Source organism: Clostridium sp. UBA3061 (assembly GCF_002367465.1).
Taxonomy (GTDB): domain Bacteria; phylum Bacillota; class Clostridia; order Clostridiales; family Clostridiaceae; genus Clostridium_J; species Clostridium_J sulfidigenes.
Map to the genome: position 1 here is coordinate 57,672 of NZ_DFCF01000006.1, position 96,734 is coordinate 154,405.

Sequence of the window (96,734 nt, forward strand, 5' to 3'; positions counted from 1 at the left end):
CTTTTCTACAGCTAAATCCATAACTATACCACCCTTACATAATTTATATATTATTAAATTTTCTTCCTATTATTAGTTTATGATTATATTAGATAATTGTCAATGCCAATTAGATATATATCTAACATAAATTAAAAATAAAAAGGTCAAGAAGTATTTATTCAACATCACCCTTTATTAAGGTGTTTTGCTACTTCTCAACCCTTTATTTCTTAATTGTTTTTTTCTTCATTGTTATCTAAACATTTTAAAAATAGCTCTACTAGTTCTGGATCAAATTGGGTACCTGCACATCTCTTTAATTCTTTAATAGCCTCTTCTTTATTCATAGCCTTTCTATATACCCTATCATGAGTCATAACATCATAGGCATCAGCAATAGCAATAATTCTTGCCATAAGCGGTATTTCTTCTCCTGCAATGCCTAAAGGATATCCACTACCATCCCATTTTTCATGATGAGTTAAAACACATTTTGCCACATTCATTATTTCACTAGAAGCATTGATTATTCTAAATCCCTTTTCTGCATGAGTTTTCATCACTTCAAATTCATTTGTTGTAAGTGGACCTGGTTTTAAAAGTATATCTTCCTCAATGGCAATTTTTCCAATATCATGAAGTCTAGCTATTATCATTAATTCATCCATTTGTGAGCTCTTAAATCCATATCTCTTTCCTATTTCCAACGCATAGGATTCTACCCTTTCAGTATGCTCTTCTGTTTCCATATTCTTAGCTTCCAAACTCTTTTTTAATGAGTTCATCATGGAGCTTCTAACACTATTATGTTCTAAGAGTTTTTGCCTATATACCCTCTCTTCTACTTCTTTAATACACTTATCAATGTCTTCTTCTACAGAATGCTTAACCACTTCACCAAGAGCAATACTAAGTTCAATGTAATTATGTTTATACTTCCTACATTCACTTTTTATTTTTTCAACACTTCTCTCACAGCCGCTTTCATCACAGTTTGGCAGAAGTATCATAAATTCATCTCCACCCCATCTAAAAACAAAGCCTTTATCACTACAAGCTTTATTAAGAACACTAGATATACTTTTTAGTAGCCTATCGCCTTCTAGATGTCCTAATGAATCATTAACTAGCTTTAATCCATTTACATCACCCATAATTATTCCTAAAGGAAGGTGTTCCTCATTATTTAATTCACATATCTTTTCTTCAAAATAAGTTCTGTTATATATTCCTGTTAGAGCATCATTATAACTCAAATATCTAAGCCTATCCTCTAATTTTTTTTGGCTAGTAATATTTCTAGCCAGCCCAACAATTCCCAAAACCTCACCTTTTTTATTTATGACAGGAGCCTTAAAACTTTCTTCTATAATTCTATTTCCATTTTCATCTAAGGTAACCCCTTGAATATATTTTGCTTCTTTACTCTCCATTATTTCTTTATCTACTTTAATAAAATTTTCTGCAATTTCCTTATCTGGATAAACTTCTAAGTCATTTTTCCCAATTACATTATCTACTCCAAATTGCTTATAATAGTCATTAAAATTTTTATTGCAACCAATATATCTTGAATCTTTATCTTTATAAAAAATAGCCTCTGGTATTGAGTCTATTATAGTCCTAAGAATACTTTTTTGATTTTGAAGCTCTATTTCTCTTCTTTTTTCTTCTTCAATATTTACAATAATCCCACCCATAGCATTAGTATTACCGCTATCATCAGTGATTGGAAATACATAACACTCTTCTGCTATTTCTACAGTAGTTTCATCATAAGAATACAATTGTAATTTATCTAAACATTCTCTTACTCTTTTATTATATATACTTGCTACTTTCTTCGGAAAGATTTCTTCATAGGTCTTACCTTTTACTTCTTCTAGCTTTAAATTATAACTTTTTTCACAGGCTTTATTAATAAAAATAATCTTTTTATCTATATCTGCAATCCATGCAGCCCATGGCATATTCTGTAAATACAATTCAGCTAACCCCATACTTATCCCCCATATTTATTCCCAATAATTCATCATCACCTTATTCTACCACTTTTCTTCCTATAATATCTACATTTTCTTGTCATACTATGTATTTTTATTCATCCCATATTTATCTAATCTCAGATCTATACACTATTTAATATAAATCTATATAAACTTATAATATATACTCATATTAAATTATCTTATATTATTTAATATGAGTATATCAGCCAAGAGGACAAAGGAAATTATTTCCAAGTTATTTGGTCCTATTAGAAGCTTATTAATTTCTATATCGCCCTCTAATTATCTTTTTCCTTTTCTTCGTAATTCCTTTTGTAATTTAATCTGAAATCTAGGATCATTAGCAATGTAGTAACTTAAAATATCACTTATAGTTTCTCCATCTAACCCTTCAATTCCACCTCTTTTATCTACTTCATCTTCTATAATATCTAAAATATATTCTTCTAGAATTTCTCTTGTTAACTCCTCTCTCTCTCTTATTTCTTCTTCCAGTTCCTCTCTTTTCTCTTTTTCCTCATCAGCTTTTAATCTTTCTTCTATTGATATATATTTATTATTTCTTTTCTTTTGCTTTTTCCTCTTTTTCTTAATTTTACACAAAAAACACCTCATATTAATCCTCTCTCTTTAAAACTCTTTCATTATAAACTTTACCTACTAATCCTTTCTAGTTAATATCTTCCCTAAGAACTCTATTTATATAGTAAACTCCATATCTTTGTTATACTCTGTTCTAGCAATCAAATATCTTTTTAATATTTTAGAAGTGTATACTCTAAAATTTAAGGAGGGTTCTATTTTTATAGAATAACCTTCACTAGTTATAGCTAATCTAAGCTCTTCTATGGTATAACATGGATTATCTAGTTTAGTATATATCCCACCCAATTGTAATGGAGTGTGACTATCACTACCTGTAATTACATTAACTCCTATTTTACTAGATAATTCATATAACTCTCTTCTTACCTCTTTTTCACCTTTTTTGAATATATCTTTAGCATTTAAATCTATAGCATCTAATCTCTTTAGTAGTTCTTCAGGATGATTACATAACTTATGTCCTCTTCTAAAAGGATGTGCTCCTATTTTTAAACATCCATACTCATCAGCTAAATCTAATAACTCTTTAAATTCCACTAAGTTTTCTCTATTCATATAAGGTTCTAGCCTTTCATGAATCTCTAATATAGCCTCTCTCCTTCCTACTAAAACAACATGTCCCTTATCCTTTATGCTCACTTCCATAGCAGGAAAAACAGAAACTCCTTTAACTAAATACCTATGATCTTTGTATTCATAGTTTTCTTTAAGATATTTATATATTTCTTTAAAATTTATAGCATTAAAATGTTCACACATAATTATTCCATTTAATTTATTTTGCTTTGCATATTCAATTTCCTCATTAAAAAATCTCTCATTAAAATCTTTTCTTTTACTCAACAATCCATGGACATGAAAATCTATGTTCATATTAACTTCTCCTCTTAAAATTACTGATAAAATCTAGAATCTAAACTGTAAACTCTCTCTTCTTATCATTATATAGAAATAACACCAGTAAGTTCCCCATATCTGAGTTGCTTCTCATCCATTACACATAAATAAAAGACTGACCCAAAATAATTTTGAGACAGTCTTTGTGCAAAACTAAAATCCGATTTTTTCTTTTCTAAGTCTTTGTATGGCTCTTTTTTCTGTAATTACTGCTACAACTTGACTTTTTAAATTCTTATTTTCTGAGTATTTTCCATGGAAGGATAAGAAATTGAAATTTCCAATAAGAGCAAGATTTTCATCACAAATCAACACCCTTTCACAGGTATCACCCTTCTTTATTTCAAAAAGTTTACCATAGTTATTAAAATCATCTTTAATGATATCTGCTATTCTTTCTGATCCTCTTTCCATTTCTTCCATATTCAAATCCTTATTGGAACCTAAGCCATAAACTATTCTAACCTTAACCTCTCTGTTTAATGCCTCTTTCAAAAGACTATATACTTTTTCCTTATACATTACATGATTATTTATCCAAGGAGTAACTATGTCTATTTCGCTTTTAGCTGCAATTAAAGCTTCTTTGAAAATATCAATGATTTCATCATCCTTTATAGTTTTATAATCAGCTACCCCTAGTCGAGATAAGCTATTCACTATTTCTATAGTACAATCTACATTTTTCTGAACTGAAGTCATATAACTCTCTTCTAATTCTTCTATATTCTTTTTAATATTTTCACTTATTTTTTCATAATTTCCTTTTTTCTTTAGTTCTTCAAATTCATCAGTAATGTTATCCACCATTTGATTAATTTGTCTCTCACTTTGTCTTATACAAACATCCATAACATTATTAGTATGACTCTTTAAGCTTTTTTCAAAGCCATCTAGATTTATGTTACTACTATTTTTAATTTCTCCCTTCATAGACTTGAACTGCTTGTCTATATTCATTCCTATTTGCATCTTTAATGAAGTGCTCTGTCTAGTTAAAATTTGTTCTACTTCTTTAGTATAAATATTCATACTTTCATTTAAAAGCTCATTTATTTCTTTATTAATTCCCCTATAATCTTTTTCACTATTATCACTAACATAATTTTTTATTTTAGTTTCTATAATTTCTATGAGCTCCTCATTATTCTGTGAAAATTTGTTTCTTGCCTCTTTTATTACATCTTCATAAGTATTATTAACAGTTTCTCCCATTTCATTGACTATCTGTTTCTCCACAAATCTTTTTTTCCCTTTCATAGTGGTTGCTAAAACATCAGACATACTATTATTAACTCTATCATTTGCATATTCTATAACATCTCTTTTTACTTTACTTATCTGATTATTAACTTTTTCCCTTATATCATCTTTAATGTCAAAAGTTTTTTCATCAACTGTAACCACTGCTTCTACTTGTTCTTCATGACTCTTCTTTTTTTTCTTTAAATTATACCCCTCAAGCAACTTTGAAAATAGAAATACACATAATGTAGCTAAAGCTATTACTAGTAAAATAGTAATTACTAAAGTTATTGTGCTTTCTCCTAAACTTTTAAACATCATTTTTCCCCCACAATCCTATTTGCATTTAAATTTACTGTAAACACCCCTAAAACAAATAATATATACATTCATAATTAATATACTATATATTATAATATTCTACCAATATATATAAATCTTTATAGTTAAAAGAAAATATGATGAAAACTTTCAAATAAGTATGCTATAATCTATGTTATCCTATTTAAATCTTATGAAAAGGAGTAATAAAATGGCAACTATAACCTTTAATAATATTGTTAAAAAATATGATGAAACCAATATTGCTGTTGAAAACTTTAACTTAGAAATAAGAGATAAGGAATTTATTGTTTTAGTAGGACCATCAGGATGTGGAAAATCTACAACTTTAAGAATGATTGCAGGTCTTGAAAGTATTACAGAGGGTGAAATATTCATTGGTGATAAATTAGTAAACAATGTAGCTCCTAGGGATAGAGATATTGCCATGGTATTTCAAAGTTACGCTCTATATCCCCATATGACTGTATATAAAAATATGGCTTTTGGACTTGAAATGAAAAAGGTACCAAAGGATGAAATTCATAAAAAGATCACTGAAGTTGCTAAAACTCTAGACATTGAAGAACTATTATATCGTAAACCTAAGCAGCTGTCAGGGGGGCAATGTCAACGTGTTGCACTAGGACGTGCTATTGTTCGTAATCCATCAGTGTTTCTACTTGATGAACCTCTATCAAATTTAGATGCAAAGCTTAGAACTCAGATGAGAACTGAGATAATCAAGCTACATAAAACTTTAGGTACAACCTTTCTATATGTAACCCATGATCAGACAGAAGCAATGACCATGGCAGATAGGATTGTACTAATGAAAGATGGCCTTATTCAACAGGTAGATACCCCTATGAATCTATATAATAATCCTTGTAACTTATTTGTAGCAGAATTCATGGGATCTCCTAAAATGAATACCCTAGAAGTTACTCTTATAAACAACTCTAACAATTTTTATGCTAAACTTAATTGCATTACAATTAAATTACCTAATACAGATAAAATTAAGTCTTTATTTAACAACTACGCAAATAAATCTATTATCTTAGGCTTTAGACCTGAAGATATATATGTTGAGAATAACACCATTAAAGATAGTCTAAGCAATATTATTTCAACTAAAGTTGATATTACTGAACTAATGGGATCAGAATCATACTTATATCTAGATTGTAACGGTAACAAGTTAATAGCAAAAGTTCCATCTTCTACAGATATAAAATCAGAACAAATAAATATAGCAATTGATACTAGCAAACTTCATTTTTTTGATAAAGATACAGAAGAAAGAATAAATATCTAATATTATTAAATTTTAAAAGCACCTTCTTAAAGATTATTAGGAAGGTGCTTAATTATTAACCTTTACTTGTTTATCTAATTTATTATCTCTATATTATCTATGCTTTCAATACGGATAATATTAGTTTTAGTAACATTCTTTTTATCTTTATAGGTTATCTTAACCCACTCATCATCTACATCAAGAACTTCACATTCCATTTCGCTTTTGCCTGTAAATACTACAGCTCCATCACAATCAATAATACATTTCACACCAATTAGATCCTTTAACAACTTTGACAAGGCCTCTTCCCCCTTAATCTTTCTTTTTAAATTCTTTAATTCACCTTCTAATTTTTTTATTTTTGATGAATATCCCATCTGAGATAGGACTAGTACAAATGCAATTAACCCAAAATACTCCAAGGAATTAATCCCCTTTCTATAACTTAAAACTTTACTAAGTTGTCCATATCCTCTCATAGATATGAAACTATATAAATATTAACATATGAACCTAGTTATATAGTCATATATAAACCTATATAACTATATAACTATATAACTATTTAAATAGTTGTTATGTTCATGCGGGTTTCAGCGTCTTTGCTACTTAAATTAGCTCTTTATAAATGCTTCAATTACTGACTTAACTTCCTCTTTATTTTCCATATATAACATGTGCTTTCCTGAAATAATTTTAATCTTCATGTTAGGAAATATAAAATTTTTATGATGATCTGGTCCTACAGCATAATCTTCATTGCCAGCTACTACAAGGACTGGAATGTTTATTTTTTTAGTAATATCAAAATAATTTTTTAAATACTCTTTATTGCTAAGTCCTTGATTTGCCATAGATGGATTAAAACTATCTATTGTATTACTTACTTCCCTTAATTTTAAAAAATTATCATATTCCTTATATTGAAGTTTATAAAAGATATCTTTTTCAATAAGTCTAGTAACTATCTGTTGCCATTTTTCCATATATGATTTAGCCTCTATGGACTTTAATTCATTTTCAGATAATAATTTTGATCCATGATATATTTGACTCTTAAAGGAATCTTCCATGCTAAGAGTAACATTTAATAAAATAAGCTTGTCTATAGCCTCTCCATACTTATGAGCATAGTTTGTTGCAATAATTCCTCCAAAGGAATGAGCCATGACTATCCACTTTGATATGCCTAATTTTTTTCTAATTTCCTCCATATCCTCTACAAGTCTATCAATAGAGTAATCAGTTTCCTCGTCTCCTTCTGATCTTGCACTTCCTCTTTGGTCAAAATATATCATATTCATAAAATCTTCTAATGCAATTCCACCTAAAACTTCAAAATCAAGACTTCCTTCCCCTGGTCCACCATGGACAAATATACACGGAATACCTTGTCCTGATTGCTTTACATACAAGTTAACCTTATCCCTCATTTCTAGATACATTTATTTCACCTCTTTAAAATATCTTCCTGTTATTTCAATAGTGTTCCCCTCTGGATCTTCTAGTATATCATCCACTTTTTAGTTCTAGGATTATAATCAAGGCATATTCCACATCCAGGTATATTTCTCTTTCTATCAAGACTTTTGTGTATATCATCAATATAACCATCTTTTTTAATGGGATATATGTTGACACCATTACTATATGCATTCTCAAAATCAAATGCTGCCCCACCCTTAAACATATCATAAAGTTTATCTAATATCTCTGATGGTACTGGCTCAATACTTCTTTTTCTTCCCTTTAACTCACTAAGAATTTTGTGATGAATAACCTCTTTATAAACTTTTATATCATTCATATAAACCTTTACTATATAATCATCATCATGACAAAGATAAGCATATCTATTTTGTAAACTATCGAAAGTAAACTTCCTTAAAGGTTCAACTCGATGTGCTAAATACAATAACTCTGCCAGTTCCTCATTACTAACTTTCTCAAGATCATCTTCACATTGAAAATCTACCCAACAAAAATCCCCATAACTATATACATCTTCTTCTATAAAACTTTCCATGTTATTCTGCAAAATATATTCAAACCCTAACTTATGACTCCAATTGCCCTCATCTGGAAATCCCTTTAAAACTAGAATGTTATTAGGTGTTTCTTTAATTCCACTCATAAAGTCCTTAAAGGTCATTCCTGATGTAAACACAGAATTACTTTCTTCATCTATTTTTATATAACAAAACCATGTATTCTTCATTTTATTACGCCTATCCTCTCTAATATGTTCTCTCTATTCATCCATTATATATTAATATTTTATCTTTTTAAAAATATACGTAACAATAAAGCCCCTATCATCTTGACTTTCACTATATTTAATTAACTTAAATGACTTATTTAAATCTTCAAAATCAGTTTGCTGAATCAAGTCATCTTTTCTAATTTTAGTATCTACTTTATGCTTCCATCCAAAACCACATACAAATAAAATGCCATCATCAGCTATACATTCTCTCACATATTCAAGCTGGTTCTTGCTTAATCTATAATGGTTAACTAGAACATTATCAAATGTTCCAATATTTTTTAAAACATTTATTACACTTAAATCAATTTGCTTTGTATGAACCAAATAATTATTTCTTTTTGCAAATCTATTCAACCTTTCAAGTGCTTTATTGCTAAAATCAATTCCTGTTACTTGAAATCCTTCTCCAAGAAAAAATAAAGTATTTCTACCATCTCCACATGCTATATCAAGAACAGATCCTTTTTTAAAGTATGCTATATTTTCAATTATTGATTTTTCAGCACTCAACGGCTTGTCACTTCTATTTTTAAACTTATCATCCCAATATTCCTTATTTCCCATGTACTCCATACTATGCCCCCTAATTTAACCAAGGTATATTGATATATCCTCTAATTAATCTTGAATCTCCCTTATAAATGTTTTAATAATATTTTTTCTTTTATATCCACTTATATTATGATAAATATCTTCTCGCTTATAATCAGGTACTATAAAACTGCTATCAATATTCATCAATTTTGCTAAATGTATGTTAAAATCATAATGACTTACTGGTTTTTCGCATGCTATATTTATTGTTCCTTTAAAATGGCTATATATAAGTTCAATTATAGCCTCTGCTAGATCTTCTACATTAATAAAACTTGCATAGAAATTTGCGGTTCTTGAATAACTTCTACCCGTTTTTGAAACTTCCAATAAAGACTTCATTCTAGTATCCATTCTTCCATCATAGTCATAACCATATATACTCCCTGGTCTTACAATTACATGATTAGAATGCCTTTTAACTATACTTTCGCCTTCAATTTTACCGTTAATATACTTTGAAAAATATTCATTAGGCATACGTTTATGAGTAATTACATCTTCAGTTTGATTCTTTCCTTTTCCAATTGTAGTAGAAATATAAATTAAACGTACATCTTTAGAGATATTAGTAACTATCTCATTTATACCTATTTTAGATAAGGACATCTCTTTTTCCACATCAATAATACTCCAAATAATTATATCAGGTTTAAATGAAAGCAACTTCTCTATATCTAATTTATTCAATACATTGATTTGTAAAAGTTCATGATTCCCTAATCTATAACAAGTTCCATAAATATCATCATTATTACATTTCTTAAGTTTCTTATATATTGTATTTCCTAAATATCCACTTGCCCCTATAATTAATATTTTCATAGTTGTATTCCCTTCTAAAAAATATAGTAAATACTTTCTTATTCTAATATTGTAAAAAGATTTATACTATTCCATTTTTTCTTTTTTTATAATCTTTTTAAGTATAATCCAAATGGAATCTCGTAGTAGGTCGGGTTATTATTGTTATCAATATAATGATAATCGTAGTTTTGAAACTTTACCAATTCAATAAATCCCCAAGATTTATACATAGCTGTTAATCTTTCTAAATCATTGTTATCAGCTGCAATTGTTACTTCTTTAAATCCTTTTTCTTCAACTCTTTGAAGAACCCTTTCCATGAGCTTCTTCCCAAGTCCTAACCCCCTAAAGCCTTTTTCTATTCTTAAAGCACAAAGATAAGCTCTGTCTTTACCATTAGCTTCATTCTTATCTTCCGAATTCCAAAATATATAAAGCTCTCCTATTAACGAGCTATCTTTCTCATTTTCAATTGTCCAAAACTCTATATTATCTTTTTCAATTTCTTTAATGAAATATTCTTTAGTGGGAGATTCATTTTTCCATAAAGCCTTTAATTCATTCAAATTACCCGTCCTAATTATCATATTTATCTCTACCTTTCATGTAACTATTGAGTTAAATACATATTAAAAACCACATTCCTCATTAACTATAAATAATTTCATCCTATTTTTATCCGCTTGTCCCTCAATTATGGAAAGAACATTACAAACCCTTTCCTTTGATTTACAATCTACACATCTATTTATTTCTACACAGGGTGGATTATAACCTGCTCTTTTTGCATTTAAAGGACATGCTATGTTCTTAACTCTTTTCATTCCCTCTTCAACATTGTCTACAATTTTATTTTTACCTACAACTACAATTACTTTATCTGGTCCAAAAGTAATTGCTGCTACCCTATTTCCACTATGATCCACATTGATAATTCTCCCATCAGTGGTCACAGCATTAGAACCAGTAATATACCAATCAGTTATAAGAGCTTTCTTTTTCAGCATTTTAGTTTCATCCTTAGTTTTTCCAAGTTCTTTATCATAAACTATATTTCCTCTGTCCATCAGTGATTCTACTATATTCATTTTCTGAAGGGTAGCTGAATGACCAATTCCAATGATACATTCTTCATGTATAATTTTTAATATATGATTCTTAACTTCAGTTAAATCTTCAAAACATTCACCCTCTATATTTCTCATCCTAAAGTTTTCTTTTAACTTATTTATAGTATTTGTATCCATGATTATACCTCCATAATAATTTCATATAGAAAATACCGTATATACATAAATGAATAGTACGGTATTCTATAGATAAACATTTTAATTTCTTATTAAATACTCCTATGTTATAAGCTTCTATTCTTCAACAAATCTCATTAATTCTTCATTAAATTTTTCTTTCTGATCGTAAAATACTCCATGACCACTATATTTGAATGGTACAAGTTTTGAATTTCTAATACACTGATTTTGAATTTCAGCTAACTCAAATAGAACCACTTTATCATGAATGCCATGAAGAATTAATGTTGGAACTCTTATAGTCTCTAAATCAGAAAATAATTTTTCCTCACCTAGCCACGTGTTTGCAATAGCCGCTGTAGACCATCCTGCTGCTTGTAATCCAAGATTAAAAAACCACTGAGAAAATGGTTCAGATATATATTTAAAGAAAAATATATCTCCGAAATCTCTCAGCATTTTAGGCCTATCATTATATGTCCCATCAATAATTTTAACAACTTCTTCTCTATCCAATCCATATGGAAAGTTTTTACGCTTAATAAGACTAGGTGCTGCTGCAGATATAAGAACTAGCTTAGATACTCCATATCCTTTATGACGAGCCATATATCTAATAGCTATAGCTCCACCTGTTGAATGCCCTGCTAGTGTGAAATCTCTAAGACTTAGTGCATCTACTACACATCTAACATCATCAGATAAACGATCATAATCATATCCATCATAAGGTTTATCAGAATCTCCAAAACCTCTGGTGTCTATTCCGATACATCTATACCCATACTTTGGAAATTGGTCAAACTGATATTCAAACAGATTATGGTTACCAGGCCAACCATGTAAAAATAGAATTGTTTTTTTTCCTTCTGGATTAAGATCCTCTACATAAATTTTCACATTTGGTTCAACTTTAATATAATATCCCACTCATTACCTCCATCAATGAAATAACTATATTGATAGATTATTCACTCAGAAGTTTTATGTGAGTATTTTCATGATGATTGTCCAATATATTGTTTGGTGATATTATAGGAATATTAGATTTACTTAGCTTTTTACTGTATTATAGAATTCTTTTAGATCTCGCTTTACTTCCTCTGAAAGAGAATGCCATCTGATTTCTTGTATTGCTCCCTCTAATGCACATAACCTATTGATACAAGCAGAATCGTCTATGGCTTTAATATCTAACCATGCCTGTTTACTCCCGACTGTTTTTAATTGTTCAACAGTTTTTATGCCGACTTCATTAAGTTGTTCTTCTAGTTTCTTACCTATATTAGGTAATTCAGATAATTTACTCATAGTTTCCTCCTATTTAAAGTTATTTAAATTTTAAACTTATACTTTTGTCCTTATAAAATAATCATCATATAGCATCATTTTTCTATTTAATGGTACATAATATTTTTTCTTTAATGACTCAATACGCTCAGTTGCATTTGGAATTGCTTTTGTAAGAATTCCCTCAACATTAAAGAGTTCAAAAAAATTCTTATTTACAATTTCTAAAATATCATCTATATATTTTTGTTTTTCATATTTACTATGCAAATCTATTCTCAATAATCCATAATGGTTAAACTCATCTTCTGCTTCTCTTTTAAACATTTCAATAGTTCCAATTCTTTCATTTGTATCATTCAAAATTATCGTCCATCTCACAAAGTATTTATTCTCATAGGAAAAAGTCCAAAATTTAATTGCCTCCTCCATTCTTTCAACTGTTGTATAATAGAAATCATCACCATTACAGTTATCAGAATTAAACAATTTCACAGCCTCTTTATCTGAATAACACTTTAGCAATTCCTCTGCATCTTTAATTGTTGTCTGTTTTAATGCAGTCAAATGATTTTTTAATATAGGGCACTGCTCATAAACATTCCTTATCATTTTAATCTTCTCCTTAAGTTAGTGCTTTTGCCTTAACTTTATCCTCATCTATCTTGATTCTAACTCTCTGAAGATTATTTCATAGAATTTATCTTTACTATAAACTTCATTCCAAGGGTTATGTCCACATTTCTTTAATAATATGAATTTAAAATCCTTTATGGTTCTTGTCAGTGGCTTTTCAACACCTTCAAAAGAATGAGAATCATATTCACCATGTATAGCAATTACAGGACATTTTATATTCTTTCCAAAATCCAAAAGTTCTCCATTGCTTCTTAATTTATTAATTTCTTCCATACAACTTTGAAAAACTTCTGGTTGGAAATCTAGAGATTCATTTTCAATAGAAATTGGACTATAGGAATCCGCCTTTGCCATTAATTCTCCAAATTCACGCAATACTTCTTTTTTGTTTGGATTATTATGTTCATTTAATAATTGAAATAATGTACCAACTCTTAAGTTTTCTTCTTCTGTAAGTCTGTTAGCTCTTTTACTATTCATTGATGAAAGATAAATATCTTCATAGGATCCACTTCCTATAAGTATAACCTTACTTACTAACTCTGGATATTTCCATGCAAAAATATAGCTTAACCATGCTCCCCATGAATGACCAATTAGTGTTACTGGAAATTGTCCATTATTTTCAAGCAATTCTTTAAGTTCACTAACTTGTCCATCAATAGAGTCTTCTGATTGCATAGGTTCCAAAACTCCATACTTTTTTGATATTTCTTTTGCTACTTGTGCCATTCCACCTGGAGCACCTGGTCCCCCGTGAATAACTGCTATATCATATGATGGTTCACTTCCATATGTCCGTATATTAATCACATTAATTACTCCTTCTTATACTTAATAATCTAATACATTAAAAATTAGACCTTTTCGCAAGTAAATTTCAGCTATAATCTTTTAACCATTTATTTCTTTATTATACAAAACTTTTAAATCCATTACAAATATTCTCTATATACATTATTATAAAATTTAAAATTTAGTTTTTAATGAGTTTCATTGATTATAAAAATGTATTTAAAATTAAATATAGATATTATATCGTGGTAAATAATGGTATGATAAATATATAGATTATTAAATCCGATTAATGTAAATATTAAATGACAATTAATAAAATTATAAAAGCACAGTTATATGGCAAATGAATTATTCTAACAAAGAAAGGAGCTAATATAATTATGAAAAATAGGAAAGCAATTATTTTGAAACCTCCTAGATAACATGTATTCATTAATATTAAACTTCCAAGAGGTCCTCCTTATATAATTTTATAAATCTATTTAGTAACTCTATTAAATTTTAGGAGGATAATACAATGAAAAAAATAGGAAAACTCATACTAAATAAAGAAAGTGAAAATCATAAAATTTTATGTATGGCTGATGGAATTTCGATTCGTAAGATGGAGGATAATCCTTTTGATTATATCTTAATGTCAAAATGGATAAGTAATCCTGAAGTTCTTTTTTACTATGAAGGTAGAGATAATGCCTTTAGCATAGATAGAATAAAAGAAAAATACTCTCCAAGGATTTTAGGTAAAGAATCTGTTACTACATGTATCATTGAGCTTAATGAAAAACCCATTGGATATGTTCAATATTATTATGAAAGTGAAAAGAAAGACCTTGAGGTTGAAAACTATGATAATCCTTATGGAATTGATTTGTTCATAGGTGAGACAGAGTATCAAAACCAAGGAATTGGCACTAAAGCCATAAAGCTTTTAACTAAATACTTATTTGAAGTAAAAAGTGTTGATGTTATTCTCATAGATCCTCAAACCTGGAATAGCCGTGCCATTAAATGTTATGAAAAATGTGGATTCAAAGCTATTAAAATCCTTGAAAAAAGAGAACTTCATGAAGGTCAATATAGAGATAATTTGGTAATGCTTCTAGTTAGAAGTTAGTAAAATTTCCAACAACCTATAATTTATAATAACTCTAAGAATTATTTAATCTTTTAGTAAAAGAAATAAAGGGAAGTCTGAAAACAGACTTCCCTTTAAGAAAATATACCTAACTGTCTTTTAAAAATCTAGCTAGTAACAATGTGTTTTTGTATTCACCTTTGATTTTTATGTTTTTATTTTTTCTTCCCTCTTCAATAAATCCGAACTTTTTATAAAGTGCTATAGCAGGTGTATTTTCTTCAAAAACCTCTAATTCAATTTTCTCAACTTGATTTTCTTTGCACCACTTTATAACCTCTTCCATTAACAAAGTTCCTATTTTTAACCCACTGTATTCCCTTAAAATTGTTATACCAAAATCTGCAACATGACTTGTCCTTTTAGTTCTACCCCTTTGTAATGTGGTAGAACCTACTATTTTCTCATTTATCTCTGCTACTAAAAATAAAGATGTATTTTTAATATATTCTGCCTCGTCTTCAGCTGTTAAGTCAAATTCGTCTGGGTCTTTAGGAAAGAAACTTACCTCGCCCATTACTTGTTTCACTAACATTACAATTTCATTAGAATCTTCAACTGTTGCTTTTCTAATTATAAGTTCATTGTGATTTTTTATCTTCATCATAATTATAATACCTTTCTACACTTTAAATATTTTCCAATTTGCCATTTGTATTATATTTTCCAATTTCAATCAAAAATTGATAATTGAGTATGGCATTCTTGATTTAACTTTTCTTTCATTGGTTTGGAATAACTACTTGATAAATCATATTTTTCTCTCAAAGCATTTACTGTTTTATATAAATTATTTTTATATTCCTTATTTGCTCCACCAGTTTTATATAATAATACTAGGTCATCATATATCTTTGGAAATTCTTTCTTTATGAAATCTAAAAATACTTTTCTTGTACTACCTCTTAAATAAAGAGTTCCTGGTAGAACGTAATCCACATCACATTCTTTAGCATGAAAATATAGAGAATTTATATTTTCAAAAGTATCTGTTATATATGGAATAATAGGCATAAAATGAAGTCCAGTAGATGCATTGGTTTTACTAAATTCCTTTAACATTGCAAATCGTTTTAAAGATTCTACTCCATTTGGTTCAATTAATTTTCGTATATTTTCATCCATAGATGTAATTGTAGCTGCTATATTTACATAGGTAACCCTAGAAAGATCATCTATTAAATCATAATCTCTTAAAATTAAATCTGATTTAGTTGAAATAATGCATGGTGTTTTATACTTTATCATAAGTCTTAATATATCCGGCATTAGTTTATACTGTTCTTCTACTGGTTGATAGCTATCTGTTACCCCTCCAATATTAACAACTTCCCTTTTCCACGAAGGACTACTCAGTTGTTTTTCCAATTGTTCAACCACATTAGTTTTTACATATATGTCTTCAAAATATTTATCTGAATCTAAATATTGATGTGAATACATAGCATAACAATATTTACAACCATGTTCACAACCTCGATATATGTTTAAATCCCAGGCAAAAGGTATTTTTCTTTTTAATTTATTACACGCTACATCACAAGTAATTTCTCTAATCTTTGCCATTTATTCACCTCCAATATAACAATAATAAGGAATATAAAAACTAATTATTTCATTTTTTACTTATGGGTAATATTTTACCATACATATGTATATTAAACATATCTTTAAGAAAAAAAATTATTTTTATCCATGAATAAGTTTCTATATTTTCACTTATGTAATCATTTACTATAGGCTGAAATTAGGTTAATATTATTATATAAACATCTTTTATAAAAAATTTAATGTGCCTTGAACTTAACTATTATCTATTACTTAATGAAGGGGTTGTTTGAAATGAATAAAGATTTTTTCAAGAAGAATAGGCTAAAGTTATCAATGGAATTAGCTAATGGATCCATATTAATAATGTTTGCTGGAAAAGCACCGAAGAAATCAAATGACTATAATTATAAGTTCACACCAAATAGAAATTTCTATTACCTGTGTGGAGTTGATGAAGAGCATATAAATCTTGTAGTTATTAAAGATAGAAATGGGAATATAGAAGAAAGACTTTATATCAGAAAATTTGATGAAAAAAGAGCTAAGTGGGTAGGTAAGAGTATTAATGTTGAGGATGCTAAAAAAATATCTGGAATAAATGATATTAGATTTATAGATGACTTTAAAACAGATTTAAATAGTTTAATATCAACTAAAAATTTAGTCCATATATATTTAGATTTAGAAAAAGATGCCTATGAAGATGATTTAACTACTAATGGTTGCTTTGCCAAAGATTTAAAGGAAAGATACTCTCAGGTATTTATACACAACGTATATCCTAAGTTATCCATTCTAAGAATGTGCAAAGAAAAAGAGGAAATTAAAGAAATTAAATCTGCTATAGAGAAAACTAAATTAGGAATAGAAGCGATGATGAAAAATGCTAAACCTAATATTATGGAATATCAACTTGAGTCCTATTTCGATTTTTCATTAAAAAACAATGGTGTGAAAGATTTTGCCTTTCCAAGTATAATTGCCAGTGGAAAAAATGGAACAATTCTCCATTATGAAGATAATAATTGCGAAATTAATGATAACTCTTTGGTTTTATGTGATGTAGGTGCAGCATGGAATTATTATCATGGAGATATAACTAGAACCTTTCCTGTTAACGGTAAGTTTACCGAAAGACAAAAACAAATATACAATATAGTATTAAATGCTGAACTTGAAACTATAAAAGCTCTTAAACCAGGTCATACTTTTCAGTCAATAAATGAGGTTACAAAAAAAGCTTTAACAGAGGGATTAATTGACCTTGGTATAATAAAGGATGAAAATGAATTGTCTAATTATTACTATCATCAAGTAAGTCATCATTTAGGACTAGATACCCATGATGTAGAAGATTATGATGCGCCTTTTGAAGAAGGCATGGTAATTACAGTAGAACCTGGCCTATATTTATCCCAAGAAGGCATAGGAATAAGAATTGAGGATGATGTAGTTATAACTAAAAATGGATGTAAAGTCTTGTCTGATGAGATTATAAAAACTGTCGAAGAAATTGAAGAATTTATGAAAAAATGTTAAAAACAAAGAATTTTTTAATCCTTTAAAATATGAAGGAGAGTAAGTAAGTTTGTGTAAACACAAATTTACTTCTCTCCTTTTTTAATATATAAACTTTTATTTAATAAGTGCATCTCCAAAGAGAGAATTGAAGGTTTCATTTGCTATTTTTGTAAAGTTCTCAGGTGTAGAATATTTATTTTCTAGATTAAGATTTTCCCATGTAGCAGTCCAGATTAGATATTTATCTAGGGGTAACATGCCCTTTACCTTTAGATAACAGCCATCACGAACTAATAATCCATCTTTAGCTATTTTTTCAATATCAAAATATAACCTTGCACCTGTTTTATATTTCATTTTCTCATCCATAATAATTTTATTATTTTCCTTGGATAATACAACGACTTCACTTGAAACATTCCCATTAGAAAACATAATATAATCACTATAGTCCTTTGGATCACCAAGAAGCTCACCTATAGGCTTGTCCATGTAGTTGCTGCCTTCTTTTTTTAGTATATTCCACGACTTTAAACATCCATCGCTTTTAATTTTTTCCCAATTCTCCATTGTGGTACTATGAATAAGAACCCTAGGTTCATTTCCCCTTAAAAAAGCTTCATTATAATGATGATTCTCATATGCTTCCTTTGCTTTAATTAAGTCTTCCTCATCTACCGACAAAATCATATTCTTACAATAGCTATTTTCATATTCTATAAAATCCATAAGATTAAATTCCCACTGCTTACACTTTTTACTTACCTTTAAAGTATATACAGATGAATTGCCTCTTCCATTGGTTATTTCATAATTCTTAGAATTAGTTAAGCAAAATACAATCCAATCATCAGTATATCTTTCATCTGTAAATGGATTTATATGCTTCGGTTCAAATCCAGGTTCTGTAATGTATATCAAAAGCCTTCCTCCGTTCTTTAGATAATTGTTACCACTATTAAAACTAAATTATAATTATTCTGTTTTTAATATTTCTATTATAGCATATTTTCTAAATATTCATTATTATTTTTTATTTAATTTAATTATTAATATCTATGGCTTTAATATACTTAACATTATTCCTTTATTAAATTATATTCTCAACTTCAATAAATCCAAATTTTTTATATAGATCATAAGCAGGTTTATTGTCTATATGTACATCTATAATAATATCTTCTATATTCTTTTTATGCATATCATTTACACAGGTAGCTAATAGTGTAGAAGCAACTCCTTTATTTCTATGATCTGGTGCAACATGCAGTGAATAAATATGCATCTCATTCACACTTCCAGGTAAAGCTATTAAAATACCTATTACATCATCCTTACATTGTGCAGTTATAATATATCGTTTCGAAAAATCTCCCAAAATATTATTCCTAAGATTTTCAATAAACTTATCTGGTTTTTTACCAGAAAGGTCAGTGTCTAAGGTTCCCTCTATAAACATTGATAGATAAGTATTTAATTTACTTTCTAACTCTGCTCCTTCTAAAACTAGGTCACTGATTTTAAATTGAAATGGTCTTTCTATTTGGTTAATTAACCTCTTTCTAAGTTGTATGCTCATTTACTTATCCTCCTTTATAAATAATTAGTACAAGATATCAAACTCAAAAATTTTATAACCTACATACAAATATATTTCACTTAAAAATACATAAATTTTATAGTAATAATAAGCGCTGGTAGGGTTAAAACTACAATACCAACATTTATAATTAGGGCAGCGATTGTTAAAAATAAATCCACTTTAGGAACACATATATTACTAATCTCTCTTTCTCTTAGTGATTTTGAACTTAAAATGCTATATATCATTCCAATAATACTAATTACTAAAATTAATGATATGGTGATTAGTAAAAGTAACTCATTATCTTTAGGTAGATAAAATATATCCATGATCATAAATATAAAATATATAACTGCACTAATCCCAATAGATATAAAGGAATATAAATTAAGTTTCGTATGTGATTTTATTTTCATTTTAACTCCCCCAATGCTACACAATATTTAATAAGCACAACCTTGTTTTACCATATTATAACATATGTTCAAATTAAAAGCTAATTATCTCCATGAATATCATTTTTTATTAGCATAATGGAGTTATAATACCACATGAAATTATATTAAATTTTCCTCTTAAAATATACACCATTTAAGTTAATTATAGTAAAATATTCTTATACTATTGTACAACTATATATTTTTTGATTACCAGATATGTATACATTGACGTATTATGACCTCAAATCATGCTATATAAATTGGTCTAAAATTTAAACTCAGAATTATATTTATTTTAATAAGGAAGTGGAAGAATTGGATAGAGAAATTGAGAAATTATTTAATAATCAAATTTTAGGAGAAGCGGCAAGAAAGTTTAATATAGATATGTCTACACTAAATTTAATTGGAGGTTTTCAAAACTATGTTTATGAATATAAAAAGCAGGAGAAATCTTATATTTTAAGATTTACTCATAGCTCACATAGAAGCGATAACCTTATAAAAGGTGAACTTGACTGGGTTTTATATTTAATTAATAATGGAGTGTCAGCTTCAAAGCCCATCTACTCTATCTCTGGTAATTTATCAGAAAAAATCCATATAGGAGGATCGTACTTTACAGCTACTTCTTTTGAAAAAGCTACTGGAAGAAATATTGGATATCCTGAATGCATTAGTAATAAAGATTTATTTGAGAAATGTGGTAGATTAACAGGGAAAATGCATTTTTTATCTAAGAAGTACATACCTTCATCAAAAGAAATTAAGAGACCTGATTGGTCACATAATTACTATCTGCAAAACATAAAGAAATATATTTCTGCTGATCAGTTCAAGATTTTTGAAAGTTATGATGATATAGTGAATAGAATAAATAATCTCTGTAAGGATTCTGATTCCTTTGGAATTATTCACGGAGATATTAATGTTGGAAATTTTTTCCTAGATAATAAAGATATTAATATATTTGATTTTGATGAGTGTCAATATAGTTGGTTTATTGAAGATATAGCTATTCAATTGTTTTATATTACTTATGTATTCTTAGATGATAGCATGGATGAAAGACAAGCTCAAAGTTGTATTTTTATGAAAAACTTTATGGATGGTTACCTTAAAGAAAATCATATAGATGAATATTGGCTAAAACAAATACCTCTATTTCTTCAACTAAGAGAACTTATCGTCTATATAGGTATATGTCGTAGCACTGGTTTTTCTAACATGAGTCAATGGATGAAAAACTATATTTCTCAGAGCAAATCTAGAATCGAACAAGGAATTTCTATAGTAAGTGAGAACTATGTATAAACTACATAATTCTTTTATATACTTAAATATTTATTTTAGGAGGATAACATTTTGGATCTTTTGGGGGCATTTTCATATGCATGTTTAGCATTTCTTATTTTCAACTTATTATATATGATACTTATGAAATATAGAGGTAAAGCCATTAATTCCTTTATTATTATAGTAAATTCTCTATTCTTAGTACTTATATCAAATTTAAGTATATGGCAAGGAGGAATATATGTTGATGAATATAACCTAAGTGGTAGCAGTATAGATTTCTACATTAACCTTGTAAATATATCTATTTTTATTATCATAGCTTCTATAGCATCTTCCAATAAAAATGGACGTAAAAATCATTAGAAGGAGTTATAATAGTATTGAACACTTAAATGATTATATTTTTATGAAAGTATGAGGGGCCTTCGCAAAATAAGCTAATCTAAGTAAATGTTGAGCTTGTACTTATATTATTGCTGTTCAGCCGTTTCGAAGCATTGATTTACTAAAAGGATTTATTCAAGTTAAAATCTACAACACAACAACTCGTATTCACTCAAACAAGTTGCGTTGCTTTACGATTTTACCATTCATAAATCCTAAGTAATAAATGTTCTAGGAGGTTCTTCTAATAAATTAGAAGAACTGAGTTCGAATAACTAAATCAAAGATTTAGATTCTTACTTATGCAAATGGCGTTCGTTAACAATAATATTAAAGTACATGCTCAACAGTTTATATAAGATTAGTGATATATTTTGCGAAAGCATCTTCCTAACCTTCTACTCTCCTATTTCCTCCAAGTGCCCTGTATCATTAATGCATTTCACAGCTATCGTATTGCTTATCTCATCACATTTAACAATACTTATACTACAATTATCAAATTCCATGTTATATCTTTTAAAAATCATTATTACAAACTACACCATTAAAAATAATATGGATTATAAAGAAACTTTCTAGGAAACCAATGGTCTAATATTATTTTAAACTTTGAATCTGATAGTATAATCCATTCCTTAAATTCAAGCTCTTCTACGGAGTATGCACCATACAATAGTGCGGTAAGCCCTTTTATGTCCATCTTTACATCTGGTTTTTTACTCTCATATTTGCTCATTTTTAGTTTCTTATTCACAGCTTCTAACTTATAAATACCATTATTCCACTGACAATGTTCATCATATAATTCTAAAATAATATTACCTTCTAAAGCTACATTAATATCATTCATTGCTTCTACTGCATCAATAATTCTTACCATCCATGGATTATTGTTAATCTTTACTTCAAAAGGCCTCATTGGATCATTCAACCATGTCCAAAAATTAGTACCATATGGAACTCTTAATTCTATATGTGAAAATTGGTCTTTGTGCTTTGCAAAATATCTGAATAACATCACTCTGCTTTCTATGTCTTTCCAATACATTTCTGCCACAAAAATTTTTCCATTTTCTCCTGATCCTATTTTAATATACTTTGCTGCTGCCATAGTTTTATTATTTTTCTTTATAAATACTACAATTACACCACCATGATCTTCTATCCAATACTCCTTGGACATATTATTGAGAAAAACAAGTCCATGATGCTCCAACAAATCAAGTTCAAATTTAAATGCTTCAAATTCCTCTTGCACCTCAATAGCTCTTACTCTTTTCTCTTCCCATTCACCATTTATTTTTGATACATCTTTTAAATAATGAAAAAATCCATCTAAAGAAATTTTAACTAGCAAATTGTCATTTGTACCCACATACCCAAAAGAATTATAAAAACTTTCTTTAAAAGGATGTAATAAACTAATAGATTGATTTTTTTCTTTCATATCTATAAATGCTGATTTTATCAAGTCCTTTACATATCCCTGCAAACGATATTCAGGAAAAGTAGCCACATGGGAAACCCCTCCCATCTTCTTAATTACACCTCTCACTGACTGATTAAATGTATAGTTCCTTATCATAGCTACTAGTTTCTCTTCATCAAACATTCCTAATATTTCATCAGGAGTATAAAATGATAATTCATCCTTTGCTGGTTTAGTATCAGTCCACTGACGGCCTGTACAATATACGTGTAGCTCCCTTACTTGCTCAATATTCTCAGCTTTAATTTTTTTAATTTTCATAGGCATATTCTCCTATATATTTCTTTAGAGATTGCTCCATTCTGCTTTTCATTGATAATATGTCTATTAAGAATACATCCACCAAAAGTTTACCCTCCATCTGATATTCTTGTTTGGCAACTTGTCCACAAAATTTGTGATAAAACTGATTTGATGCTGCATAATGATGGTTATAGATAACAATCTTTTCCATACCCATAGACATGTAGAAACTCAATGTATAAATAATCATCATGAGAGAAATCCCCCTATTTCGCTGGTCAGGATATACCCAAATCCCATTTAACTCTATACCTTTTTCAGGTATATCAAAGGTTTCCGCAAAACTGCTAAAGGCTACTCCAAGCATCTTGTCATTTTCAAATGCTCCAATTAACAAGCGAACATCATTATTTTCTTTCCCTGTATGCATCCACTCTACCCAGAAGTCTAATTCTTGAGAAACTGAAAGGGTGTTTTCAGCCTTACCTGCCAACTCTTCCGTCCAGCACAAAATCTTTAATTCTAAGGCCTGCTGCATGTCAGATTCCTTTAATTGTCTAATTTCAATCATTGATTCATCCCCCCAATTATACAACTAATCTTATTCAATTACTTTTTCACTAGTATATATTCAAGATAAACTGATGTATTTTCTCTATCATCGATATTTCTTTTTACTGATTTCTTTTCCTTATATATAACTTCAAATTTTGTAAGGGCTTGCTCAATTTCGTTATCCTTATAATGACAATAGATCACTTCATCATTATCTTCAATTTGTAAAAACTCCCCTTCACCAATTTCTTTTCCTATGCCATAAGTATCACACTCTTCACCTAAAAAATTCACATAGCATAGTCCTCCAGGTTTTAACACTCTATAAAATTCTGATAAAGCAAGTGAGAAATCTTCTTTTTTCATATGAACAGATGTATTATAAGAATACAAAAAACTAAAAAACTCATTTTCAAAAGGTATTTTTCTCATATCACCAAATATGATATTTAAATCTTTATCTTGTTCTATACAAAATGCCCTTGCTTTTTCTAGTTGATCTTCATATATTTCAATTCCATAGGTTTCATATCCAAATTCATAAAACAAAGAAAGAGGTGGATTAGAACCACCAGCACCACAGTCTAATATAATTTTCTCAGAGGAATTGTTATTACAATATTTTAAGAAATTATATAACGGAATAGCATTTATAAGGTTATGCATATTTTATTACCACTCCTTATATTTAAAATTTATACTATTTGTTTACTAATAAAAATAATCTATTATACTGTTCATGTTGATTATAGTAAATATCCTTTTTAAGATATATATGAAAATATTTTTCCAATATACTACACCATTTTTCTGTTTCTAAATTCCACAAGTAATAAATCATTGTCTAAGTGTGTAATGCCCCACTTCCACATCCATATAATCTACAATGCTATTTGTTCCACTACTTAACCACTTTAAAGCTTCATTTAAATCTTCTTGTCCCAAATCTGCATTTTCATATTTATTTGGTATTACTGCTTAAAATATATTGTCCCAAAATATTTTTGTGCTATTATAATTCTCCATTGATATTTCTCCCTTCCTTCAATAGAGTTCTTCACTAGTGGACTTAGCTTACTACACGTTATGATTATAATCTTAGATTAGTCATTTCCTATGATGGATGATACAGTCCTGTTGGTTCATAGAAATTATCTCCTATATAATGAAAATCTAAGCATACTAAAAGTTTTTTAGATCCAACATTATGTGGGTGATGTCCTGCAAAAAGCTTGTCTGCATTTAATTTAGAAAAACAATAATTGATTACTGCTTTTGCTGCTTCATGGGCATAACCTTGACCCCAGTATCTTTTACGAAGATGAAAACCAATTTCATATGAGTGTTGTTTAGATTTAAATGGGCGTGCACCACAGCAGCCAATCAGTTCTCCTGTTGTTATTTCAAATATAGGCCAATATTGAACATGAAAACCCTTGCCATTACAAATTTCAATATTTAAACGATTGTGAATATCATTTTCTGTAAATTCCCCTGTAGCACAAATAAATTTAGTAACATCCTTTTCTCCCCAAAGCTGATGTGCTAGTGTAAAGTCGCAATCTGACCAATTTGAGAAACCTATACGCTCTGTTTTCATAAAGTAATCTCTCAAACCTTTCACCTCCTATTATGTGGATAATATTTCTATGGCAGTATGATACTTCCTATTAATAGGTTAGCTTATTTATTCTATTTTCATCTCAAATAATGCAAATGCTCCACCATTATCTAATAAGAATTTATCAACTATCTCAAATCCTAGACTCTTATAAAGATTACATAATTTCTTATTAGTCCATCCTGTATCTAATCTTAAGTATTTAATATTTCTTTTTTTACATTCTTCTATTGCAAATTTAACCATTTTGCCTGGTAGACCCAGTCCTGCATACTCTCTTCTCACGCACAGTTTATGTATATATCCAGCTTCATTTTCCTTTGAATTTGGCCAAAAGAAAGTATCACTCCATTGCAATATCATACAACATGCATTAGCTCCTGAAACTTTTCCCACACAAAAATCTTCTTCCATAACATTTACCATTAATTTTTCTTTTGTAAGGTGTTCATCCTTCCATACATTTAATCCAACAGAGCGTCCCCAAGAAGCGACTTCTTTCATAATATTAATTACATTATCAACTTCTCCGGTAGATACGATAAAATTCATATTTCTCCCCCTCAAATTTGTAATCTGACACACCATAAATTGTCATCAACTTAATTTAAAATTTTCACTATATAAATATAAAGATATTTACATTTTATTTTTTCTTCAATAATGTTGTCCACATAAAAGATTTTCCAAATATATTGTCATTTTCGATCTCTTTCATCTCTCTAAATTCAAGTATATTGAAGTGTAGTTTTAAAATTGTTTTTAGCTTATACTCAGAAAATCCAAGTCCACCATGCATTGAATAATCTCTATACACATCATAATCAGATATATTTGCACCTCCGTTTAAATTAAAACAGTTCATGGAAAAATATCCATCTGGCTTTAAAAGTTTTAAAACAGCACTTAGGTATTGATTTCTCCTATGAGGTTTTATATGATGAAAACATCCTGAATCATAGATAAAATCAAAACTCTCTGGTTCACATTTAAAGTCAAATATTGATTGGCATAAAAAATTCACTTCTATAGATTGTTCTTTCGCCAATTGTTTTCCCCATTCAATAGATGTTTTTGAAAAATCAATTCCATAAACTTCAAACCCTTTGTGTGCAAGATATAATGAATTTCTACCATTTCCACATCCTATATCAAGTGCTTTTCCTTGTTTTAATAAATCTAACTCAAAATATGAAGCAAGGTTTTCATCAGGAATATTTTTAAAGAATGGAATTGCTTTTTCCTTATCAGAATAAAAATTGCTCCACCACTCATTATCCCGTTTCTCTACTAAATTATCTAACATATCAAGTATGTCATTTTCACTTTTAATAATCTCTGAATTGATTTTTTCTATCACACATATTCCCCCCTATACATTTATAACGGATATCAATCATTAATTTTCAAAGAAAAATATATCTCCCATTATCATCTCTCAATTGTAATTTTATCCCAATGCTCCAAGTATTTAGACATAGTTAAATGTATATATCATCTATTTGGATTTTCATTAGGAAAACAACAAATTACTGTATCGAGATACTCAATACCACAAAAATATTCACATATTGAAGTATTTTTCACTGCACATTTATGTGTATTAGAACCTTCTTTTTCATTCCAAGGACAACGACTTTGCTTCCAATCAACCTTGTCATTACTTGTTAAATCTATGTCCATATTTGCACCTAAAAGTTTTTTTATTTTTTCTTTCATAATCTTTACTCCTATTTGCCTAAATCAAAACTTAGTTAATATCTTCAAAGCTTCATTGACCATTATTAAAATATTATTAGTAATGTTTTAGAAGTTCATATTAAATCATCTTTGATATACAACTTTATAGTTTAACAAATTAACTTTTCATAAAAGAACAGAAATCCATCTTCTGATTGTCCAGTTTTTTTATAACCAGCTTTTTCATATAAATATTGATTTCTTACACTATAATAAGGAGTTCCCAATATCCATCTTTTTATCTGCGGATGCATTTCTTCCATTAGACTCATAGTCTTAAATCCAAAACCTTTATTATGATATTTCGGATGAATACATAGATCTTCCAATTCATAAAACTCTTGTTCTACTCCGTGTAGCCAAAAGAATCCAATTATATCATTATCAAGGATAATCTTATAGCATAAATAGTTTTTAATAAGTCTTCGTGTTTCTTCTTCTGAATCATATCCTGGAGGACCACCATCCCTTCCTGGTCCAAATCTACTTGTTTCATCATTATATGCAAATTTCTTAATTTCAGTTATAACTTTAGAATCTGTTAATTCTGCCTTTACAATGTTAATCATATTCATATTTCCTCCCCAACTATCTACTTTAATTCATGTTATAATCTATAACTATCTTATAAATAATATAGATGTCTTAATACCGCATATTGAGAATCCACATTTTTTATACATATCCTTTGCTGTATCGAAATTGTCTGTTATTAAGTATGCTATATCAGCTCCTGCATTAAGAGATTCTTCTAGCAATTTATGCAACATAGAAGTGCCATATCCTTGTTTTTGAAATTCCTCAATAATATCAAAATCCTCAATCTTTGCAATGCCATCTTTTATGAAAAGCTCACACTTACCTATAGGTTCCTTTCCCTTGTAGCAAACATAAAGGTTCAAATCAGGATTTTCCTTATATACCTCCATCTTTCTTTTGCTTCTTTTTATAGCAAACTCTTCTCCCATAGCTGCCTTATTGGCCTGTACATCAGCTTTGTATCCAGCATCAAGTATTTCAAGAGTATCTGCTTTTAAAGCTATGCAATCATCTTTTACTTTTAATTTCTTAAAATCTTTTGGCTCTATAGCCATAAAACAGTATTCTGTAATCTCAGGCTCTTGAATCAAGTTTTTTAACTCATCCCATTTCACACTATAATCCATCATGATATGTAAATGTTCATTATTTGACTTTTGCATTTCACCAAGCTTATTTTCAATAAAGCTTCTTAGTTCCCCCATCTCCATTGACTCTTTAAGAAAAGTGAAATTATGCATGTACATATCAAGTAGTTTTTTGTCTGTGAAAATGATTGATTTCTTCAGTTCAGCATAATCTGAAAAACATTTTATATATTTCAATTCAGTTTCCAAAATTTTTTCATATAATTCTGCCTTCATAATATAAATCTCCTTAACATATCTATTTTTGAATAATTACTATATATTTAAATTAATTACAAATAATTCTTTAAGAAAATTATAACATATAATTTTAATGAAAGTCCCAAAATATATCACATTCTTCTAATTTCTACTATTCTGTTTCCAACATCAACTATTTACATTTCAATGTTTGAATTGTAATATAGCTTGGTTATTAAATGAAAAAATATCACACATTCCTTTTAGAACATGTGATATTTAAACTAATTATAATTAGTATTATTAAAAATATTTCAGGATTTACTTAATAAATTTACCTATTGCATCATTTAAATCTGTGAGAACTTTTTTATCTCCTGTTTCTACAGCATCAACAACACAATTTTCAATATGATCTTGTAAAATTATTTTACCAATATTATTAATTGCAGATTTTACTGCTGAGACCTGTACTAATACTTCACTGCAATCTCGCCCATCCTCAACCATCTTTTTCACTGCCTCTAAATGTCCTATAGCTCTTGATAATCTATTTATTACAGCTTTAGTATTTTTATGTGTATGGTTATGTCCATTTTCATCACTCATAAATTTATCTCCTTTTGTTTTATTTTAATTATATGTTAATTTTCTGCCATTTTCCATTTAAGAAACGTTTTAGCAAAATAATACCTCTAATTGTAATATCTAAAGCATACCCAAGCCATACTCCCAATAATCCCAGCCCAAATGTTACTCCTAGTAAATATCCAACTATTACTCTCCCACACCAAATTCCTATTAGTGTTGCATACATTGGAAATTTTGTATCTCCAGCACCTTGCAACGCGCTGGTAAATACTTGGGTAATTGCTGCAAATGGCTGAAATAACGCAATCAACCTTAATACTCTTATAACCATTTCTTGTATTTCTTTTGCATCTGTAAAAATCATTGCAAATTGTCGGGCAAATATAAAAAATATAATTCCAATACAAATCATAAAAATAGTTGCAATGAAATCCGATAAAAAAACAATATTTTTAGCTTTATTAGTATTATCTTCACCAAGACTTATACCAACAAGAGTAGCTGTAGCAACCCCCAAACCCATTGCAGGTATATAGGAATAGCTTTCAATATTGCCTGCTATATTATGGGCTACATATGCTGATATACCAATAGAAATAATCATGCTATTGTATACTAATTGACCTAATCTCATAACTAATTTTTCGATTCCAGCTGGTATTCCAATTCTCATTATGGATTTTATTATATCTTTTTTAATCTTTATATTTGTCAAATCAAGCTTGATAACACTACCATTTACTAGTTTTAATAAAAGAATTAAAACATTTACTATACGTGAGATAGTTGTAGCTAAACCTAACCCTAGAATTCCTAATCCTAATCTCATAAAAATATAATTTAAAATTATGTTTAATATATTAGCAACACCCGTTGCTATCATTGGTGTACTAGTATCTTTAGTTGCTCTTAAACAACTTGATAGAATAAGTGATAAGCAAAGAAATACTGATGGTACTGCAACAACCATATAATATGGTACTGTATAACTTAATATTTCATTTGAAGCACCTGAAATCATTAATATCGGTTTATAAAATATTAAATTGACTGCTCCAACCAATATTCCTATTATGATACCTAATATATTGGATTGTTTTATGGTCGCATTGGCTTCCTCAAAATCACATCTCCCAACATTTCTTGAAATAATTGCGTTAGTTCCTATACTTATAGCAGTATAAAAAGCAATGAACACATTAACAATTAAATTAGTTACACTAATTGCTGCAATTGCACTATCATTAATCTGTCCTGCAAAGTAGGTATCTACCGTTCCCAGTAGTGTTTGAAGAATATTTTCTACTATTACAGGAATTGATAATAAAAATATAGTAATAATATTATCTTTATTTTTCTTTACCCAATTCATTCTATCCCTCCTTATATCATCCCCCCATAGAGGATAATATAAGGGTATCATTTATTAAAATACACTTCAAGGATCTTTGTAAAATTATCCATTTAACTTCTATAATACCAAACTTAAAATATTTTCTTTGACTTTATTAACGCATATGATAAATTAATCGCCTATATTCAATACCATTTTGCATGGTTATTATATGTAAATTATACCATATAAATTATAGGTAGCTTATTTATAAATTAATTATTGAAAAATAAAAATACCGTAAAATTCATCACTAAATTTCACAGTATTTTAGAAACCCATTTATTCTTATATCAATTTTATCTATATGAAGAATATGTTTTTGTTTTGTAATTATTTAGCAATCTTAGATAATGATTTGCTTCTCTTAGAACATGATCTCCTAAGAGTGGTAAAATTATGGACTTAATCTTACAATTTAATAATCCTTCTGTTCCTTTCATCTTGAAATCTCTAATATCTTTAGTGGCCTCTCTACTCTCCTCAGTTACAGTGGATATATGTGCTAATGAAATTGTATTATCGTGCATAGTAAGTGCTTCTTCTGTCAATCTATCAAATTGCTTACCAAACTTGTTAGCAACATTAAATAATTCCTCTTCTGTTGGATCTAAAAAGCCTCTAATAAATTTAGAATGCTCAGCCATAATTCTGTTCCAGAAAGCTTCCTGATCAACCATTTCCTTATTAATGTCCATCTCAACTCTTTCCTGTAACCTTCCTAACATTCTAAGATAGAACATTGCTTCTCTTAAAATATGATCCACTAAAAGTGGATAAGAACCTGTAAACATCTTGCACTTTAATACATTTACTTTTATTTTATTTTTTAACTTAGCTGTTTCATTTACTACAGGAATAATCTCTTTATTTAAATAAAATACTTCTTCTGATAAACCATCTAGAGTTTTACTATTTTGATAATCTCCTAAAGATAATTCCATTTCTGTTGTATTTGTATTGATATTAATTCCAGTGTAAAATTCTGTAGCTCTTTCTGCTTCTAGTGTATAGTTTGTAATTATTTCTCCTGTATTACCAATGTTTGGATCGATAATTCCACTAGATAATTTTATAGTCTTTCTAAGCAATCCATCTAGTTGTTCCTTTAACATATCTGCATAATGAAGGTAATTTTGAGATCTAGGCATTAACGATGCACCAACAAAAACTAGATGCTCCTTCATTATTCTTAAAAAGAATAGATTTAATTCTAGCGATTGTTTAATAAACTTCTCCTTAGATAACATATTTTCTCCCTTTAAATAATACTTCATTAACAATATATGCTTATACCTATATACTGACATTGCAATTTAATTAATTTTTATTACAAAATATACTAATACACCTTGTTAATATTAAATTTACCACAAATTACGTTCTTACTGGTTGTTTTTCTTTTTTGCCATTTTATACTTTTGGTAAAGAATATCTTTTAAAACTAAAACAGTATTTACGTCATCAAACCCAAACTCAATTTTAAAAGCATCATATAACTCAGATATTTTCTCACTATAAGTATATATTCCTTTTATCCCTTGATATGAAGCCAAAATTGGATACTTTTTACTCCACGCACCTGTCCAGTCAATTTCATCAACTATCATTTCAATGCCAGTAACATCACCACTAATATGGCTTCCACTAATAAGATAATCATAACTTACATTATAAAGTTGACTTAGTAATTTTGCTTTAATAAGTTCAGGAACCGTTTGGTCGGTCTCCCATTTACTTACCGTTTGTCGAGATACACCTAATTTCTCTGCAACATCCTCCTGAGATAAACCTTTCTTTTTACGTAAATATAATAATTTTTCGCCTAATGACATAACTATCACCAGCCTTTCCTAAAATCCAAGTTAACTTGTAGCTATAGTATACTAAACACTAAACACCTTTTCTATCAAGTTAAAATGGAAATTTGTCAACTAAACTTAACATTCTAACTCTCTCGTATTTCCTTATCAACCCTAAAATATTTAATTTAATCGTAATTATTTATCATGCTCTCTTCATTAATGGCAGTATCTCCACTTACCTTTTCATCAGATTCCCCTTTAGACTTCATTAATTCATTAATGTATAAAGAATCTGCTATTGTTAAGCATTTCACTCTTGCCAATAATTCCTTTGATGCAGATTTTGCTGGAATACTCTTTATACACTTAGGTGGATTTTTACCATCACTAACATAAACTTTTATAATACCACCTTCAAGTATGTACTCTATTTTCCTTTTACCTGATGTTTTTATTTCAGTATTACTAGCTTTTGATTCTTCCAATAATTTCAAAAATTTTCCTTTTGAATTTTGCTTTTTATTTCTATCTTCATAATTTTTTATATAATAATTATTTAAAGTAACTTTCATTATGAATACTCTCCTTAAATTTATAACTTAATAACTCTTTCTAAATCCCATATTCGTTCTAAAACTATTTCTTTGATAAAAGTCGTCTGCTCCATCTGTTGAAAGTAAATCTAATCTTGTATTCGGATATAAATTATGACATATATCAATTAAAGCTTTTCCTATTCCCATTCCTCTATAGCTATTATCAACTATAATTTCAGCTATATAAGTAGTAATTTCTCCATCTGTTAATGCACGAACTAATCCAACTATTATGTCTCCATCTAATACAACAAGTGTAATATTAGAATTTTCCCATGCCTTTAATGCATTTTCTGATCTTTTTAAGAATGTCATCCATCCTTCTTTCTCATATAATACTTGAATAGAAGAAAAATCTGTTTCTTTAAATTGCCTAATATAAATACCTTTTGGTAATTTTACTTGTCTAATTAACTCTTCCGTTAAAATAAATTTATTCATAAAAGAATTCCCCTTTATATCTTTCTACTAACTTGTAAGTCAAATTCTGGCTTTGTAACATATGCTAGATATTGAACATTACCATCAAAATCTAAATATGCTTGAAAACGTTGACGAATCGATGGTGATGTAATCATATCAAGAACTTTATCCTTCTTTACCCAACGTGATTCTGAATTCTCATCTGAAATACATAAGTCACCATCTACAAATGTACAAATAAAATCCATCATCACCTTTGTAGGTACTGTCTTAACTCCATTATATCCTTCATGTGTGGCTGTATTTGAGGAAATAGCAAAAAGTTTTTTTACTGTAACATTAATCCCACTTTCCTCTTTTATTTCTCTTACAACTGCATCAATAACGTTTTCTCCGACTTCAACTTGACCACCAGGAAAAACCCAGCCCCCATGATGAGTTTTGACTAATAAAATCTCTTCTTTATCATTTTCAACGACTCCTGCTCCTGTAACAATATGTGTTGGCATAATCATAAATATCACTCCTTAGTCAATTACTAGCAATTACTTTACATAATAAACATTAACTATAATCTAGCCTTTTATTTTCCTCCATGAACTTTCTTCTAATCCATCTGCTTTTAGATACTTACAGAATCTTTCAAAGCATCCCATCATAGCAGCTATAGCCTCTTCTGTTACTTGATAGTTCTCTTCCCACCACCAATTTTTTATTATCAATGGTTCATTTCCTCGATGTATTTCAGGTTCAAATCTTGCTACAAGCTTATCTCCATATAAAACTGGTAATACATAATATCCATACTGCCTCTTTGAAACAGGTTTATATACTTCCCAACTATATTCAAAATCAAAAATATCTTTAACTAACTTTCTGTCCCAAAGAAGATTATCAAGTGGAGCCAGAAAACTTGCTTTTTTATCAATACTAGAATTAAGATTATCTAACATTGATGTATCGTCAGCCCTTATATAAAAAGTTTCATTTAGTCCTTCTACTTTTACAAGTATAAGCTCACCATCCTCTAGTAGTTCCTTTAATATTTTCTTTCTAAGATTTTTATCGGATACAAAATGACCAAGCCATCCTCCACCATTTCTATCCCAGTAGATCCCTATGCTTCCTATCCTTCTTTTAACATACCACTTATAAAAATCATTATCATTATTAAAAGGTTCCTTCACATCCAGTAGCTCTTTTGGCAATAGGTTTTCTATCAAGTCATAAACCTTTTGTGTGTTCTTCTTTTCTTTAACGCCCAAAATTCCGCTGTTCCACATATAGTCCATGGTAGCGCTGGAAAGTTTCCCATGACCCCAAACTCTACTTTTTACACGTCCAATATCCAGCTTTGAAGGCAAGGTAGCACCATTTTTCTCTATATATTCTTTTGCTGCATCCACATGATTAATTGCTTCAATTGAACTTCTATGATGCAATACTCTCTCAATTTCTTCTTTTCTTCTTAATCTCACTTTTTCAAAATAAGGCCAGTCTTTAACGGAATAGATAGCCATCATCTTATCCCAGCCATCTATGAGTTCTCTTTTATTATAAAGAAGAGTTTCTAGCATCATAGGGTTATAATTTTCAACTCTGGACTGAAGCACCAAATCAGCATTTCTCCCTACCATATTTAAAGGATCATATTGTATGCACCCCACTCTATTTATAAAATTCTTAATACCCTCTTCACCCTTAAAAGATTTTGGTGAAGATAGCCCCTGATACATCACCAGGAATTTTCTCAATTCACCCTTTGACATAGTAATTTTTTTCATATTACTTCCTCACTAAAATTTTTATTTATCATATTTTCAATTTTAAGACTAGATTTTGAAATAAATTCTCCTAACAAAACTTCTTATAATAATTATAGTTACATAGAAATACTGAGCTTATGAGGTTTTATTTCTTTTACAGGCATTACAACTTCAACAAAACCAATTTCTTCATATCTACTATTTGGAAAAACCTCATAGTTTTCGATTACGTATTTTGTAGCTTCCACTAATGCTGATTCTTTATCTTCACTTCCCAGCATAACGGCACAATGAGGTACCCATTGTCCAGTTGTGTAATATTCCCAGCCACTATGATCACAAAATGCAAAGGTTTCGTGTATATTTTTGTGTAAATCAATTAATTCGTCACATACAACTGGTGCAAGATATACAGTTCTAGTATTATTAAACACCCCAATACTAGAAAGCAAAGCGGGAAATGATTTTGTATCCTTAGCTATTTCTTTTAATAACTTGTCACACTTTTCAATATCAATATCATTAAATATAGCTATGGTAATATGAGGACGAGTCTTCCATTCTAAATATTTTTTACTAATTCCCTCTCTTGCAATTCCTTTAGCTAATTTAATAATTTTTTCCTCTGTTTCCTTATCAAAGTATAATTCTATTGCATATTTCATACTAATTCTCCTTCCATATGTAAATATAATTTATTATGAATCTACTTATAAATTTCATGTTGTTCAAATATGAAATTCGCTGAAACCCTTGGTATGACAACAACTATTTAAATAGTTAAATAGTTAAATAGTTGTATAGTTTCCTATGTAACTATTTTCATATATAAATAGTTACATATTTATTTTATTCTACTTAAAATTTAAAATAATTTCATTAACATAGTCATTCATAACTGTTCTATATTCTTCTGGTCTGTAGTCCATGGATTTTATCAAATTAATCATCTCTTGGGCTGAAATAAATTTAACATCGTCTACCTCTGACTTTTGTAAGGTTAAATCTGAAGTATCAATATCTTTACATAATACAAAAATATCAATGAAATGATTGTATTTTTCCCATAAAACTCTTCTAAGAAAAATTATATCATCTATCTTTATACCTAATTCTTCATGTATCTCTCTAATAATAGCCTCTTTACTTGTTTCTCCAGCTATAACGTGTCCCATGTGAATATCCCATCCACCAGGTAAGAACTGTTTTGATTTTGACCTTTTCTGAATTAAGAATTCTCCCTTTGAGTTATGTATATATGCATGTGCTCCTAAATCATATTGTCCTTCTAAAAGCTCTTCATCTTTTGGTGCTATTTTACCACTTCTACTACCATCTCTATTTAAAATATCAAAATACTCCACTAATACTTCCCCCTTATGCAGCTTAACATTTCTTCCACAGCTTTTAATACGATATTTAGATAAATCTCTTTTCAATTTTAATTCATATTATATGGTATATTGTAAATGCAAATTATTAACTTTAAAATTCTATTGCAAATCTTCTATTCATTGATTAACGCATAGTGTAGATGATCTTCCCACTTCCCGTTTACTTCTAAAAACTTATTTGCCATACCTTCATATATAAATCCAAGTTTCTCTAAAACCCTTATTGATGCTTTATTATTTGGCAGCGCATATGCTTCAATCCTGTGCATTCCATATTCTTCAAACATAATCTTAATCCCTGCTTTAACTGCCTCTGTCATTATACCTTTACTAGCTACATCTTTGTCTGATTTATATCCAATATGACATGATAAGAAAGCATAAGGTACAATATTATAAAAGGTTACCTGTCCAACAATCTTATCATAGTTTCCCTTATTAAATACCCAAAGTCTAAGAAAGATTCTATCTTGAATATACTTAAAATCTCCTCTTAATTCCTCTGTCTGAAAGTCAACAGTGTAAAATTCATCTTCTCTTTGTGGTTCAACCTGACTAAAAAACTCTCTATTTCGTACTACATAATCTACCACTTTATCGGAATCATTTTCATCTAATATTGTTAAAACTAACCTTTCAGTCTCGTAAGTTGATTTCATTAATCTTCTCCCTTCTTGATAAAATCTTATAGTTAAATAAATCAATTATAGTTATAAATTTTCCTATGATTTTTACAGCATAGCCTAAAATCATAGGAAAAATATAGTAATCTAAATCAACACTATGCATATTTGTCATCTAACTAGCTCATATACTATTGGCTTAGACTATAAATTAATTTTTCAGGATTTAGTATTTTTCCCTTATATTTTTCTGTTCCCTTTTCTATTTGTCTGCTATCTCCTGTTGCAAGAGCTTGTTTCCAAAATTCTTCTGGCGTAATGTCTGGTTTTACTTGACAAGCTAAAGCATAAAGTCCAGCAAGATAAGGCATACACCAGCTCCATCCCCCTTCTCTATAAAATACATAATCCTTCTCTCCTGTAGGGCTAGCCACTGTTTTAGAATCAATAGGAATTAGTAGTAATTCTTCTGGTTTGTCCATATTAAATTTCTCTTCATAATACTTATTAAGTTCATCAATATGCTCTATTTTCGATACCCACTTATTCCATTCTGTAACTTTATAATTAGAAATATCATCTTTATCTGCAAGGGAATCTATATCTAATCCATGGAAATAAAACTTATCCTCATATGTGTCAAACATATTTACTGTTATAACAAATATATTTTCTTTAATTGCTTTTTTAACCGCTTCTATAAATTCGTTATACCCCTTACTTTCAGGCTTGCATCCTGCTGATATAGATAAAACTCGTATCTTATCATCCTTTGGCAAAGATTTATTTACTTCAATAATTCTTTCAATCGCTTTTGCTGTCCAAGAAAAGTCTAGTTCCATTTCACTATTAACAAAGTTATAGTTTTCGCATGCTATAAAATACAAATCTGCTTCCGATGCAACTCCAGTATTCTTACCTGTTGCAATTGATGCCACTGCTGGAGCATGCATCTGTGCTTCTTCTGGTTCATAATGAATTTCTTCATACATCTTTACTCTATCATGATATTCCTCATGATTTACTAAAAGAGAATAATCGATAAATGCTATGTTTATGCCCTTACCAGTTATTCCTCTTTCATGAAGTTTTTTTATTTCAAGACCTGGATTTTTATGAAACTCTAAAAAACTTTCAGGCTTAAACTCCTCTGGAAGTTTCCCTGGCCACTTTGTTTTACTATCAAACACTGAATTTAAAAGCTTATCTTTCTCCCCAGATAAATCAAGTTTCTCAAGGTCATATCCTCTTAAATCACTACTATTTTTTCCCCACTCATCTTTGAGTTCTTCAATGTTATTTATACTCCCTCTTCCAAAATCAGCCATGTACGGAAATCTTTCAATTTTTACCTCTTCTTTAACATTATCATTAGTAGAAATTTTTTCTTTGCTGTTAACTTTATTATTGCAGGCAGTGATATTTATTACAAATACTGCTACCAATAACACTATTGCTAACTTTCTTTTCATTTAATATCCACCCTTTCATTTTTCTCCCCCATATTATCATCTTCTTTAGTTAGTACCGTTGCCTCTGGATTTCTTAATATATAATTTAACTTATCTTCCCATCTATCATGCATATCATAAAAATGCTCTTCTCTATTTATAAACTCAAATCCAAATTTATCAAATATACTTTTCATTCTCTTATTTGAGCCCATTGTATCAGCATATATGCATTTAAGTTTTAATGTATTAAATACATAGTCTATTGCCAATTTAACTGCTTCAGTTCCATACCCTAATCCCTTATAATCATTATTAGCAAGGGTAAGCCCAAGTTCACATCTGCCTTTTTCATAATCAATTCTTTTGAAAGATAATTCTCCAATAATCCTTCCATCCCTTAAAAAAACTCCAACTCTGGGATACCATGATTCCTTTTCTATAAGTTAACCCTTTTGACCACATAAAATATTTTATATGCTTTATCATCAATTGGAGATAATCTGAAATCTTTATACCTATTCATTATTTCAAAACCTGAAATCAAAAGAAATGCATCCATTTCTTCAACAGTATATGCCCTTTGAATATGTGTTTCACACTGATTATCACCAAAATCAAAGACAGTTTTACCTATTTTACTTGCCTTATCATATTCTAATATTTGTTTGAATTCTATATTATCAAAATTTCTATCAATTATTCCAAAATGCTTTTCTTCATATAAAACTGGAGTATTAATATCAAATATAAAAATTCCATTATCCTCTAAATGCAAAAAAATATTTTTTAAAGCTTTCTTCATGTCTGAATCTGTTACTAAATAATTTAGTGCATCAAATGCACAAGTTATAAGTTGAAATTTCTTATTTAAGTTGAATTCTATCATATCTGCAACTGCAAATTCTATTCCCGTTGTAGTCTCCTTTGCTACATTAATCATATCCTTTGAAATATCAATTCCACTAACTTCAAAGTTTTCATTATATAGTTTCGATGCTAGTATGCCTGTACCACAACCAACATCTAACACAGAATTAATATTTAGATTGTAAATATTAATTACATTGTAAATTAAATCTACGTATTTAATACTCTCTTTTCCCCAACCTTTTTTATAAAACTTTGCTAATATCTCATAAGGTTTCATTGATTATTCTCCTCCTTTTTACTTCACAATATAATCTACAGATTGTTAATAAATCTATGTATTATAATTTATAAACATATGTTCTTATAGCGTTACACAAACTTTAAAAGTTCGTGAAAGCTATTAATTACATAATCATATTCTTTAACTTCCCCAAAACCATATCGTGCATAAATAAAGGGTATATTAGCAATTCGTGATGCTTTTAAATCTTCCTCAGTATCACCAACATATACTGAACTAATTAAGTTATTTCTTTTTATTATTAGTTTTATATTCTCACCTTTACTTAAACCTGTTCTTCCTACATTCTCATAATCTATAAAATATTTATCTAACTTATGTGATTTAAAAAAGGCTTCTATATATCCACATTGACAGTTACTAACAATAAATAATTTATATTTTTTAGATAATTCCTTTAAAGTTTCCTCTACCCTATCATATAGAATTGCACCATGTTTGCCTAAATGATTACATTCATCCTTACAGCAATGCTTAACTATTTTAAGTCTATTTTCTTCTTCTAAATATGGGAAAAACTTTAATGCAACATCCTCTATTACTAACCCCATAACACCCTTCATATCATCAAGCGTAAGTTTATTTATCACCTCATCATAGTTACCTATAGTTTTATTCCATGAATCTATAACACTAGATGTTGAGTCCCATATAGTTCCATCTAAATCAAAAATAATACTATCTATGTCCATATTTTTACACCCCATTTAACAGAATAAATGTATTTAACCCTATAAATCTAAAGCCATAATTATTTCATCTTCATCTACTTCTCCTGTATGATAAAATCCTAACTTTGTATAAAGATTTTTAGCAGCAATATCACCATCACAGTAACATAAAACTATTCTGCTGTATTTTGCATTATTTCTCATCAGTTCTATTGCTTTGGATACCGCTTCTTCTCCATATCCATTTCTCTGATATCTTCTATCAATCATCATTTAATCAAATACAAAGGCTTGTAATTCATCACACTCTCTATACATTAATAATCCTACTATTTCACTATCATTATATATTGCTTTAGCTTGACTTCTTTGAGATCTAAAAACATAAGCTCTAGCCAAAATACCAACATTAGAGCATACATAATGTTGCTGTTCTTTTTCCACTTCTAGTAAGTTAACATCTCTCCAATTTTTCTCCGTAACTTCTTTTAAAAGTATCATTAAACTCCCTCCCTAGCATTCTCCAGAAACAGTAATCTTAATAAAATTATACCATATTACGCCAGATTATCATCCATATATTTGTATATGTAGTAAAATTAGAAAATAAAAAAATATCGTATACTCATTTCTGAATAATCCGATATTTTATAACCTTACTATTTAATATAATACATGTTCAACTCTAAAGTACTTCCACAATTACTTTCTGCTTTATTGAATCCACCTTCTATTCCACCTAGAGCTTTAACTAACTGAATACTATTAGGATTACGACGATCTGCCTCATAAATAAAATAATCTAAATCCATATGTTCACGAAAAAAGTTAGTTAGACCAGTAATAGCTTCATATCCATACCCCTTACGTTGCTCATTCTTTCGTATCCATAAACCCACCTCAGGAGTCTTAGTATCTATCAGATGAATCTCTATACTTCCAATGAATTTATATTCCTTATCTAAAATACAACACACCAAATTTGTTCCCATTTCTTTAAGTTCTGTAAACTCATCAATAAATTTTCTTGTACTATCTAGGCTTTTAAAAGGCTCTGGATACTGGTATTTTGTTATTTCATCATTAAATTCAGTAAAATAATCATATGCAAATTCTTCTGAAATAGGCACAAGAAGTAACCTACTTGTTTCTATATTAAATCCTTTTTCATTAATAATATCCTTTATCATTCTTACCTCCGTTATATCTGAAAAACCAAATATCTTATCTAACTCATTTATCTACACTAGAGTTTTATCAACCATTATTTTTTGTTTCTTAACTATTTAGTTGAATTATGTATTATAACTGTTTCAAATCATTAACAGTCATTCCCTTTAATCTAGTACCATGGTTTTCACTATCAAAGTGAACATTACTATGTTTAGGATACATAAATTCGATCATTGCGAAGTTTGCAACATCAACTAAAAATTCTGTATTACCAGTTTCTTTATACTTTTTTAATCTTATTTCTAGATTTTCAACTGAATTAATTAAACCCTCACCATAGTTATTTTTTATAGGACCGTATTTATGATAACTGACGAACATTCTATTTTTTCTTAGTTTATCAAATTCTTCACTATATTCTGTCTGTAATACTTGTTCTATATCATTCATAATTTTCTCCTTAACTTTGCTTCACTATCTTAGAAATGCATCATTCATAAAAATATCATGAACTATTTAATATTGTTTATTCTCTTTTTTTATATTTACTTACTAACATCCATACAAATAGTTCAGGCATTAAATTTAATAAGCTAATCATATTTATTCATATGTATGTTCTGAAAAATAAGCAATTTCAATAAAACCATTTCTTTCATATAACTTTTTAGCACCAGTATTTGACTTAGCTACTCGAAGTCTTATGTTTCTAATAGATTCATTCATACTCATATTTCTAATACAATGTGCTAATATATAACTTCCATATCCTTTATTTTGAACTGTAGGTTTAACTACAATATCAGTTATATAGTTTTGGCAGAAAATATATGCACCTACCAACTCATTATTTATCCAGAATGAACGTACTTGGCTATGCTTATCTAAATCAATAAGCTTTTTGTAAAATTGTTCTTCATTTATGGCATTAGTATTTACCTGCCAACCATTATCTTTATATAACTGATAATATGAACTATCAAATAAGTTAATAAATTCTTTTAACATATCACTTTTGAATCCTTTATCAATTAAATTACAACAATTTAAATTAGGTAACTCTTTACCAATGAATTCAAGATGATATCCTTCAACATCTACTTTAAAACCTAATTTTCTTACTTCATTAATTATTTTTAGATTATTCCCGTACACGTTAAAGCATATTTCTTTTGAGTCAAATTTTAAAATATATTCTTTAGTCTTATTTTTTATAATATCTAAAATTTGTTCTATATTGTTTCCATTAAGAAAATAAGCATAAAAAATGCAACAATCTTTATTGTCAACAGCTATAAATACTCCCATATTTTCCACTGTTGATACAGAATATATTATATCCACTTGATTGTTTTCAAATGCTTTTTCTACATACTCTTTTGCATGGGGAGATATATTATCTATGAGCATTAATATTTCTTTAGACTCCATTTATACTACTCCTTCCATAACATGCTTATTCTTCTGTATATATGGTTTCCCATGGATATTTAGAGTAAGCCGTTTTATGCCTTTTAAAACCAATTTTTTTATAGAAATCCTCATTTCCAAAAGTAGCGGTAAGATGAATAGGTATATAGTCTTCTCCTTCCAAAAGTGTGTTCATTAAATTCTTTCCTACACCCTTTTTCTGATATTCAGGCAATACCCCCACATCAAATACTGAGCCATAACATATGCCATCTGATATCATTCTACAGGCTCCTATTAATTTTTCATCATCCCATGCTATAACAACTTTATAACTATTTTTAAATGCTGATTGAATTTTGTGGTATTCATTATTTTCCATAAACCGTTTCAATAATCCAACTCTTTTATATAGGTCAAAAAGTTTATCCCACTGAATATTTTCTAATCCTACTTTATATGATATCATCTATACTTGCCCCTTCCTACTTTTCACTATTAAAATAATTATTTTATTTTAAATAAACATCACATTAAACACTAAAACTCATAATACTTTTTCCTATATGTGACCTGTAAAACAAGTAAATTTAATGAAATTATACCATATTGAACCAAATTATTTTCTATATATTTTTATAGTAATTTATATTTTAAATACCATGTTATTCAACTCTCAAATAATATTACTTTAATTATACAATTTACTATATAGTTAAATCATAAAATAAAAACACCGTGTAATCATTACTGAATACTACGGTATTTTAACCAATGAATATTTATTTTTTATAGATATTTTTAATTTTAGAATATATATATCTACTTCTTAGTAATAGGAACCCATATTTCGCAGGCATAATCATCATCATTTGTATCTCCTGGTAGATAAACTTCAAGTTCATAGTCTGCTGCTCTTTCATATCCACAGTTAGGAAGCCATTCTGCTGTTATTTTTGTCCACATGACATCAATTGGGTGCGCCTTGCCATTGAGGCTTCCTCTTGCAGTAAATACTGCCCATTTTCCTGCTGGTATAGTATAACTTTGCAAATCCGTTACAACATTTTCATCAACTTCAGCACCAATAGCCAGTATAGTTTCTCCATTTTCTAAAGTTTTGGTGAAACCCATCTGCCACATGGGGCTGCGATAAAGTTTGTATTCACATGCTATCTTCCTATCAATATCACCATCCAAAAATTCATCCCAAATATCCCATACTTCACCTAAAGCTTCTTTCCAATCATTAGCTTCAGCATTAGCAGACTGCCTCTTTATTTGTTTAACAAGTCCAACCAATTTTATTTCTTTCTTTTCCTCAATACGATACTCCATCTCAACATCTCCTTTTATTGAAATATGAAAAGTGATGGGTGGGTAGGCTTTAAGTTTTACTCCCAAAGTGCGCGCTACCTTAGGAGTTACACCATGCATTCCAACGAAAGCACGAGTAAATGCATCGGGCGAATTATATCCATACTTTATAGCAATATCAATAACTTTTTTATTGCTACTTTGTAAATCTAATCCTGCAAGGGTTAATCTTCTACGACGAATATATTCAGATAGAGATACTCCTACAACATAAGAAAAAACACGTCCAAATTGATGCATTGAGCAACAAGAAACTTTTGCTACTTCATCATACATAATATCATCAGTCAAATGATTCTCAATATAATCTATTGTTGCTGTCATTCTATCAACCCATTCCATTTTACCTTCCCCTTTCATATTTAATTGTAACAAAGGAAATATAAGACTACCCTACATTCCTAGTACAAATATGTAGGGTAGTCATCGGATAACGATTTACCCTAATGGACAACGAGTTCTAAGTATCGAAAGTACTGATACTAAGAACTCTATTTATAATTCTTTTGACATGGTTATAAATTCCATTTCTCCCTTAACTGTTTTTCCTATGAATTCATTTATAACTTTAAAATCTAAACTTTTATATAATCTTATAGCTCTTTCATTAAATTTAAGAACTGAAAGCTCTATATTTTTTAAATTGTACCTTTCCTTAGCAAATTCTAAAATAGCTTGTAAAAATTCCTTTCCCATGCCCTTGCTTGTTAAACTTGGTCTCATTTGAATTGAAAAGCTTACTTTATCATTAAGGTAAAAAGCACAATTTCCTACTAATTCATTTTTATCATCATAAATTGCGTACACATTATCATCCATAGGAAAACTTTTTACATAATTTATTTTTCCTTCTGAGAAGTCATTATCAAAAAATGAGTAAATTCCTTCATACTTCCATGTAATCATATCTTCAACATCATTATTTGTTACTTTCCTAAATTCATATTTTGTAATTTTATTCATCCCCGAATCCCCCTATTTATAATTTAACATTTTGTAAGTTTCACTGCTTATATGTAATTTAAATTTATATATTACATATTTATACATATTATAACATACTTTTCAATATATTTATATCTATTACTTTTTTAAAGAATATTATTTATCCACTTTTCTAATTTAGGAATTATCTCAGAATAGTATGTAAGAGCATTTATTGTTTCAGTTACTTCATTAATTCCCAAATTCTGTTCTTCCTTATCTACACATTCAATACCTAAAGATCTTTTTAAGTTATACTCTAACCAACTAAGTTTACCTAGAAATCCATTGAATAATACTATTCTCCAATTTCCATTTAATGGACCATGTATATTTTTATATCCTCCTATAAAAGCTAAAAATTTTTCTTTATTAATGTTTCCGGTTTCATTTTCAGCCCAATATATAGCTGTTTCAATTAATTCTTGCATAGGATTTACATAGCCAGCAGCCTCCCAATCAATAATAATTGGTTTATCATTGCTCCACATAACATTTTTAGAATCTAAATCCCTATGACTAATAACCATTTCTGTTGCAAGTAATTTTGAAGACCTTTTTGCCTGAATACTCCATTCATACAGCCTATCAACTACTTCACTCATCAAGTTTACCCAGATCATATTATTTTCTTTTCCCATTTGTAAATAATGATTCCAATTCGTTATTTTTTCATTATCTGACCAATTATTAACTATCATTAATTCTGAAAAGTCTGTCATATGTATATCAGCAAGCATAGAACCTATCTTTTCACAGTTAACTATGCTTATTCTACCAGATTTTAGACTTTTACCATCTATCCAATCAAATACAAGATAAAATTGATTATCTATCTCGTGGATAAAAGTTTCATTAAATCTTTTAGCTGGAAGAGCTGATACACTCTTTGATGCAACATTAGCAATCTCCTCTGAATTGATGAAATTTTTCATTGCCTCGTCTCTTAGCATTATTTGAGGATTTAATGCTTTAACAGCATATTTATCTTTTGTTGTTTTGATAGCATACATTCTATGCAAAAGACCTCCGGATATTCTTCTAGGTTCATCTACTATCTTACCAATTTGTAAAAATTCACATAGTCTTTCAAATTGAAGATTATAATGTATATCACCCATTCTTTAAACTCCTTCACCATCTTATTCTATTTTTTCATTAATTACCTCGAAAGATTTTAATATCATTTTTATTTACCTTCCTAATATGCATATTGCTATATTCTTATAATTTCTCCTTTATTCCTATAAGTGAAATTAATCCATGTGCCAAGGTTTCTCCCCAAGATAAGTAATCATGTCCTCCATTAAACCATCGCAAATCAACTTTATATCCTTTAGATATCAATGTATCTCTTAAATTTATATTAGAATCTATAATTTTATACTTAGTTTCTAAAACCCCCATATCTAGGTAAAATTTAAGAGGAAGCCTGTTTACTTCTTTAAACATTTTGCTCATCCAGCAATCCTCATCAGGTACATAGTCTTCTGAATTATACCAAAAATAACCTGATTGAGAAAGGACATTTCCAAAAACTTCTGAATAGTTTAACCCTAAATAAGCTGCTGTTAATCCTCCTAGACTAAGTCCACAAATTATAGCTTTTTCTGGCATGCTAGAAATATTATAATTTTTTTTAGCCCATGGGATTACCTCCCTTGCAATGCACTTACAAAATGAATCATTACACTTTAGTTCTTTTCCTCTATTTTTTGTTGAATCAATAAATATGGCAACTATAGGTGGTATTTCTTTAGTGGCAATAAGATTATTCAAAGTTTCTATTGCAGAAAGATTAGAGATATAATCATCACCATCAGTTAAAACCATAAATCCATAAGGTTTTTCTTTCTTATCATATCCATAAGGTGTATAAACTCTGATTCTACGCTTATCCTCTAAGTTTTTACTTTCAAACCTATGTTCCTCTATTTTTCCTTCTGGTACATCTTCTATTTTTGTTGACCAAATATCTTCAGGTGACTTAGGCATTAATACATAAGAACCCTTATCTTCTGGATTCTCTTTATCAAAACTCAATGCTTTTTTACAAAACTTATCATACTTAACTCTACTACCAAATCTTTCATTCCAATCATCATCCAATGGATCATTTGGTGAAAAGTAATATATAAATCTTAAATTATTTCTTACTTCATAAGTAATAAACCATAGATCCGTTTCCATTATTTTTTCCATTTGAAAATCTCTATAGTTATCTTTAAATCTATCTAATCCTATATCAGGTATAAACAAAACATTTTTACACTCTTTAATCCCTTCATATATAAAAGTAACTAAGCTATTCTTATCATCATTTTCTATATGTTCTATTATTGGAGAACCCTTATGTTGTAAATCATGTGTAAATTCTTCTACAGCCTTATGTCCATTCTGTTTAATCCTTTTTTCTAATTCAGTAATAGTTTTACTTTTTATTAAAGATTTTTTCATATAAATCTTTACTCCCTTCATTCACATAGCACTAAAAAAGTGAATCCTCATTTTATAACTCCCATAAAGTCATTAAAAGTAAGTATTAAAACCAAAAGCAGCTCCAAGGAAATTATACCATATTATACAAAATATCTATACTTGGTAATTTATATATAACACTTTAGCATTCAATTATTAAAAAATACCGTATATTCATTTTAAAGAATAATACGGTATTATAATATTCATTTTCTATTTATCTTTATATACATTTGAGTAGTCTATTTTTATTAAAAATTAATCATATTAATTTATAGGAAATTGTAGCTCTGTTACATATTCATTGGGATCATCTGTTACCCATTCACCTTCATGGTATATTTCACGCACTGGTCCACAGATTGAATACTTATTTTCTGAAATCCATTTGTACATTATTTCATAGGTTTCTCCAATTGTAGCAAATGAGCCATTATGAACTATACAAGCCATTTTTTCTATCATGGGCAGTTCAGATACTTTGACAGTATCACCTTCTGGGATTAATTTTGTTATAGGTTCTACAACCTCCATATCCTGTATTGAAGTATTATCTTTATGATAAAGTGTCATACACGGAATTGTACGTTTTCCTTTTACTTTATCTATATATTCATTAACTTGTGCCCATAGGCTTTCACAAAATTCATCATAAGTTTGATTACCATCCTTCACAAAACATTTTCGCAATGATGCAACTAAGATTTTTTCTACTTTTTTAATTGAAATTTCATTCATAGTAGGTATGCCTCCATTCTTTATTAAAAATATATTTGTACGAAGACGTTGAAGCCTACTTGTTTCTAGTTCTAGTGCCTTTTCAAGTAAATCTGCTTTCACTTCCAAAACCTCTATAAGCGACTCATTACTAGAATTATTATTAAAGAAATTGCTAATTTCAACAAGTGAAAATCCAGCATCCTTTAAAGCAATTATTTTATTTATGGTTATAAGTTGACTTGCATCATAGTATCTATAACCAGTAAATTTGTCTATATATATAGGTTTTAAAATTCCTACATTGTCATAATGATACAGTGTATTAATTGAAAGTCCACTCATACGCGAAAATTCACCAATCTTAAACATAACTTCACCTCAACAAATAAGCTCTACAAGTGTGCACCTTGCCATCTATTATTATTATAAACCCTTCGGTAACCCAAGAGTCAACTACTATAAAAAAGTTAGAGGTTAATCCAACTTCCTCTCTTTTCATAAATTTATATCGGCTTCTAATAAAGTAAGAATATAAATTATAAAACATATAAAGTAAATCGAATTGTGACGATAATAATAGAGTGATATCAAAAATATAATCCTATATTATATTTTAAATTTATTTTATTTGAAATTTTTGTAGAATAATAAACTCAGTAGAATATATTTTTTACTATATTTATAATTTTTACATATATATTGTACCATTTTGTTTATATGTAATATATATATTTAAACATCAAATTCAAATGTGAATGGGGAGGACTTTATGGGAATAAAAATTCAAGAAGTATCAATATATCATCCTAAAAAAAGAATAGAGAATCAACACTTCATTAACAAATATGGACAAGATTTAGAAAAACTTTTAAATCACTTAGGAAGAAAGTCTAGGTATTTAGTTGATAACAATACAGAAAATTCTCTTACTATGAGTGTGGAAGCTACTAAATCCTGTTTGAAAAAAGCTAATGTTAAGGCTTCTGAATTAGACATTATTGTATTTGTTAGTGATTCTGTAGAACATTTAATACCTACTAACGCTCTTTTGATACGAGATGCTATAGATGCATGTAACTGCGATTTAACTTATGACATGAACGATAATTGTATAGGAATGATAACAGCTATAGATAGCATTGCGACCTATATGAAATCTAAAAGTAAATATAAAAAATCTTTAATCGTTGGTGCTTCATATGGCTCACTCCTTGCCAAAAGTGATTGTGAGTTAGTAAATTCTACTGTTGGAGATGGTGCTGCCGCAATATTACTTACTAGTGATGAAGAAACTGATGGGGTTCTTAATTCTGCCTTCCATACTGATTCTAAAAATCATAAATATATGGTTTTCCCTGAATGTGGATTATCCCATATATATGATGAAGAACTGCCTATAGATAGTAAAAAATATGCTTGGGTAAATCATGATGTGTCTTACTTTAGTGATGAATGGGTAAAACTTATCAATAAACTCTTAAAAGAAGGAAATGAATCTATAACAGATGTAAAACACTTCTTATTTTCACAGTTTTCCCATGCTGATATAAAAGAAACATTAAATAAATTAAATTTAGAGGTTAGTAGTGACACTTATACCTTTGTTGCAGATGAATATGGTTATACTGGATGTACAAGCCCGTTTTTTGCGCTTAATAGAGCTATAGAAACTAAAAAGATAAATAAGGGAGATCTCGTTATTTTTTGTTCAGTTGGTTCTGGATACACAATGGGAGCTTTTTTATATAAATTTTAAAGGAGGAATTTTAAATGTATAAAGTAGAAGTTAATAATGCTAAGAAGGTCTTATTTATCACTGTAGGAGGATTTTTTCAAGAGGAGGATGGCAAAAATTTCTTAAATGATTATAATAATGCTGTAAAGTCTATAACTCCATCAAGCTTTACTCTTGCACTTGAAAGTTCAGAATTATCAACATCAAAAGCAGAAATGATTCCAATTCTTGAGAACTGCATTAAAATGTATAAAGCTACTGGGTTCAAAAATATAGTTTCAACACCACCAAGCTCAGCTATTGCTGCAATGCAATTAAAAAGATTATTAAGTTCATTAAATGTAGATATTGAATTTGTATCAGATTTATCTAAATTATAAAATACATATCTTAATTTTAAATAAGTGGTAAATAGCTTATCGACATGATTAGTTATTTGCCACTTATCTCTTGTATATTATAAATTTTAAGCAAAATAGTTATTAAATATATTTCACCTTATTTTTTGATATAATAAAATTAAGTTATATAATAAAGTATATTAAGGAGTGATATTATGAAATTCCCAATGGGTTTTATAGGGCATGGTTCACCAATGAATATCATAACTGACAATAGCTACACAAAAAGTATTTATAATATCTGTGAGACTCTACCTACACCAAAGGCAATAATGGTGGTTACTGCTCACTGGATGTCAGACGGTGCCACTGCAGTTACTACATCCCAAAATCCAGAACTTATATATGATTTTTATGGTTTTCCAAATGAATTATATGAAATAAAATATCCATGTCCAGGTTTTCCTGAAATCAGTAGAATGCTTGAAAATCTTGACATAAAGCCTATTAATACATATGGTCTTGACCATGGAGTTTGGTCAGTCTTAAAACATATGTATCCAAAGGCTGATGTTCCTGTAGTAGCCCTTAGTATTGATATGGCACAACCTGCTATATATCATTACGAAATGGGTAAAAAATTAAAATTTTTAAGAGAGCATGATATTTTAGTATTAGGCAGTGGAAACATTGTCCATAATTTATACTTAGCAGATATGAATTATGATACTACTCCATATCAATGGGCTATTGATTTTGAAAATGAAGTAGTAACAAATCTAAAATCAAGAAACTTTGAATCTCTAATTGAATATGGAGATAAAAAAAATAACGCCATTCCTACTAAGGATCACTATTTACCATTACTATATATACTTGGCATGGTGGATAAAAGTGATACAATAGAAATACTCTATAAAGGTATTCAAAATAAATCTATATCAATGTTAAGCTTTTTATTCAAATAATAGTTTAACATTACCGCCTCCAAAGTATACTAATATATAAGGATTTTATGGTTATATAAATTATTGAATATATTTAAATATTAAGAAATATATTACTGAATATTCCCTTTAATTATATCATTTATATTTTTACTCATATATTCCCAAGTATCCACAAAATCCTTTAGTTCTTCACGGCCTTTATCTGTTAAACTATAATATTTCCTAGCAGGGCCAAGGGGAGACTCCTTCATTTTTGACGATATAAAACCATTCTTTTGCAGGCGTGTATACAGTGGATATAAAGTTCCTTCAGAAATATCAGTAAAACCATTATCCTTTAATATTCTAGCAATGTCATATCCATAAATCTCATCTTTTAAATCTATAATTTTAAGAACACAGCCCTCTAAACTTCCCTTTAATAACTGTGATTTATTATTCATGGTTCCCTCCTTCTATTGATTTTTATTTTCAAAGAAATACTGTATCAAATAAATAGTTATAAGTATGCCCATGAATATTAAATAGTTAACTTCAAAAAGTACCTTTGTTAAAAACAGTTTAGTTAATACAAATATAGCTGTTATAATGCAAAAGCCTATCCATAATAAAAATGTTATCTTTCTATCTTTCTTTTTATCCTCTCCATTAAAAATATTATACATATATTGTATTTTAGATAATAAATAATTAGTTAATATAATTACAATTATAGTATTAACTAACATTGAAACTGTAACTGAAACTGTAAAAAGTGTTGTTTTATTTACCCAACTATCAATTAATTGTCCTACAAACATCTCAAACACGCCAGTAAAAATAATCAATATTATTGGTAGCTTAGAAACCTTCCAGTACACTTTTTCTAGCACTGAGTACCCTTCTATTGTTTCTGATATAAACTCATCACAAAAGGAATTTATATCACTATTTCCTAGTACTTCTTCTACGTCAATTCCTCTTTCCTCAGCTTGTAAAAATAAATCTAAACAATGGTGTATAAACTCCTCAGCATCATGATCATTAATATTTGAAAACCGTATTTTAAATAATATATTTTCAAACTTTTCCTCATTTTCTTTACTTAGTTTATTAATAAACTTATTAACCTCTTTTATATACTGTTTTGTTTTCATAAACTGCCCCTCCAAAACTTATTTCCAGTACTATTTATCACAAGGTATATTGTAATGCATAATAGTCCTTTTCTATATTGTATTGCATGGTAGTATTTTTGTCAATAAAAAAGCTTCAACTACATTTTAAATCTTACATTGTAGTTGAAACTTTATTATTTATCAAGTATAAAAAACTATAAATTTAGTTATAACTATTAAACTTACGCTATCTTTGTCTTATACCATCAACTTTAATAGTATAGTCAACACTGCTAGAGTTATTTAAAGAGTATAGTTTAATAAAATATTTACCAGGTACAGCCTTAAAGCTTCCACTAGTTCCATCTACTTCACTATTCTGACTCCAGCATACATAATTATTTAAGTTATCTGATTTACACACTATCCAAGTGTATCCTTGCTGAGTACTTCCAACCTTTATATTTACATTAGATGCAGTATCTACATCAAAGTAAAAAACGTCAGTGTCTCCACCTGTAGGTAGTTTTCCTTTTGCATCAATGTTGTTGTATATAGCTACATTTCCAGATTCAAAGCTATTATTTGGTTCTACTTCTGTAATATTACTTGGCACTTCTGGGTCATTATTATAGGACTTTATACCATTGATATTTATACTATAGTTTCCATTTTCTATAGCTTCATCTGTTGAGTATAGTTTAATATAATACTTTCCTGGAGTAGCACTAAAGCTTCCTTTACTTATATCTCCTTCAGTGTATTGCTTCCAACAGACGTAATTGTCTAAGTCATTCTCCTTAGAAACTATCCAAGTTATTTTAGATGAATTTCCTGTAATCTTTATATCAACTTCACCAGCATTATCTACTTCAAAAGCAAATGTATCCTCATCATTAGCATTTTGTATAGTACCAGTTACATCTTTATTATTAGCTATAAAGTAATTAGCCTGATTATAATCATTATTGGGTTCTACTTCTGAAGTTATTCCATTTTCTCCAGATGTTTTGCTAGCTTTAATATTAAATGTTGTTTCTCCAATGGCACCTTTGTTATCCGTAACTTTAAGGGTAACAACATAATTTCCTTCTTTATTATAAGAGTGAGTTGGATTTTTAGTTGAACTCGTAGATCCATCTCCAAAATCCCAATCATATGCTACTATAAATCCATCTGAATCTGCAGATTTATCTGCACTAAATAAAACCGTCTTATTTACTTCTACATTATCTGGAGCATCTATACTTGCAGTAGGAATTTTATTTTCAGGATTTACTGAGCTATCATTTAAAAGTCCTTTAAACACTAAGTTATATTCATATTTACCATTGACAACTTTATAATCAGTAAAATAGCAAGTTACTGTTTCATAGCCTGTCCAACCCTTTAATAATAGGTTTTTAAGCATTTCATTAGCTTTTTGATTCATTTCATTATTATCCTGTAATCTTCCTTTTGAAGTTCCACCTACATACTTACCAGATATCTTAAATGTGTTGAAATCTGCTGAATAAGTTTTATCTTGATTTACACCACTAATTCTACTTATACTTACTATGTCGGAAGAAATTTCTTCTATAGTTCTTTTAGGATGAACCTTTGTATAGCTATCTGATACCAATGGAGTTCCTATAGTAGTATCCCCTATTAATTGCTGCATATATTGTTGATATTCTACATTTTTGTTTGAGTCAACCTTTAATTGTGAAATAAAATTTCTGTATGCTTTTATGTCAGTATTAATCACATAATCATTTATTTTATTTAATGATTCCATATCATTATTATACATGTAGCTTACAAGGGCAAAGCCATAATTATAGAATTGCCATCCACTATTGTATCCAGAAGATATAGTTTGACTTAATGTAAATCTGTTGGCTTCTTCCTTTGCAAGTTGATTCACTATAGCTTCTCTTGGTTTTACTCCTTCTGTACGAGTAGATCCAGCAAAGAACTCTGCTGAACCTTCTTCAAACCAAGTCAAATCTTCATTTTCATAAAATGGGCCTTGTCCCCATAAACCAGGAACTAAATATCTACCCTGTAGATAGTGAGTAAATTCATGTCTAAATAGTTCTTCTAAGCTATAAATACTTTCGTGAATTGTTCTTTCGTAAGTGTAAAAAGTTCCTATAGGTTCTATATATATTCCACCATTATCTGTACTAACATTACCTAAATATTGATTCATTTTATACTCTGATGGGGAGTTGAAAATTTTTATAGTTAGAACATTATCTTTATTTCCAGCTTCTAAAACTTTATCACTTCCAATATTTCTAAAGAATTGAGCTTCTACTTCCTTTGCTGCCCAATAAAGTCTTTTTACCTTTTCTTCTGAAACATTAGATCCAACTTGCATTACTATTGAGCCATTATCAAATGTATACTTATTAGGTAGGTACTTGTTGTAACCCTCTTCTTGAAGTTGGGTATAGTTTATATTTTCTCCACGTGAGTTGATGCCTTTGTATAGATAATCAATTCTTTCTGCTGCTATAAAAAATTTCTCTGAATACTTATTTGAAGTATCCATAACATCAGTTAATAATCCAATTGCCATCTTCTGATTGCTGTGGAACACACCTAGTTCTCCTATTTGATAAATGGCATTATTAACTAACCATTGGTTACCACTACTAGTATTTTTCATCAATGCTATTTCTTTTAATTCATTTATAAAGGTATCAATTTTACCGTAGTAAGGCATTGTTGCAGGATCTTTTCCGTAGGCTGCAGAAGTTAAATCATAGGATATACCTTTAATTACTCCGTAGATAGCATTAGCCTTTGATAAATCAGTGCCATATATCTCTATATTGATTTTATAATCTCTTAATAGTGCTGCTGACTTATTAACTATTTCTACACTGGAAGATGCATTTCCAATTAAAGATCCAAAACTTTCAACTACACCATTTTGAAGTTTATTTCCAAACTTAAAGTTAGGATTGTCAATCATTGAGTTTAATGCTGGTAAGCATAAGTCTTTAAAGTTTCTATCATTTAGATAACTTAATTCAGTATTATAATATCCTAAATAGAACCCTGATCTTAAAACTTCTACTATAGTGGGAATACCATTGTTATTAGTGCCTGTAAAAGTTTTAGCTCTTGTATCTAGAGCCTCTATTATATACTTTACACGAGCTCTATCACCGTAAAATTCTTGTGAATCTGCAGAATACTTAAATAGTCCATCGATATTTCTCCACTCTAAGGATGCAATAGTATTAACCATTTCTGGATAGCTCATCGCTGAAAGTTCTTTTAATGTATAGTTGCGCTGAGCTTCAACTGCTTTTGTATCTACACTCTTCTCTTCTGAAGGTTTAAGTAAACTGACATCATCTACTTTAGCCTCTGCTAATGTTTTAGCTTGAATAATTTCTTCATTATTTAAAATCCCATCTTTTAATACTCCATATGGTTTTAGCTTTTGTTCTAAATTTTGCTTTAAACTATCCTTATTATATTCTGCTACTATATTTATTGGTATCTTGTCCATATCTTCCATAGTCATAGCCATAACTCCAGTCGATGTATTTACCACCATAAATACACTTAAACATGCTAATGAAGCATTTCGCTTAAAATTTTTCCTTCCCATAAATCGGATTAAATTTTCAATTGATGTAATTTTAATCTTTTTATTCATTTTAATACCTCCATTGTAATTTTTTATATTTTATATAATTATACTACTTTCATGAATAATTGCAATGTTTTTTAATCATTTTTTATATAATTATGAATATTTTTTATATTTTTTCAATATTTCAAAATACTACAGTAAATTTATATATAAATATTTTCTATAAACAAAAAAATCCTTACATCAAGCTATTACTTGATATAAGGATTTATTAAAGTCTATTATAGTATTGCAGACTAAAAAATTCATGTTCTATACGAACTATACATTATTTAAAATTATCAATAACCTAGTTGTTCTCCCACAATAATTACTTTTATTCTATTTTTAATAAACTGACCTCTTATAATTGTGAAATCATTACATATTCTGTTGGGACTTTTACAATCTACACAATAGCCTAATGTAGTACATGGAGTATCTTTATTTAACCTCTTGGCATCAATAGGAGCAGCATAATTTCTAACTCTTTTTTCTGCCTCCTCTATGTCCTTTACAATCTTATTTATTCCAGCTACTAGAATAACTTGCTTTGGACCATAAAGTATGGGTGCAACCCTACTTCCATTACCATCAATATTATATAGTTCACCATTCTCTGTTAATGCATTAGTACTACACATGAATGTAGTTGCAGAAAAATTTTTTAGATAAATTTCCCTCTTCTCTTCACTAGTAATACCATCTCTATACTTGTCCAAAAATACATAATCACCTTTGCGTAGAAAATCTATAACCCCTGTTTCAAAAAGTGTCATAGAGTCTCCTACTCCTACTGTGGAATTATCATCTATTAGCTTCTTTAAAAGCATTATTAGCTCATTTTTATCTTTAACAAAGAATCCACCCATGTTTCTTCTGTTCAGATTTTTTATAGTTCTATCAATTCTCTTCTCCATATACCATAAAGTATTGTTATCCATTTTAAGTGCTCCTTTCTAAAATAGAATTTTACATTTTAGTTGCTTTTGTAGATTGTATTTTTTCATAATACGCTCTTTTCTTCTTTCATAATTTATAAATAACTAACTGCTATTCTAATAATCTTTTTGAATTTACTTTTATATTTCACAATATGATTGAAAAGTTCTTCATGAGTTGGTTCTTTGTATCTATGAGCAATTCTATTTCTAATTAACTTAGATTTTTCTAAGAATTCATAAGTATCCTGATCTAAAATTCCCTCTTCTCTAAATATTTTTAAGCTATCACTTAAGCTTATACCTATCTTAAATCTCTTTATTTCCTTTAGTATAATGGAGCATAAATCCTCAAGGATGGTATGAAAACTAACAAATAACTGCCTTAAACTTGATTTTGCTAACTTTAAGAGTAATCTATCATTGCTAGTTTTAATAATTTCTATACATTCTTCTATATCACTACTACATTCCTTTAAATCCTCAATTATCCTCATAAGTCTTTCTTCATTCATACAAAACATCAACCTTTCTAAAATGAATAAAATTTTCATTTTCTCTATATATCCACTCCACGTCATCGCAAAACTCTTCAAAGACCTTATTATCAGTTGAATATATAATTTCGCAAGAGTTTAGAATACTTATCTTAACAAATATATCTAAAGTTTTACTCTTTAAATCTACAACATCAATTTCTCTTTCTAAAAACCTTTCTAAAAATAACTCTATTTCTAAAATATCATCTAATGAGAAACTACCTTTTCCTAATACTGCAATATCTACATCTGATTCTTCATTAAACTCTTCAGTTAAAACACTTCCAAATACAACTATATTTATAATGTCAAATCTCTTTATAAAACCAGTAAATTCTTCTGATTTTAACTTATTTAAGATTTCTTCTTTAATTAATTGGTTTGACAATGTGATCACCAACTTTTCTAATATTCATATCTTTATTATATACAACATTTGTAAAATAATAAACCGTATTGTAAAATAAAATACGCTATACTACTTATCATTTTATTTATTTTATATACATATTTTATTAATATTTTTAATGATTACTTAACAACTTTTGAAATTTATTGTAAATAGTTAATTTAATTAATTTATTTATAGTGTTTTATGTTAAAATAAAACTATAATATTACTTACATTAAAATTTTACGTTTTACATTTTCATTTAATTTTAAACTCTTATGAGATGAATGCTGGTTATGTTTTCGTTTCCATTTCCAGCATTTGTCTTATAACCTAAATGTATAGATAATCAACATACCCTAAAAATATATAAGAGTAGTGCTAATTTAATTATGGTACTACTTTTTTATTTAGGCTTATCTTAACTTTTTAGTCATAACTCTGCCTTTCTAAAAATATATTTTTAAAGAAAGGAGCGATGAGAAAATGGGTAAGCAAAGAAGAGGTAAGGTTATTAAGAAAATAGTAGGTTGGAGAGGTACATGCCCTCTATGCGGTAGAAAAAGAGTAAAATTGGTATGGACTAAGAAATGTGAAGACGGAAAAACTATAAACATCTGTAAAATCTGTTCATCAACAGTAGCTCAATAATTTTAGAACTTAAAAGGATGTTTTGAAATAACCTTATTTCTAAACATCCTTTATATTTATTTTAAAACTCACTCTTTTAACTTTCTTTAATGTACTTAACTATTGCCCACACTAATCCTTTATTGGATATAACATAATAAATCTTTCCATCTTTATATAACTTATTTATCATTTCAAGTTTCTCAAGATAGACTAAGTGGGACATACACTCCCCTAACGCAAAGAATCTTTGAGTTATTGGGAAGTCTTCCCAGTTTTTAATTGTTATACTCCAGTGCATTCTTCCTGCAATTTCATAAGGGGAAAGTTTTTCTCCATTAGCCAAAATATCCATGATTTCCTCTAACCTAAGATCATAATGGTCCTTGAGTTCTCTTATTCTCCTTTTAGTATTCCTTATAATAGCTCTATGAGAAGAAAGTGTTACGTCTATAGGTAGAGATGCAACTCTATCTAAGCTATCAAAGTATTCCTGTAAAGGGTTTTCCATCCATTGCTCAAGGTTATAGGCTATATTTGGAGTTATCTTTGCTAATATTAAATCTCCACCAATTAAAATCCTATGGTTTTCTTCGTATAAGCAGCAATGAGCTGGGGTGTGCCCTGGAGTCAAAATGCATTTAAACTCATACTTTCCTACCTTTAATGTTTCCCCATCCTTAATATCTGTATAAGTTGGCTCAGTGAAACTTTCCTCAAAACCTTCTTGATCTCTTAGAGCTTTTAGTGCTGATACCGCCTTGCCCTTAGGAAACCCCATGGCTTCATTAAATATATTCATTTCTTCCATATAAGTTACTTTTCTTAAATTATATATCTCTTCACTTTCTCTCGGATGAATATAAGCCTTATTATTAGAATTTAAAAGAAATGGTACAAGACCTGTATGATCATCATGAAGATGAGTTAAAAATATATCCGTATTGTCCATATTTACATTCAATTCTTTTAAACTTTGTCTTAAGCTTTCTAAAGATTTAACCTTGCGAAAGCCTGTATCCACAAGTAGATTTCTTTCATTACCCTTAATTAAATAGGCATTTAGTGCCCTTAAAGGATTATCCGGAAGTTCTACCTCTATTTGATATATATCTTCAAATAATTCTCTTATCATCAGTATCTCCTTATCTTTTGCCTCATTACTAGAAACCAAATAAAAACTTTTTATAACATTACGCTCTATAATTTTAATCATATTGACTAAAATATAGCTAATATTTTTACTTAACAGATTTAAGAACAATTCCTTCCTTAAATCCCCCACGCTGATTCAACTTGCAATTTCTTTTCTCCACTAATTCCTCTTCAGAATATCCTAAATTATGAGCTAGCCCAAACAGCACTTCCATAATATCCGCTAGCTCCTCTAAATTTTTATCCTTTAGATATTCATTTACCTCTTCTTTTAGCTTATCTTCTAATAAAGAAATCATGTCCTCTTTAGACGCAATTTCTATATCGCACTGATTTCCTTCTTCAGCTATCACCTGTGGAATCTTATCTCTTACTAATTTATTATATACTTTCATTATCTATTACCACTGCTCATAATGAACTATTTCTTCTAAATTCTTTCTTGGACGAGGACTTGGTGCTTCATCTGGATAACCTAAAGTTAATACTGCAACCACATACTTATCATCAGGAATATTTAAAACTGGTCTAAAGTCCTTCTGTTCAAACCAAGCAATCCAACAAGTTCCCAACCCTAAATCTGTTGCTTCAAGTGCCATATGTTCAATGGCAATAGATGTATCTCTAATAATTTGCTTAACTTCGAATTCCTTACTATATTCATCAATATAAAGGCCATCACACTTAGGTAACCTTGATTTTATATCTGCAACACACACAAGGTGGACAGGTGCACTAACCATCCACTTTTGATTATACGCAGCAGCTGCAATTTTTTCTCTATTTCTCTGCTCCTTAACCACAATAATTTGCCATGGTTGTGTATTACTACCTGATGGTGCTAGTCTTGCACTATGAAGAATTTGTAATAACTTCTCATCTTCCACTTGTTTATCCATATATCTTCTTATGCTTCTACGCTCTTCAATTGCTTTAATCATAACTCTACCTCCAAACTAATTTATATATTAAATTATGTAGGTATTCTATCTTTAAAATACGCATTTACATGTATCTATTATAACATGTTTGCTACAATTATATAAATCATCCATAACACTTATTGATTGCCTTGTATATCTTTGTAGTATGAAATATGATGAAGATATTATATTTCTGTGTTTGTTTTAATAAAATTCCCCATTATACCTGCCACTATAACTGGAACTATCCAGTTAAAACCTAAATTTGCAAATGGAAGTTCAGTTACTATTGGTACTCCTATTGAACTGCCTATTCCCATATGGTTTAAAACCGTTAATACACTTATAAATAAAGCTGTATATGTTGAAAAAATAAACACATAATTGTTCTTAATTTTTTCTTTAAATAATGTTAATATTACTAATGTAACTGTTGGAGGATAGATTACGCTTAATATTGGTGCTGAAAATTTTATTATAGTACTTACTCCAAAATTAGCTACTATACTACTAAACACGCATACGAATATAACTATATCTCTATATTTCCATTTTCCCTTTGATACTTTACTAAAATACTGGGCTGTTGCAGACGTAAGTCCTATTGCTGTTGTAAGACATGCAAGACCTATTATTATTGCTAATAATATCTTTCCTGGTTTTCCAAGTAATATATCTGTTATATGTACTATTAATGCAGTTTGAGATATTTCTCCTAATGGTATGTTTGTATATTGATTTGAAATGGTAGCTCCTAAATAAGTCAACCCGCCATAGACTAAAACTAGTCCTATTGAGGCAACAATAGATGCTTTTAAGGTTAATTTTATTTTTTCTTTTATTCCTTTATATCCTTTATTACTTAATGTTGTTATTACAACAGTAGATAATGCTATAGCTCCTAATGCATCCATGGTTTGATAGCCTTGAATTACTCCTTCTGCAAATATACTTTCTACTCTTGGCGCTATACTGATAGAATCAATTGGATTTATTATTCCAACTAATATGAGTAATAGTAGAGTTATGAGAAGCATTGGGGTTAAAAACTGACCTATTATATCAATTACTCTAGATGGTTTTATAGATAAAACCAATGTTATTGAAAAAAATATTATTGAAAATACTACTGGGCTAAATCCTTTGAATATTGGCACAATACCCATTTCATAGGTTGTTGCTGCTGTCCTCGGTATGGCTAGAAGTGGTCCTAAGCATACCATTATAACAGCACCCAAAATTATTGATAATTTTTTACCTACCTTTCCAAAAATTTCACTTACATCTCCATTGCATTTAGCTGCAGCTATAATTGATAGTATAGCTAAGCCTACATCAGCTAAAACAAATCCAAACAATCCACTACTCCAACTTATCCCTGATTCTAGTCCTAAAAATGTTGGAAATATAAGATTTCCTGCTCCAAAAAACATAGCAAATAAAGCAAAACCAATTACTATAGCATCTCTCGTCATATCTTTAGTTTTCATTTAATCTACTCCTTAACAAATTCCGTCTTAACATATAATTATTTATTATAATTAACCTCTTAGGTATACGTTCAACCAATTTTAAAATGGGACTTTAATTCATTCTAAAATTCAGTTGATATTTCTCATAAATAAAAAAAGATTATCTCAATATAAAAATATGAGACAATCCTTTTAGCTCTAATTTAATAGGTCTATTTTAATTTTATCTCTATCTTGTCTACACTTGGAGTTAATTGAGTTAATTTCATATTAGCCTTTTCAAACATATATTTAGAGGCTTTTATAGAATCTGTTTCAGCATACTTATCACTAAGATAATAAACTTCCTTTATGCCTGATTGAATGATATTTCTAGCACATTCATGGCAAGGGAATAAATTTACATATAGTCTACAGCCTTCTAAAGACTTACCTCTAGCATTTAAAATAGCATTTTGCTCAGCATGCACTACATAAGGATACTTAGTTTCTAAAAATTCTCCATCCCTACTCCAAGGAAAATCTTCATCACTACATCCATTAATAAATCCATTATATCCAATAGAAACTATCCTATTGTTGCAATCAACTATACAAGCTCCAACCTGTGTTGATGGATCCTTACTTCTCATTCCTGATAACAAAGAAATACTCATAAAATAATCATTCCAAGAAATATAATCTTCTCTCTTCATACTTAACCTCCTTGAAGTATTTATTACTATTTTATATTAAAAACCTTCATAATTAAAGATACTTTTCTAAATCTGTTATGGATTTCATATAAAAATATCTGTTTATTGTGCTCATTAATATCACATGGTAAAGCAAAAATCCCAAATATATTGATTAACTTTTTTCTATAATGACAATAATTATTATACGAGGTGATTCTTATGAACAAATATGAAATTTTAGTACTACTTATAGTACTCATAATACTTATAAAGAGCTTTACTCAATTTATTGAGAAAATAAGAGGCTTTAAAGATGAACAACTAAAATTTACTATGAGGATTAAAAAAGAAAATATTAATAGATTAACAGGGCTTCAATTTGAAGGCTTCTGTCAATGGCTTTTTCATAATAACCCTGAATATAAGGATATAAAGCTTACACCTCCTAGTAATGATGGTGGAGTTGATTTGATTCTTACAAATTATGACGATGAAAAAATCTATGTTGAATGTAAAAGATATGATTCTAATCCAACTCTAGCCTCTAATGATGAAGATAATGCTTCTGATGAGTTTTTTATAGGAAGAGTTATATGCCAAAAACTTGTTGGTGCTATGATGGCAAACAATATAAAAAAAGGTATTATTCTTACTACAGGCAGTGTGTCCCCTAATGCCCTAGAATACATTGGTAAACTAGAAGACAACAGTGATCTATCTCTTAAAATATATACTATGGATAATATTTTAAAGCTTATTGAAGAACGAGAAAATCAAGATGACTATGAACTCGCCGTAGAGATTTAAAAACTCAACTACTCCTGATATAAATACATAATTATATATATTTACTCTAACATCCATGTACCTATTATTAATTAATTTTCTAATTTTTGCGTATATGAAATCAATTACTGCAAACACTAATCTTGTTAATATATTAAAAACAAGGAGGAGTAAATATGGAAGCAATCGTAAATAAAGATACATGTATAAGTTGTGGAGCTTGTGTTGGTGTCTGCCCTGAGATTTATTCATTCGATGATGATGGTAAAGCTGAAGCTATAGATGGAGATGTTCCTTCTGATCTTGAAGCTGGAGCTGTTGATGGAAGAGATCAATGTCCTGTAGATGCCATAGATATTAAAGAATAATGAGCTAGGCTTACTGCCTAGCTTTTCTTATCTTAATACTTAGTTATGATTATATTATTAGTTTTGATAATAAAATTTAAAAGTATAATTTAAAATTTATAACATACAATAACTTTACTAGTTCATAGTGAATTTCTTTACCTCTTAGTAATAATAATTATCTATTGTACAGAAACTTACTATGACTAAAAATTAAATTAGGTATTAAATTTTATCTTAATATCTGAAAATAAAACTTAGGAGGAAATTGTTATGCAACAAAATCAAGGAAAAAATGCTAAACAACATGTTCAGGATGTACAAAGTAAACTTCAAGATTCAACAAACTGCTTAAATCAAGCATTAAACTCTGTTGAAAAACCACAAAATAGACAAAAAATCCAAAATACTCTTAATTCAGTAGAAAGTGCATTAAATTCAGTAAATAGTACTCTTTCTAACTATCAAGAATAACAAAACACAAGGTTAATCCCAAAACCTTGAGTTCTATATGAATACCAATTAATTTAATAGAGAGACTGAGATATTAAATAAAATAATTAATATCTCAGTCTTTTTCTATATTATATTTCATCATTTTAACAAACAAAATTTATCTTTTTATATTGGTTATATCAATAGATATATATTATATATAGGATAATTCAATTATACATATTCATTTTTGTCTTATATAATTACTTTAGAGTTATGTAACTAATATGTAAAATATATTTTTGTTAGGAGGGAACCTTTAAGTGATTAAAGAAGAAATGACTCCAAAAGAGAGAATGGATGCATTTTCTAGAGGATTAGAAATTGATAGACTAATTTGTATCCCCGACATGGGAGCAACTATGGCGCCATTCATTGGTATAACAACTAAGGATTACTATCATTCTGCACGACTAATGGCAGATTTAGAAATAGCTTTGTTTAAAAAACTTCGTCATGATAGCGTAGGCATATCTACTAGTCTTAGAGGAGTGGCTGAAGCTATGGGAGCCAAGGTATGCTATCCTGATTATGCTATCTCCTATTTACTAGAACCTGCTATTAAATCAATAGATGAAATTGAATCTCTCAAAATAGTAAACCCTCTAAAGGATGGAAAATTACCTATACTACTGGAAGCATTAAAACTTACTAAAGATGCACTTATAAATGATGTAGATGTCAGTGCCTCTATGTCTGGTCCTTTTAGTGTTGCAGCCTCTGTAGTAGGAACTGAAAATTTATTAAAATGGATGATTAAATATCCTAAAAAGGTTCATACTCTTATGGAAATAGTGTCAGAATCTAATAATAGATACATAGAAGAAGTTGCTAAACTGGGTATCTCAATTAGTTTTGCTGATCCAGTCTCATCAACAAGTCTTATAAGTCCAAAGCAATTCAGAGAATTTTCCTTACCTGCTCTTCAAAAAAACATAAATAAAATAAAAGAAAAAACTGGTAGTTACCCTGGTATACACATCTGCGGAAAAAGTAGAGACATTTGGGAAGATGTTGTGAATACTGGAATTTCTAATTTTAGTATTGATAATATAGAAGATATAGAAGAAGCTAAAAATGTGATTGGTGATAAAGTTGTAATAACCGGAAATGTTCCTCCTGTTGATGTTATATATGCTGGAACTAAAGAAGACATTTTTAAGTCAGTAAAACAATGTATTAGAAAAGGTTTCAATTCTCAAAAAGGTTATATTTTAAGCACTGGATGTCAAATTCCAATGCACACTCCAATGAAGAATATTGAAGCCTTTATGGATGCTGGTAAACTATACGGAAAGTATCCAATAGATCTAGAAGAACTAATGAATGATTAATAGAACTTTTTACTGAAACCTTAAGAAATAGATTCTTTAATAATCTATTTCTTAAGGTTTTTTCTTTCATAAGCTAAACTTTCCAAGTATGATTTTAAATTTATGACATATAATAATTTTGATATTCCATAGTGAAATTCTTCTGATAATAATGGTGTTAATAGGACTGTTGTAGATGAAGAAATTTACTATGAACAAAAATTCACTCTTGGATTGAGCTTAAGCTTATTTTCATAATATGCTAGCTCCATACCTTAAAAATAAAGTTTTAGGAGGTAATTGTTATGCACAATAATGAAGGAAAAAGCGCTAAACGCCATCTACGAGATGTACAAATTGAACTTCAAGATTCAAAAACTTGCTTGGATCAAGCATTAAAATCTGTTGAAAAATCACAAAACAGACAAATAATCGAAAATACCCTTAACTCAGTAGAAAGTGCACTACATTCATTAAATAACACACTTTCTAACTATGAAGAATAGTAAAAACTAGTGCTATTATATTCCACTATTTCCTCTTCGCCAATATCCCTTTTAGGGTATTGGCGAATTTTATTTTACTCTAACTTCACTAGTTATAACAACCTGATGCTAAAATCTTATACAATCTCTGTCATTATATGCTCATAGGTTGGTGGTAAGTCATAACTTTTTATATGTTCAAACTTTTTCACCTTAACCCTTCCGTTACCTTCTACAGTGAAATCAATATTATCAGTTCCTACAAGAATATGAGGTCCTATATAGGGATTTACTTGAAGGCTTATATCAAATACAAAGGAACGATAACCATTTGGTCTAGAAATACTATTTATATATATGGAGTAAGGATCAACTAGTGGCGTTTGAGATAAGTATGTAGAATAATATTTTTCCACCTCAATCTGGATATAAGGCATTAGTAAAGCTAAAAACACATCTTGATACAGTTCTTCTGTGGACTCCTTAGGTGGTTGATGAGGTAAGTCTACGGTTGTAGATACATTCATAAAAATCTTATCACCTTCCATCCTTCCATGTACTTCATCATTTTCTACTCCAAATATTATTTTCTCATTTATATTATACATTAATACCATAACAGCCAATAAAATTTGTCCCTTCTTAATGTACTTTTTAAAATTAATCATTACTTATGCCCTCTTTTCTTTAATTCTCATTCCCTTTATGTATATAGTATGTGTATACTTACAGCCAAGGATACACTACAATAAAAACTCATATTGTAAAAACTTCTTACAGAAACCTATTTAAAAGGTTAAATATTTTGTTATTTGTCTATATAAATAAAGCAGTAGAAAGCTAAAATTCTACTGCTTTATTACTTAATCTAACCTCACCTTTCTATTTCTAAAAGCTTTACCTATGATGTAACTTAATAGCAATATTGCTACTAAAATCATGAATGTGTATAATGAATTAATTTCTACAACAAAATTTGTAATTAAGATAAAGTTTAGAATTGCTCCTGGTATCACAAATAAAATATATAATAATAACACCTTTATTATTTTTTTTGTATTTCCTTTATTTTTTATTATTACTTTCCTTAATCCTATACTAAAAATAAACCTACAAAACAAAAAGTCAACTATAAACATAAAAATTATATTTAAGGTGAATTTCATATGAAATATATAATATAATAATGACATCATTGCTGACATAATTATAGCCCACCTAGTACTTTGATATATATTAAGTATTGTACTACTATTAATATCCTTTGATTTTATTATTTCTTTACAAAATTCTTCAATATTATTACCAATTATACTCTTCACATCAATACCATCATCCTGTGCACTTATTAGTAAGTCCTTTACATCCTCACTTACTTCATCAATAAAGCTACCTTCCATACCACTACTTGATAAGTACATTACTATACTGGTGTATGCTTCCTTATATTCATCCCTCAATATGCTATTACTCATCGTCCATCCCCCCTATAATCTTATTTACATTAACATGTAGTTTATTCCAGTATTCTATAAAACCTTCAAGTTCTATACTTCCCATTTCTGATAGTTTATAATATTTTCTATTAACTCCCGCGGATGATTTCCTTCTTTCAGCAATTATTAACTGATTTTTTTCAAGCCTAAGTAATAATGGATAAAGCGTTCCCTCAACAATATCTTCAAATCCACATCCTTTTAATTTTGTTAGTAGTTCATAACCATAGGTCTCTTCCTTTGAAATTATACTTAGTATACATCCTTCAAGAATACCTTTAAGAATTTGAGAATTATTATTCACAGCAACTCCTCCTTTACCTTGTAATACAAAGTATATTATTATTATATTAAAATGTACTTTGCATTGCAAGGTATATTTTAATAAATCCTGCTATTACTTAATACTTACTAAAAATAATCACTAAAAAAAGAAGGTGTAGCCTCTACGACTACGCCCTCTTTCCTACTTATATAATCCATAAAACTATGATTTATTTAAATCATAGTTAGCCAATTCTTTTACCTAAATTCTTTTGAGAAAGGCTTGCTTCATAAACAATCATAGTAGCTGCTACTCCTACATTTAAGGAATCTGCACCTCCAAACATGGGGATTATTATTCTTTCACATTCATATTTATTCCAAATTTCTGAAATTCCATGTATTTCATTTCCTACAATAATAGCAATTCTCCCCTTATAATTAGCATCATAGTAATTGTTACTGGCTTTTAAATCAGTAACAATAATCTTAAATCCGTTACTCTTAAGCCACCTTACAAGTAATTCTATATCACTACTTACAACTGGCAACATAAAACTAGATCCCATGCTTGACTTTATCAGCTTTTGATTTGTTTTTCTAACTTTACTATTACAAATAATTACTCCATCTCCACCAGCACCATCAACTGACCTTATGATTGTTCCAATATTTCCTGGTTTCTCTAATCCATCAAGTATTACTAGCAAATTGTTTTCCTTTAGCTTTACATCCTTAAGGTCATACTTTGGAAAACTACATAATAGAAAAAATCCTTCTCCACTATCTCTGCTACTCAATCTTTTACACAAATTACTTGATATTAAACATGAATTCTCTGCTACCATAGAAATACTCTTAACCATATCAAGGATAGATTTGTTTTTAATAAACTCTAGACAAAATACAAAGTTTATTATTCTAATATTACTTTTAATTATCTTTTCATAGGCCCATAATCCCTCTATAACAAATAAATCTTCATCTTCACCCCTTTTATTTTTTATTATTCCATTGATTAGTCTTATTGAATTGTCCTTACTACCAACAAGTTTTAAATGAGAAAACTCTTCACCTAATTCCTCTATATCTAACCCCATTTTAAATATTATTCCTTTCTGTATACCTAATTCAAAAAATTTATTATTTATATTTCACCCCACAAACATAAATATCTTTAATTAAGAATTTCACATATCAAAATTTATCATCATACTTATTTTAATATACAGAGATCATCAATTAATATATAAAGAACAATTCTATATTATTCTTTGCACATAAAAAGCTACCACTCATTATCAGAGTGATAGCTTTTCATTTCTATTTTTACTATATACAATTTTTTTAATACTATCTATAGAAAGAAAAAATTCTTCTGACAGCTCATCAATGGTATATCCACTTTCATGCTTATTACGTATAACTTCATTTCTATTTTGTATACGCTGCCTGGTTCCTGACTTTTCTCCCCACTTTTTCCGTGTTGTATGTTCAGATGGAATATATACATATTCTCCTTGAATATACTTTTGAATTTCTCTTAATAAATTATCTGGTAAAATTGTTTCAGCCTTTACATATCCCATAAAACTCAGCTCCTTAAATTTATACTTTAAATTAAGGAAACAAAGCCTGTATAAGTATGAATTTATTTAGTAATGGCGACTAGATATTTACCTCTGTGCAATTGTCGCCTTAAGCCATACTTACAGACTTTGCACAGAGTATTTTGAGTTGTTCTTTCTTAGCTAATTGAAATTTCATATTTACTACCCCCAATAAACCTTATTTTCTATATAATACCAAATACTATAGAAATCATCAATTAATCTTCTAAATTATAAATCTAGATATCTAGATTTATAGATACTCCAAGGTATCTACTAATTCAAAATCATTATACTCTGATACAAAATCCTGAAGTATTTTGCAATGTCCAGCTCCATAAATAACCAAAACTCTATCTCCAGGTTCAACTATATCTTGTAGATTTCCAAAAATATAAAGATTTCTCCTATACCATTCTGTAAGCATGTCCACTCCATAATATTTATCTCCAGCTCCTATTTGAGCCATATCTAAATATAAATCACTATGCTCCTTTGCAATACGCGTAGGATCATTAAGATGCTTTAGGATTTCAATAACTGTACTATTCTTCATAATTTCATTTTCACTTATATTACATTCCTTTATTTCATTCATAAACTTCTCATAGAACTCTGGACAATTCTTTTCAGCATATTCAAAAACCTGTTCCGGTAAATCTACCGGATAGTCTATAGGATAAATTTTATTATGTTTTAATATTTGTCCTAACCTAAACCCTAATTGAACAATTTCATTTCTATGACTTATTATTTTGTTAGATGAATTATAATTATTTATACAATACTCGGAATAAGCCTTATTTAATTCCTCTTCTTTTCCTCGATTTGCTTCAACAGCAATTTTATTTGGTTTAAATTGCATTAGCTTTTCTATTACTACCTTAATCTCTTTTTGTTTTTTCTCAGTGGTAATATCCTCATATTCAGTTTTTAATAAATGTTCTCCACCCTTTCCAAAATGATAAGTTCCTAATATAAGTATCTTCGCTTTTTTCTCCATAAATACACCCCCCATTTTCTATATAATATAAAACATTTATAAATTTACAATTAATTCTCTAAATTACATTGAAACTTAAGAATACTATGACTTATTTTTATTGGTTAAGTTCAAAATATAATGCTTATATAATTTTTAATTACCATTAATATCAAAATTAGAAGCATACCCACCATCATAAATAATTACATAATAGTAATCATCCTTTTTGCTATCTTCGTCCAATATAAAACTTTTATGCTCTAATAATTTACTATCAATTTTACCATCACTTATAACTCCAACCTCTATAGTTGGAGGATTATCTTTCTCTTCTATAGTATGAAAATCTCTTGATTTATAGTAGTTTTCTATATTTTCGGTATCCAATTCAGATTTTAATACTATAACAGTAGCAAAATCTAATCCATTACCATTACCATTTAATTTACCATATACAGAATCTTTATCAATTAACTGGGTATTATTTGGCAATTTACAATTATATAATTGCTTTGAAAACTTATATAACTTTATATTATTACTAATTGGAAATACTATCCAAGGCAATATTGTAATTGCTACTATTATAATTACTAATACTATAAATAATTTTTTAACTATCCTCATATCAGCTAATCTCCCATTATATATTTAAAGCTATAAATGTTATTAACAATTATTTCATTATCCAAAACATATACTTATTTACTCTTCTTTTGTGATATATTTACGCCCTGCATAATACAAATAACAATTCCACTAAATTATTAATTTATCTCCTAATCAAACTCAATTATAATTATAGGAACAAATGGATTAAGCTGAAGTTATTCTATTTCTTTTTTGAAATATATACACTATCATTAAAACAAGTAATGAGATTAATAATATGTGTAAAATTATATGGTATAAATCAGGTATCAATATACTATCAGATTGTGGAATAATATGGTATGTGTTAGCAAAGAATTTATTATACCCACTTAATTTCCTCTCAGTTACACCAAAAATTGTGTAATTCCAATGTGAAAAATATTGAACTATAACCCAAACCGTAAGAAATACTGATAATACATATTTACCTTGTTTTTCTTTTAAGAAAAATAGCATAGAACAAACAACAAAAATTATCCACCAAGTAGTATCAAAACTCAGTATGCCTGGGCTTTCAACTAAGCAAGAATTTCCTATAGAAAACCCTGTAATATCCAACGTAAACCAAAACAGTAAACTAACCAATAATATATTTATAATTCTCTTCATAACTCCCCCATCTACACAATCAACTTTTTTAATTTTGAAAAAAGTTAAACTATTTCCTACTAAATATTTGTGTATCTCCAAGTAATGTAATTGCATTATTATCAACAATTATCCCACCAGTATCTTTAATTGCATATACAGTATCTGTTCTTTCATTTAATACCTTATTTATATAATTTTTTTCTATTTCTGTATCTTCATAATGAACTTTAATATCAAAGTCTCTAATCAAATTTAATCCTCTATTATATGAGAATGTATCATAATCTTTATCAGGAGTAATATGGTAATCTGCTATCTGAATTATTGCTCCAGCACTAATACCTATAATTACTCCTACAAAACTTTCAATCTCATTTATTAAATCAAATTCCTTTAAGCGATACATCATTTTATCAGGTAACCCTCCGGTAAAAAATATTATGTCACTGTTTCTTACTTTCTTTTTTGCATTTTCTTCTGTATCTTTAAAATAATTTATCTAGTCTATATTTTCTTCCCTAATTCCATAACTTAAAAATAGTAGAACAATAGTGTTATAATACTTTCCTTTATATTTACTATAGGCACTCTGCCACTCCATATCATTGCTTATATTTTCACCGAAAGAAAATGGAATTACCAAAACCTTATCATTACACTTTATATATTTTTCCATCGTATCTTTTGCCCAATTTTCATGGAAATTATATAAACTAAATAATATATTAACCATTAATATTCTTCCTCTCTTCATAATTCACAAAGTAATGATATTTCCAATTATTATTTATGTGAATTACTTCATTTTGCAGTAATATACTACTGTTTCATAATCAAAAGTCAATTCCCCATTTTTATTATACTTTTTAAATAGAAGTTCAAGTTCCGTAATCATATAATTGAATCTTGGATCTTCTTCATTTGGAATATATGAATAAGATACTAAATCCCCTTTTAATCTTTCCAAATTATACACTTGAGGATTAGAAAATATTTCTTTATCGATTGTTTTTAAACCAAAGAATTTGGGTAAATCCGTATTAAGTGAATTCCCCCCCTCACGTTCTGAGTATTTTTCAATTAGTTCCATATATTCATTCATAAATTTGCTATTGCTAAATTTTCTTCTATTATTGATAATTACTACGAACGCGCCAGGTTTTAATATTCTGAGGAATTCTTTTTTTGTAGCTTCTGGTTCAAACCAATGGAATGCTTGTCCTGATGTAATTATATCTACTGATTCTGATTCCAACTTTGTATATTCAGAAGATGCATCTATTGAATGAAAATCTGTGTAATTAATTAGATACTTCTCTCCAGTGGACCTCATTTCTGCATTAGGTTCAATGCCGTATACTTTGTTTCCATTATCCAAAAATAATTTAGCAGAGATTCCTGTTCCAGAGCCAATATCAGCAATAATTGCTTCTTTAGTTAAGCCAATTGATGTATTTAGAAACCCTATTATTTCATTAGGATAGTTAGGTCTATATTTTGCATAGTTTTCTACTCAACTACTAAATCTACCTTTAGGATTAAGTTCTGTTAAATTCATAATACCCTCCAAATTAAAAAATTTAATGTTTCCTTGTAAATTTTACTTGTATTATAACTCCCTATCATCAAATGCCTTTCGGGTTGCATTTCCTTTTTTTGCATCAAAATTTATAGGAAGATGCTCTTTATCAATTATGTCTTCATAGTTAATTCCAGAAAAATAATTAATACCTTTCTCATTTATTCACTCCTAATTGAACTCTATAAGTATTCCTTATTTCATATTTCCAAATTTTTATATTAACTTCTATTCTTAATATAATCATCTATAAGCTTAATATCCTTAATATCCTTCTCTCTTCCTAATTGTGCCTTCTGCTTTTTTATACTTTCTAAACTTCCTACAGGTAATCCATCAATGATCACTATTTCATCAACGAACCAATTTTCTAGTATTTCTATTGTATCGTTTATCTGAATAATTCTTGAATTATCTTTTTCTACTGTGTACTTACAACCTTTTTTTAAAAATAGTTCAACTAAATTTGTAGTACATCCTAAATCAATATCATTTGTGGTTTCTTTAACACCATGAATTACTAAACCTGCACCAGAGGTTATCCAATATTCACTTAAAGGTAACTCCATGTTTTTAAGTATTTTAACTATATCTTCTTTTCCTAACATTTTAATAACCCCCTTAATTATATTAATTTTCATCTGATTTCTAATACTCTATAGTCCATTATAAAATTCAATTAGTAACTTTATATTATCCCTATGATATGGACTATTGCCCCTGATAATAAAGCAACAACAGTGCTAATTATTATTCCTATAACAGCACCCCTTATATGATGCCAGGGATTCTTATATTCTTTATCCATATCCTCAGTTCCAGGTATTCTTGTTCTTTTACTATGACAAAAAAGTCCAATATCTAATACTATCATATCGTAAATATTCACCACAAAAAATAGTATAAACACGTGTATATATGCAGACTTAAAGTTTTTTGCACCAGAATAATATGCCACTACAGCAAGAACAATTGCAAAAATCAATACTGAAATTAATTTAATTGATAAATGTCTTTTTTTCTCTACTTTAATAACATCTTTATACTGAGGCAGATTTTCTACCCTTTCTATAATTTCTTTAGGGTAAGACATAATATGCTTAATAGGATCTTTATAAAGAGAAGGTAATATAATTAGCGTGAAAACTGCACAGGAAATAACACATTCTATAAATAAAATCATATTTTATCCCTCCTTCAAAATGAAAATAACTATAACATAACATATTTTTAGCTTTTATTATTTTTATGTTCTTTAATCTACAAAGCCTTGATATAACTATCATTAAGCCTCCTAGATATAAATAAAATTTTATAAACATATAATTATTTTTTTCAAAAATAATTTTCAAAAATTAAACTTTTCTTATGTCAACCAGAAATATATTTTATTTTCTTGCAGGATCATCCGTATAAACTTTTTTTACAATCCCAATACCACTATTATCAGGAGTATAAAATTTTATTTTAAATCAATAGTCATTTCCCTCAACTATCTCGTCATATTGCTCTGATGTTAATATTAGTGTGCTATCAATAGGTTTTAAAGGATATATATAATTATGATATTTTAATGTGAATTGATTATTTTCTTTTTCTTTATATGCATAAGGATTTTTATATTTTTCATATTTAGCTATATCTTCCTTGTTATTGACATCAACAATTTTTATAGCAGATGTATAGGTTATTGTTTTTGGTTTTCCCCAAATCATATAGCCAAACAATGCCAATATTCCTACAAAAACCATTGCTATTAGTAATAGCTTAATTCTAATTTTTGAATCTGATTTCATTCCTTTAACCTCCCAATTATTTACTTATATATTGTGAATTCATTAACTTTTGTTTAGCAGCCTTATAATGCCTCCAGTAATTAGTATAATACTTATGGTTATTATCCCACATTATTAAATATAGTTTCAATGCTAAAATTCTTAACTAAACTAAATATTATTGGTATTGCAAATATAACTCCTATTATTAACATAATTATAGGAGACTTTAATATATTCTTCATAGGTAATGGTGCTTTGCCTGAGCCAATAAAATAACCATGATTATTAGCGTTCTTTTGCCACTCATTTATCTCCTCTACTTGGTTTTCTAATGGATTTAACTTTGATTCATTATTTTTATTATTAATAATTTTCACCCCCTATTAAATCTAGATAAAAGAATGAAATTTATGCTCCTTCGACATTAGTATTTTATTCAATAAGTCCTTTTTCCTTTATAAACAATTTAAATTTATCAATATCTCCATTTATAAAACCGTTTTTACTAAGAATTATATTTTGTTTTTCTATCATCAATGAAAATAGATTTTCTGTTTCTAATACTTTAGTAATTTGACTATACTCTAATGTTAAATTAGACCTAAATGTAATAATATCTATTTTTTCATCGTAAAAATTTAACGTTATTTCCACTGATTCACCATATACCCCTTTAAAGTTTTTATAACTCTCTTTTAATTTTAAAGTATACCCTTTAAAAAACATAAAAAGGAAAAATACTGTAGATAAAAACATGCACACAGAAACCAAGTATACTCCATTTGTTATGAAGTTTATAACAGTAAAAAATGCAGATATAAGAAACATTAATAAAACAAAACTGCGATATTTCTTATTACATTCCTTATAATTTTCTTCTGAAAGCTCATTTATTACTTCTTTTGTAATTATTGTTTTATTTTCAAATATTGGCATCAATTCAACTCCTAACATTCAATTCTTTATTTTATCCTAAGTTTCTCAATCATTTTATTTATATTTTAATTATAACATTAATTTCAATATAATATATATCCTTGTATATTAGTTAATTAATTCTTAAAACAAAATAGAAAGCATTAATTTACTTAATGCCTTCTATCTCCATCTGTAACCTATTAAAATATTTTTCCATAAACTTAATTCTTTCTCTACCAATTTCTTTTGCTTTCTTTGTATATAACTTATCTTAAATTTTTACTTAACACTTCCGTTAAAGAACCATCATCTATTTCATATACCTTACATGATACAAAACCATTCTTTAATAATATTTTTCTAGATGCTATGTTATTAGGATCTATCATTCCTATAACTTGTTGTACACTCTTCATTTCTTCAGCTTTATTTAATAATTACCTTAGAATCTCACTTCCATATCCCATTCCCCAATACTCAAGGAGCAGTAAATACTCAACCTCAGCCTCGGTAAAATCATCCTGAGAAAGAATTTTTTCAAAATATATTCTCTTAGCCATATTTACCACTCCTTGTCTATATTATTAAGCTAATATATTTATTTTTCTCCAAATGCATATATCACTGACATATTAAAATGAAGCCCGTCACCTTTGCCGAAACTTTCTAGTCCTTGAAATATGTCTTTTTTAAACTCTTCAAATACATAACAACCCAAATCTTCTATTTTTTCAAATATTCCTCTAACTGCATTGGTGCACATTTCTTGCCACCATTCCTCTTTATCCTTATACACAACATCTGTACTTTCTTCATGAACTTTAACATTTTTAAAACCTGACTCATCTAATATTTTTTTCACATCCACTACTGTATCAAACTTTGGAATATCTGGCTTTCTATCTTTATTTTCTTTCTGTATGTTCGTAGGTAAATATTTATTAACTATTTCAGTTAACCACTTTTGATCTTCCTGTTTACCCCATATACTAAATCCCACTCGTCCTCCATTTTTTAGTACCCCTAGTATTCCATTTAATCTATTTTCACTAAGTAAAAGATATCCTATTCCAAATCCACAAATAACATTATCAAATGAATCTTTTTTAAAGTTTAAATTCTGAGCATTCATATTTTTAACTTCCGCATTACATATTTTCTTATTTAAAATATCTTTATGAGTTTCACTTACCATAACTTCTGAATTATCTATACCTACAGCATATCCATCTGTACCTATTTTATCTATTGCAGCAAATAATGAAGCACCTCTACCCATTCCAATATCTAACACTTTAGCTCCTTTGTTAATACTTGAAAGTTCAACTAATCTATCTCCAAAACTATTCCAATACTTAGGTCCAACTTTTCCAAAATCAACGGCAACCTTGTCCCATATTGTTACTAACTTCATTTTACTCCTCCAGTTATATTCCTCTATTGCTCCTTTATAAACATATCACCATATTATTTTGTAATACTCTATAATCCATTACAAAATTCAATTAATAGCTTGATTGATGATTTATCTGTAAAATCTACTACTTTACCATAGGTTTCAAGCATCATTTTTGCTTCATCATCCATTTTATCCTCAGGCATTTTACTTACTTTCTTTTTTAATAAAGCCATCATAGATTTGTGGATAAAACCAAGATTTTTATAATCAATAGCACCTCTAAAATGATATAATTTAATCCTATCCTGCATTTCCTTTGTAAGATTCTTGTTAATAACAGGGATATATTGATTAGTGTTACTTGGATCAGCAAGTCCTACAGTAAATACAACTAAATTTTTATCTTTTAGCTTATCAAAGGCTTTAGTAATTAATGAAACACCCAGTATTCCACTTGCATAAAGACCGCCTCCATAAATAATAGTAGAATAATTTTGCATATCCGCTACATCAATTTTAGATGCCTCAAAAATATCCGCATCAAGTTCAGTAGCAATCCATTCTGCATATTTTTTTGTTGAACCATATTTTGATTTGTATATAACAACTGTTTTATTCATGTATTTCCTCCTATGATTTTATATGATAATTTACTTTATTTAATTATATTAGGCATATCCACATTAGTATTATCTATAATTAAATCTACAAAGGAATAAGGGTTATAAATCTTTTCATATAATTTATATGCTGGAACATACCTATCATTATATTTGTTTAATAACATTTTCAAGTTAACATTCTTAAATATATCTCTTTCAGAAGCACGTCTTAATTGTTCATCTATTTCAACTATAATCATAATACTATAATCATAATATTTCTTAAATTCATTTTTAAATATAAATATACCCTCAATTATGAGTATCCCTTCACTATCTAAGGAAACATCTAATTTTTTTGTATATTCATCCTCTAGTGTATCTAAAACAAAATCACTAAATTCTATTTTCCCTGTTATTCTGGCTTTTTTTAAAATATCTCTTTCAAATTTTATATAGTCAAAGTTGTTATAATAGTGTTGTTCCCAACATGGTAATTCACCAGAATAGCGTATAGCTCTTTTATTACAGAAATCATCAATTGAAACCACTTCAGCTTTTACTCCTGACTTTATTAAAGAATCTTTAATATTTTGAGATAAAGTGGATTTTCCTGAACATCCTTGTCGATCAATTCCAACTATTAAGCATCTATCTTTTATCATTAATTTCTGAGTGATTAATTTTTCTACTATATACTCAGTTAATTCACTACACTTCAACCTTATTCCTCCATTTGCTATAATTAGTAATATATATTCCAATTATAACATTAACTTCAATATAATGTATATTCAGCTCAATTTCTTTAATAATAAATATTAGCTAAATAGAAATGCTATGTTGTTCTCAACATAGCATTTTAATAATTAAGACTACACTCTTAATCTTAATTTCATTATTCTTATTATCCTCTTGATTTCCCAGTAATATGTTCTATTTTAATTTCTACTATTTTTGCACTATCTTGTGCTCTTTCAATATATCTTTTACCTTCTTCTATGAAGCTTTGAGAATATTTTTCAATAAATTTAAATAAAATATCTCTCTTTAACTCTCCAGTTAGTTCCTTCGCTTCTCCGAAAGCTATAATGCTTTTATATTTTGTACTAAACTTACCTGGTAACATTTCAGTATCCGTAACAATACAAAAGGATACTTTGTGATTTTTTTCAATATTATCAAGCTTATGCCCTTCTTTAGCACAATGAAAATAAATAGTGTTATCTTGATAAACATAACTTAATGGCACAGTATAAGGATAGCCATTTTCACTAACAGTTGCTAGAATTCCATATTCTCCATTAATTAAAATTTTTTCTATGTCTTCACCAAAAACTTCTCTATCCTTTTTTCTCATTTCTCTAAACATATACACAACTCCTTTAAATTTTCTTCATAATATTAACAGACTAAAAATACCTACACAAAACTACTAAAATAACTTTCCCCGGAAATAATTAAACCTTAATTATTTCCGACATTTTCAAATTACTTATTATCAATTATCCTCAAAAATCTATCTACATACCTTTGATCAAAGTCACATAGTTCATAATTTTCTTTAGATGATGTCTTTTCAGCCTTACCTGTGTCCATAAGAAGCTTATCAAATATTTCAAGTTCTAAATAAGTGTCTTCAAATTCACTATTAGCTTGATAAAAATTTACTTTATTACCATCATTAAAGAATACAGTATAATAAAATTCACCTGCTCCTTTTGGAAAAATGCCAAACTTCTTTCCATTAAATCCAGCTTCAACCTTAGAAATATCTTCATAGGAATAGGTTGTCCCCATTGGATTATAAAAACTATAGTCAGTAATCTTATTTTCTGTTACCACAGTAATGCCAGTAATGCACACATATAGTAGAATAATATTTATAATAATAGTTACAAATATATTCTTCTTTACAAAATTGCAAAAGTCTACAGTCCATTTTAACTCTATATTCTTTATTTTTTTATACACTCTTGATATTAAAAATGCAATTAATTCTATTTCATAGAAGAAGATAAAATAACTATATGGTGGTTTAAATATAAACATTAAATAACTCTTTGGTACAAATATAGCTTCTTGTAACGTCCCTATACCCACAAAAATTGAAATAGTTAAAACTATTGCAAGAATTGAAATTAAAAATACAGAGGCTGTACCTTTAGTCTTTTTATTAGGTTGCTTTAAATATTTTCTCCAAGTTAAAGTTAATATTACTGTACTAAATATTGCCATGATGCTATTAAGCCCTATAGAATCATAATTTTTATTAGTAATATTAAGCCAAAGCCACAATAATGGCCCACTAAGCATTAAAGTACCAAACAGTTGAGCTGTTAATGAAATTTCACTTAGCTCCTTAACTTCACCTAAAAATTCAGTGAATTCTTCACTTTTAATATATTCAAAGTCATCATGATAATAATCTAAATCTGCATTAGGATTTTTCTTTACTTCCTTTAATAAAACTTCAATAGTAAATTTCTTGCTTTGAATATCTAATTCACCTTTATTTAATTCTTCTAATTTTTCTTTTAAAATATTTTCTAATTGTAAGTCACCGTTTTTAAACTCTCTTATTTTAGAAATTGGGATTTCTAATTGTCTAAGAATTTTTATCCTTTTCAATTCCTTAATATTATCTTCATCATAATCCCTATATGTGTTTGAATTTCTTCTTACAGAAATTAAACCTTCACTCTCATAAAACCGAATTGTCTTAGCTGATAATCCTGTTAACAGTTCCGCATCTTTTATTTTCATCTATGGTCTCCTTTATGTGATTAATTATAAATATATTAAACACCTTACATCTACTGGAATGTCAATAACTTTAGCAAAAATACAAAATTTATCTATATATTATCAACTAATTTAACCATCAAAAGCCTCTAAAGCCCCATGGTGACAACAACTATTTAAATAGTTAACATTTTAAAATTTTATCTATATAACTTTTAAAAATTTAAAATAGGAAACTATGTAGATAGTTTCCTATGCATATATTCAATATAACTTTATCTTATCCTTCAATAAAATATAAGTCCAAAACTTACTTACAATCTTTTTAACTCTTAATTAAACTAATATAATTATTTTTCCTATTTATATATTTGACATTCTTCCAACGAATCCTTTTTTATATTTAAAAATCAGAAAACTTCTTTGTCTAATCTCAATTATAATGTAATTAAATTATACAACTAGCTTCACAATGCCCCAAATAATACTGTCTACTCCTCTTCTTGCCATGTCTAACGGAATATCTAAAAAATTAAACATTAATAATGCAATTATAATTAATTGACCATACCTTTCATACTTCATAAACTTAAAGTATTTCTCCTCTGGTAATAATGCTCCAATAATTTTAGCACCATCTAGTGGTGGAAATGGTATCAAATTAAACACGCCTAGCCCTATGTTGATTATATAAGTATAGTTAAGAAGATTGAATATGAACAAAATCACATCTCCACCATAACCTCCTGTGATTTTTAGAATTATTTCTATAACAAAAGCGCATATAAGAGCTATTAAAAAGTTCATCATAGGACCTGCTAATCCTACCAGTGCCATGCCCTTTCTTTTATCCTTATAGTAATACGGGTTTACTTGTACAGGTTTTGCCCATCCGAATCGAAAGAATAAAAGGCATAGTGTTCCTACTGGATCCAAATGTGCTAATGGATTTAGTGAAAGACGTCCCGTTACCTTTGGTGTTGGGTCTCCTAGTTTATAAGACACAAAACCATGGGCAAATTCATGAAGAGATACTGCAATAAGAATAGCCGGTATAAGATAAATTAGTTCTTTTATATTCATAATTACTTTGCTCCTTTTGAATTCCTATTTTACTACATAATGCTTCTTTATATAGTATATTATTATTTATTTGTTACATTTTCAATAAGTAACTTATTATGTTCACATATTAGTATTATTTTAAGTAGTGTGCATACTTTATATAATTAAAAAAGTCAGAAATAAAAATAGAAGAATATCGAGTATTCTTCCATTTTATAACCTATTCTTTTTCTTTTAAAAATGATTTCAAGACTTCAATTGATTTCTCTGAACTTGTTATCTTATTCTTAATTTCATTTACTTCCTGTGATTTATCTTTTAAAAGCTTTAACTTTTCTTCGTATTGCTTATCAAATTCAGATGCATTATATGTTACTCTGCCAGTTGTACCAATAGCAACTCCTATAATAATTCCTGTAATAATTACAAATGTTATGGACAACTTTCTAAATAATGATCCTTTGTTTTCCATTAACCTACACCTCCTAATAACACTTAGAGCATGGAGTTAACCCTTGTGATTCTGCTGATTCTCTGGTTATATATGTGGCATTGTTAGGATTTGTGTTACCACAGTTATTAATTCTATGATACTTCTTACCTGTAGCAGTTCTCCACACCATTACTCCTATGGGTTCTTGATTTGCTACTGAATTCCCATTGTTTCCACTATTTTGACTTGCAGTGTTAGCAGCTGCTACTTTTTCATCTTCTACTTTATCTATTCTTTCTTGTTCAGCCTTTGCTTTTGCCTCTGCTTCAGCTTTTGCAATTCTTTCAGCTTCTGCTTTCTCTAATCTTTCTTTCTCTGCTTTAGCTTCTTTTTCAACCTTTAAAATCTCTTCTTTTTTATTTTTAAGTTCAGTTTCTTTGCTAGCTAAGGTATTTAGATATACTTTACTTTCTTCTAATACCTTCTCTTGAGCATTAATTTTAGCAAGTATAACTTCATTTTTCTCATTTATTTTAGAAAACTCATATTTTGATATACTTCCCACAATTCCAAGACCAGAACCAATAAAAATACTAATTATAGCTAAAATTAAAACTTTTTTTATACTTACTGAGCTATCTTTAAACTTCAAAATTATCCCCCCATAATACCCATTCTGTTAAGTAATAAGTAGTATATTAAATATTAACCAATATTACAGATTTATTCTAACATCCAATTTAATTCATTTCAACCATATTATTATATCAAAGTTGACATATTCCAACATTAACCATTTATATATTTAATGAAAATATCAAGACTTTCAACAGTTCCTTGATTATATCGAAAAACATAAAAATAAAATGTTTTTACCTGAACAAGATGTTATAAGTAGCTTGTACTCCTCTAAATCTAAAACTGTAGAATCTATAGTTATCACTTAGGGATATCTATTTAGCTCTTTATAACATAAATCCTGAAAACTAATAAAAATTTCTTAGTTGCATGGCCTTGCTATCCTATACTATAATAGGTAATGAAATTAAGTTTTTCTTAGATTTGGTAATTTAAAAAAGATTGATTATTTTATCTAAATCTAATAAAACTAAATATAAACAGAAAGATTAAAGGGTGTTTGATTATGGAATTTCAAAAGTGTATAGAAACAAGAAGAAGTATTCGTAACTTTAATTCAAAAGAAGTAAGTAATGATATTATAGAGGAGATAGTAAACGCCGCTGCTTATGCTCCGTCTTGGAAAAATTCTCAAGTAACTCGTTACTATGCAATTAAAGACACTAAAGTAAAGGAAGCAATAATAGAAGCAATGCCTGACTTTAATAAACCTTCATGTAAAAGTGCTCCTGTTATTATAGTATCTAGTGTAGTTAAATTTAGATCTGGTTATACTCGTGATGGTGGCTTTGACTCTGCTAAGGGTGATGGTTGGCAAATGTATGATTGCGGATTATCTAACATGATTTTCTTATTAAAAGCTAAAGAACTAGGTCTAGGTACAGTTATTCTAGGTATCTTTGATGAAGCAAAGGTAACTGAAATTGTTGGAATCCCTGATACAGAAGAAATTGTTTCAGTTATTCCTATTGGATATTATGATGAAGAAGTAGCAATGCCAAAACGTAAATTTGCTGATACTATTTTAAAAGTAATAGAATAATTATAAAGGCTAACTCAAAATTCTGAGTTAGCCTTTTATTAAAATTATAAAATAATTAGTTTTAACTTGGATCAGGTATTCTACATAATCTTATTGGTCTGCTAGAACCATTATCTCCGCAACATACTTCCGTTACTCTTATTCTTACATCTTCTGTAACTCCTCTAATTTCTACTTCATAGGTATCTGGAATGTTACGGAAAATAACTTCCCTACATGAGCATGGCCCTACTGTTATACTAATAATGCATACTCTACATCTATCATTACATATATTTTTTCTGCGTATTTCTAATTCTACTGGGGTTCTAGAATTATTTCTTATATTAATAAATAAATTAGCTATTCTACATTCTCTTCTTACTCTACCAGTAGTTAAAGCAAATTTCCTTTTACAATTCATACACGCTATTATACAGTCTAGTTTACATTGAATTTCTCTATTTCTAGCTTCTAATCTACATATGGTCTCCTTAACATTTCTTTCTATAGCTCTAACTTCTCTTTTTATCTCTGCTAATCCATAACGTGGATTTGTAATAATATTATAAACATCTTCAATGTCTGGTTTTTTATGATGACCACTATCCAAAACATTCAATTCACGGTCATCGCTTTCTCCTTTAATCATGGATTCTTTTTGCTCCTCCACTGGTAAATCACCTTGGCTATCAGACATTATATCAGAAGAATTTGTTATATCCTTTACTTCAATGTTTTCTATGCTATCATTTTCTATTATATATTCCATACTATCACTTTCTCCTCTCATATATGTGAAGTATGACAGTGCTGATTTAATAACTAGAGGAAGAGTTTTATCATAGTGTCCAACATCTATATATATACTATTTCCCTCAATCTTAAATTCACTAGCTACTTCTATATTTATTTCACTATAACTTTGATAAGCATTAGATTTTACAACTGATAATTTACATTCTTTTATATTAACTTCTGCATTTTTATCTCTATCTAATTTAATGTTATCTATGCCTTCAAAAGTCATATTAATAATTTCTGAATTTGTTCCTTGCTGAAGTATAAATTTATAGTCTAGCTCCCCATTATTAAAATCGAAACATAAATCTATACCGTGATAAATTCCTTTATACCTTATTTTTGAATAAGTAGGTATATCTATAACTTCTTCATCGGGTACATCAAAATCAAAATAATTTTTCTTTTCTTCAACTTCACCTTCTCCTATGATTTCAACATCAGGCAATGAATTCTTAAGTAATATCTTAAAAAAATTAATAGTTTCGGTATTCTTAGTTTCCTTTGATTGTTCTTCATCGTAATTAAGTGTTGTTACACTATTAGTCTCTTTGAGCCCCATAATTATCTCATTTTTAAGAAACATTATAATATATCCATCATTAGTAACTGTATATTTTACATCTTTGTGATTCTGTCCATTATTAAATTCAAAGGGATAAATATTATTTGAATTTACTTTCTCATCCATATCATTTAACATTCTAAGACTCCTTCTTAATTCATTTAAAAGTTTATCATTATTAATGTATTCAAAAGGAATTTTATATGTGAAGCTAAATTCATGATTATGAGAAATTTTTATATTTATAATACTTCTAAAGTCTTAATTATAATTATTCAATTCTTTAATTATAGAAATAAATTGTTTGATATTAAATAATTCTATAATGTCAATGAACTTTTAATGCTTCAAAACTAATAATACCCTTTTTAGCTCCCTTATATTTCATTATTTTTCATTTTTGCATAAATATTGACAATATATTAATAGGATGTACAATATAAATAGAATGTTTACTTTATTTTTAAAATTTTATTATGATTGGGGGGAAATGTGTAGGTATGTCTCATTCTGATATAAGAACTGCTATAATATGTAAAAATTTATCTAAATTTAATGATGTATGTGAATATCTAAGATACAATTCTGATAATTATTTAGAATCCTCTATTCGTAAAACAAAAGCTATAGAAGAGATTCATAATACTTATCTATATCCTAAAGATAAAAAAGTTAGAAGACCTGCAATGAATATTTTATTAATAATTGCATTTATATGTTTTATATCTCCTTTTGCTTACACTTATTTTTTTGAAGGAGAAATTTTCTGGCCTACATTAGGACTAGGTGCAGGGTTATGTCTTGTTCCTCTGTTTATTTGTCTGTCATTTGCAAATCCAGATAAATATGCTTACTTTCATCTTGATGAAAATACAGAGGTTTTCATAAGGGGTAATATTTTAATAAAATTAAGTCCAAATGATTTAACTAGAACAGATTTTACTATTAATGTGAAATATATTGATTTAAAGAGTATTACTAAAATCAAATATAATACGTTTTCAAAACTTTACTCAATTACGGGTATTAATTATTGTTGTGATTTATCACCTAACTCTGCAAACGAAATAATAGATACCATAAATCCTAACTATTTCCAAAGATATTATAAGGAATTTCATATCTATGATACTTTTTATAATGGTGACTTTATTAATGAAATAACTGAAAAGTTCTCACTACCAGATATAGAGGAATATTGTGAATTCCCTGATAAAGAAAAAGAATCTCCAGAAGACTTCAGCTATCTTTCTATTGGCTTTTGGGGGTGTATTGGACTCTCTATCATCTTATTTTTTGAACTTTACTCTTCTGTAGGATTAATTCTTAAAACTCACTATTACTTTAATGACCTTATTTTAAATATATTATTTATATTAGTTATAATTGGACTTTTAACTTCCTTAAAAGCCTTAATCATTAGATTTAAAAAATGCAAATTAGAAATTTGCTGTTTTAGTTCAGAATTGCAATATTTAATAGGATTAACAATATCTTCATTAATATTATTTATAATAACAAAAATATTCTCTTCATCATATATAGAAAAATTTTCCTATGTAAGTTGTATTATAGTTATTGTTTTCGGGTTAATTTGCTTTTCTTATTACTATTTTGGTATAGGACATAAATTATCTCATTATAGGTTTTTAAGTTCTAATCTTGCACTTTATCTTATAGTTTTGTGTCTTATTTTAGGAGTTATAAAAGCAAATATTGAATTTGGGTTTATTCCCGGTTTATCTATTATAAATTTACTGGCTTTTTTTTATTCTTGTAGTAGATTAGGCAATATAATACGAAAATATTTGAATAGAGATAAGGTTGTTATACCACCTTATAAAAATTCCACTAATAAAACTAGAGGATTTTTGGAGTAATTTAACTATATAGGAGGGGATCTTATTGGTAAAAAAGTTTTATATACATAGTAACATAGATAATATAGGTGAATGGGTTATGGCACTAATATTAATGATACCTATAGAAGTGCTAGCGATGCTTGTATGTGTAAGTTTTATTAAGAATGAATATATAAAAGAAGGTATCCTTAATGACTTTTTAGAACCCATATTTATAGGTACTGCTGTTTTAAGTGCTACTGTTTTAATTTTGATTGCTATTATTATACTTATAGTTGGATTTAAGGTTTCCAAGCATGTACCTATAGATATATTTTATGGTCATTTATATGAACCTGCTGAAAGCTTAGTCTATGCTATTGATTACGATAAAAATATCTTATTCGCATATGAATATGAAGATTACAGCAAGAGCACAAAGTCACCTTCATTATTAAAAAAAATATTTGGTAACACTCTATTGAAAAAATTAACAAATGAAAAATCTAAGAGAAATCCTAAAACTTTAGATACATGTACAAAAATTAGCAATAATGGACCTACCTTAGTTATGAACTTTGAAATGCAAAATTTTTCAGTTGTAGAGAATAGAAGAGGTTATATTGTTCTAAAGACTGATGGAATAGAACATGGTGAAACAGAAAAAAAATCTAAACGTAAAACTTTTATTATAACATCTAAATATAAAAAATATAGAAGACTTAAAAAATTTATTTTAAAAAATGAGGTACAATAATGAGAAAAAAATTATTACTCTTCATTATAATTCTAATATCTGGAACAATAATTTATTATAATAAATATAGCAACATAATGGAATCATATACATTAGAAACTGAAAAAAAAATACATGATGCAATGGGTAAAAATTTACCCTATTATAATATAGATAAAGACTGTAACTATATTACATGCGAGTGGAAGCCTACTTCTAAGTCTGAAGATGATAAAAAATGGCTTAGCCATATAGATAACGCTTATCATGAATTTTACTTTATTTCTTCTACTACTAATAATAACCATATTCCAAAAAATACCACAAGTAGTAGATGGGACCTTTCTGAGCTTACTGAAAATGCTTTTAATGATTGTTATGAAAGTGGTAAAGCATTAAATAACTTTTTTGGAGAGGAAGTTATTAGATATGAAGATTTTTTACAATTTAAAAGTATATATGAAGAAAGTGAAAATCATGATGCTTATTTACGAAAATTAAGCCCTAACTACGAATCTATTTACACTATTATGATACATGGTTTATACCTAGATGAGGGCGAACTATCCTATACTATAGACCTTAGCATAAAACCTAGAAAATAGTACTTCTAATAACAATGAAAAAGAACTATAGNNCTATAGTTCTTTTTCATTGTTTGTGTGTTGTAATTTAAGGTTAACTGTCTACTGTAACATATTAAAGAGTGATAATGATTTAACATGTCGGGGATATCAATAGACAGGGGATAACTTTAATAACTCTACATTTTTCCTGCCTTTTCTACACATGCCTTCATAGCTTCAATGACACTGCTACGTAAACCTCTTTCTTCTAAAACTCTCACCGCTTCTATAGTCGTACCTCCTGGAGAACATACCATATCCTTTAATTCTCCTGGATGTTTACCTGTTTCCATTACCATCTTAGCACTACCATAAACTGCTTGAGCTGCAAACTTGTAAGCTTTATCCCTTGGCATGCCTTCCATTACCGCTGAATCTGCCATGGCTTCAATAAACATAAATACATAAGCCGGTGAACTTCCACTTACAGCCATAACTGCATCCATCATTCTTTCCTCTACAACTTCTGCTTTTCCAAAGCCACTTAAAATATTACATATATAATTTAATTCTTCTTCACTGACTAAAGCATTTTTACACACTCCAGTGATTCCTTCTCCTACAAGAGCTGGCGTATTTGGCATAGTTCTAACTATCTTCACAGCTCTTCCAAATTGACCTTGTAATTTTTCAAGACTTTGACCTGGTGCTATAGTTACTATGATAGTTTCATCCTTAATCACAGATGAAATTTCTTTAATTACATTATCATAATATTGAGGCTTTATAGATAAAACTATCACATGACTATTCATTGCTACTTCTTTATTATCAGCAGTAATATTTATACCTAGCTCCTTATTTGTGTTAGCTAATCCTTCAGCATATGAATCAGAAGCTATAATTTCCTCTGCACTAAGAATCTTAGATGAAATAATTCCTCCGATCATAGCTTTTGCCATATTTCCACAACCAATAAATCCTAACTTCATTCCCATTTTAAAGACCCCTTTATATTTATATTTTTATAATATGCTCCACCTGGCATTCACTCGGTGGAGTAACTTCCACTAACCAAATCATAGATTTGGAGTGTCAGTTAAATCGCTGTTCTGTTCTGTTTATTATTTCGTCCTGAAGTTCTTTGCTTAGATTTCTGAAGTGGTCACTGTAACCTGCAACTCTTACTATTAAATCCTTATAATCTTCAGGATATTTTTGAGCTTCTATTAAAGTTTCTCTATCAATTACATTGAATTGAATATGATGGCCATCCATATTGAAATAAGCTCTTACTAAGTTAGCCATGTGGTCTAGTCCTTCTTCTCCTGCTACTACACTTGGGGTGAATTTTTGATTTAGAAGAGTTCCTCCAGTTCTTAGATGATCCATCTTAGAGGCTGATTTTATAACCGCCGTTGGTCCATTAGTATCTGCTCCCTTTTCAGGTGATATCCCTTCTGATACTGGTTTATGAGCAAGACGACCATTTGGACTAGCTATCATCACTTCTCCAAAGTAAACATGGCAAGTAGTCGGTAGCATATTGATTCTATAACATCCGCCTTTAACATTTGGTCTACCAGTTATTATTTTATTATACGCATCAAATACTGATGTCATGATTTCATCAGCATAATCATCGTCATTACCGTACTTTGGAGTTTTATTTCTAACTAGATTTGCAATTATCTCATTGCCTTTAAAGTTATTTTCTATGGCTTCTATCAATTTTTCCATGGTAAATTTCTTTTTATCATAGACATTATATTTTATAGCAGCTAGAGAATCAGTAATAGTTCCTATACCAACCCCTTGTATATAGTTAGTATTGTAACGAGCTCCCCCTGCATTGTAGTCTTTTCCTTTTCTTATGCAATCATTAGTTATAATTGAAAGAAAAGGTGCAGGCATATAATCTGCATATATTTTTTCAATGATATTACTTCCTTCTATTTTTATATCTGCAAAATACTCTATTTGTCTTTTATAAGCACTAAATAACTCTTCATAGTTTTTAAATTCCTTAGCATATCCTAATTCTAATCCTAGTTGCTTACCACTTACTTTATCATATCCATTAAATAATGTTAATTCTAATATCTTCGGTAGGTTAAAGTATCCTGTTAAAATATAGGCTTCATTTCCAAATGCTCCAGTTTCAACACATCCACTAGTACCACCTCTTCTTGCATCCTCTATGGATTTACCTGCATTAAGAAGTTCTTGTACAATGGCCTCTGTATTATAAAAGGCAGGTTGACCCCATCCCTCTCTAGAGATTTCACAAGCTCTTTTCAGGAATCTCTTAGGGGTTTTTTTACTGATTTGTACATTTGAGCTTGGCTGAAGCAGCTGCATTTCATCCATGCAATCTAGGATTAAATAGCTTATATCATTTACTCCATCTTGTCCTTCAGGTGTAATTCCACCAGTGTTAATGTTAGCAAAGTCAGTGTAGGTACCACTTTCCTTTAAGGTTACTCCTACCTTTGGAGGTGATGGTTGATTATTAAACTTAATCCATAGACATTCCAAAAGTTCCTTAGCCTTATCTTCATCTAAAATACCTTCCTCTGCATCTCTTTCATAGAAAGGATTTAAGTGTTGATCAAGTCTTCCTGGACTATATGCATCCCAAGGATTTAATTCTGTAGTTACTCCTAAATGAACAAACCAATACATCTGTATTGCCTGCCAGTAAGTCCTTGGAGCATGGGCTGGTACTACTTCACAGTTCGCTGCAATTTGAAGTAGCTCCTTTTTTCTTTTCTCATCTATTTCTTTGCTAGCTAGATCTCTAGCATATTTAGCATATCTCTCCCCTAGAATCATAATAGCATCACAGCTAATACTCATAGCATTTAGTTGCTCTCTTTTTGAAAATGCTTCTTTGTCATTTAAAAAATCCAATTTACATATAGCTTCCTTAATTTCATTTTTATAATCTAAGAATCCTTTTTTGTATATATTTTCAGAGCCTACTGTATGCCCTGGACCTCTTTGCTCCATGAACTCAGTAAAAATTCCACTTTCATAACACGACTTCCACTTATCACTCATGGCATTTATAATTTTATTTCTAATAGATCTTTTTTCCCAGTAAGGAATAATTTCTTCTTCCTGAGTTTTTAAATCCTCTTCATTTACTTTAAAGCAAATTAATTCTCTATCATTCATTATGTGCATATCTTCAAGGGTATGACAACATAGTTCTGGAAATGTTGGAGCTGCCTGTTGTCCATCTCCTTTTTCTCCAACTATAAGTTCCCCATCATTAATGCATAAAGTTTTGTTCTCCATAAAATACTTAAATGCTAAAGCTCTCATTTCTGGAATTGATACAGAACCTTCATACTTCTTATAGGCCTCAGTCATTAGCTTAGCTCTCTCCATATATATATGAGGAACAGTGTTTACACTTTGAGTCCTTAATTTTTTTATTCTTTCATTCATGCCTCTTTCCATGAATTAACCTCCTATTTTTATATTTATAAATCCAGCCTTTTCAAATTTTCCCTTTATAATCTCCAATCTTTCTTTACTAGGCGCTTCAAAGTTAACTCCTTCATAGACCTTTTGAAGTCTTTCATATTTGCTCTTCCCTGTATTATGATAAGGAAGTAAATTTATCTTATGTACATTTATATTATTCTTTAAAAATTTTATTAATTCTTCTATAGATTCATCATCTGCATTAACCCCTTCTACCAAGGGTATCCTTATATTGATATTTGCTCCAGCTTCACTTAACTTTTTTAAGTTTTCAAGAATAAGATTATTAGACTTTCCTATATATTTTATATGCTTTTCATTATCCATAAGTTTTATATCATATAAAAAAGTATCTACATACTTAAGTATTCTATTATAATTTTCATAGGGAGCTTGACCACAAGTATCAATGGCAATGTTATATCCCTTTTTCTTCAACTTTTTTAATAATTCTTCTATATAGTCCATGTTTTGAGTCATAACCTCTCCGCCAGATAATGTAATTCCTCCACTTGATTCCTCATAAAACATTCTATCTTTTTCTGCTTCCTTAACAAGCTGTGCTACTGTATATTCTTTCCCCACAATTTCACGAGCATTATTTACACAATAGTCAATACATTCCTTACAAAGATCACAGTTGATTTTATCTGTAACAACGCATTTTTCTTCCTTTGAAATTGCCCTTTGAGGACAACTATCTATACATGCCATACACCCTGTACATTTTTCTTCATTGTACATAAGTTCTTCACTATAATTTTGACTTTCTGGATTATGACACCATAGACAAGATAGTGGACATCCCTTGAAAAAAATGGTGGTACGAATTCCATTCCCATCATGGATAGAATACTTTTGAATATTAATAATCTTTGGCAAGTTCAACATATCACCTCAACTCACATTGATAAATAAAATTTATACTCTTAAAAATAAATTCATATATATGAATTTATTCAATTATATTTTCACTTTAATTATAAAATTTATTATATCCAATGTCAAATAATATATTTTCATAAATATGTTGTAAATCTATAAAACTTCATACATTTTTTTATTCTTACTATATCTTTAATTTGATAGACTAACTTTAATCAATTACTGCGTCAACCGTTGTAGCACATAATTCTTCACATGACTGTGTAAAAGTTTGCATTTGCATAGAATTCTATATATAATGATATTTATACCTTATTATTTGTTTGAATAGTAATTATTATATACATATAGTGATTTTGGAGGAATTTTAATGTCAAAGGAAAAAAAGATTGAAAAAGCAAATGCAAAAGCAAGAAAAAGATTAGAAAATGCCATGAATAATATTTATGTAAAGTTCACTTTATTTAAGGAAGTTCATGAAACTGCATATAAATTAAACCCTGAATATAAGTACTTCTGGGATAAACATCCTGCCGAAACTAAGCAAGATATACTAAAAAATCAAAAACCTATGGATATGAATCTAAGCAAAGGCAGAATTCCAGAAATGCAGTTCGGCTTTGGAACCTTAGGCTTTGGCTATGGAGTAAAGAGATTATTCTCTAGTGAAAGGTTATCTTCAGAAGAAAAAATAGAAATTTCTGTTACTTGTGAAAAGTTTACTAAAACTGTAAGAGCAGTAAATGAAACTCTTTGGAGAAAACCACCAAAAACTTTATAATTAGTTATAGAAAAAGTGTGCAAAATCATATGATTGTGCACACTTTTGTTATATTTAATTTATTTTTATTATCTTAATTTATACACCCTTTTATTACTATCAACATCTTCCATGATTAGATTTTTATTCATCATAAATTCTATTAAAGTTCTTGTAAATTCTTTTTTGTCAGTGACTACAGCTTTTTTTCTGCTATAGAATTGGGAAGCTGTAACACCTAAAACTTCTTGCTCTATTTCCGATTTTGTAATGAACTTTTGTGTTTTTAACTTCTTAATTACTTTTTGGGCACCCTTGCTATATAAGATTTGTAAAAGATCCTTCTGTTGTGCACCTGATTTTTTTAGTCCCCATGCATATATAATAGCAGTAGCTACTGCAAATAATAAAATACCTATAATTGTTTGAATTCTAATTGGCATTATTTATTCTCCTTCCCTAGGTAAAGAATAAATTTATTCTCGTGAAGAATTTGAAAAAATTTTACTAAACGGTTTAGTAAAGGCTCTGCTTCTTTACCAAAGTGTTTCTTTACCTCTTCCGAAATACCAAAAATTGTATTCATTCCATCGATATAATTCCATATGAAAGTTCCATAGGCATCTAGCTCTATATGGCTAACTTTAGGTTTGTGGAAGAATTTTTGAGCAATTCTATTATGAAGTCCTTTATTAGGTATATCTACTACTACTAGTTTTTTTTCATTTAAAGACCAAGTGTATTCTTCATTTTTCTTTGGAATGTAATCTAAATAATTTTCCTTCTGTGCACTTTTTTCTTTATTTAACATGACTATTCACTTCCTATTAAATAATATCCGGCCTAGGTTTTCCCTAGGTCGGATAACTTATTTTTTATTTTAATAGACTATTGCAAGAAATAATTTCTATTTTCTAATCTTATTTTTAGATGCACTGAATTTGAATATTGTGAATATTAAGAACAAAAAGAAGATTAAACCTCCAATATTGCCTAAACTTATAGTTTCTGAAATATTAATTACATCACCAAGAGTAGATGCTCCAATTGGGATAATTGCAAATACTGCAAGTAAAATACCTACTAATCCTTCACCAGCAATTAAACCTGAGGTGTATAAAATACCATTCTCAACAACTTGACCTCTTTCTTCTTCTGAAACATTTTTCTTCTTATCAAAGTATAATCTTACTAATCCACCAGCCATAATTGGTGTACTTAAGTGAATTGGTAAATAAAGTCCTACAGCAAATGGTAATACTGGAATTCCTAGTATCTCAATTACAATTGCAATACCTGCACCTGCAAATACTAGTGCCCAAGGAAGATTTCCTTCCATTACACCTTCTACTACCATCTTCATTAATGTTGCCTGTGGCGCTGGTAATTCTGTAGAACCATAACCCCATGCCTTATTTAATAGGTATAACACTCCACCTATAGCTATGGCAGATACTAGCACTCCAATTAACTCGCCGATTTGTTGTTTTTTAGGTGTTGCACCAATGATATAACCAGTTTTTAAATCCTGTGATGTATCACCAGCAATAGCTGCTATAATACATATAATTGAACCAATTGCGATTGCAGCAGTCATACCCTCTTGTCCAATAGTTCCTGTAGCTTTTAAAATAATTGTTGCAAACAATAATGTTCCAATTGCCATTCCTGATACTGGGTTATTACTACTTCCTACTAATCCTACCATTCTAGAAGATACTGTAGCAAAGAAGAATCCAAATACTACAATTATAATTGCACCAACTAGATTTACAGGAATTACAGGTACTAGCCACATTAATATAATAATTATTAAGCAAGCTGCTAAAATACCTTTCATAGGTAAATCTTGTTCTGTTCTAAGGTCACTAATAGTGTTACTTCTACCGTAGCTCTTCATCGCTTGCCTAAATGTTTTCACAATTAATGGTAGTGACTTCACTAAGCTTAAAATACCACCCATTGCAACAGCACCTGCACCGATGTAACGGATATATTTACTCCAAATTGTAAAAGAATCCATAGCGCTTATAGGATCTGCACCTGGGTATATAACTGCATCTCCGCCAAATAAACTAATTAATGGCATTAATACAAACCAAGCAACTATTCCACCAGATAACATGTATGCAGATATCTTAGGTCCACATATATAACCTACTCCTGCTAGTGCTGGAAGTACGTCTATACCTACTCCAGATCCCTTATAGCCTGTAAGTTCATAATGTACTTCACTTGGAAATAACTTTAATCCATCAGCAATAAATTTGTATAATGCAGCTATTCCAAGACCTGCAAACACTGTAGAAGATTTTGCTCCTCCCTGTTCACCAGCAAGTAAAACTTCTGCACAAGCAGTTCCTTCTGGATATGGAAGCACTCCATGTTCTTCAACAATAAGAGCTTTACGAAGT

At 28.7% G+C, this 96,734-nt stretch carries 121 protein-coding genes (1 of these 121 only partly in view); 19 read left to right on the top strand and 102 right to left on the bottom strand.

The window, feature by feature from the left end:
* From B2P65_RS04810 to B2P65_RS04830, 5 genes are all read right to left on the bottom strand, one after another.
* On the bottom strand, positions 1-21 hold the start of the coding sequence (locus B2P65_RS04810) for an MFS transporter (protein ID WP_346848879.1). It extends 1,236 nt beyond the left edge of the window; 21 of the gene's 1,257 nt are visible here — the first part of the coding sequence; it begins with the start codon at positions 19-21; its stop codon lies off the left edge, out of view.
* Between the two features lie 191 nt (positions 22-212).
* Positions 213-1,982, bottom strand: a complete 1,770-nt coding sequence (locus B2P65_RS04815) for a sensor domain-containing diguanylate cyclase/phosphohydrolase (RefSeq protein WP_346848878.1) — start codon at positions 1,980-1,982, stop codon at positions 213-215.
* 291 nt (positions 1,983-2,273) lie between these two features.
* Positions 2,274-2,606, bottom strand: coding sequence for a hypothetical protein (locus B2P65_RS04820; RefSeq protein WP_346848877.1), 333 nt, complete (start codon positions 2,604-2,606; stop codon positions 2,274-2,276).
* An 84-nt stretch (positions 2,607-2,690) separates the two neighbouring features.
* Complete coding sequence (locus tag B2P65_RS04825; protein ID WP_346848876.1) at positions 2,691-3,470, bottom strand: PHP-associated domain-containing protein; 780 nt, start codon at positions 3,468-3,470, stop codon at positions 2,691-2,693.
* 177 nt (positions 3,471-3,647) lie between these two features.
* Positions 3,648-5,057, bottom strand: a complete 1,410-nt coding sequence (locus tag B2P65_RS04830; protein WP_346849299.1) for a hypothetical protein — start codon at positions 5,055-5,057, stop codon at positions 3,648-3,650.
* Between the two features lie 214 nt (positions 5,058-5,271).
* Between B2P65_RS04830 and B2P65_RS04835 the strand changes: the two genes are divergently transcribed.
* On the top strand, positions 5,272-6,381 hold the full coding sequence (locus B2P65_RS04835; RefSeq protein WP_346849300.1) for an ABC transporter ATP-binding protein: 1,110 nt from the start codon (positions 5,272-5,274) through the stop codon (positions 6,379-6,381).
* Positions 6,382-6,455: 74 nt separating this feature from the next.
* Here the strand turns inward: B2P65_RS04835 and B2P65_RS04840 are convergent, their stop codons facing one another.
* From B2P65_RS04840 to B2P65_RS04890, 11 genes are all read right to left on the bottom strand, one after another.
* A complete protein-coding gene (locus tag B2P65_RS04840) occupies positions 6,456-6,788 on the bottom strand; it encodes a hypothetical protein (protein WP_346877887.1) in 333 nt (110 codons plus the stop codon).
* A gap of 192 nt (positions 6,789-6,980) precedes the next feature.
* The gene (locus B2P65_RS04845) at positions 6,981-7,811 is read right to left on the bottom strand and encodes an alpha/beta hydrolase (RefSeq protein ID WP_346849302.1); all 831 of its coding nucleotides are present in this window, start codon (positions 7,809-7,811) and stop codon (positions 6,981-6,983) included.
* A gap of 59 nt (positions 7,812-7,870) precedes the next feature.
* The gene (locus B2P65_RS04850) at positions 7,871-8,584 is read right to left on the bottom strand and encodes a hypothetical protein (RefSeq protein ID WP_346849303.1); all 714 of its coding nucleotides are present in this window, start codon (positions 8,582-8,584) and stop codon (positions 7,871-7,873) included.
* Between the two features lie 51 nt (positions 8,585-8,635).
* Positions 8,636-9,208, bottom strand: coding sequence for a class I SAM-dependent methyltransferase (locus tag B2P65_RS04855; RefSeq protein ID WP_346879696.1), 573 nt, complete (start codon positions 9,206-9,208; stop codon positions 8,636-8,638).
* A gap of 45 nt (positions 9,209-9,253) precedes the next feature.
* The gene (locus B2P65_RS04860) at positions 9,254-10,054 is read right to left on the bottom strand and encodes a sugar nucleotide-binding protein (protein WP_346879697.1); all 801 of its coding nucleotides are present in this window, start codon (positions 10,052-10,054) and stop codon (positions 9,254-9,256) included.
* An 86-nt stretch (positions 10,055-10,140) separates the two neighbouring features.
* On the bottom strand, positions 10,141-10,602 hold the full coding sequence (locus B2P65_RS04865; RefSeq protein WP_346879698.1) for a GNAT family N-acetyltransferase: 462 nt from the start codon (positions 10,600-10,602) through the stop codon (positions 10,141-10,143).
* 63 nt (positions 10,603-10,665) lie between these two features.
* The gene (locus tag B2P65_RS04870; protein ID WP_346879699.1) at positions 10,666-11,283 is read right to left on the bottom strand and encodes a lactate utilization protein; all 618 of its coding nucleotides are present in this window, start codon (positions 11,281-11,283) and stop codon (positions 10,666-10,668) included.
* 117 nt (positions 11,284-11,400) lie between these two features.
* Positions 11,401-12,216, bottom strand: a complete 816-nt coding sequence (locus tag B2P65_RS04875; protein WP_346879700.1) for an alpha/beta hydrolase — start codon at positions 12,214-12,216, stop codon at positions 11,401-11,403.
* A gap of 123 nt (positions 12,217-12,339) precedes the next feature.
* Positions 12,340-12,597, bottom strand: coding sequence for a TfoX/Sxy family protein (locus tag B2P65_RS04880; protein ID WP_346849309.1), 258 nt, complete (start codon positions 12,595-12,597; stop codon positions 12,340-12,342).
* Between the two features lie 36 nt (positions 12,598-12,633).
* Positions 12,634-13,188: a GNAT family N-acetyltransferase gene (locus B2P65_RS04885; RefSeq protein ID WP_346849310.1), complete on the bottom strand. Its 555-nt coding sequence runs from the start codon at positions 13,186-13,188 to the stop codon at positions 12,634-12,636.
* 48 nt (positions 13,189-13,236) lie between these two features.
* Positions 13,237-14,028, bottom strand: coding sequence for an alpha/beta hydrolase (locus B2P65_RS04890; protein ID WP_346879701.1), 792 nt, complete (start codon positions 14,026-14,028; stop codon positions 13,237-13,239).
* A gap of 502 nt (positions 14,029-14,530) precedes the next feature.
* Between B2P65_RS04890 and B2P65_RS04895 the strand changes: the two genes are divergently transcribed.
* Positions 14,531-15,127, top strand: a complete 597-nt coding sequence (locus tag B2P65_RS04895) for a GNAT family N-acetyltransferase (RefSeq protein ID WP_346879702.1) — start codon at positions 14,531-14,533, stop codon at positions 15,125-15,127.
* 109 nt (positions 15,128-15,236) lie between these two features.
* Here the strand turns inward: B2P65_RS04895 and B2P65_RS04900 are convergent, their stop codons facing one another.
* Positions 15,237-15,755, bottom strand: coding sequence for a GNAT family N-acetyltransferase (locus tag B2P65_RS04900; protein ID WP_346879703.1), 519 nt, complete (start codon positions 15,753-15,755; stop codon positions 15,237-15,239).
* 65 nt (positions 15,756-15,820) lie between these two features.
* A complete protein-coding gene (locus B2P65_RS04905) occupies positions 15,821-16,714 on the bottom strand; it encodes an SPL family radical SAM protein (RefSeq protein WP_346879704.1) in 894 nt (297 codons plus the stop codon).
* 276 nt (positions 16,715-16,990) lie between these two features.
* Between B2P65_RS04905 and B2P65_RS04910 the strand changes: the two genes are divergently transcribed.
* Positions 16,991-18,238, top strand: coding sequence for an aminopeptidase P family protein (locus B2P65_RS04910; protein ID WP_346848999.1), 1,248 nt, complete (start codon positions 16,991-16,993; stop codon positions 18,236-18,238).
* A 96-nt stretch (positions 18,239-18,334) separates the two neighbouring features.
* On the opposite strand, the gene B2P65_RS04915 is transcribed toward B2P65_RS04910, so the two are convergent.
* The 3 genes from B2P65_RS04915 to B2P65_RS04925 form a co-directional block, all read right to left on the bottom strand.
* Positions 18,335-19,141, bottom strand: coding sequence for a hypothetical protein (locus tag B2P65_RS04915; protein ID WP_346879705.1), 807 nt, complete (start codon positions 19,139-19,141; stop codon positions 18,335-18,337).
* 169 nt (positions 19,142-19,310) lie between these two features.
* Positions 19,311-19,799: a GNAT family N-acetyltransferase gene (locus B2P65_RS04920; protein WP_346877898.1), complete on the bottom strand. Its 489-nt coding sequence runs from the start codon at positions 19,797-19,799 to the stop codon at positions 19,311-19,313.
* 80 nt (positions 19,800-19,879) lie between these two features.
* Complete coding sequence (locus B2P65_RS04925; protein WP_346877899.1) at positions 19,880-20,221, bottom strand: hypothetical protein; 342 nt, start codon at positions 20,219-20,221, stop codon at positions 19,880-19,882.
* 339 nt (positions 20,222-20,560) lie between these two features.
* On the opposite strand from B2P65_RS04925, the gene B2P65_RS04930 reads away from it, so the two are divergent.
* Together B2P65_RS04930 and B2P65_RS04935 are read left to right on the top strand one after the other, a co-directional pair.
* On the top strand, positions 20,561-21,559 hold the full coding sequence (locus B2P65_RS04930) for a phosphotransferase enzyme family protein (RefSeq protein WP_346879706.1): 999 nt from the start codon (positions 20,561-20,563) through the stop codon (positions 21,557-21,559).
* Positions 21,560-21,610: 51 nt separating this feature from the next.
* Positions 21,611-21,907, top strand: a complete 297-nt coding sequence (locus tag B2P65_RS04935; protein ID WP_346849004.1) for a hypothetical protein — start codon at positions 21,611-21,613, stop codon at positions 21,905-21,907.
* 419 nt (positions 21,908-22,326) lie between these two features.
* Here B2P65_RS04935 and B2P65_RS04940 read toward each other — a convergent pair whose 3' ends face one another.
* From B2P65_RS04940 to B2P65_RS05120, 37 genes are all read right to left on the bottom strand, one after another.
* Positions 22,327-22,458, bottom strand: coding sequence for a hypothetical protein (locus tag B2P65_RS04940; RefSeq protein WP_346849005.1), 132 nt, complete (start codon positions 22,456-22,458; stop codon positions 22,327-22,329).
* 17 nt (positions 22,459-22,475) lie between these two features.
* Positions 22,476-23,681, bottom strand: coding sequence for a GNAT family N-acetyltransferase (locus B2P65_RS04945; protein ID WP_346879707.1), 1,206 nt, complete (start codon positions 23,679-23,681; stop codon positions 22,476-22,478).
* On the bottom strand, positions 23,671-24,258 hold the full coding sequence (locus tag B2P65_RS04950; protein WP_346879708.1) for a GNAT family N-acetyltransferase: 588 nt from the start codon (positions 24,256-24,258) through the stop codon (positions 23,671-23,673). Before B2P65_RS04950 ends, B2P65_RS04945 begins: the two co-directional genes overlap by 11 nt.
* 14 nt (positions 24,259-24,272) lie before the next feature.
* Positions 24,273-24,884 (bottom strand): class I SAM-dependent methyltransferase, encoded by a 612-nt coding sequence (locus tag B2P65_RS04955; protein ID WP_346879709.1) that lies wholly within the window; start codon positions 24,882-24,884, stop codon positions 24,273-24,275.
* Between the two features lie 448 nt (positions 24,885-25,332).
* Positions 25,333-25,842 (bottom strand): GNAT family N-acetyltransferase, encoded by a 510-nt coding sequence (locus B2P65_RS04960; RefSeq protein ID WP_346879710.1) that lies wholly within the window; start codon positions 25,840-25,842, stop codon positions 25,333-25,335.
* Positions 25,843-25,905: 63 nt separating this feature from the next.
* Positions 25,906-26,391 (bottom strand): GNAT family N-acetyltransferase, encoded by a 486-nt coding sequence (locus B2P65_RS04965; protein ID WP_346849010.1) that lies wholly within the window; start codon positions 26,389-26,391, stop codon positions 25,906-25,908.
* A gap of 94 nt (positions 26,392-26,485) precedes the next feature.
* Positions 26,486-27,199 (bottom strand): class I SAM-dependent methyltransferase, encoded by a 714-nt coding sequence (locus B2P65_RS04970; RefSeq protein WP_346849011.1) that lies wholly within the window; start codon positions 27,197-27,199, stop codon positions 26,486-26,488.
* Between the two features lie 134 nt (positions 27,200-27,333).
* Complete coding sequence (locus B2P65_RS04975) at positions 27,334-27,558, bottom strand: hypothetical protein (RefSeq protein WP_346849012.1); 225 nt, start codon at positions 27,556-27,558, stop codon at positions 27,334-27,336.
* 131 nt (positions 27,559-27,689) lie between these two features.
* Positions 27,690-28,148, bottom strand: a complete 459-nt coding sequence (locus B2P65_RS04980) for a GNAT family N-acetyltransferase (protein ID WP_346878336.1) — start codon at positions 28,146-28,148, stop codon at positions 27,690-27,692.
* Between the two features lie 51 nt (positions 28,149-28,199).
* Positions 28,200-28,982 (bottom strand): GNAT family N-acetyltransferase, encoded by a 783-nt coding sequence (locus B2P65_RS04985; protein ID WP_346849014.1) that lies wholly within the window; start codon positions 28,980-28,982, stop codon positions 28,200-28,202.
* 285 nt (positions 28,983-29,267) lie between these two features.
* Positions 29,268-29,555 carry a metal-sensing transcriptional repressor gene (locus B2P65_RS04990; protein WP_346849015.1) on the bottom strand — a complete coding sequence of 96 codons (288 nt, stop codon included), beginning with the start codon at positions 29,553-29,555 and terminating at the stop codon, positions 29,268-29,270.
* 28 nt (positions 29,556-29,583) lie between these two features.
* Complete coding sequence (locus B2P65_RS04995; protein ID WP_346849016.1) at positions 29,584-30,909, bottom strand: MATE family efflux transporter; 1,326 nt, start codon at positions 30,907-30,909, stop codon at positions 29,584-29,586.
* 320 nt (positions 30,910-31,229) lie between these two features.
* The gene (locus tag B2P65_RS05000; RefSeq protein ID WP_346849152.1) at positions 31,230-32,180 is read right to left on the bottom strand and encodes a DUF2935 domain-containing protein; all 951 of its coding nucleotides are present in this window, start codon (positions 32,178-32,180) and stop codon (positions 31,230-31,232) included.
* 135 nt (positions 32,181-32,315) lie between these two features.
* Positions 32,316-32,765, bottom strand: coding sequence for a helix-turn-helix transcriptional regulator (locus B2P65_RS05005; protein ID WP_346849017.1), 450 nt, complete (start codon positions 32,763-32,765; stop codon positions 32,316-32,318).
* A 155-nt stretch (positions 32,766-32,920) separates the two neighbouring features.
* Positions 32,921-33,307, bottom strand: coding sequence for a hypothetical protein (locus B2P65_RS05010; protein WP_346877908.1), 387 nt, complete (start codon positions 33,305-33,307; stop codon positions 32,921-32,923).
* Positions 33,308-33,334: 27 nt separating this feature from the next.
* The gene (locus B2P65_RS05015) at positions 33,335-33,772 is read right to left on the bottom strand and encodes a GNAT family N-acetyltransferase (RefSeq protein WP_346849018.1); all 438 of its coding nucleotides are present in this window, start codon (positions 33,770-33,772) and stop codon (positions 33,335-33,337) included.
* Positions 33,773-33,786: 14 nt separating this feature from the next.
* Positions 33,787-34,269: an NUDIX hydrolase gene (locus B2P65_RS05020; protein WP_346849019.1), complete on the bottom strand. Its 483-nt coding sequence runs from the start codon at positions 34,267-34,269 to the stop codon at positions 33,787-33,789.
* A gap of 60 nt (positions 34,270-34,329) precedes the next feature.
* On the bottom strand, positions 34,330-35,538 hold the full coding sequence (locus tag B2P65_RS05025; protein ID WP_346849020.1) for a DNA glycosylase AlkZ-like family protein: 1,209 nt from the start codon (positions 35,536-35,538) through the stop codon (positions 34,330-34,332).
* A gap of 98 nt (positions 35,539-35,636) precedes the next feature.
* Complete coding sequence (locus B2P65_RS05030) at positions 35,637-36,185, bottom strand: 2'-5' RNA ligase family protein (RefSeq protein WP_346849021.1); 549 nt, start codon at positions 36,183-36,185, stop codon at positions 35,637-35,639.
* 189 nt (positions 36,186-36,374) lie between these two features.
* Complete coding sequence (locus B2P65_RS05035) at positions 36,375-36,884, bottom strand: NUDIX domain-containing protein (protein WP_346849022.1); 510 nt, start codon at positions 36,882-36,884, stop codon at positions 36,375-36,377.
* A 143-nt stretch (positions 36,885-37,027) separates the two neighbouring features.
* Positions 37,028-37,573 carry a GNAT family protein gene (locus B2P65_RS05040; RefSeq protein ID WP_346849023.1) on the bottom strand — a complete coding sequence of 182 codons (546 nt, stop codon included), beginning with the start codon at positions 37,571-37,573 and terminating at the stop codon, positions 37,028-37,030.
* Complete coding sequence (locus B2P65_RS05045) at positions 37,551-37,712, bottom strand: hypothetical protein (protein WP_346849024.1); 162 nt, start codon at positions 37,710-37,712, stop codon at positions 37,551-37,553. Before B2P65_RS05045 ends, B2P65_RS05040 begins: the two co-directional genes overlap by 23 nt.
* A gap of 16 nt (positions 37,713-37,728) precedes the next feature.
* Positions 37,729-39,009, bottom strand: coding sequence for a S8 family serine peptidase (locus B2P65_RS05050; protein ID WP_346849025.1), 1,281 nt, complete (start codon positions 39,007-39,009; stop codon positions 37,729-37,731).
* The gene (locus tag B2P65_RS05055; protein ID WP_346849153.1) at positions 39,006-39,431 is read right to left on the bottom strand and encodes a GNAT family N-acetyltransferase; all 426 of its coding nucleotides are present in this window, start codon (positions 39,429-39,431) and stop codon (positions 39,006-39,008) included. The genes B2P65_RS05050 and B2P65_RS05055 overlap by 4 nt, the downstream gene beginning before the upstream one ends.
* Positions 39,428-40,138, bottom strand: coding sequence for a class I SAM-dependent methyltransferase (locus B2P65_RS05060; RefSeq protein ID WP_346849026.1), 711 nt, complete (start codon positions 40,136-40,138; stop codon positions 39,428-39,430). Before B2P65_RS05060 ends, B2P65_RS05055 begins: the two co-directional genes overlap by 4 nt.
* Positions 40,139-40,230: 92 nt before the next feature.
* Positions 40,231-40,854: an HAD family hydrolase gene (locus B2P65_RS05065; RefSeq protein WP_346879711.1), complete on the bottom strand. Its 624-nt coding sequence runs from the start codon at positions 40,852-40,854 to the stop codon at positions 40,231-40,233.
* Positions 40,855-40,893: 39 nt separating this feature from the next.
* A complete protein-coding gene (locus B2P65_RS05070; RefSeq protein ID WP_346849028.1) occupies positions 40,894-41,106 on the bottom strand; it encodes a GNAT family N-acetyltransferase in 213 nt (70 codons plus the stop codon).
* Entirely contained in the window at positions 41,107-41,334 is a 228-nt protein-coding gene (locus tag B2P65_RS05075; RefSeq protein WP_346849029.1) for a hypothetical protein, read from the bottom strand.
* A gap of 158 nt (positions 41,335-41,492) precedes the next feature.
* A complete protein-coding gene (locus B2P65_RS05080) occupies positions 41,493-42,023 on the bottom strand; it encodes a GNAT family N-acetyltransferase (RefSeq protein WP_346849030.1) in 531 nt (176 codons plus the stop codon).
* Positions 42,024-42,135: 112 nt separating this feature from the next.
* Positions 42,136-42,456 carry a hypothetical protein gene (locus tag B2P65_RS05085; RefSeq protein ID WP_346849031.1) on the bottom strand — a complete coding sequence of 107 codons (321 nt, stop codon included), beginning with the start codon at positions 42,454-42,456 and terminating at the stop codon, positions 42,136-42,138.
* A 153-nt stretch (positions 42,457-42,609) separates the two neighbouring features.
* Positions 42,610-43,437, bottom strand: a complete 828-nt coding sequence (locus tag B2P65_RS05090; protein ID WP_346849032.1) for a GNAT family N-acetyltransferase — start codon at positions 43,435-43,437, stop codon at positions 42,610-42,612.
* A 25-nt stretch (positions 43,438-43,462) separates the two neighbouring features.
* On the bottom strand, positions 43,463-43,885 hold the full coding sequence (locus B2P65_RS05095) for a GNAT family N-acetyltransferase (RefSeq protein ID WP_346849033.1): 423 nt from the start codon (positions 43,883-43,885) through the stop codon (positions 43,463-43,465).
* Positions 43,886-44,238: 353 nt separating this feature from the next.
* Entirely contained in the window at positions 44,239-45,135 is an 897-nt protein-coding gene (locus B2P65_RS05100) for an AraC family transcriptional regulator (RefSeq protein WP_346849034.1), read from the bottom strand.
* A 153-nt stretch (positions 45,136-45,288) separates the two neighbouring features.
* On the bottom strand, positions 45,289-45,756 hold the full coding sequence (locus B2P65_RS05105) for a GNAT family protein (RefSeq protein ID WP_346849035.1): 468 nt from the start codon (positions 45,754-45,756) through the stop codon (positions 45,289-45,291).
* 128 nt (positions 45,757-45,884) lie between these two features.
* Positions 45,885-46,898, bottom strand: a complete 1,014-nt coding sequence (locus B2P65_RS05110) for a phosphotransferase (RefSeq protein ID WP_346849036.1) — start codon at positions 46,896-46,898, stop codon at positions 45,885-45,887.
* 103 nt (positions 46,899-47,001) lie between these two features.
* A complete protein-coding gene (locus tag B2P65_RS05115; RefSeq protein ID WP_346879712.1) occupies positions 47,002-48,234 on the bottom strand; it encodes an alpha/beta hydrolase in 1,233 nt (410 codons plus the stop codon).
* A gap of 288 nt (positions 48,235-48,522) precedes the next feature.
* Positions 48,523-49,344, bottom strand: coding sequence for a MerR family transcriptional regulator (locus tag B2P65_RS05120; protein ID WP_346849038.1), 822 nt, complete (start codon positions 49,342-49,344; stop codon positions 48,523-48,525).
* A gap of 400 nt (positions 49,345-49,744) precedes the next feature.
* Between B2P65_RS05120 and B2P65_RS05125 the strand changes: the two genes are divergently transcribed.
* The 3 genes from B2P65_RS05125 (at position 49,745) to ygiD (ending at position 52,019) form a co-directional block, all read left to right on the top strand.
* Positions 49,745-50,731, top strand: a complete 987-nt coding sequence (locus B2P65_RS05125) for a 3-oxoacyl-ACP synthase III family protein (protein ID WP_346849039.1) — start codon at positions 49,745-49,747, stop codon at positions 50,729-50,731.
* Between the two features lie 14 nt (positions 50,732-50,745).
* Positions 50,746-51,090 carry a hypothetical protein gene (locus tag B2P65_RS05130; RefSeq protein ID WP_346849040.1) on the top strand — a complete coding sequence of 115 codons (345 nt, stop codon included), beginning with the start codon at positions 50,746-50,748 and terminating at the stop codon, positions 51,088-51,090.
* Between the two features lie 176 nt (positions 51,091-51,266).
* On the top strand, positions 51,267-52,019 hold the full coding sequence (gene ygiD / locus B2P65_RS05135) for a 4,5-DOPA dioxygenase extradiol (RefSeq protein ID WP_346849041.1): 753 nt from the start codon (positions 51,267-51,269) through the stop codon (positions 52,017-52,019).
* A 92-nt stretch (positions 52,020-52,111) separates the two neighbouring features.
* Here the strand turns inward: ygiD and B2P65_RS05140 are convergent, their stop codons facing one another.
* From B2P65_RS05140 to mntA, 6 genes are all read right to left on the bottom strand, one after another.
* Positions 52,112-52,444, bottom strand: coding sequence for a PadR family transcriptional regulator (locus B2P65_RS05140; protein ID WP_035131768.1), 333 nt, complete (start codon positions 52,442-52,444; stop codon positions 52,112-52,114).
* A gap of 12 nt (positions 52,445-52,456) precedes the next feature.
* On the bottom strand, positions 52,457-53,137 hold the full coding sequence (locus B2P65_RS05145; protein ID WP_346849042.1) for a DUF1048 domain-containing protein: 681 nt from the start codon (positions 53,135-53,137) through the stop codon (positions 52,457-52,459).
* 208 nt (positions 53,138-53,345) lie between these two features.
* Complete coding sequence (locus tag B2P65_RS05150) at positions 53,346-56,762, bottom strand: collagenase (RefSeq protein ID WP_346849043.1); 3,417 nt, start codon at positions 56,760-56,762, stop codon at positions 53,346-53,348.
* A 278-nt stretch (positions 56,763-57,040) separates the two neighbouring features.
* Positions 57,041-57,682, bottom strand: a complete 642-nt coding sequence (locus tag B2P65_RS05155; protein WP_346879713.1) for a lactate utilization protein — start codon at positions 57,680-57,682, stop codon at positions 57,041-57,043.
* 92 nt (positions 57,683-57,774) lie between these two features.
* Positions 57,775-58,194, bottom strand: a complete 420-nt coding sequence (locus B2P65_RS05160) for a HepT-like ribonuclease domain-containing protein (protein WP_346879714.1) — start codon at positions 58,192-58,194, stop codon at positions 57,775-57,777.
* Positions 58,187-58,606 carry a type VII toxin-antitoxin system MntA family adenylyltransferase antitoxin gene (gene mntA, locus B2P65_RS05165; protein WP_414632432.1) on the bottom strand — a complete coding sequence of 140 codons (420 nt, stop codon included), beginning with the start codon at positions 58,604-58,606 and terminating at the stop codon, positions 58,187-58,189. The genes B2P65_RS05160 and mntA overlap by 8 nt, the downstream gene beginning before the upstream one ends.
* A 489-nt stretch (positions 58,607-59,095) precedes the next feature.
* On the opposite strand from mntA, the gene B2P65_RS05170 reads away from it, so the two are divergent.
* A complete protein-coding gene (locus tag B2P65_RS05170; protein WP_167402990.1) occupies positions 59,096-59,260 on the top strand; it encodes a hypothetical protein in 165 nt (54 codons plus the stop codon).
* A 76-nt stretch (positions 59,261-59,336) separates the two neighbouring features.
* Here B2P65_RS05170 and B2P65_RS05175 read toward each other — a convergent pair whose 3' ends face one another.
* The 5 genes from B2P65_RS05175 to B2P65_RS05195 all read right to left on the bottom strand — a co-directional run bounded on the left by B2P65_RS05175 (position 59,337) and on the right by B2P65_RS05195 (position 63,484).
* Positions 59,337-60,374, bottom strand: coding sequence for an MBL fold metallo-hydrolase (locus tag B2P65_RS05175; RefSeq protein WP_346879715.1), 1,038 nt, complete (start codon positions 60,372-60,374; stop codon positions 59,337-59,339).
* A gap of 106 nt (positions 60,375-60,480) precedes the next feature.
* On the bottom strand, positions 60,481-60,789 hold the full coding sequence (locus tag B2P65_RS05180) for a nucleoside triphosphate pyrophosphohydrolase (protein WP_346879716.1): 309 nt from the start codon (positions 60,787-60,789) through the stop codon (positions 60,481-60,483).
* A gap of 6 nt (positions 60,790-60,795) precedes the next feature.
* On the bottom strand, positions 60,796-61,335 hold the full coding sequence (locus tag B2P65_RS05185) for a nitroreductase family protein (RefSeq protein ID WP_150843949.1): 540 nt from the start codon (positions 61,333-61,335) through the stop codon (positions 60,796-60,798).
* Positions 61,336-61,502: 167 nt separating this feature from the next.
* Positions 61,503-62,807 carry a branched-chain amino acid transport system II carrier protein gene (gene brnQ / locus B2P65_RS05190; protein WP_346879717.1) on the bottom strand — a complete coding sequence of 435 codons (1,305 nt, stop codon included), beginning with the start codon at positions 62,805-62,807 and terminating at the stop codon, positions 61,503-61,505.
* A 194-nt stretch (positions 62,808-63,001) separates the two neighbouring features.
* The gene (locus tag B2P65_RS05195) at positions 63,002-63,484 is read right to left on the bottom strand and encodes a dCMP deaminase family protein (RefSeq protein WP_346879718.1); all 483 of its coding nucleotides are present in this window, start codon (positions 63,482-63,484) and stop codon (positions 63,002-63,004) included.
* A 201-nt stretch (positions 63,485-63,685) separates the two neighbouring features.
* Between B2P65_RS05195 and B2P65_RS05200 the strand changes: the two genes are divergently transcribed.
* From B2P65_RS05200 to B2P65_RS05220, 5 genes are all read left to right on the top strand, one after another.
* Positions 63,686-64,273, top strand: coding sequence for a restriction endonuclease (locus B2P65_RS05200; protein WP_035131754.1), 588 nt, complete (start codon positions 63,686-63,688; stop codon positions 64,271-64,273).
* 155 nt (positions 64,274-64,428) lie between these two features.
* Entirely contained in the window at positions 64,429-64,620 is a 192-nt protein-coding gene (locus B2P65_RS05205) for a ferredoxin (RefSeq protein WP_346849051.1), read from the top strand.
* A 252-nt stretch (positions 64,621-64,872) separates the two neighbouring features.
* A complete protein-coding gene (locus tag B2P65_RS05210; protein ID WP_035131749.1) occupies positions 64,873-65,073 on the top strand; it encodes an EscE/YscE/SsaE family type III secretion system needle protein co-chaperone in 201 nt (66 codons plus the stop codon).
* A 284-nt stretch (positions 65,074-65,357) separates the two neighbouring features.
* Positions 65,358-66,428 (top strand): uroporphyrinogen decarboxylase family protein, encoded by a 1,071-nt coding sequence (locus B2P65_RS05215; protein WP_346849052.1) that lies wholly within the window; start codon positions 65,358-65,360, stop codon positions 66,426-66,428.
* A 284-nt stretch (positions 66,429-66,712) separates the two neighbouring features.
* Positions 66,713-66,913 carry a hypothetical protein gene (locus B2P65_RS05220; protein ID WP_035131744.1) on the top strand — a complete coding sequence of 67 codons (201 nt, stop codon included), beginning with the start codon at positions 66,713-66,715 and terminating at the stop codon, positions 66,911-66,913.
* Between the two features lie 116 nt (positions 66,914-67,029).
* On the opposite strand, the gene B2P65_RS05225 is transcribed toward B2P65_RS05220, so the two are convergent.
* The 26 genes from B2P65_RS05225 to B2P65_RS05350 form a co-directional block, all read right to left on the bottom strand.
* Positions 67,030-67,560: a DUF3888 domain-containing protein gene (locus B2P65_RS05225; protein ID WP_346849053.1), complete on the bottom strand. Its 531-nt coding sequence runs from the start codon at positions 67,558-67,560 to the stop codon at positions 67,030-67,032.
* A gap of 195 nt (positions 67,561-67,755) precedes the next feature.
* Positions 67,756-68,367 carry a DUF1048 domain-containing protein gene (locus B2P65_RS05230; RefSeq protein WP_346879719.1) on the bottom strand — a complete coding sequence of 204 codons (612 nt, stop codon included), beginning with the start codon at positions 68,365-68,367 and terminating at the stop codon, positions 67,756-67,758.
* Entirely contained in the window at positions 68,360-68,692 is a 333-nt protein-coding gene (locus B2P65_RS05235) for a PadR family transcriptional regulator (RefSeq protein ID WP_346849055.1), read from the bottom strand. Before B2P65_RS05235 ends, B2P65_RS05230 begins: the two co-directional genes overlap by 8 nt.
* A 205-nt stretch (positions 68,693-68,897) precedes the next feature.
* Positions 68,898-69,752: an RNA methyltransferase gene (locus B2P65_RS05240; RefSeq protein WP_346849056.1), complete on the bottom strand. Its 855-nt coding sequence runs from the start codon at positions 69,750-69,752 to the stop codon at positions 68,898-68,900.
* A gap of 201 nt (positions 69,753-69,953) precedes the next feature.
* Positions 69,954-70,241, bottom strand: coding sequence for a CD3324 family protein (locus B2P65_RS05245; protein ID WP_150843961.1), 288 nt, complete (start codon positions 70,239-70,241; stop codon positions 69,954-69,956).
* 274 nt (positions 70,242-70,515) lie between these two features.
* A complete protein-coding gene (locus B2P65_RS05250; RefSeq protein ID WP_346879720.1) occupies positions 70,516-71,265 on the bottom strand; it encodes a DUF5694 domain-containing protein in 750 nt (249 codons plus the stop codon).
* 135 nt (positions 71,266-71,400) lie between these two features.
* Positions 71,401-71,874 carry a hypothetical protein gene (locus tag B2P65_RS05255; RefSeq protein ID WP_346849058.1) on the bottom strand — a complete coding sequence of 158 codons (474 nt, stop codon included), beginning with the start codon at positions 71,872-71,874 and terminating at the stop codon, positions 71,401-71,403.
* A 189-nt stretch (positions 71,875-72,063) separates the two neighbouring features.
* Positions 72,064-72,510 (bottom strand): hypothetical protein, encoded by a 447-nt coding sequence (locus B2P65_RS05260; protein ID WP_346849059.1) that lies wholly within the window; start codon positions 72,508-72,510, stop codon positions 72,064-72,066.
* 49 nt (positions 72,511-72,559) lie between these two features.
* A complete protein-coding gene (locus tag B2P65_RS05265; RefSeq protein ID WP_346879734.1) occupies positions 72,560-72,991 on the bottom strand; it encodes a Type 1 glutamine amidotransferase-like domain-containing protein in 432 nt (143 codons plus the stop codon).
* Positions 72,992-73,225, bottom strand: a complete 234-nt coding sequence (locus B2P65_RS05270; RefSeq protein WP_346879721.1) for a hypothetical protein — start codon at positions 73,223-73,225, stop codon at positions 72,992-72,994.
* Between the two features lie 63 nt (positions 73,226-73,288).
* Positions 73,289-73,963, bottom strand: coding sequence for a class I SAM-dependent methyltransferase (locus tag B2P65_RS05275; protein WP_346849154.1), 675 nt, complete (start codon positions 73,961-73,963; stop codon positions 73,289-73,291).
* Positions 73,964-74,292: 329 nt separating this feature from the next.
* A complete protein-coding gene (locus B2P65_RS05280) occupies positions 74,293-74,679 on the bottom strand; it encodes a hypothetical protein (protein WP_346879722.1) in 387 nt (128 codons plus the stop codon).
* Between the two features lie 80 nt (positions 74,680-74,759).
* Positions 74,760-75,254 carry a hypothetical protein gene (locus B2P65_RS05285; protein WP_346849062.1) on the bottom strand — a complete coding sequence of 165 codons (495 nt, stop codon included), beginning with the start codon at positions 75,252-75,254 and terminating at the stop codon, positions 74,760-74,762.
* A 289-nt stretch (positions 75,255-75,543) separates the two neighbouring features.
* Positions 75,544-75,867, bottom strand: coding sequence for a hypothetical protein (locus tag B2P65_RS05290; RefSeq protein WP_346849063.1), 324 nt, complete (start codon positions 75,865-75,867; stop codon positions 75,544-75,546).
* A gap of 101 nt (positions 75,868-75,968) precedes the next feature.
* The gene (locus tag B2P65_RS05295; RefSeq protein WP_346849064.1) at positions 75,969-76,226 is read right to left on the bottom strand and encodes a hypothetical protein; all 258 of its coding nucleotides are present in this window, start codon (positions 76,224-76,226) and stop codon (positions 75,969-75,971) included.
* A 55-nt stretch (positions 76,227-76,281) separates the two neighbouring features.
* A complete protein-coding gene (locus B2P65_RS05300; protein WP_167402993.1) occupies positions 76,282-76,785 on the bottom strand; it encodes a YcxB family protein in 504 nt (167 codons plus the stop codon).
* 248 nt (positions 76,786-77,033) lie between these two features.
* On the bottom strand, positions 77,034-77,183 hold the full coding sequence (locus tag B2P65_RS05305) for a hypothetical protein (RefSeq protein ID WP_346849065.1): 150 nt from the start codon (positions 77,181-77,183) through the stop codon (positions 77,034-77,036).
* Between the two features lie 21 nt (positions 77,184-77,204).
* Entirely contained in the window at positions 77,205-77,327 is a 123-nt protein-coding gene (locus B2P65_RS05310) for a hypothetical protein (protein WP_346849066.1), read from the bottom strand.
* Between the two features lie 38 nt (positions 77,328-77,365).
* Complete coding sequence (locus B2P65_RS05315) at positions 77,366-78,181, bottom strand: class I SAM-dependent methyltransferase (protein ID WP_346849067.1); 816 nt, start codon at positions 78,179-78,181, stop codon at positions 77,366-77,368.
* Between the two features lie 68 nt (positions 78,182-78,249).
* Positions 78,250-78,786, bottom strand: a complete 537-nt coding sequence (locus B2P65_RS05320) for a flavodoxin domain-containing protein (protein ID WP_346849068.1) — start codon at positions 78,784-78,786, stop codon at positions 78,250-78,252.
* 35 nt (positions 78,787-78,821) lie between these two features.
* On the bottom strand, positions 78,822-79,490 hold the full coding sequence (locus B2P65_RS05325; RefSeq protein WP_346879723.1) for a hypothetical protein: 669 nt from the start codon (positions 79,488-79,490) through the stop codon (positions 78,822-78,824).
* Between the two features lie 185 nt (positions 79,491-79,675).
* Entirely contained in the window at positions 79,676-80,140 is a 465-nt protein-coding gene (locus B2P65_RS05330; protein WP_346849070.1) for a pyridoxamine 5'-phosphate oxidase family protein, read from the bottom strand.
* Between the two features lie 119 nt (positions 80,141-80,259).
* A complete protein-coding gene (locus B2P65_RS05335) occupies positions 80,260-81,534 on the bottom strand; it encodes a MerR family transcriptional regulator (RefSeq protein WP_346877948.1) in 1,275 nt (424 codons plus the stop codon).
* A 432-nt stretch (positions 81,535-81,966) separates the two neighbouring features.
* Positions 81,967-82,596 (bottom strand): site-2 protease family protein, encoded by a 630-nt coding sequence (locus B2P65_RS05340; protein ID WP_346879724.1) that lies wholly within the window; start codon positions 82,594-82,596, stop codon positions 81,967-81,969.
* Positions 82,597-82,798: 202 nt separating this feature from the next.
* A complete protein-coding gene (locus B2P65_RS05345; protein ID WP_346849073.1) occupies positions 82,799-83,050 on the bottom strand; it encodes a hypothetical protein in 252 nt (83 codons plus the stop codon).
* A 13-nt stretch (positions 83,051-83,063) separates the two neighbouring features.
* On the bottom strand, positions 83,064-83,663 hold the full coding sequence (locus B2P65_RS05350; protein ID WP_346879725.1) for a hypothetical protein: 600 nt from the start codon (positions 83,661-83,663) through the stop codon (positions 83,064-83,066).
* 492 nt (positions 83,664-84,155) lie between these two features.
* On the opposite strand from B2P65_RS05350, the gene B2P65_RS05355 reads away from it, so the two are divergent.
* Positions 84,156-84,692, top strand: a complete 537-nt coding sequence (locus tag B2P65_RS05355) for a nitroreductase family protein (RefSeq protein WP_346877952.1) — start codon at positions 84,156-84,158, stop codon at positions 84,690-84,692.
* Positions 84,693-84,753: 61 nt separating this feature from the next.
* On the opposite strand, the gene B2P65_RS05360 is transcribed toward B2P65_RS05355, so the two are convergent.
* Positions 84,754-86,175: a hypothetical protein gene (locus B2P65_RS05360; protein ID WP_346879726.1), complete on the bottom strand. Its 1,422-nt coding sequence runs from the start codon at positions 86,173-86,175 to the stop codon at positions 84,754-84,756.
* Between the two features lie 362 nt (positions 86,176-86,537).
* On the opposite strand from B2P65_RS05360, the gene B2P65_RS05365 reads away from it, so the two are divergent.
* The 3 genes from B2P65_RS05365 to B2P65_RS05375 are packed head-to-tail and all read left to right on the top strand — an operon-like array spanning position 86,538 to position 89,219.
* Positions 86,538-87,917: a hypothetical protein gene (locus B2P65_RS05365; protein ID WP_346879727.1), complete on the top strand. Its 1,380-nt coding sequence runs from the start codon at positions 86,538-86,540 to the stop codon at positions 87,915-87,917.
* Between the two features lie 25 nt (positions 87,918-87,942).
* The gene (locus tag B2P65_RS05370) at positions 87,943-88,635 is read left to right on the top strand and encodes a hypothetical protein (RefSeq protein ID WP_346849078.1); all 693 of its coding nucleotides are present in this window, start codon (positions 87,943-87,945) and stop codon (positions 88,633-88,635) included.
* Positions 88,635-89,219, top strand: coding sequence for a hypothetical protein (locus tag B2P65_RS05375; RefSeq protein ID WP_346879728.1), 585 nt, complete (start codon positions 88,635-88,637; stop codon positions 89,217-89,219). Before B2P65_RS05370 ends, B2P65_RS05375 begins: the two co-directional genes overlap by 1 nt.
* A 158-nt stretch (positions 89,220-89,377) precedes the next feature.
* On the opposite strand, the gene proC is transcribed toward B2P65_RS05375, so the two are convergent.
* From proC to B2P65_RS05390, 3 genes are all read right to left on the bottom strand, one after another.
* Positions 89,378-90,178, bottom strand: a complete 801-nt coding sequence (proC, locus tag B2P65_RS05380; RefSeq protein ID WP_346879729.1) for a pyrroline-5-carboxylate reductase — start codon at positions 90,176-90,178, stop codon at positions 89,378-89,380.
* Between the two features lie 97 nt (positions 90,179-90,275).
* Positions 90,276-92,648 (bottom strand): trans-4-hydroxy-L-proline dehydratase, encoded by a 2,373-nt coding sequence (gene hypD, locus B2P65_RS05385; RefSeq protein WP_346879730.1) that lies wholly within the window; start codon positions 92,646-92,648, stop codon positions 90,276-90,278.
* Between the two features lie 3 nt (positions 92,649-92,651).
* Entirely contained in the window at positions 92,652-93,563 is a 912-nt protein-coding gene (locus tag B2P65_RS05390; RefSeq protein WP_349678900.1) for a trans-4-hydroxy-L-proline dehydratase activase, read from the bottom strand.
* Between the two features lie 367 nt (positions 93,564-93,930).
* Here B2P65_RS05390 and B2P65_RS05395 point away from each other — a divergent pair, with 367 nt between their 5' ends.
* Positions 93,931-94,341, top strand: a complete 411-nt coding sequence (locus B2P65_RS05395; RefSeq protein ID WP_346849082.1) for a hypothetical protein — start codon at positions 93,931-93,933, stop codon at positions 94,339-94,341.
* A 68-nt stretch (positions 94,342-94,409) separates the two neighbouring features.
* Here B2P65_RS05395 and B2P65_RS05400 read toward each other — a convergent pair whose 3' ends face one another.
* The 3 genes from B2P65_RS05400 to B2P65_RS05410 form a co-directional block, all read right to left on the bottom strand.
* The gene (locus tag B2P65_RS05400) at positions 94,410-94,763 is read right to left on the bottom strand and encodes a hypothetical protein (protein WP_346877958.1); all 354 of its coding nucleotides are present in this window, start codon (positions 94,761-94,763) and stop codon (positions 94,410-94,412) included.
* Positions 94,763-95,131, bottom strand: coding sequence for a PqqD family protein (locus B2P65_RS05405; protein ID WP_346879732.1), 369 nt, complete (start codon positions 95,129-95,131; stop codon positions 94,763-94,765). Before B2P65_RS05405 ends, B2P65_RS05400 begins: the two co-directional genes overlap by 1 nt.
* Before the next feature lie 96 nt (positions 95,132-95,227).
* A partial coding sequence (locus tag B2P65_RS05410; RefSeq protein WP_346879733.1) for an OPT family oligopeptide transporter occupies positions 95,228-96,734 on the bottom strand: 1,507 nt, incomplete at its 5' end.

Excerpts from the sequence above, each read along its gene's own strand:
- B2P65_RS04815 (WP_346848878.1), bottom strand. The coding sequence starts at position 1,982 with ATGGGGTTAGCTGAATTGTATTTACAGAATATGCCATGGGCTGCATGG.
- B2P65_RS04820 (WP_346848877.1), bottom strand. The coding sequence starts at position 2,606 with ATGAGGTGTTTTTTGTGTAAAATTAAGAAAAAGAGGAAAAAGCAAAAG.
- B2P65_RS04825 (WP_346848876.1), bottom strand. The coding sequence starts at position 3,470 with ATGAACATAGATTTTCATGTCCATGGATTGTTGAGTAAAAGAAAAGAT.
- B2P65_RS04830 (WP_346849299.1), bottom strand. The coding sequence starts at position 5,057 with ATGTTTAAAAGTTTAGGAGAAAGCACAATAACTTTAGTAATTACTATT.
- B2P65_RS04835 (WP_346849300.1), top strand. The coding sequence starts at position 5,272 with ATGGCAACTATAACCTTTAATAATATTGTTAAAAAATATGATGAAACC.
- B2P65_RS04845 (WP_346849302.1), bottom strand. The coding sequence starts at position 7,811 with ATGTATCTAGAAATGAGGGATAAGGTTAACTTGTATGTAAAGCAATCA.
- B2P65_RS04850 (WP_346849303.1), bottom strand. The coding sequence starts at position 8,584 with ATGAAGAATACATGGTTTTGTTATATAAAAATAGATGAAGAAAGTAAT.
- B2P65_RS04855 (WP_346879696.1), bottom strand. The coding sequence starts at position 9,208 with ATGGAGTACATGGGAAATAAGGAATATTGGGATGATAAGTTTAAAAAT.
- B2P65_RS04860 (WP_346879697.1), bottom strand. The coding sequence starts at position 10,054 with ATGAAAATATTAATTATAGGGGCAAGTGGATATTTAGGAAATACAATA.
- B2P65_RS04870 (WP_346879699.1), bottom strand. The coding sequence starts at position 11,283 with ATGGATACAAATACTATAAATAAGTTAAAAGAAAACTTTAGGATGAGA.
- B2P65_RS04880 (WP_346849309.1), bottom strand. The coding sequence starts at position 12,597 with ATGAGTAAATTATCTGAATTACCTAATATAGGTAAGAAACTAGAAGAA.
- B2P65_RS04885 (WP_346849310.1), bottom strand. The coding sequence starts at position 13,188 with ATGATAAGGAATGTTTATGAGCAGTGCCCTATATTAAAAAATCATTTG.
- B2P65_RS04895 (WP_346879702.1), top strand. The coding sequence starts at position 14,531 with ATGAAAAAAATAGGAAAACTCATACTAAATAAAGAAAGTGAAAATCAT.
- B2P65_RS04900 (WP_346879703.1), bottom strand. The coding sequence starts at position 15,755 with ATGATGAAGATAAAAAATCACAATGAACTTATAATTAGAAAAGCAACA.
- B2P65_RS04905 (WP_346879704.1), bottom strand. The coding sequence starts at position 16,714 with ATGGCAAAGATTAGAGAAATTACTTGTGATGTAGCGTGTAATAAATTA.
- B2P65_RS04910 (WP_346848999.1), top strand. The coding sequence starts at position 16,991 with ATGAATAAAGATTTTTTCAAGAAGAATAGGCTAAAGTTATCAATGGAA.
- B2P65_RS04920 (WP_346877898.1), bottom strand. The coding sequence starts at position 19,799 with ATGAGCATACAACTTAGAAAGAGGTTAATTAACCAAATAGAAAGACCA.
- B2P65_RS04925 (WP_346877899.1), bottom strand. The coding sequence starts at position 20,221 with ATGAAAATAAAATCACATACGAAACTTAATTTATATTCCTTTATATCT.
- B2P65_RS04940 (WP_346849005.1), bottom strand. The coding sequence starts at position 22,458 with ATGATTTTTAAAAGATATAACATGGAATTTGATAATTGTAGTATAAGT.
- B2P65_RS04945 (WP_346879707.1), bottom strand. The coding sequence starts at position 23,681 with ATGAAAATTAAAAAAATTAAAGCTGAGAATATTGAGCAAGTAAGGGAG.
- B2P65_RS04955 (WP_346879709.1), bottom strand. The coding sequence starts at position 24,884 with ATGCATAACCTTATAAATGCTATTCCGTTATATAATTTCTTAAAATAT.
- B2P65_RS04965 (WP_346849010.1), bottom strand. The coding sequence starts at position 26,391 with ATGAATTTTATCGTATCTACCGGAGAAGTTGATAATGTAATTAATATT.
- B2P65_RS04975 (WP_346849012.1), bottom strand. The coding sequence starts at position 27,558 with ATGAAAGAAAAAATAAAAAAACTTTTAGGTGCAAATATGGACATAGAT.
- B2P65_RS04980 (WP_346878336.1), bottom strand. The coding sequence starts at position 28,148 with ATGATTAACATTGTAAAGGCAGAATTAACAGATTCTAAAGTTATAACT.
- B2P65_RS04985 (WP_346849014.1), bottom strand. The coding sequence starts at position 28,982 with ATGAAGGCAGAATTATATGAAAAAATTTTGGAAACTGAATTGAAATAT.
- B2P65_RS04990 (WP_346849015.1), bottom strand. The coding sequence starts at position 29,555 with ATGAGTGATGAAAATGGACATAACCATACACATAAAAATACTAAAGCT.
- B2P65_RS04995 (WP_346849016.1), bottom strand. The coding sequence starts at position 30,909 with ATGAATTGGGTAAAGAAAAATAAAGATAATATTATTACTATATTTTTA.
- B2P65_RS05000 (WP_346849152.1), bottom strand. The coding sequence starts at position 32,180 with ATGTTATCTAAGGAGAAGTTTATTAAACAATCGCTAGAATTAAATCTA.
- B2P65_RS05005 (WP_346849017.1), bottom strand. The coding sequence starts at position 32,765 with ATGTCATTAGGCGAAAAATTATTATATTTACGTAAAAAGAAAGGTTTA.
- B2P65_RS05010 (WP_346877908.1), bottom strand. The coding sequence starts at position 33,307 with ATGAAAGTTACTTTAAATAATTATTATATAAAAAATTATGAAGATAGA.
- B2P65_RS05015 (WP_346849018.1), bottom strand. The coding sequence starts at position 33,772 with ATGAATAAATTTATTTTAACGGAAGAGTTAATTAGACAAGTAAAATTA.
- B2P65_RS05020 (WP_346849019.1), bottom strand. The coding sequence starts at position 34,269 with ATGATTATGCCAACACATATTGTTACAGGAGCAGGAGTCGTTGAAAAT.
- B2P65_RS05025 (WP_346849020.1), bottom strand. The coding sequence starts at position 35,538 with ATGAAAAAAATTACTATGTCAAAGGGTGAATTGAGAAAATTCCTGGTG.
- B2P65_RS05030 (WP_346849021.1), bottom strand. The coding sequence starts at position 36,185 with ATGAAATATGCAATAGAATTATACTTTGATAAGGAAACAGAGGAAAAA.
- B2P65_RS05040 (WP_346849023.1), bottom strand. The coding sequence starts at position 37,573 with ATGAAATCAACTTACGAGACTGAAAGGTTAGTTTTAACAATATTAGAT.
- B2P65_RS05045 (WP_346849024.1), bottom strand. The coding sequence starts at position 37,712 with ATGACAAATATGCATAGTGTTGATTTAGATTACTATATTTTTCCTATG.
- B2P65_RS05050 (WP_346849025.1), bottom strand. The coding sequence starts at position 39,009 with ATGAAAAGAAAGTTAGCAATAGTGTTATTGGTAGCAGTATTTGTAATA.
- B2P65_RS05060 (WP_346849026.1), bottom strand. The coding sequence starts at position 40,138 with ATGAAACCTTATGAGATATTAGCAAAGTTTTATAAAAAAGGTTGGGGA.
- B2P65_RS05065 (WP_346879711.1), bottom strand. The coding sequence starts at position 40,854 with ATGGACATAGATAGTATTATTTTTGATTTAGATGGAACTATATGGGAC.
- B2P65_RS05070 (WP_346849028.1), bottom strand. The coding sequence starts at position 41,106 with ATGATGATTGATAGAAGATATCAGAGAAATGGATATGGAGAAGAAGCG.
- B2P65_RS05075 (WP_346849029.1), bottom strand. The coding sequence starts at position 41,334 with ATGATACTTTTAAAAGAAGTTACGGAGAAAAATTGGAGAGATGTTAAC.
- B2P65_RS05080 (WP_346849030.1), bottom strand. The coding sequence starts at position 42,023 with ATGATAAAGGATATTATTAATGAAAAAGGATTTAATATAGAAACAAGT.
- B2P65_RS05085 (WP_346849031.1), bottom strand. The coding sequence starts at position 42,456 with ATGAATGATATAGAACAAGTATTACAGACAGAATATAGTGAAGAATTT.
- B2P65_RS05090 (WP_346849032.1), bottom strand. The coding sequence starts at position 43,437 with ATGGAGTCTAAAGAAATATTAATGCTCATAGATAATATATCTCCCCAT.
- B2P65_RS05095 (WP_346849033.1), bottom strand. The coding sequence starts at position 43,885 with ATGATATCATATAAAGTAGGATTAGAAAATATTCAGTGGGATAAACTT.
- B2P65_RS05100 (WP_346849034.1), bottom strand. The coding sequence starts at position 45,135 with ATGGAATGGGTTGATAGAATGACAGCAACAATAGATTATATTGAGAAT.
- B2P65_RS05105 (WP_346849035.1), bottom strand. The coding sequence starts at position 45,756 with ATGAATAAAATTACAAAATATGAATTTAGGAAAGTAACAAATAATGAT.
- B2P65_RS05110 (WP_346849036.1), bottom strand. The coding sequence starts at position 46,898 with ATGGGTGATATACATTATAATCTTCAATTTGAAAGACTATGTGAATTT.
- B2P65_RS05115 (WP_346879712.1), bottom strand. The coding sequence starts at position 48,234 with ATGAAAAAATCTTTAATAAAAAGTAAAACTATTACTGAATTAGAAAAA.
- B2P65_RS05120 (WP_346849038.1), bottom strand. The coding sequence starts at position 49,344 with ATGTTTAAGATTGGTGAATTTTCGCGTATGAGTGGACTTTCAATTAAT.
- B2P65_RS05125 (WP_346849039.1), top strand. The coding sequence starts at position 49,745 with ATGGGAATAAAAATTCAAGAAGTATCAATATATCATCCTAAAAAAAGA.
- B2P65_RS05130 (WP_346849040.1), top strand. The coding sequence starts at position 50,746 with ATGTATAAAGTAGAAGTTAATAATGCTAAGAAGGTCTTATTTATCACT.
- ygiD (WP_346849041.1), top strand. The coding sequence starts at position 51,267 with ATGAAATTCCCAATGGGTTTTATAGGGCATGGTTCACCAATGAATATC.
- B2P65_RS05140 (WP_035131768.1), bottom strand. The coding sequence starts at position 52,444 with ATGAATAATAAATCACAGTTATTAAAGGGAAGTTTAGAGGGCTGTGTT.
- B2P65_RS05145 (WP_346849042.1), bottom strand. The coding sequence starts at position 53,137 with ATGAAAACAAAACAGTATATAAAAGAGGTTAATAAGTTTATTAATAAA.
- B2P65_RS05150 (WP_346849043.1), bottom strand. The coding sequence starts at position 56,762 with ATGAATAAAAAGATTAAAATTACATCAATTGAAAATTTAATCCGATTT.
- B2P65_RS05155 (WP_346879713.1), bottom strand. The coding sequence starts at position 57,682 with ATGGATAACAATACTTTATGGTATATGGAGAAGAGAATTGATAGAACT.
- B2P65_RS05160 (WP_346879714.1), bottom strand. The coding sequence starts at position 58,194 with ATGAATGAAGAAAGACTTATGAGGATAATTGAGGATTTAAAGGAATGT.
- B2P65_RS05170 (WP_167402990.1), top strand. The coding sequence starts at position 59,096 with ATGGGTAAGCAAAGAAGAGGTAAGGTTATTAAGAAAATAGTAGGTTGG.
- B2P65_RS05175 (WP_346879715.1), bottom strand. The coding sequence starts at position 60,374 with ATGATAAGAGAATTATTTGAAGATATATATCAAATAGAGGTAGAACTT.
- B2P65_RS05180 (WP_346879716.1), bottom strand. The coding sequence starts at position 60,789 with ATGAAAGTATATAATAAATTAGTAAGAGATAAGATTCCACAGGTGATA.
- B2P65_RS05185 (WP_150843949.1), bottom strand. The coding sequence starts at position 61,335 with ATGATTAAAGCAATTGAAGAGCGTAGAAGCATAAGAAGATATATGGAT.
- brnQ (WP_346879717.1), bottom strand. The coding sequence starts at position 62,807 with ATGAAAACTAAAGATATGACGAGAGATGCTATAGTAATTGGTTTTGCT.
- B2P65_RS05195 (WP_346879718.1), bottom strand. The coding sequence starts at position 63,484 with ATGAAGAGAGAAGATTATATTTCTTGGAATGATTATTTTATGAGTATT.
- B2P65_RS05200 (WP_035131754.1), top strand. The coding sequence starts at position 63,686 with ATGAACAAATATGAAATTTTAGTACTACTTATAGTACTCATAATACTT.
- B2P65_RS05205 (WP_346849051.1), top strand. The coding sequence starts at position 64,429 with ATGGAAGCAATCGTAAATAAAGATACATGTATAAGTTGTGGAGCTTGT.
- B2P65_RS05210 (WP_035131749.1), top strand. The coding sequence starts at position 64,873 with ATGCAACAAAATCAAGGAAAAAATGCTAAACAACATGTTCAGGATGTA.
- B2P65_RS05220 (WP_035131744.1), top strand. The coding sequence starts at position 66,713 with ATGCACAATAATGAAGGAAAAAGCGCTAAACGCCATCTACGAGATGTA.
- B2P65_RS05225 (WP_346849053.1), bottom strand. The coding sequence starts at position 67,560 with ATGATTAATTTTAAAAAGTACATTAAGAAGGGACAAATTTTATTGGCT.
- B2P65_RS05230 (WP_346879719.1), bottom strand. The coding sequence starts at position 68,367 with ATGAGTAATAGCATATTGAGGGATGAATATAAGGAAGCATACACCAGT.
- B2P65_RS05240 (WP_346849056.1), bottom strand. The coding sequence starts at position 69,752 with ATGGGGTTAGATATAGAGGAATTAGGTGAAGAGTTTTCTCATTTAAAA.
- B2P65_RS05245 (WP_150843961.1), bottom strand. The coding sequence starts at position 70,241 with ATGGGATATGTAAAGGCTGAAACAATTTTACCAGATAATTTATTAAGA.
- B2P65_RS05250 (WP_346879720.1), bottom strand. The coding sequence starts at position 71,265 with ATGGAGAAAAAAGCGAAGATACTTATATTAGGAACTTATCATTTTGGA.
- B2P65_RS05255 (WP_346849058.1), bottom strand. The coding sequence starts at position 71,874 with ATGAGGATAGTTAAAAAATTATTTATAGTATTAGTAATTATAATAGTA.
- B2P65_RS05260 (WP_346849059.1), bottom strand. The coding sequence starts at position 72,510 with ATGAAGAGAATTATAAATATATTATTGGTTAGTTTACTGTTTTGGTTT.
- B2P65_RS05270 (WP_346879721.1), bottom strand. The coding sequence starts at position 73,225 with ATGGTTAATATATTATTTAGTTTATATAATTTCCATGAAAATTGGGCA.
- B2P65_RS05280 (WP_346879722.1), bottom strand. The coding sequence starts at position 74,679 with ATGTTAGGAAAAGAAGATATAGTTAAAATACTTAAAAACATGGAGTTA.
- B2P65_RS05285 (WP_346849062.1), bottom strand. The coding sequence starts at position 75,254 with ATGATTTTATTTATAGAATGTGTTATTTCCTGTGCAGTTTTCACGCTA.
- B2P65_RS05290 (WP_346849063.1), bottom strand. The coding sequence starts at position 75,867 with ATGAAATCAGATTCAAAAATTAGAATTAAGCTATTACTAATAGCAATG.
- B2P65_RS05300 (WP_167402993.1), bottom strand. The coding sequence starts at position 76,785 with ATGCCAATATTTGAAAATAAAACAATAATTACAAAAGAAGTAATAAAT.
- B2P65_RS05305 (WP_346849065.1), bottom strand. The coding sequence starts at position 77,183 with ATGAAGAGTGTACAACAAGTTATAGGAATGATAGATCCTAATAACATA.
- B2P65_RS05310 (WP_346849066.1), bottom strand. The coding sequence starts at position 77,327 with ATGGCTAAGAGAATATATTTTGAAAAAATTCTTTCTCAGGATGATTTT.
- B2P65_RS05315 (WP_346849067.1), bottom strand. The coding sequence starts at position 78,181 with ATGAAGTTAGTAACAATATGGGACAAGGTTGCCGTTGATTTTGGAAAA.
- B2P65_RS05320 (WP_346849068.1), bottom strand. The coding sequence starts at position 78,786 with ATGAATAAAACAGTTGTTATATACAAATCAAAATATGGTTCAACAAAA.
- B2P65_RS05330 (WP_346849070.1), bottom strand. The coding sequence starts at position 80,140 with ATGTTTAGAGAAATGAGAAAAAAGGATAGAGAAGTTTTTGGTGAAGAC.
- B2P65_RS05335 (WP_346877948.1), bottom strand. The coding sequence starts at position 81,534 with ATGAAAATAAAAGATGCGGAACTGTTAACAGGATTATCAGCTAAGACA.
- B2P65_RS05340 (WP_346879724.1), bottom strand. The coding sequence starts at position 82,596 with ATGAATATAAAAGAACTAATTTATCTTATACCGGCTATTCTTATTGCA.
- B2P65_RS05345 (WP_346849073.1), bottom strand. The coding sequence starts at position 83,050 with ATGGAAAACAAAGGATCATTATTTAGAAAGTTGTCCATAACATTTGTA.
- B2P65_RS05355 (WP_346877952.1), top strand. The coding sequence starts at position 84,156 with ATGGAATTTCAAAAGTGTATAGAAACAAGAAGAAGTATTCGTAACTTT.
- B2P65_RS05360 (WP_346879726.1), bottom strand. The coding sequence starts at position 86,175 with ATGTTAAATGATATGGATGAGAAAGTAAATTCAAATAATATTTATCCC.
- B2P65_RS05365 (WP_346879727.1), top strand. The coding sequence starts at position 86,538 with ATGTCTCATTCTGATATAAGAACTGCTATAATATGTAAAAATTTATCT.
- B2P65_RS05375 (WP_346879728.1), top strand. The coding sequence starts at position 88,635 with ATGAGAAAAAAATTATTACTCTTCATTATAATTCTAATATCTGGAACA.
- proC (WP_346879729.1), bottom strand. The coding sequence starts at position 90,178 with ATGGGAATGAAGTTAGGATTTATTGGTTGTGGAAATATGGCAAAAGCT.
- hypD (WP_346879730.1), bottom strand. The coding sequence starts at position 92,648 with ATGGAAAGAGGCATGAATGAAAGAATAAAAAAATTAAGGACTCAAAGT.
- B2P65_RS05395 (WP_346849082.1), top strand. The coding sequence starts at position 93,931 with ATGTCAAAGGAAAAAAAGATTGAAAAAGCAAATGCAAAAGCAAGAAAA.
- B2P65_RS05400 (WP_346877958.1), bottom strand. The coding sequence starts at position 94,763 with ATGCCAATTAGAATTCAAACAATTATAGGTATTTTATTATTTGCAGTA.
- B2P65_RS05405 (WP_346879732.1), bottom strand. The coding sequence starts at position 95,131 with ATGTTAAATAAAGAAAAAAGTGCACAGAAGGAAAATTATTTAGATTAC.